We start from the raw sequence: 111475 nt of genomic DNA, 5'->3' as shown, positions 1-111475 counted from the left end.
GCATGATAAAGGTCCGGCCGACATAACGGTTCTTCACCAGCCCTTCGCGGTACCGGATGCCGGTGGAATTGGCGACTTCCAGCGCCACCGGGCGGGCCGAATCAGGCACCGGGATGATGCTGTCGATCTCCAGCCCTGCGTCCTGGATCTGCTTGGCCAGCGCCTGGCCCATGCGCAGCTGGGTCTTGTAGACCGATACGCCGTCCATCATGGAATCGGGCCGCGCCAGGTAGACATACTCAAAAATGCAGGGGGTCAGCTTGCCCTCGACCGCCTGGAAGGTATGCATATTGCCGTCCAGATCAATCAGAATGGCCTCGCCCGGCTTCACATCGCGGAGCTTTTCAAAGCCGTTGATGCCGAACGCCACATCTTCAGAGGCAAAGCAGAAGTCCTCGCCGCCGCTTTCCGCCGGGCGCTTGCCCACGGACAGCGGGCGGATGCCGTTGGGGTCGCGGAACGCCAGCATGCCGACACCGGCGATCATGCACAGCACCGAATAGGCGCCCTGGATCCGCTCCATCGTCATCTTCACACCGGCAAAGATGTTGCGGACCGGCTCGGCATTGCCATTGACCTTGATCGCGTCAGCCACCTTGTCGGCCAGCACGTTCAGCATGATTTCGGAATCCGAGGTGGTGCGCAGATGGCGGCTGTATTTGCCGGTCACCTTCTCGCGCTGCTCGGCGGTATTGGTGATATTGCCGTTGTGCACCAGATAGATGCCATAGGGCGCGTTCACAAAAAACGGCTGCGCTTCGGCCGCACTCAGCGAACCCGCGGTGGGATAGCGGACATGGCCGATGCCGGTCTTGCCGGTCAGGGTGTCGGCATCCTGCGGGCCGAACACATCCTTGACCAGACCGTTTTCCTTGCGCTCGCGGAAGAACTCGCCGGTGTAGGTCACAATCCCCGAGGCGTCCTGGCCGCGGTGCTGCAGCATCAAGAGCCCGTCATAAATCTCCGCAAAGACATCCGTGTCCCGGCTTGCGATCCCCAAAATCCCGCACATTGGCTGGCTCCAATCCCACTTAGGCTTTGCTGTTCGGTTGCTGATGGAAGCGGCTCGGATGGCAGTCTAGCGCATTATGCCTGCTGCGCGCCAATCCGGCTGACCGGGCCGCGCCAAAGGACCGTACCGGCAAGCCGGCCTGAGCCTGAGCGCCGGATGCGCCGCCGGCACCCGGCGCGCAGCGCGTCAGGTCAGGTCCGCAAGGGCAGGCGGGCAGCGTCTGCAGCAGCAAGGCGGTGTGGCTCCGAATCCGTTTCCTGTTCCGGCCCTCACATAGTGCCTTTCGCCGCGGCTGTCATCACAGGATCACATATCCGATGCCGCACCGCGGCAACGGGGGTGGGGCAGGATGCTCCGGGCGGCCGCATCAATGCAGCGTCAGCAGCGAAACAACGCCCACCAGAACAAGGCTCAGCGCCCAGACCAGATCCAGGTTGAACCAGCTCTTTGACAGGAACTTCAGCCCCAGCCAATGATAAACGCCAAGCGCCAGCACCCCGCCGGCTGCGGTCATCGCAAGAGTATGGGCCAGCGCCACAGTTACGGCGATGCCGGCAGTGCGCCCCATCAGCGTAGAGGCGGCGGCGTGGCCTGCGCCTTGGTCCGGGCCGCAAAGGCCCAGATAGACCGGCACCAGCATCAGCCCGGCGCCATGCGCCATTGCGGCAAGGAACGACCACAGCGCCAGCCGCGACGGCGGCACCCGCGCCAGAAAGCGCGGATGACGGCGGTTGATCAGCAGATACACCCCCAGCGCAATCACCAGGCAAGCCGCACCGATGCGGATTTCCGCATGCCACTCCGTCAGCCGCAGCAATGCCGAAAACGGCAGCAGGATCGCAGCCATGGCCAGCAGATGGCCCAAGGCCAGCGCCAGCAGCGCCTTCAGCAGGCTGGTCCTGCGCCGCTCCATCAGCGCCGAGGAGACCGCCAGCGGCCAGCCCATCCCCGGATTCACCCCGTGATAGATCCCCGACGCAACAACGGCCCACCACAGCGCCGCCGTTGAGAGTTCCGCCACCCGTCAGACGGAGGGATAGCAGAAACTGTCGGTGGAGCAGTCGCCCCCTTCCAGCCGGATCTGGTGGCTGCGGTAGCCTTTGGGAAACTCGACAAAGAAATCCTTGTCCAGTTCCAGCCCGCCGTTTTCGCCCACCTTGGCCATCACCATCTGGCCGCCTTCGCCGCCCGGATAGAACTGGTCGTCCCAAGTGGAATAGAGCGAGTTGGTCCAATAGACCCGCTTGCCGTCGCGGCTGATCTCGACCATCTGCGGGCCATAGGCAAAATCCTTGCCGTTGGGGTGCTTGGCGCTGCGGGCAATCCCGCCCAGTTCAACCTTGCCCGCCAGCTTGGGCTTCATCGGGTCGGAAACATCATACTGATGCATTTCCCCCAGCCCCCAGCAGGCCACATACAGGTATTTGTCGTCCAGGCTCAGGTCGATGTCGGTGACCAATGGCGGCACCGCCGCGAATCCCTGCAGCAGCGGCGGCAGGTTTTCCGGCTTCTCCGGGCGCGGGTCGATGGTGAGGGTTTTCCTGGCCTCGAAGGTGCCGTCATCCTTCTGCCACCAGGTAAAGATCGCGCCCTGCAGGTTGGTGGTATCCACCACCACGCCGCAAAAACCATAGTCCTTGGAGGGGTCATGCGCGGGCCGGATCTCCAGCGCCATCTGGTGGTTTTCGCCCAGGTCGATGGTCTGCACGTTCTTGCGCTGGCGCAGGTTCCAGAAATGGATCGAATGGCCGTATTTGTTGCTCAGCAGATCCTCGGCCACGATGCCGTTCTCGAACTGCGGCGGCAGCCCCCATTCCGAGCTGACCATGTAATCGCGCGGCAGGTTCCACCAGAAGTCATAATGCTTGTCCTGCTTGCCGCGGTCCATCTCGTAGCGGCCCAGGATCTCGAAGGTTTCGCAATCCATGATGAAGATGCCCGGCGGCCCGTCGGTGCCATCTTTGCCGCCGCCGCCCAGGGTCGAGACATAGATGCCCTCGGGCCCGCAGTGAATGGTATGCGGGCGGGAATAACCGGTCTTGGCAAAGACCTCTTCCGGCTCGATGATCTTGTGGATCTTCGCCTGCAGCGGCTCCTTCACGTCAATCACATAGATCCGGCTGGAGCGGATGCCGGGAATAATCAAATAGCGCCGCTCCAGAAACGCGTGCCCCGTCAGCGGCGACAGGGCCGACGAACAGGCATTCCAGCCGAAATGATGAAATTCGTCGCCTTTGTTGGGCATCATCAGCTGATGCACGATATCGCCGTAGCTGTCCGACTCGGGATCCACATCGACAACCGCCAGCCCATCGGGCTGCGAGCCATCGGGGCTGAGCATCAGGGTGAAAGCCAGCGTCTCGGCCGGGGCTTCCATGGCGAGTTTGGGGGTGGCATGAAATGTGGGGTCAGGCCGCAAGTTCATCGTTAAATCCTCCCTGGAACCGGGCGCCAAGCGGTCTGTTGTGCGTTCTGCGCCTGTGTCCGATGCTGGCACACAACTGTTTTCCGGGCAACTTCTTCCCCGAACGCGCCTGCAGGCGGAACAAACGTTCTGAAATCATTGGGGGATTTCCGGACACGTCTGTTGCAGATGTCAGGGGCGGATCTCCCGCGTTGCAAAGGGGCGGTCTGCCAAAGAAAAGGCCCGCACAGTGGCGGGCCGAGGGGGGGAGGGAGGAATGGCTGGTTTCCGGGGCCGGGGATCAGGCCGCCAGAATGCGGTCCAGCAGGTTGTCCAGCGGGCTGGGCAGGCGGGCGTCGGTGCCGCCCATGCCGGTTGCGGCCAGGGCACGGCCTTCATCGCTGGCCAGAACCTGGCGGGTTTCGGTCAGCGACAGCTGATGAAAGGCCGAGTCTTCAGCAACATCGCCTGCGGGCATCAGCATGCCGCTTTCGGCCCAAACCAGCTCTTCTTCTTCAAATTCGAAATGGATGCGGCCCAGGCGTTCCGGCGCGGCGGCGGAAATGCCCTTGTAGCCGGTCAGCGCAATCAGCTTGGCGACCACAACCGGCAGGCCGAACAGGCGCTCGGCGGTGTCCATCTCCAGCGCCACTTTCTGGTCCGAAGGCAGCATCAGGTCGGTGTCGTTGCCCAAAGCACCGGCCGGGACATGCAGGCATGTGGTCAGGCGCGGCACCGCGTGGCGCACCGCCTTCACTTCCTGGGCACCGCCGTCAAAGGTGAACACCATGTCGCCGGGTTTCACGTCGCGGGCCTGCTTAAAGCCTGCTTCGGTCTCAACCAGGGTCGCAGGCAGAAAGCCGCCGCTGCGGACACGGGCGCGTTTCGCAGCCGGCTTCGGGCTTTGCGGCAGGGGATTGGTCAGCAGCAGCACATCAACCGGCTGGCAGTCGGCGAAATCTGTGGTGTGATCCAGCTGCATGTTCGTGTCCCTTCTGAGCGTCTTAGCCCGGCGTTTTGCCGTTGAAGCCATCAGGCCCCCGAATTGGGACCAAATTGGGGCGGGCTTGCGTCCCATTTCGGGATGGCGCGATTTTTTCGGGACAAAAACCGCGTTTTCAGGCGGATTGTTAACCCTTTGACGGGGCAGGCTGAGGATTTGTTAAGATTTACCGCAGGTTTGACGATCCGGATATTCGCCGCTCTGCAGGTGATTCCATATGGTTAACAAAGCGTTAACCGAAATTTATCTCGTTAACCATCGGGCCCGGCTGCTTGTGGATAACTGTGTGAACGCTTTGAATTCAAAGCAAAACGGGCGCCCGTCAGGCGCCCGTGTTTCTGGCTTAAGGTGGTAACCCTTAGGTATTACTGGCCGCAGGAGCCGATCAGCGCTTCATATTGCGTGGTGACCCAGCCCAAGGCCTGCTCCGGGTTGCGTTCCTCAATCTTGCCGATCAGGCGCTCGAACACTTCGGCCGAGCGGCTTTCGTCAACAATTGTAAAGCTCTGCCCGGTCATCACCACATTGTAGAGGAAGAAGGCGATTGCCACCAAAAGAATGCCGCGCAAGACGCCAAAGAAGAAACCCGTGCCCTGATCCAGCCCGCCAAGCGCGGAGCGCTGCACCAGGGTGGAAAACAGCGGCGTGAAAAACGAGACCACGATCAGCGCCAGTGCAAACACGGCCGCAAAGGCCGCAATGATCGACAATTCGCAGCTGTCGGCGATGAATTCGCCGATCACCGGGATCTCTGCCATCAGGGGTTCGACCTGCGGCGCAAAGATAAAGGCGAGCACGCCCGCGGCGATCCAGCCTGCGATGGCCATCGCCTCGCGCACCAGGCCGCGCGAATAGGCCAGCAGCGCCGATACCACGATGACCAGGGCCACGACCCCGTCGATGATTGTGAAACCTTCCATGTCCCTCGCCCGTTTGCCTGCGATATCAAATTTTTTGCGACCTTAGCCGGCCCCGAAGAATTCGCCAACAAAACCGGCCAGATCGCCGGACTTTCTCAAGTTCAGGCCGGTCACCGGCACGGTTTTGCTGCCGCCAGGGGCAATTGCCGCCGTGAAACCAAGTTTTTGCGCCTCTTTCAACCGGTTTTCGGTCTGCGGGGCAGGCCGGAGCGCCCCGGATAGCGAAATTTCTCCGAAAATCACCGTATCGGCGGGCAAAGCCACGTCTTCGCGCGCACTCAGCAGCGCCGCAGCCACCGCAAGGTCTGCCGCAGGTTCCGAGATCTTCATGCCGCCCGCCACGTTCAGATAGACATCCAATCCGGCAAACGGAATGCCGCAGCGCGCTTCCAAAACCGCCAGGATCATCGCCAGACGGGATGAATCCCAGCCCACAACAGCCCGGCGCGGCTGCGAATGCGGCGAGGGCGCAATCAGCGCCTGCATTTCGACCAGCACCGGGCGGGTACCCTCGATGCCGGCAAACACCACCGACCCGGGCGACGGTTCGCCGCGTTCGGACAGGAACAGCGCCGAAGGATTGATGACTTCAGCCAGCCCGCCGCCGGTCATCTCGAACACGCCGATCTCATCCGCCGGGCCGAACCGGTTTTTGACCGCCCGCAGAATGCGGAACTGATGGCCGCGCTCACCTTCGAAATACAGCACCGTGTCGACCATATGCTCGACCACCCGGGGACCTGCGATCTGGCCGTCCTTGGTGACATGGCCGACCATGATGATCGACACCCCGTTGCGCTTGGCAAAGGTTGTCAGCTCATGCGCCGCCGCGCGCACCTGGCTGACCGACCCCGGCGCGCTGTCCACGTGATCGGCCCACATGGTCTGGATGGAATCGATAATCGCCAGCTTCGGCCTCTCTGCTTCCAATGTGGTCAGGATATCGCGCAGGTTGGTCTCCGCCGCCAGCTGCACCGGCGCATCCGCCAGCCCCAGCCGCTGCGCCCGCATTCTGACCTGGGCCGAGGCCTCTTCGCCGCTGACATAGATGGTCTTGACCCCGGACTGGGCAAACCGCGCTGCCGCCTGCAGCAGCAGCGTGGATTTACCGATGCCGGGATCGCCGCCCACCAGAATGGCCGAGGCCGCCACCAGCCCGCCGCCCAGCACCCGGTCCAGCTCTCCGACGCCGCAGCAGCTGCGCGGCGGCGGGGTTTCCCGTGTCGCCAGATCGGTCAGCGGGATGGTGCGCCCGCGCTTGACGCCCAGCGACTTTTTCGAGGGGCCGGAGCTCAGCCCCTTGTCCTCGGAAATCGTGTTCCATTCGCCGCAGCCCTCGCAGCGGCCAGACCATTTTGAAAAGCTCGCGCCGCAGGCCGAGCAGGAGAAAGATGTTTTAGCCATGCCAGATCAGTGGCAGACGTTTCCGTTTTGTTCAAGAGGCTGCGAACCGGGACACGCCCCTGGGGCAGGTTACCGCGGCAGACGCGAGACTCTGCCGCGCGCTCCGGGTATCAATCCGCGCGGCGGGGCGGCTGGATCGGCACCACGCTGCCGGGTTGCGGATCGGTCCCGTCTGGCAGGCCCTGCAATTGCGCCGACAGTTCCGGCAGCAATTCGAACAGCTCGCCGCGCAGCCGCCCCAGATGCGATTTGGCGATGCTTTCTTCGATCTCCACATCGCGGGTCCATTGGCGCAGCTCATGCATGATGATCCGGGCATCCTCCAGCCGCGCCTTGAAGGTTTCCAGCTCCTCCTGGCGCTGCCGCAGAAACAGCCGGGCGCGGGCGACCTTGGCGTCAGAATATGTTTCTGCCAGCTCATGGCTGACCTGGCTCATCTGCGACGCCACTTCCAGCACCTGCGGCTCCAGCCCAGCCAGATCAGGGTGCGACCGCAGAAAGGCCAGCCGCTCCTTCACCGCGTCGAATTCGGAGGCCAGGGTAAAGCTTCCGGCACGGTCGGCGGCATGGGCCAGTTGGTAGGCCTGCAGCACATCCTCCATCTGCAGGGAAAACCGCCGGTGCGAATTCTCCAGCGCCAGGATGCGGCCGCTGGCAGGCAGGAAAAAGGCCAGCATCACCGCCAGCGCCGTCAGGATGATTTGCGCTGCCATCCCGGCCTGGGGATGGATTTCGGCGCCGATCCCGGCCTGCAGGCTCAGCCAGGGCCAGAGGCCCGCGGCCGACATTCCGGTGGCCGCCAGCGCCGCCAGAGCGCCGCCGCAGATCAGCAGGAACGTCAGCCGCATGAAGGCGGTTTGGGCAGTGAACAGGATCGATTGAACGCCGGACATAGGTCCCCCTCCAGCAGCAATGCAACAGATGCAGGGCAGGCGGGCTGCGGGGGACACCCGTCAATCGGGTACAGCGTGCCGGACCCCTGCGATACAGGTGTTCGGCCCTACAAAATGGAGCGGTTCAGCGCCGGATCAAGCTTTCACCCCGGTGTTTTCCCAATCTTTGCAGAGCGTTCCGTCAGCAGCCCCAACGCCAGCGAGGCCAGAATGCAGGCGGTGAACAGATACAGGCCCCAGGCGGTTTCGATGGTGCCCAGCCCGATTCCCTTGGCAAGCGTGATGTAAAGCGCGATCAGAAAAATGTCGGCCATCGCCAGCTTGCCCAGCACATGCAGCACCGGCTGCACCTTGGTGTCCAAGAGATTCCACTGCACCAGCGCCAGGCCGATGGTCTTGAGGTAGGGGGCAAAGATCGCAAAGAAGGTGACAATCAGCGCCAGCGCCGCGTCACTGCCCCAAAGGCTCTGCAGGCCCGTAATCACTGAAATCTCGCTGAGGCCGAAGATCGGCAGCAGCCCCGCCCGCATCAGCGGCGCAAACCAGGCGACGGGGTAGAGGATCAGCAGCGACAGGGTGAGAAGGCGGAGGATCATGGCGGCTCGTTTGTGCAGTTCCGCCAAGACTTGTGCCTTTCGCGCCGGATTTGAAAGGGGGAAAACGCTGCGAACATCCAGCAGCCGGGCCGATTGCGGCCCGGCCAGCGCCTGTCCGCCCCCATGGGCGGGCGCTACGCTTCCGCCCGCGGACAGGCGCTGGCCTTGTATTGGATGCCTCCGGCGGGAGTATTTGGGCAAAGGTGAAATAGGGCGGAAGATCCTGTAGATCAGCCAGATTTTGCGATGCTGTCTTCACAGATACTCTTCGTTGCGCTGGACATCGCACTGAAGGTGATAGGCAGGGGATGCTAGGAGCATGAATACAGTTGCATCGCTCAGCAATGGGCGCAGCCGGCTGCGGAATGCCTGGACCAGCCAGTCTATCATGGTGCTAAGAAACAGGAGTATGAACACCAATGTGTTCAGCTTCTGCGGAAGCAGCTGCTTGCTGAACTGCGGTGAAATCCAATGTGCCGCCAGCAGCACTGCCCACAGAACCGCGGACACGATGCCGGCTGCAATACGCGGCGAGGCCTGGCCCCTCAGCCAGCAATGCAAGTCCTGCAGCTATGGGCAGAGCGAGCAGAATACAGGTGCTGGCAACGGCATACGGGTTCTGCGCAGACCCAAGAAGATCATAAAGAGGAACACAATCTTCGGTCATGCCTCACCGAACCGCCTCGATCGGCCCCTCCGCGCGGCCGTGGATGAATTGCTCCATGTAGGGATCGCCCGAGGCGTCCATCTCGGCCACCGGGCCGGTCCACTGGATCACCCCGCCGTGCAGCATCGCCACATTGTCGGCAATTGCGCGGACCGAGGACATGTCGTGGGTGATGGTCATCGCGGTGGCGCCCATCTCCACCACGATCTCGCGGATCAGGTCGTTGATGACGCCGGACATGATCGGGTCCAGACCCGTCGTCGGCTCGTCGAAAAAGATGATCTCGGGCTCTGCTGCAATCGCCCGGGCCAGCCCCACCCGTTTCTGCATGCCGCCGGACAGCTCCGCAGGCAGGAGGTCGGCGACATTCGCCTTCAGGCCCACCCGGCGCAGTTTTTCAATGGCGATCCCGCGCGCTTCCTCAGCCGGGCGCTTCAACGCGCCGCGCAGCAGGCGGAAGGCCACATTCTGCCAGACCGGCAGGCTGTCAAACAGCGCGCCGCCCTGAAACAGCATGCCGAACCGCGCCAGGAACTTGTCGCGGTCGCCGGATCCGGACGGCCTGCCATCGACATAGATCTCGCCGCTGTCCGGCGTGATCAGGCCCAGCACGCTTTTCAGCGCCACCGATTTGCCGGTGCCGGAGCCGCCGATGATCACCATCGATGTGCCCTTGGGGACTTCCAGGTTCAGCCCGTTCAGCACCGCGTTGTCACCAAAGGCCTTGTGGACGTTTTCCATGCGGATCATAGCGAGAAAAACACCCCCGTCAGAACGAAATTGGCGGCCAGGATCAGCACCGCAGCGGATTCGACCGAACCCTTGGTGGCGCGGCCCACGCCCTGCGCGCCGCGGCCCGATTGCATGCCGTAATAGCAGCCCATCATCGCCGCAATGGTGCCGAATGCGGCGCCTTTGGTCAGCGACGAGATGATGTCCAGAGGTTCCAGGAAGTCGACGGTGTTCTTCAGGTAGGCCGCGGCGTTGAAGCCGAGGTTCTGCACCGCCACGGTATAACCGCCCATGATGCCGATGATGTCGCCGACACCGACCAGCACCGGCACGGTGATCAGCGCCGCCAGCACGCGGGGGGCGACCAGGTATTTCATCGGGTGGGTCGACAGCGTCACCAGCGCGTCGATCTGCTCGGTCACTTTCATGGTGGCGATTTCCGCCGCAATCGACGACGTCACCCGCGCCGCAATCATCAGCCCGACCAGCACCGGGCCCAATTCGCGCACCATGCCGATGGCAACGATCTGCGGCACCACGGCTTCGGCGTTGAAACGGGCGCCGCCCGCATAGATCTGCAGCGCCAGCGCGCCGCCGGTGAAAATCGCGGTCAGCCCCACAACCGGCAGCGACAGCCAGCCGATGTTCAGCAGCGCCTGCAGGAATTCACGCGGGTAATAGGGCGGGCGGACCATATGGCTGAAGGCCCGCAGCGCAAACAGCGCCGCGCGGCCAACCGCGGCCAGCGACGCCAGCGCGGTGCGGCCCAGCCGGGCCAGGAGTGCCACCGGGTTCATCCCTGATAGGTCCGTGCGTAGCGGTGGCCGGTTGCGGTCAGGATCTCATAGCCGATAGTGCCGGCCGCATCGGCCAGGGTATCGACGGTCTGCTGTTCATTGAGAATCGCCAGCGTCTCCGGCACCTCCGCCAGATCCGTCACATCCACGGTGATCAGATCCATCGAGATCCGGCCCACGACGGGGCAGGCGGTGCGGCCTGCAAAGACCTGGATGCCGCCATTGCCCATCGCCCGGTGCAGGCCGTCGGCATAGCCCGCGGCCACCGTGGCAATGCGGCTGGGGCGCTTGGCGGTCCAGGTGTTGCCATAACCGGCAGTCTCGCCCGGTTCCAGATCGCGCAGTTGAATCACCGGCAGGTCCAGCTGCACCACCGGCAGCGCGTCCTGGAACGGCAGCCCGCCGTAAATCCCGATACCGGGGCGGCAGAGATCAAAATGATAATCCGGCCCCAGCAGCATGCCGCCGGTCGCCGCCAGCGAGCGGGGGATCTCCAGCCCGTCGGTCATATCGCGGAAACTCTGCAACTGCCGGGCGTTCATCGCGTGGCCCGGTTCATCGGCGCAGGCCAGATGCGACATCAGCAGAACCGGGTTCTGGCCCAGGGCGATCTCGGCCACGGCCGCCCATTCGCCGTGCTCCATCCCCAGCCGGTTCATGCCGCTGTCCAGCTGCACCCCGAACGGATGCCCCGGCAGTGTTTCAAAGTGGCGCAGCATCTGGTCCAGCGAGTTCAGCATCGGCGTCAGCTGGAAATCCTTCAGCAGCTTGGTGTCGCCCTCCATATGGCCGGAAAACACCGAGATGCCGGGGCCGGGCCCCAGCGCACGGCGCAGCGCGCCGCCTTCCTCGGCCGCCGCCACAAAGAAATTGCGCGCACCGGCCCTGGCCAGCGCCTTGCCGACGCGGCCCGCATCCAGGCCGTATCCATTCGCCTTGACCACGGCTGCGGTTTCGCAGCCGGTCAGCGCATCCAGATTCCGCCAGTTGGTGACCAGCGCATCCAGGTTGATTGTCAATCTTGCCGTGCTCATGCGGTGTTCATGACATGGGGCACGCGCAGGTCAAGTGGGAAAAACCGGAATGGCGGCGGAGGCTTGCCTGCAGGAAACAAATAAGCCCGGTCCAGCGGGGGGGGGGGGGCTGGACCGGGCCGGTGCCGGGGCGCTGACGGTCACGCGGACTGCCAGGCCCTGGCACGGTCATCCTGATTGCGGCCGCAACCGGCCGGGATCAATAGTCTTCCTGCCCCTGCTGCCAGGATTTGGCCAGGTTGCCAAAGCGGGTGAACTGCGCCTCGAACGACAGCTCCACCGTGCCGATCGGGCCGTGGCGCTGCTTGCCGACGATCACCTCGGCCTTGGCGTGCAGCCGTTCCATCGCCTGCTTCCACTCTTCCATCTTGTCCAGCTCGTGGTCGCCGGGCTTTTCCCGCTCCTTGTAGTATTCCTCGCGGAACACGAACATCACCACGTCGGCGTCCTGCTCAATCGAGCCGGATTCCCGCAGGTCGGACAGCTGCGGCCGTTTGTCGTCACGGTTTTCCACCTGCCGCGACAGCTGCGACAGTGCGATGACAGGTATGTTCAGCTCCTTGGCAATCGCCTTCATCCCCATCGAGATTTCGGCAATCTCGTTGACCCGGTTGTCGGCCATGCCGCGGCACAGCTGCAGATAGTCGATCACCAGCAGGTCCAGCCCGTGGGTCCGCTTCAGCCGCCGCGCCCGTGCGGCCAGCTGCGAAATCGGGATTGCAGGCGTGTCGTCGATGAACAGCGGGCAGCTTTCCAGATCCTTGGCCGCCTGCACAAAGCGGCGGAATTCGCCCTCGGTCATGTCGCCCTGGCGGATCTTGTGCGAGGAGATTTCCGACGCTTCCGCCAGAATACGCCCGGCCAGCTGTTCGGCGCTCATCTCGAGGCTGAAGAAGCCGACCACGCCGCCGTCCAGCGCGCCTTCGCTGCCGTCGGGTTTCACCCCGCGTTTATAGGCCTTGGCGACGTTGAAGGCAATGTTGGTCGCCAGCGACGTCTTCCCCATAGAAGGGCGGCCCGCAAGGATCAGAAGGTCCGAGGGATGCAGGCCGCCAAGTTGCTTGTCGAGGTCCATCAGGCCCGTCGAGATGCCGGCCATGCCGCCACCCCGCTGATACGCCTCGTTGGTCACATTAACCGCTTCTGTGACGGCTTTCAGGAACGACTTGAAACCGCTCTCCGTCTGGCCCTGTTCGGCCAGCTGATACAGCGACTGCTCCGCCTCGACGATCTGCTCTTTTGGTTCCGACGCCACGTCGACGCGGCGCGCCTTTTCCGCAATGCTCTGGCCCAGGGCGATCAGTTCGCGCCGGATCGCCAGGTCGTAAATCATCTGCGCATAGTCCCGCACCGCAAAGGCCGAGATCGACGCGCCGGCAAGCTTGGCCAGATAGGCCGGCCCGCCCAGTTCCTTCAGCCCCTCATGGTCTTCCAGAAACGCCTTCAGCGTCACCGGCGAGGCCAGCGCGTTCTTGGAAATCCGCGCCGCCGCCACCTCATAGATCCGGGCATGCACCGGATCGTAGAAATGCGACGAGTCGATGATCAGCGCGATCTTGTCGTAGACCTCGTTGTTGGTCAGGATCGCCCCCAGCAGCTGCTGTTCCGCCTCGACCGAATGCGGCAGCTCATTGTCCGGCATTGCGTTCTGCGGCGCGGCGGGGTCCGGCATCGGCGCCGGAGGGGGCATATCGCCGTCAAAGGGAGTAATCTCGTTCATCACTGCTCTCGTCGTTTGGCCGCCTTATAGGGCGCCGGGGGCGGTTCTCCTATCTGGGAATCTCTGTGGATCCCTTGTGGATATCCGCACCGGGCCTGTGGGCTTTTTATCGGAAAGGGCCAGCAAGCCTGTCCTATGCAGGCTACATGATGCGGGGCGTCTTGAATAGACCCCTATATCTGCGTACCGGCCAGGGCGGAAATGCGATTCGGGGCAGCCTTGTCCACAGGCTGCCCGGTACCGCTTGCCGCAGGGTCAGGCGGATTTATGCGCGTCCTGCCAGGCGCGGGGATCCTTCAGGAAGGTCTCCACCTCATCCAGCGTCTCGGTGCTGAAGGCACCCTGGGCGCGGGCTTCGGCCAGCACATCCCACCAGGTGCAGAGATAATGCAGCTCGACCCCGTGGTCGCCCAGCGTCTTGGTGGTTTCGGGAAAGATGTCGTAATAGAAAATCACCGCCGTGTGGCCGCAGCTGGCGCCGGTTTCGCGGATCGCATCGACGAACGACAGTTTCGAGCCGCCATCGGTGGTCAGGTCCTCGACCAGCAGCACCCGCTCGCCGTCGCTCATTGCGCCCTCGATACGGGCATTGCGGCCATAGCCTTTGGGCTTCTTGCGCACATAGGTCATCGGCAGCGCCAGACGTTCGGCCACCAGCGCGGCAAAGGGGATGCCTGCGGTCTCGCCGCCGGCGATATTGTCAAACGCCTCGAACCCGGCATTGCGCATCACGGTGACAGTCATGAAATCCATCAGCGTCGAGCGGATGCGCGGAAAGGAGATCAGCTTGCGGCAGTCGATATAGCTCGGCGAGGGCAGGCCGGAGGCCAGCGTATAGGGCGTTTCGGTATTAAAGTTCACCGCGCCGATTTCCAGCAGCATCCGGGCCGACAGGCGGGCGATTTCTTCTTGGGACGGGTAGGAGGAGGGGATCATGATCGGGTCCTTTCTGGTGCCGGGGAAACTGGCATTTTCCCGGCAATTTTCGTCTAGGAAATTTGTGTCTTACGCGCCGGCAGCCCAGTACACGGCAAAGCCCGGATCAAACACCGTCACCGGCCCGTCGGCGCTGTCGATCTTCTCCGGGAAATCCACAGCGGTGCCGGATTTGCGCAGCGTCAGGCGCTCGCTGCTGACCGGCAACCCATAGAACGCAGGCCCGTTTTCCGAGGCAAAGCCCGCCAGCTTGTCCAGCGCGCCCTCCTCCTCGAACACATGCGCCAGCAGGGACATGGTGTTGGTTGCGGTGAAACAGCCGGCACAGCCGCAGGCGCTTTCCTTGTTCGGGTCGGTATGCGGCGCGGAATCGGTGCCCAGAAAGAACCGCGCATCGCCCGAGGTGGCCGCCGCGCGCAAGGCCAGCCGGTGCTCTTCGCGCTTGGCGACGGGCAGGCAGTAGTAGTGCGGCTTGATGCCGCCGACCAGGATGTGGTTGCGGTTGATGATCAGATGATGGGTGGTGATCGTCGCGCCCAGGCCGGCGGAATTGGATTTCACATAATCGACCCCGTTTTTGGTGGTGATATGCTCCATCACCACACGCAGGCCGGGGGTGGATTTGCGGATCGGGTCCAGCACCCGGTCGATGAACACCGCCTCGCGGTCGAAAATGTCGATCTCCGCATCCGTCACTTCGCCGTGCACGCACAGCGGCAGGCCGATCTCGGCCATCTTTTCCAGCACGCCGCGCACCTTGTTGAAATCGCTGACGCCCGAGGCCGAATTGGTGGTGGCGCCGGCGGGGTAGAGCTTCACCGCCTTGACCAGCCCGCTGGCATGCGCCGCGGCGACATCCGCCGGGTCGGTGTCCTCGGTCAGATAAAGCGTCATCAAGGGCTCGAACGCCATGCCTTCGGGCAGCGCGGCCAGAATCCGGCCGCGGTAGGCGGCGGCCTGGGCGCCGGTCACCACCGGCGGCACCAGGTTCGGCATGATGATGGCGCGGCCGAAATGTCGGGCGGTTTCGGGCAGCACGGCTTCCAGCATGGCGCCATCGCGCAGATGCAGATGCCAGTCGTCGGGGCGGGGGATGGTCAGCGTCTCGGTCATGCGCCCGCGTTAGCACAGCAGCGGGCGGAAAAGAAGCGGCTGTATGCGGCCGCAGCCCCCAAGCAAAGCCAGGGGCTGCTCAGCGCTTGGACGGAAAGGTGAACTCGCCGTCTCCGGCACGCTTTTCCATCTCTTGCAGGCGGCGGCGGAACCGCGGCGCCCGCATCCGTTCGGTCACGTTGCGGCACAGCAGCGCGATCAGATAGGCCCGGTCTTCCCGCTCCAGCCGCCCCAGCAGGTTGCGCAGGAAATAGGAGTTGTTGCGGCGGCTGCGGAACAGCTTGTGGAAGGCGCCGGCGCTCAGCTTGCGGCTGCCGGCCAGCGACAGGATGTGATACAGCATCTCCATCTCGATCAGCCGGGATTGCACCGCATCGCCCAGGTGCGGCACCCGCAGACGGGTCACGTTCTTGCGCGCAAACAGCGCGGCATGCATGGCGTCCAGGCGTTCCCGCGGGTCATAGATCACATAGGCCTGATCGGCGGCGTCCAGCATATCGGGCGCATAGCCATAGCGGTCGGTGAAGGACAGGCGCCGCATTTCGGCAAAGCGGTCATCCCATTCGGTCATCCGCGGGTCCAGCGTCGCCTGCGGCTGCACCGCAACCACCACCGCCCCCGGCGCAGCCACCGAAAAGGCCGCCGCCGCATAGCCGCAGGGGCCTGCGCCGTAAAAGATCACATTGTCGAACTCGTCAAAGAACCCGTCGTCGATCAGCTGGTCGAAAAACCCGTAGATGCGGCCGTCGCGGAACCAGGTGTCGCCGTCCGACACCACGCACATATGCGACCAGCCCAGGTTCTTCACCAGATCAAACCCCAAAGGCTGGGCCTGGTCCGACAGGTTGTGAATGCCCTGCATGGTCTCAAATGTCACCAGAAGCGTATTGCCCTGATCGATGAAAGTGGCGAAATGCTTGTCGCCCAGCGGCTGGTACATGCCATGCTCTTCGGCCAGCGCCGCCATCCGGGCCTTCCACTGGGCCGGCTTCAGCCCGGAAAGGTCTTCCTCCAGATTTTCAAGTCCGTCCTGCATGCCTGCCATCCTCTGCGCCCTCCCCATAGGTCCGGGCCTGCTGTTTGGATTTAGATTTAAGTGACAATTAAGGCCAAAATTGGAAAAACCCATGCCTGAATAAGGCGGCCCGGGGTCCTTTCGGCGGCCATTATCCGGGGGGGCATCAGGGGTCAGCTGCCGTCCTCCTCCGGCGGCGGAGCGGCTTGATCCGGAATGGCGAAACTGCGCAGCAGATTGGCAGCGGCCGGGCTTATCGGACGGGCTGGGGGTGTCATCAGCAGCCGCGCGAACAGCGCCCGATAGGGTTCCTGTGTCATCAGCCCGGCAAACCGGGCCCGGCGCCAGGCCACGGCGCGGCTGTGCAGCCGCGCCAGCTCCGGGTCCTCCATCAGCGCGGCCCGCAGATCCGCAGTTGCCGGGCCGTAACGGGCGATCGAACTATCCTCGGCGCTGCAATAATTCCGCTCGACCCAGTAATCCATGCCCAGCTCCGCCTGCCGGTTGACCCGGCCGCGGTCGGCCTTCAGCACATAGCTTTCCATCGCCCCCAGCGGGTAATGGTTCAGCTGCGCCAGCCGCCCGTTGGGCTGGCCGTAATTGGAAAACAGCCGCTTGGTCTTGAACGCCTTGCCCAGTTCGCGGCCTTCGCAATCATACCAGCGGAAGCTGTCCAGCCGCGCCGTGCTGCCGGTATCCCGGGGCCGGTGCACACCGCATTTCCGGTAGGTGCCGTCATTGCGGTACAGCGTCTTGAACATCACCGCCCGCCACGGCCAGTGAATGACCTCCGGCGCGCAGCGGGTGAATTGCGCGGTCACCGGCGCATCCTGGTAGCGCACCGCGCCGGCGTTGCCGAACAGCCGCCAGGTCAGCGTCACCGCATCCGCCTCGGGCAGCGCCGCCAGCAGATCCGCCACTTTGCCGCCGCCGGTCTTGATGCAGACAAATTCGTCGATATCCAGCACCAGCACCCAATCGGCCTGTTTCATCAGCGGATGCCGGTCTGCCTGCTTCAATGCGGTGAACTGAATGCCGCCCTTGTCATAGGGGCCTTCATTGCGGACATGGACCAGCTGGCCCCGGTCCTGCAAATGGTCCAGCATCCGATCGGTGCCGTCCTGGCAATCGTTTGAAAACACCAGGAAATCGGTGAAACCCGCAACCCGGTGATGGGCCAGCCATTCCAGCAGGAACGCGGCCTCATTGCGCACGCAAAGGACGGCCAGAACCCGCATCCCCTAGCGCCTCTGGTCCCGGCCGCCCGGGCCGGCATGTTTGCGAAAAACGCGGTGCATGGCTGGCGTTCCTGTCTCTGTCCCTTTGCCCTGGCCGTCTGCAGGGCCGTCCCGTGGCAGTTTTACCCGGCAGGCCCGGTTATACAACCGCCCCCGTCAGCCCCGCCGCCGCCCCGCCGCCGCAGCGTCGCCGCAGCCTGCGGCTTGACCGATGCCGCTCCGCATGGCCTGTTGGCCGGGCAAGGGGAGGCACAACATGCAGCAGGCGCAATCCATCGATCAGGTCCAGCACATGCTGTCGGAGCAGGGCTATGTCTGCGGCAGGTCCCTGGCCACTGTGGTGTTCCTGTCGCTGAAACTGGGCCGCCCGCTGTTCCTTGAGGGCGAGGCCGGCACCGGCAAGACCGAGATCGCCAAGGCGCTGGCCGCCAGCCTCGGCCGCCGCCTGATCCGGCTGCAATGCTACGAGGGGCTGGACGCCGCCAGCGCGGTCTATGAATGGAACTTCGCCGCCCAGATGGTCGCCATCCGCACCGCCGAGGCCGCAGGCAGCGCCGAACGCGCCGCCCTGCAGGCGGAACTTTTCTCTGCCGATTACCTGATCGAACGCCCGCTGCTGCAGGCGATGCGCCCGGATGAGCACGGCGCGCCGGTGCTGCTGATCGACGAGCTGGACCGCACCGATGAACCGTTCGAAGCCTTCCTGCTGGAGGCGCTCAGCGATTTCCAGGTCACCATCCCCGAGCTTGGCACCATCCAGGCGCCGGAGCCGCCGATTGTCATCCTTACCTCCAACCGCACCCGCGAGGTGCATGACGCCCTGAAACGCCGTTGCCTGTACCACTGGGTCGACTACCCCGACTTCGACCGTGAAGTCGAAATCCTCAACGCCCGCGCACCCCGGGCCAGCGCGCAGCTCAGCCGCGAGATTGTCGCCTTCGTGCAATCCCTGCGCACCGAGGATCTGTTCAAGAAACCGGGCGTGGCCGAGACCATCGACTGGGCCAATTGCCTTCTGGCGCTTGACGTGATTGCCCTCAGCCCCGCGGTGATCGCCGACACCCTCGGCGCAATCCTGAAATACCAGGACGACATTGCCCGGCTGCACGGCTCCGAGGCCAAGCGCATTCTGGATCAGGCCAAGGCCGGCCTGGATGCTGCCTGATGCGTCATCTTTCCCGAAATACTCCGGAGGAGGCCCGCAAGGGCCGGGGGCAGCGCCCCCCGAACGCTCGCCCCGGCACGCGCCCCCGGAACGCTGATGCCTGACACCGCGCCGCTCACCCTGCCGGAGGACCCCAAGCTGGTCCGCAACATCACCCATTTCGCCCGCGCCCTGCGCAAGGCGGGTCTTCCCATCGGCCCCGGCCGGGTGCTGGACGCGGTGGCGGCGGTGGCGGCCGCAGGCTTCACCAGCCGCGCGGATTTCTATTGGGCCCTGCACGCCTGCTTTGTCGCCAAGCCCGAACAGCGGGTGGTCTTTGCCCAGGTCTTCCGCCTGTTCTGGCGCGACCCCAGATACCTCGAGCAGATGATGGCCGCGATGCTGCCTGCGATTCGCGGCGTGCAGCAGGAGCGCAGCGCCAAACCCGCCGAAAAACGCGCAGCCGAGGCGCTGCTGGACGGCATCCAGGACCAGCCGGAGACACCGGACAGTGATGAGGAGGGCACCGAGGTTGAAATCGACAGCACCCTCACCATGTCGGCGGAGGAACGGCTCAGAACCCTCGATTTCGAACAGATGAGCACGGCTGAGACGGCCGCCGCCAAACGCCTTCTTGCCCAGCTCACCCTGCCGGTTCAGCCGATCCAGTCGCGCCGCCTGATGGCCGCGCCGCGGGGGACACGTCCCGACTGGCGCCGCACCTTGCGCAACGCAGCCCGCCAGGGCGGCGACCTGCAGCAGATCGCCCGCGTCAGGCGCCGCATCCGCTGGCCCAATCTGGTGGTGCTCTGCGACATCTCCGGTTCGATGAGCCAGTACAGCCGAATCATCCTGCATTTCCTGCATGCCGCCGCCAACGCCCAGGAAAATGCCGGGGGCCGGGGCTGGGCCAGGGTGCATGGCTTCACCTTCGGCACCCGGCTCACCAATATCACCCGCCATCTGCATCAGCGCGACGTCGATGCCGCCCTGGCCGCGGCCGGCGCCGAGGCGCAGGATTGGGAGGGCGGCACCCGGATCGGCGACTGCCTGCATGCCTTCAACCGCGACTGGTCGCGCCGCGTCATGGGGCAGGGCGCGGTGGTGCTGCTGATCACCGACGGGCTTGATCGCGGCGATCCCGAAGGATTGGCGCGCGAAATGCAGCGGCTGCAGCTTTCGTCGCGCCGCCTGATCTGGCTCAACCCTTTGCTGCGCTGGGACGGTTTTGCCCCCAAGGCGCAAGGCATACGCGCCATGCTGCCCTATGCCGACAGCTTCCGCGCGGGCCATTCCATCGCTTCACTGCAGGATCTGGCGCAGGTGATATCCAACCCCTCGGATGCGGGGGAAAAGGCGCGGCTGATGGCGCTGCTCTAAGGCGTAAGACGCTTGCAACCCGCGGCCCAAGCGCCGATGTATGACGGCAGATATACCGGTGCTGGGAGGACGCCGCATGCAGACCATGACCCCTTTTGAGCACGCCCCGGAAACCGCGCTGAACTGGCATCGGGCCGGTACAGGCGCGGCACTGGCAACTGTCGTGCAGACCTGGGGATCCGCCCCGCGCCGCACCGGCGCGCAGCTGGTGGTGGGCGGCGACGGGCGAATCGAGGGTTCGGTCTCCGGCGGCTGCGTCGAGGGCGCGGTGGTGGTCGAGGCGCAGGAGGCGCTGCAGGACGGCCGCCACCGCCTGCTGGAGTTCGGCGTCAGCGACGCGGATGCCTTTGCCGTCGGCCTGGCCTGCGGCGGCACCATCAAGGTGCTGGTGGAGCCGGTCGGCCGCGCGCTGCCCGCGGATCTTCTGGAGGACCTGGTGCAGGCCCGCGCAAACCGCACGCCCGTGGCCTATGAGGTGAACCTGACCACCGGCGCCCGCCGTCTGGCGCGCGGCGCTTACCCCGAGCGGATGCGGATGGACCGCTCCGGGCTGGAGGAGGACGGCGAAACCTTTGTGGCCGTGCACAACCCGCCGCTGCGGCTGGTCTGTGTGGGGGCTGTCCATATCACCCAAGCGCTGGTGCCGATGGCGCGGATTGCCGGCTATGACGTGGTGATCATCGACCCGCGCGCCGCCTTTGCCTCCCCCGAACGCTTTCCCGGTGAAACCCTGATCGACGACTGGCCGGACGAAGCGGTGGAAAAACTGGGGCTGGATACCCGCACCGCCATTGTGCTGCTGACCCATGACCCGAAACTGGACGACCCGGCCTTGCAGGCGGCGCTGGCGGCCGACGTGTTTTACATCGGTGCGCTGGGCTCCAAGAAAACCCATGCCTCCCGCACCGCGCGGATGCAGGAAGCAGGTTTCACAGAGGCCCAGATCGCCCGCATCCACGGCCCTATCGGCCTGAATATCGGCGCGGCGGGACCAGCAGAGATTGCCGTCTCGATCCTCTCGGAAATGACCGCCGTCCTGCGCGGCAGACAGCCATGAAGTTCGGCACGCTTGCCCTGAAAGACGCCGAAGGCGCGATCCTTGCGCACTCGCTGCAAGGTGCCGCGCGCAAGATTGCCAAGGGCACGGAACTGAGCGCTGCAGACCTCGCTGACCTTGCCGCCGCCGGCCACACAAAGCTCACCGCCGCCCGGCTGGAATCCGGCGACATGCATGAAGATGCCGCGGCAGAGGCGCTGGCGAATGCGCTGGTACCGGATCCAGCCGGGCAGGGCGTCCGCATCTCCGGCGCGGGCACCGGGCGGGTGAACCTGTATGCCGCCCACGCCGGGCTGGTGCGGCTGGATCTGGCCAAGCTGGAAGCCTTTAACACCGTTGACCCGATGATCACCATCGCAACGGTGCCCGATTATCACCGCGCTGATGCAGACGGCATGATCGCTACAATCAAGGTGATTTCCTATGCCGTGCCCGCAGGCGCCGTCCGTCAGGCCTGCACAGGCGCCGCAGAAGCGATGCGGGTGCTGGCCCCGGTTTTCTCCTCTGCCACGCTGATCGAAACACAAGTGACCGGAGACACGCCCCGGGACAAAGGCCGCGCCGCCATGGCCGGGCGCCTGCACCGGATGGGCATCAGCCTGTCAGAGCGCGTGGTGGTCCCGCACCGCGAGGACGCGCTGGCAGCGGCCATCATCCAGGCACCGGGAGAGCTGCTGCTGGTGCTGACCGGCTCCGCCACCTCCGACAGCCATGACGTCGCGCCCCAGGCGCTGCGCAGTGCAGGCGGCAGCGTGACCCGTTTCGGAATGCCCGTCGACCCTGGCAACCTGTTGTTTCTGGGCGCGTTTCAGGGCAGGCCGGTGATCGGCCTGCCGGGCTGTGCCCGTTCCCCGGCGCTGAACGGCGCCGATTGGGTGCTGGAGCGGGTGATTTGCGGCATCCCCGTCACCGCGCAGGATATTGCCGCCATGGGCGTCGGCGGCTTGCTGAAGGAGATTCCCACCCGCCCGATGCCGCGCCGCGACGCGGAAGGCTGAATGCGGCACCGCAGCGAGGGATTTGTGACGCAAGGTCACAACCATGGGTAAGCCCTTCTGACGCGAATTTTACCCCCGGCACCGCCCGGAAAACACTTCGCACATCGCTGTGCCCGTGCTTAACTCCCCCCAGCCAGATAAAAACAAGCTAAAGGGAGGGTACTATGGCCAAGGTCTCAATGACCGTGAACGGCAAGGCTGCCAGCGGCGAGGTCGAAGGGCGCACGCTGCTGTCCGCATTTCTGCGCGAGGCGCTGGGCCTCACCGGCACCCATGTGGGCTGCGACACCAGCCAGTGCGGCGCCTGCGTGGTGCATGTGGACGGGCTGGCGGTGAAAGCCTGCACCATGCTGGCACTGGAGGCCGAGGGGGCCGAGGTCGCCACTATCGAAGGCCAGGCCAATGCTGACGGCTCGCTGAACACAATCCAGCAGGCGTTCCAGGACCACCACGGGCTGCAATGCGGCTTTTGCACGCCGGGCATGGTGATGTCGGCGGCGGCGCTGCTGAAGGACAACCCCAAGCCCAGCGAAGCGGAGGTCCGCGACTACCTGGAAGGCAACCTGTGCCGCTGCACCGGCTACCACAATATCGTCAAGGCGATCCTGGCCGCCTCGGGCCAGGATGTTTCGGCGATTGCTGCCGAATAGGCGCTGACCGTCACATGCGATGATCCCAGGCCGGTGCGCGGCCTGTGCGGAACAAGGAGTGAATACCAAGAGGTGCGCCAATGGCCGCACCCTCCAGGGAGGAGACTTCAGAGATGCCCAAGGACAACGACAGCGGAATCGGCGCCAGCCCCAAGCGGCGCGAGGACGTGCGGTTCCTGACCGGCGCCGGCAATTACACCGACGACATCAACGTGCACGGCCAGGCTTACGTGCATTTCCTGCGCGCCGATGTGGCCCATGCAACCATCAATTCCATCGACACAAGTGCAGCGGCTGAGATGCCCGGCGTGGTGAAGATCTTCACCGGCGCCGATTTTGCCGAGGTCGGCGGCATCCCCTGCGGCTGGGGCGTGACCGACCGCCACGGCAACCCGCAGCAGGAGCCGCGGCATCCGATCATCGCCGATGGCACCATCCGCCACGTGGGCGAGATCGTGGCGGCGGTGGTGGCCGGCACGGTGGAGCAGGCCCGCGACGCGGCGGAAGCGATTGAACTGGACCTCAGCGACAAACCCGCGGTGGTGGGTATGGCCGCTGCCTTGGCGGACGGCAGCCCCAAAGTGCATGAGGATCTGACCTCGAACCTTTGCTATGACTGGGTGTTCGGCAATCCGGATGACGACGCGGTGCAGGCGGCCTTTGACAGCGCCGCGCATGTGACGACGCTGGAACTGGTCAACAACCGGCTGGTCGCCAACCCGATGGAGCCGCGTGTGGCGATCGGCGAATACAGCCGCGGCACCGATGAATACACGCTGCACACCACCAGTCAGAACCCGCATGTGATCCGCCTGCTGATGTGCGCCTTTGTGCTGGGCCTGCCCGAGCACAAGGTGCGGGTGGTGGCACCCGATGTGGGCGGCGGCTTCGGCTCCAAGATCTTCCACTACGCCGAGGAAGCCTTTTGCACCCATGCCGCCAAGGCCTGCGGGCGGCCGGTGAAATGGACCTCGACCCGGTCCGAAGCCTTCATCTCGGACGCCCATGGCCGCGACCATGTGACAAAGATCGAACTGGCGCTGGACAGCCACAACAACTTCACCGCGCTGCGCACCAACACGATGGCCAACATGGGCGCCTATCTGTCGACCTTCTCGACCTCGGTGCCCAGCTACCTGCACGGCACCCTGATGGCGGGCAACTACAAGACGCCGGTGGTGCAGGTGAATGTGAAAACGGTGTTCACCAACACGGTGCCGGTCGATGCCTACCGCGGCGCCGGGCGGCCCGAGGCGACCTATCAGCTGGAGCGCGTCATCGACAAGGCCGCGCGCGAGCTGGGCGCCGACCCGATTGCGCTGCGGCGGCAGAACTTCATCACCGAGTTCCCCTATGAAACCCCGGTGGCGCTGACCTATGACACCGGCGATTACGTGGCGACCATGGACAAGCTGGAAGAGGTCGCCGATGTGGCAGGCTTTGCCGCGCGGCGGGCGGAGAGCGAGAAGAACGGCAAGCTGCGCGGCTTTGGCGTCAACTGCTATATCGAGGCCTGCGGGATTGCGCCCTCCAACATCGTCGGCATGCTGGGCGCCCGCGCCGGCCTCTATGACGCCGCCACGGTGCGGGTGAATGCCACCGGCAGCATCAGCGTCTTTGTCGGCGCGCATAGCCACGGGCAGGGGCATGAGACCTCGTTCCCGCAGGTGGTGGCCGAGATGATCGGCATTGACGAAAGCATGATTGACATCGTGCATGGCGACACCGGCCGGGTGCCGTTTGGCATGGGCACCTACGGCTCGCGCTCGATTGCGGTCTGCGGCTCGGCGATGGTGCGGGCGACCGAAAAGATCATCGCCAAGGCCAAGAAGATCGCCGCCCATCTGATGGAGGCCTCGGATGCGGATATTGAGCTGAAGGATGGCCAGTTCACCGTTGCGGGCACCGACAAATCGGTGGCCTGGGGCGATGTCACCCTGACGGCTTACGTGCCGCACAACTACCCGCTGGAGGAGCTGGAGCCGGGGCTGGAGGAGACCGCGTTTTATGACCCGGCGAACTTCACCTATCCCTCCGGCGCCTATGCCTGCGAGGTGGAGGTGGACCCCGGCACCGGCAAGGTCACCATCGAACGCTTCTCGGCCGCCGATGACTTCGGCAATATCATCAACCCGATGATCGTTGACGGCCAGGTCCATGGCGGGCTGGGCCAGGGCATCGGCCAGGCGCTGCTGGAAAATGCCGCCTATGATGCGGACGGGCAGCTGTTGTCGGCCTCCTTCATGGATTACGCGATGCCGCGGGCCGATGATGTGCCGTTCTATCAGGTGGATCATTCCTGCCAGACGCCCTGCACCCATAACCCCTTGGGCGTGAAGGGCTGCGGCGAGGCCGGGGCGATCGGGTCGCCGCCGGCTGTGGTCAACGCGGTGGTGGATGCGCTGCAGTCGGCGGGCAAGGATGTCACCCATATCGACATGCCGCTGTCGCCCGCGCGGGTCTGGGCGGCGATGAACGGGTAGGGGGGTCATGGGGGCGCTGCCCCGCTCGGCCCTGAAACCGTCCGTTGGACGGTTTCCCGGACGGGCCGCGCCCCCCGGAGTATTTTCGGAAAGATGAAGGCCGGTCCGCCGGTTTTCGGAAAGGACACGCGATGTATGAATTCGAGTTTGAAAAGCCTGCGACGGTGGCAGAGGCGGTGGCGGCGCTGGCCGATGAAGACGCGCAGGCGCTGGGCGGCGGGCAGACGCTGATCCCGACGCTGAAACAGCGGCTGGCGATGCCGTCGAAACTGGTCAGCCTCGCAGGCATCGAAGGGATGAAAGGCGTCAGCGGCGGCGACGGAATGCTGAGCATCGGCGGCGCCACCACCCATGCGGATGTGGCCGAAGCCGCGGCGGAGGCCTATCCGGCGCTGGCGGATCTGGCCGGGCATATCGGCGATCCGGCGGTCCGCAACCGCGGCACCATCGGCGGCTCACTGGCCAACAATGACCCGGCGGCCTGCTATCCGGCGGCGGCGCTGGCCAGCGGTGCGACGATCATGACCAACCGGCGCGAGATCACCGCGGATGACTTTTTCCGGGGGCTGTTCGAGACCGCGCTGGAAGAAGGCGAGATCATCACCGCGGTGCGCTTCCCGGTGCCGCAGAAGGCCAATTACCAGAAGTTCGTGCAGCCGGCCTCGCGCTTTGCCCTGGTCGGGGTATTTGTGGCGAAATTTACCGCTGGCGTGCGGCTGGCGGTCACCGGCGCGTCCGAACAGGGTGTGTTCCGCTGGAACGAGGCCGAGGCTGCGCTGGATGCCGGTTTCGCACCGGAGGCGCTGGACGGTTTGAGCGTGGATGCCGGCGGCATGATGGCCGATCTGCACGGGTCCAAAGCGTACCGCGCCCATCTGGTCGGGGTGATGGCCCGGCGCGCCGTGGCGGCTGCAGCCTGAAGATCTGATCAGGCCGGGCACCGGGAGGCCGGTGCCTGGCAGTTGGCAGATGCGGCGGCGAGTGCCGCAGGTCGCCCGAGATGTCCTTCAGCAGGGTCTGGATCCTGCCCGGCAGCGGGCGGATTTCGGTAGCGATCCCCGCAAACCCCGTGCCCATATTGCCGGTCTGCGCCGTCTCGATCGCGGCGTTGCAGGAGATGAACTTGATCTTGCGGCCGGCCCATTCGGCCCTGGCGGCTGCAGCTGCAGGCCTGCAACAGGCTGTCCCGGCCGCTGCCGGGTATCGCATGGGCCGCCGCGATGCGCTGCAGCGGCAAAGGAAAAGCCCCGCAGCGGCGCTGCGGGGCTGAAATACCTGTGTCGAAGGCGGCCGGGTTACTTGTTCGGCAGCGGGCCGATCATCATGATCATCTGACGGCCTTCCATCTTGGGCATGTTTTCGACCTTGCCCAGTTCCTTGATGTCTTCGGCGACCCGCTCCAAAAGCTCTCTTCCGAGGTTCTGGTGCGCCATCTCGCGGCCCCGGAAACGCAGGGTGATTTTCACCTTGTCGCCGTTTTCCAGGAACTTGTAGACGTTGCGCATTTTCACATCGTAGTCATGAGTGTCCGTGTTGGGACGGAACTTGACCTCTTTGACCTCGATGATCTTCTGCTTCTTGCGGGCTTCGCTCTCGCGTTTCTGCTGTTCATATTTGAACTTGCCAAAGTCCATGATCTTACACACGGGCGGGTTGGCATTGGGCGAGATTTCCACCAGATCCAGTCCGGCCTCGGCGGCCATTTCCATGGCTCTTGCGGGGGTCACAACCCCTGCGTTGTCGCCATCGGCGCCAATCAGGCGGATTTCGGAGGCACGGATTTTTTCGTTGACGCGCGGGCCGGTGTCGCGTTGCGGCGGCGCGTTATGAGGTCTGCGGGCTATGACTGCGATCCTTCTGTCATTGCAAAAAGTGCGGGAACGCTACTGCCCCCCCGCGTGTGATTCAAGGCTTATGGGCGGTATGGCGGCAGGAAAGCCGCATTTCAAGGCCGCATATTGCAATTGAACTTGAAAACGGGTGTAAAACAAGGCCGGAGCGCTGCCGCAGGCCGCGCTGCATTCTGGCAAGGCGGGAATGCGGCGGGGTTCCGCCAGTTGCGGGACCGGCGGGTGGCAGCTGGCCGCCCGTGATGCAGGCCAGGGAAACTTCCCCCTTGAGTGCAGCGGCGCAGGGCGTCATTTGGCAGGCAGATGCTGCGGATTGCGCGGCCAGGCCGGCCAAGCCGGGAAACGGAAGGAGAGTATTATGAAACAGGTATTTATATTGATTGCGCTGGGGGCGGCTGCCGTGGCCGGGTTTGTGCTGCTGAACGGCCGGGACGCGCAGGAACCCGCGCCCGCAGAAGTGCCAGCCGTGCAAGAGGAACAGAGCAGCACAGCGCCGGAAGCCGCGGACGGGGACAGCGGAGCGGCGGCCGAGCAGGCGGTGGAAGATGCGGCAGAGGCCGTTGAGGGCGTCATCGACTCCGGTGCCGAAGCGGCCGGCGCAGCTGTCGAGGCGGTGCAGGATTCCGTAGGCGAGGCGGCGGATGCGGCTGCTGAAGCGGTTGAGGATGCGGTGGATGCGGCCCAGTCCGCGGCGGGGGCTGCATCGGATGCGGTGCAGGAGACCACAGAGGCTGCCAGCGATGCCGCGGCCGGCGCGGCTGAGGGCGCGCAGGACGCTGGATCCGAGGCGCTGGACAATGCAACCGGCACCGCGCAGGAGCTGCTGGAGCAGTCCGGCGCGGCGGAAACCGAAAGCACTGCGGGCAGCAACTGAAGCTGGCTGCAAGTCAGCTGATTTTCCCGGCGGCAGGCATCATGCGCTGCCGCCGGTTGTTTTTGAGCGGACGTCTTTGGCGCGGATCAATGGGGACGGGGCTGCGCCTGCTGCGCAACGCGGGCCATATGGCCCGGCGGGGCCTGGTCGCCGGGCTGCGGCTGCGGCGCCAGGAAGGCCAGGAAGGTTTCCCAGCCGGCACTGTTGCCGCCCTGTTTGCGGGCGCGCTGGATTTGCAGCTGGGCCACGCCGGCCAGATCCAGCGGTTTGGTGCCGTCATAGGCGCTGCCGGTGATTCCGGCCAGATGGCTGCGGAACCGCTTTCCCATCGAATTCAGCAGCAGCATCGGCGAGGTCACCGGATGGCCGGCCTGCACCAGCGCGTCAAACATCTCGTCAATGTCGCCGGGGGCAATGGCGCGCGCATTATAGCGGGCCTTGACGCTGGCAATCCTTTCCTGAACCGAGGGCTGCACCTGGCCGGGACGGGCCTGAAACCCTGCAACCGCTGCCTTGACGCGGGCTTTGCCCGCCTCCGTTCTGACGGACTGGAAAACGGGCGGCTGCCCCGAGGTCAATTCGTTCTGCATTTCTTGCTGCTCCGTTCTGGATCTCAGCAACCGGAATACTGAAACATCCCCAACAAAAGATAAACGGGAGGCGGCAGCCTCCCGTCAAATCGGTGTCAGAAATGCGGCGGCCCGCAGCGGCCGCCTGGCGCCGGATCAGGATCAGTCCAGGAACGCCTTTTCAACCACGAAATGCGCCGGCTTGGAGTTGGCGCCCTCTTCGAGGCCATAGGTGTTCTCGAACAGATCCTTGAGTTCGAGGTTGAAGGCCAGGTTGCCGCAGATCATCGCGCGGTCGCTTTCGGGGTTCAGCGGCGCCACGCCAAGCTCGGCAAAGGCCTCGCCCGAGCGCATCAGGTCGGTGATGCGGCCCATCTTGGGGCTCTCTTCGCGGGTGGTGGTCGGGTAGTATTTGATCTTTTTCCAGAAGCCTTCGCCGATCACCTCATTGAGCAGCGCGTCGTCCTTCAGGCTCTCGATCAGTTCGCGGCCATAGGTCAGCTCGCCGGCGGTGCGGCAGGTGTGGGTGATCACCACCTCGTCGTAATCCTCGTAGGTCTGCGGCTCGCGCAGCAGCGAGGCAAAGGGCGCAAAGCCGGTGCCGGTGGCAAAGAACCAGATCCGCTTGCCGGGCAGCAGCGCGTCATGCACCAGGGTGCCGACCGGCTTGGGGCGCAGGATGATCTCGTCGCCCGGCTGGATGTGCTGCAGGCGCGAGGTCAGCGGGCCGTCCTCGACTTTGATCGAGTAGAACTCCATTTCCTCGTCCCAGCTGGGTGAGGCGATGGAATAGGCGCGCAGCAGGGGTTTCACCTTGCCGGTCTTGGGGTCGGGGTCGTTCATCAGGCCGATCATCACGAACTCGCCAGAGCGGAACCGCAGCGAGGCCGGGCGGGTCACCTTGAAGGAGAACAGCTTGTCGGTCCAGTGCTTCACTTCGGTCACGGTCTGGGCGTCGGGCAGGGCCGGCTTGGCCTTTTCGGGCGCAGCATTGGTCGCAATGTCGGTCACGGGTGTCATCTCATTCATCACTTGCACTGCCGGAGGAGTAGCCGGCACCTCTGATTAATCGTTGATCCAGGTCAGGAAAACCCCTTGATTTGCGAAACCGGCCCCGCGCGCGGCGCAACGGAACCGGTCTGGCACAGGTTTTCCCGGGCGCGGAAGGGCCGGTTCAGCGGGCCGCGGTGCTGCCGCGCAGGCGGGCCTGATAGCTGTGGTCCTGCCAGTTGGCGCGGGCCAGCCATTGGTCCTCGGGCTGGCGGGCGGCCAGGTCGTCGGACAGCTCCACCTCGTCAAAGCCGGAGCGGCGCGCCATCGCATACTGGTCGGCGATCACATGGCCAAAGGCGCGCAGGCGGCCCTGATAGCCTTTCAGCCGCAGCTGGCGCGCCAGGGTGAAGCCGCGGCCGTCGGCAAAGCTGGGAAAGCTGATCCGCACCAGGTCCACCCCGTCCAGCGCCACATCATTGAGGCTGGCATCCGACTGCAGCTCAAGCACGCTGCTGCCGTCAAAACCGCCGGTCCAATCGTCCTGGGCAAAGCCCGTGTCCGTCACGATAACAGTCATCGTTCAAGCTCCTGTTCGTACCATTTGGCCATCCACCACGTGGATGCCGCATTCTTCTTTGTTTTCGCCGCGCCAGCGGCCGGCCCTTGGGTCTTCGCCGTCCTTCACCGGGCTGGTGCAGGGGGCGCAGCCGATCGACGGGTAGCCCTTGGCCACCAGCGGATGGCGGGGCAGGCGGTTTTCGTCCATATAGGCGCGCACGTCTTCCGGCGCCCAATGGGCCAGCGGGTTGATCTTCAGCCGCCCGGTGCCGTCCTCGACCTCAAAGAAATCAAGCGCGGCGCGGGTGCCGGACTGGAACCGCTTGCGGCCGGTGATCCAGCCGTCATAGCCCGCCAGCGCCTTTTGCAGCGGCACGGTTTTGCGCAGGGTGCAGCAGGCGTCCTTGTCGCTGAACTTGAGCGCCCCGTAGGGATCCTTTTCGGCGATGTCATCGGCGCGGATGATGCGCACGTTGCGCAGGCCCAGCCGCTCGCTCACCTCCTGCTGGTACAGCAGGGTTTCGGTGAACAGCAGTTCGGTGTCGACAAAGACAACCGGAGTCATCGGGTCGATGATCGCGGCCATGTGCAACAGCACCACGGATTCCGCGCCGAAAGAGGAGACCAGGGCGATATGCCCTGCGTCCGTGAGTGCGCCCTCCATCACCGAGGTGGCCGAATGGTGGCGGAAGCGTGCATTCAGCGCCTCCGCCTTGGCGGCCAGCTCCCGGTCGCGGGCGGGGTTGCCCCCCCCGGCGGGCTTGTTTCCGGCTGTGTCGAACATGGGTCAGGCGACCTTTTTCTGGGCCTCGGGATAAAGCGCTGCCTTGAAGGGCTCCATGCCGATCCGGTTGTACGTCTCGAGGAAGGTTTCCTCGGCGCCTTCACGCCGGGCCATGTAGACCTCGACGATGCGCTCCACCGCAGGCACGATTTCGTCATAGGCAAAGCCGGGCCCGGTGCGGGTGCCGATGGCCGCCGTCTCGGTGGCGTCGCCGCCCAGGGTGATCTGGTAGTTCTCCACCCCGGCGCGGTCCAGGCCAAGAATGCCGATATGGGCAACATGGTGATGGCCGCAGGCGTTGATGCAGCCCGAGATCTTGATCTGCAGATGGCCGATGTCGTGCTCCATCTTCAACTCGTCGAAACGGGTTGCGATCTCCTGTGCCACCGGGATCGAGCGGGCGGTTGCCAGCGCGCAGTAATCCATGCCGGGGCAGGCGATGATGTCCGAGATCAGGCCGACGTTGGCGGTGGCAAGCCCGTGTGCCTTCAGCTTGGCGTGGAGTGCCGGCAGGTCGTTCTTGTGGACATGCGGCAGGATCACGTTCTGCTGGTGGCTGATGCGCAGCTCGTCATAGGCGTATTGCTCGCCCAGATCCGCCATCAGCCGCATCTGCCCGGCGCTGGCGTCGCCCGGGGTTGCGCCGTGCGCCTTGATCGAGATGGTGACGATGGCGTGGCCCTCGGCGCGGTGCGCGGCCAGGTTGGTGTCGGCCCAGGCGCGGAACACCGGGTCGTTTGCATAGGCGGCATCGAAGGCTTCGGTGGAACCGGAACGGAACTCCGGCGCCTTGAAATGCGTCTTGATCTCTTCCAGCAGCTGCTGGTCGGTGCCGTCGTACTGGCCGCGGATCGCCATGAAGGCTTCCTCGGTCATCGCGCGGTAGGTGTCGATGCCGTTCTCGGAGACGGTGATCTTGATGCGCGCCTTGTATTTGTTGTCGCGCCGTCCCAGCACGTTGTAGACGGTCAGAACCGACTCCAGATAGGGCAGCAGATCCGCCTGCGGCAGGAATTCGCGCAGCACCTGGCCGATCATCGGGGTGCGGCCCAGGCCGCCGCCGACGATGACCTTGAAGCCGGTCTTGCCGTTCTGTTCCACCACCTGCAGGCCGACGTCATGCGCCTTGATCACGGCGCGGTCGTTGGGGCTGCCGGTGATGGCGATCTTGAACTTGCGGCCCAGGAACTGGAATTCCGGGTGGTCGGTGGACCACTGGCGGATCAGCTCGGCATAGGGGCGGGGATCGGTCAGCTCATCCTTGGCGGCACCGGCGAAATGGTCGGCGGTGGTGTTGCGGATGGTGTTGCCCGAGGTCTGGATGGCGTGCAGGCCAACCTCACCCAGCGCGTCCAGCATATCCGGAATGTCGCGCAGTTTCGGCCAGTTGTACTGGATGTTCTGGCGGGTGGTGAAATGGCCGTAGCCCTTGTCCCACTTCTCGGCCAGCAGCGCCAGGGTGCGCATCTGGGCGGAATTCAGGGTGCCATAGGGCACCGCGACCCGCAGCATGTAGGCGTGCAGCTGCAGGTAGACACCGTTCATCAGGCGCAGCGGCTTGAACTCGTCCTCGGTGAGGGAGCCGTCGATGCGGCGCTCGACCTGGGCGCGGAACTGGGCGTTGCGTTCCGCCAGGAAGGCGTCGTCGAACTCGTTGTACTTATACATTGGCTTCGGCCTCCTGTTTGCCGTGGAAGTAGTTCGAGGGGCCGGTGCGGCGGAAATCCTCGCGGAAATGGGTCGGCTCGGGGCCGTTGGGGCCTGCCTTGGCGTCGGCCAGATAGGCGCCGACGATCCGGATGTTCTGCTTTTCCGCGTCCAGCAGGCGCAGCTGGGCGTCGGCCTCGTCGGTGATCAGCTCAGCCTCGGACAGGTTGCGGGTCCAGGTGTTGGCGGCGGTGAAATAGATCACGTCGCCTTCCAGCAGGTCGTTGGCGGTGATGACTTTGGGCGTAAAAGGGCGGGCCATTATGCAAGCTCCGTTTTGAGGTCGTTCAGGGCGGCGGCCGCCTGGCGCGGCGCAAGGCCCAGGAGTGTGAGGGCAGGGCCGTCGAACCCGGCCGCATCCAGGTCGGCGGGCAGACGGTCCAGGTTGGTTTCCAGCACCCGCTGTTCGGGGCGGGAGGCGTTTTCAATAATCGTCACCGGCGTGGCGCGGTCCGCCCCGTGCATGATCAGGCGGCCCTGCACGAACCGGGCGGATTTCTTGCCCATGTAGACCGCGGCAACCTCGCCCGGGCGCGCCAGGGCGGCCCAGTCGTGATCGGCAAAGCCGCTCATCGCGTGGCCGGTGAGAAACCGCACCGAGGTGTTGCGGCCGCGCTGGGTCAGGCTTTGGCCGATGGCGGCAACGGCGGCGGAGGCCGCGGTGATGCCGGGGAGGATGGTATAGGCGATGCCGGCGTCTTCGCAGGCGGTCAGCTCTTCATCCAGGCGGGCAAAGATCGTGGGATCGCCGGCCTTCAGCCGCAGCACCTTGCGGCCTGCCTTGGCATGGGCCACCAGCCGCGCGTTGATCCGGTCCTGGCTGACCTGCGGGCCAAAGCCCTCCTTGCCGACGTTTTCCAGCACCGCTTGCGGCCCGGCCAGCGCGATGATTTCATCGCTGACCAGACGGTCATGGAGAATGACATCGGCCTGCTGCAGCGCGCGCAGGGTTTTGACGGTCAGAAGATCCGCATCGCCGGGGCCTGAGCCTGCAAAGACAACCTGGCCCGCAGCCATACAGCACATGCTGCCGCGGCTGTGAGCGGTGGCATTGGCTGCATGTGTGGTCTGTGCAGGCATCTTGGCGGCCTCTCCGGTGTGTTTGACTTGAGGGTAGATATAGGAAATATTCCCGGTATTGCGCTATATGCCTGCGGAAATAAGAACGCTGGTTTTGCCGCGATGAGGCAGCGGGCCGATTGGTCCTCACAAAAGGAGAAAACAGGAATGACGGTGCGGATCGACGCCACTGACCGGAAAATTCTGGCTGAACTGCAGCGCGACGCGAGCCAGTCGCTGGATGAAATCGCCCGCCAGGTGGGGTCCTCCAAGACCCCGGTATGGAATCGGATCCGCAAGCTGAAGGACGCCGGTGTGATTGGCCAGCAGACGGTGCTGCTGGATGCCGAGGCGCTGGGATTCGAGGCCTGTTTCTTTGTCCTGATCCGCACCTCGGAGCATGAGGCGGATTGGCAGGCGAAGTTCCTGCAGGCGCTGCGCGACCGCCCCGAGGTGCAGGAAGCGCACCGGCTGGCGGGCGATATCGACTATATCCTCAAGGTGCGGGTGCAGAATGCCCGCGCCTATGATGTCTTCTACCAGGCGCTGATCGCCGAGGTCCGGGTGCATAATGTGACCGCGCTGTTGTCGATGGAGGAGATCAAATCGACAACCATGTTGCCGCTTTCTGACAACAGCGGCGCATAAACAGGCGCCGGAACAGGCAATTGGAGGCAGCGGCATGCACGCGCAGAACAGAAAAATCATCACGGAGGGCGCGGCCCTTCATGTGCAGGAGCAGGGCGACCCGGCGGGGCCGCCGCTGCTGTTCCTGCACGGGGGCGGCGGCAGCCTGCAGGATCTTGCAGGCCTGCTGCCGTATTTCGGCGGTTACCGCTGCGTGCTGATGGACAGCCGCGGGCATGGGGGGTCTGCCTTGGGGGACTTGCCGCTGACCTATCCGCAGCTGGCGCGGGACGCCGAGGCGGTCATCGCCGCCTGCGGGCTGGAGGCGCCGGTGCTGGTCGGCTACAGCGACGGCGGTATCGCGGCACTGCATGCAGCGGCGGCAGGGCGTGTGCGGCTGGGCGGCATCGTGACGATGGCGGCCAATGGATCGCCCCCTTCGGCGCAGGTGATCGAGACGATTTATGCCACCGTCACGGCTTCCGGCTGGCGCGAAATGTTTCCGGTGAGCAGCGCTCTTTACGACCGGATCAACCCGGCGCCGGATCTGGAGCGTCTGCTGAGCGAGCTGGGCAAGCTGTGGTGCAACACGGATCCCGGAAACTATCCGGATGCCGCTAGGCTGGCACGCATCAGCTGCCCGGCGCTGGTGCTGGGGGGGGATTCCGACCGGCTGGTGCCGCGGGCCGAGACACTTGCCCTGGCCGAGGGCATCGCCGGTGCCGCGCTGGGGCTGCTGCCCTTTGCCGGCCACGATTTCCCGGAAACCGCGCCAAAGGCCACCGCCGCTGCCGTGCAGCAGTTTCTTGCGCAGCTGCCCCAGACTTGACCCAGACTTGACCCAGGCTCGCGCTGCTGCTTCAGACTGTGACCAGCAGCCGGGTCAGGCCATGGAAATGGTAGGTATTGGAGTATTCCGGTTCGGCTGCCAGCCTCAGATCCGGGCAGCGCCCGAACAGGATCGGCAGGGCAATCTGCATCTCCAGCCGCGCCAGCGGTGCGCCGACGCAGAAATGCAGCCCGCCGCCAAAGCTCTTGTTCACTTTCGGCGGCCGTGACGGGTCAAACACCTCTGGCCGGTCCAGCGCCGATGGGTCGCGGTTGGCGGCGGCCAGCAGCAATGCCACCTGATCGCCGCGCCGGAAGGTATGGCCGAACACCTCGGCCTCCTCATAGGCATAGCGGGTGAACATATGCAGCGGCGGATCAAAGCGCAGGATTTCCTCCACCAGCCCGTCGATGCCGTCCGGCGCCAGCCAGTCCGGCTGCCAGCCCTGCTGCAGCATCGTTTTCACCCCGTTGCCCAGCGAATGCACGGTGGCTTCATGGCCCGCGTTCAGCAGCAGGATGCAGGTGCCGATCAGCTCATCCGTTGACAGTTTGTCGCCTTCCTCCTCGGCGGCGATCAGCCGGGTGATCAGGTCGTCGCGGGGATCGTTGCGGCGCTTGCCGATATAGCCGCGCAGGAAATCGGTGAACGCCTGTGCGGCTTCTGCAGCGGCGTGCTCTGTCGTTTCGCTGCGCGACGCCTGATACATCGCCACCATCCTGTGCGACCAGTCCAGCAGCTGCGGCGCCATCTCTTCCGGCACCCCCAGCAGGCGGCAGATGGCGATCACCGGCACCTGGGTGCAATAGGCGTCCAGCAGATCGAAAGGCGCCGCGGGGAATTCATCGATCAACCGGTGGCACAGATCCTCAAGACCTGGCTGCAGCGCCGCGATTTCGCGCGAGGTGAAGGCGCGCAGCACCAGGCGGCGCAGGCGGGTGTGGCGGGGCGGTTCTGCGTCCAGCATCGAGTGCGCCTCAACCGCCAGGAAGGGGGCGAGATGGGCGGCGCCGTCCTTGTGCATCTCTTCCGGCACTTCGCGGCCGAAGCGGCGGTCGCGCAGCAGCATATGCACGGCGGAATGGCCAAAGGCGGCCGCCATGCCGTAATCCTGCCAATGGTGCAGCTGGCCCTGCTCCCGGGCGGCGGCATAAAACGGGTAGGGGTCCTGCACAAAGGCGGGGCCGGTGGGGGATTGGGTCAAGGTTTTCATATGCCGGATTTTGCCGGCATGGCTGGCCAATGCAAGGGGGCGGCTGATAACGTGCGGCCATGAAGACACAAAACTATCTTCGCTGGAGCCTGCCTGCCGGGTTTTTGCTGGCGGTGGCGGCGCTGGCGCTGGCGGTCTGGTCTTATGGCTACCGCCAGGCGCTGGACAGCCTGGCCGAGCGCAGTGCGGCGGATCTGGCGCTGGCGTCGGACCGGGTCAGCACCCAGTTGCAGGTCTATCAGGAATTGGCGGTGCTGACAGCGGAACACCCGGCGCTGGCGGACCTGTCTGCGCCGGACCTGCGTGCGCAGGCGGCAGAGCTGCTGCGGTCGGTCGCGGATAAAACCGCGGCGCTGGATGTGTTTTTTGCCGCTGCAGACGGGACCGTGCTGGCGGCTGGAGACGGGGTGGCGGCGGCCGGCGTGGCCCGGCAGGGCTATTTTACCCGTGCCATGCAGGGGGCTCTGGGCACTGGCCACGGCGTGCTGCAGCCGGGTGCCAAGCGGGCTTATTTCTATGCCGCCCCGGCCTTTGGGCCCGACGGGCGGGTGCGCGGCGCTTTGGTGGTGGTGGCCGATGTGGCGGATGTGGAGCAGACCTGGCGCGGCTCGCTGCCGGCGGTGTTCTTTACCAATGCAACCGGCGAGGTGTTCATTGCCAACCGCTCGGAACTGCTGTTCTGGCAGCGCGGCGGCGCCGAACCGGCCGCCGGCAAGCCGCTGGTGACCGGCAAACGCCTGCACGCCGGCCATGAGATCTGGTCGCTGCGGGGCAGTGCCTATCTGCCGCAGCAGGCGCTGCACCTGTCGGTGCAGCTGCCGGTGATCGGCATGACCGGCGAGATTCTGGTGGATGTGGCGCCGGCCCGGCGGATTGCGGCGCTGCAGGCGGCGGCGCTGGCAGCGGTGTGCCTGGCGTTCGGCGCCATGCTGTTCTTCGTGATGGAGCGCCGCCGCACCCTGGCCGAGGCCAATGCGGTGCTGGAAAGCCGGGTGGCGCAGCGCACCGAGGCCTTGTCGCTGGCCAATGACCAGCTGCGCCGGGAGGTGCGGGAGCGCGAGGAGGCCGAGGCGGCGCTGAAACGCGCCCAGCAGGATCTGGTGCAGGCGGGCAAACTGTCGGCGCTGGGGCAGATGTCGGCGGGGATCAGCCACGAGCTGAACCAGCCCTTGATGGCGATCCAGCAGTATGCCGAGAACGGCACCGCCTTTCTGCAGCGCGGCAAGGCGGAGCGCACCGGCGAGAATCTGGGGCGGATCGCCGATATGGCGGCGCGGATGGCGCGGATCATCAAGAACCTGCGCGCCTTTGCCCGCAACGAGAGCGAGCCGATGGGCCGGGTGGATCTGCTGCAGGTGATCGATACCGCGGTGGAGCTGACTGCGCCGCGGCTGAAGGCGGATCAGGTGGCGCTGCGCTGGGACCGGGGGCGCCGCGCGGATCCGGTTCTGGCCTGGGGCGGCGAGGTGCGGCTGACGCAGGTGTTTGTCAATCTGATCAACAACGCGGCGGATGCGATGCAGGGGCAGCCGGAGAAGATGATCGCGGTCTCGGTCGAGACCGGCCCGCGGCTGCAGGTGCGGGTGCAGGACAGCGGTCCCGGCATCCGGGAACCGGAGAAGATGTTCGATCCCTTTTATTCCACCAAGGCGGTTGGCAGCTCCGAAGGGCTGGGGCTGGGGCTGTCGATCTCCTACGGGCTGGTGCAGAGCTTTGGCGGCAATATCCGCGGCACCAACACCGGCGGCGGCGCAATGTTCACTGTCGAGCTGGCGCCTTGGCGGGGCGCTGAGCAGACGGAAGATGCCGCATGACCCGCAAGGTGCTGCTGGTGGACGACGATGCGGCGGTGCGCGAGGCGCTGGCGCAGACGCTGGAGCTGAACGATCTGGAGGTCATTGTCTGCGGCTCCTTTGTGGCGGCCAAGGATCATATCGCGGCGGGGTTTGACGGCATCATCGTGTCGGATATCCGGATGCCGGGGCGGGACGGGTTTCACCTGCTGGATTATGCGCGGGGGGCCGATGACGAGCTGCCGGTGGTGCTGCTGACCGGCGAGGGCGACATTCCGATGGCGGTGAAGGCAATGTCGCGGGGCGCCTTTGATTTTCTTGAAAAACCCTGCGCCGCCGCCGATTTCCTGCCGGTGCTGGAGCGCGCTTTGAAAACCCGCGCCCTGGTGCTGGAGAACCGGCGGCTGAAGCGGCAGCTGGAAACCGGCGATCCGGCCGCGCGGCTGTTGTTCGGCAGCTCGCCCCAGGCTGAGGAAATGCGGCGGCGGGTGCGGGCGGTGGCGCCGACCGGAGCGGAGGTGCTGGTCACCGGGGCGCCGGGCAGCGGCATTTCCAAGGTGGCCGAGGTCATTCACCTGATGTCGCCTGCGGGGCAGGGGCCGTTTGTGAAACGCCCGGCCGCCGGGCTGGCGGCGGAGACGGTGGCGGAGCTGTGCACCGAGGCCGCGGGCGGTTCGTTGTTTCTGGACGAGGTGCAGGCGCTGCCGCAGCTGGCGCAATATGCGCTGCTGGCGCAATTGGAACAGGGCGGCGGGGTGCGCATCCTTGCCGGGTCCAGCGCCGGTCTGGCGGATAAGGTGCAGGCAGGCGGGTTCAGCCCGGACCTGTTTTACCGGCTGGATGTGATGCGGGTGCGGATCCCGTCGCTGGCCGAGCGTCCCGGCGACATTCCGGTGCTGTTCCGCCATTACGTGGCGCAGGCGGCGGAGCAGGCGGGGATCGCGGCGCCGGAGATTTCGCAGGAGCATCTGGCGGCGCTGATGGCGCAGGACTGGCCGGGCAATGCGCGCTCGCTGATGTCGGCGGCGATGCGGTTTGTGCTGGGGATGCCCGAGGAAGCCGGGGCAGCCGCGGGGCTGGGGCTGGCAGAGCAGATGGCGCAGGTGGAGCGGTCGCTGCTGATTGCGGCGCTGGGCCGGGCCAACGGGCGCGCGGCTGCGGCCGCCGAAGCCCTGAAGCTGCCGCGCAAGACGTTTTATGACAAGCTGGCCCGCTATGGCATCCGGCCCGAGGATTACCGGCGCTGAGAACGCTGGCGGCCGCGGTGCCTTGCGGCTGGTCTGGTCCGGCACTGCTGCCGGAGTATTGAGGAGGCGGCGCCGCCGGAAACCCCGGAATGGGGCAGGGGGCGGAGGGAGGATGGGGTTTTAATCCCAGCCCCGCGTGAAGCCTTCGTTTCGGGGCGCCCCTGCACCCAATGAGGAGGTGGTCTTGGGGGCCCTGTGATCTCCTGGTGGTGCGGGGTGTCAGTCCGCACCGTGTGTCGCGACGGAGGAGAGTATCGCAGAGCCGCGTTAAGGACCGGCAAGCGGGGCGTGCGCCGGGGGCGCAACACCCCTGACCGGGGCGCCTGCGGATCTGTCGTGAGGGCGAGCAATTGCATGATTCCCGGGTTTTCTGTCCGGCGTTACATTTGTGCGGATTTCCGCACAAAGCCGGGAGCGCCCTGTGCGGGATTTCGCACAGCTTTGACGTCCCTCGTCTGCGGAGGAATCAGTGATTTCGGTAAGCTATTGCTGGAATGCGGAAAATCCGGGCCTTTGATGAGTCCCGAATCAATTGTTGAGGGGTTTTGCGCAACTTGGGATGCTTTGGGCGGGCTTCAGCCATGCGCTGAATGCAACATCGGATTTACGAGAGATTTTTCTGGGAGGAAAAGACCATGAAATTCCTGACCACCGCCGCCACCGCACTGGCACTGGCCGTTACCGCAGGCGCTGCTTCGGCAGCCTGCGACGACGGCGAAATCGTGGTGAAGTTCAGCCACGTCACCAATACCGACAAACACCCCAAGGGCATTGCCGCCTCGCTGCTGGAAAAGCGCATCAACGAGGAAATGAACGGCACCATGTGCATCGAGGTCTACCCGAACTCGACACTGTATAACGACAACAAGGTGCTGGAGGCGATGCTGCAGGGCGACGTGCAGCTGGCCGCGCCGAGCCTCTCGAAATTTGAGAAATTCACCAAGCAGTTCCGCCTGTTCGACCTGCCGTTCATGTTCAAGAACATCGAGGCGGTGGATGCGTTCCAGGGATCGGAAACCGGTCAGGAAATGCTGGATTCGATGCAGCGCCGGGGCCTGCAGGGGCTGGCCTACTGGCACAACGGCATGAAGCAGATGTCGGCCAACAAGCCGCTGGTGGAACCGTCCGATGCCAACGGGCTGAAGTTCCGGGTGCAGTCTTCGGACGTGCTGGTGGCGCAGATGGAAGCGATTGGCGGCAGCCCGCAGAAAATGGCGTTTTCGGAAGTTTACGGCGCGCTGCAGCAGGGGGTTGTGGACGGGCAGGAAAACACCTGGTCCAACATCTATGGCAAGAAATTCTTTGAGGTGCAGGACGGTGTGACCGAGACCAACCACGGCGCGCTGGACTATCTGGTGGTGACCTCGGTCGACTGGCTGGACAGCCTGGAGCCGGAAGTGCGCGACCAGTTCCTGACCATCCTGAACGAGGTGACGGCGACCCGCAACGCGGAGTCGACCAAAGTGAACGGCGAAGCCCGCCAGGCGATCATCGATGCCGGCGGCGTGGTGCGCGAGCTGACGCCTGAGCAGCGGGCAGCCTGGGTCGAGGCAATGAAGCCGGTCTGGGAGAAATTCGCAGGCGACGTCGGCCAGGAGAAGATCGACGCGGCGCAAGCCATCAACGCAGGCCTGTAAAACAGGCCGCATCCGGGAGGCCCGCATCGGGGCCTGCCGGCTGCAGGCAGCGCGGGGATCCGCTGCCTGCACCCTTTTTCCGAAAATCTGGGAGGCAGCCATGGCGGGGTCCGGAACCGGCCCGAGCGGGCTTATCAACGCACTCGAAGAAACCCTGATCGCGCTCCTGCTGGGGCTGATGACGGCAATAACTTTCGCCAATGTGATCGCGCGGTTTGTGTTCAATTCCAACATCCTGTGGGCGCTGGAACTGACCGTGTTCCTGTTTGCCTGGCTGGTGCTGCTGGGGGCGTCCTACGCGGTAAAGGCGCATGCGCATCTGGGGGTCGATGCCATCGTCAACATGCTGGCGCCGGGTGCGCGGCGGGCGGTTGGCCTGTTTGCGGCCGCCTGCTGCATCGTGTTCTCCTTGCTGCTTTTGAAAGGCGCCTATGACTATTGGGCGGTGTTTGCGGATCTGCCGCCCACGTCGGGGCGCTGGTTCCCGACCGGGTTCGACATGACGGCGCGCAGCCAAAGCTTTTACGAGGTGCAGGATGTGCCGATGGTGGCGGTCTTCAAGTTTCTGGAAGATCTGATCAACTACGGCGAGTCCTACGAGAAGCTGCCGAAAGTGGTGCCTTATGCGGTGCTGCCGGTGTCGATGCTGCTGCTGGTGTTCCGGTTTATTCAGGCGGCGGTGCAGATTGCCCGCGGCGACGTGGACCGGCTGGTGGCCAGCCACGAAGTCGAAGACGAGCTGGACGCCGTGCGGGCGCAGCGCGGGGAGAATGATTGATGGAAGTGGTTATTCTCTTTGCGATGGTGATCGGCCTGCTGCTGATCGGGGTGCCGATTGCGGTGTCGCTGGGGCTGAGCTCGACAATCTTTCTGCTGATTTATTCCGACAGCTCGCTGGCATCGGTCGCAGGCACGCTGTTTGAGGCCTTTGAGGGGCATTTCACCCTGCTGGCGATCCCGTTCTTCATTCTGGCCTCAAGCTTCATGACCACCGGCGGCGTGGCGCGGCGGATCATCCGGTTTTCGATCGCCTGTGTCGGCCATCTGCCGGGCGGGCTGGCGATTGCCGGCGTCTTTGCCTGCATGCTGTTTGCGGCCCTTTCCGGCTCCTCGCCTGCCACCGTGGTGGCGATCGGCTCCATCGTGATCGCGGGCATGCGGCAAGTGGGCTATTCCAAGGAATTCGCGGCCGGTGTGATCTGTAACGCAGGCACCCTGGGCATCCTGATCCCGCCGTCGATTGTGATGGTGGTCTATGCGGCGGCGGTTGAGGTCTCGGTGGGCCGGATGTTCCTGGCCGGTGTGATTCCGGGACTGATGGCGGGCCTGATGCTGATGGTGACCATCTATGTGATGGCCAAGGTCAAGAACCTGCCCAAGGGCGAGTGGAAGGGCTGGGGCGAGGTCTTGACCTCGGCCCGCGATGCCGGCTGGGGGCTGTTCCTGATTGTGATCATCCTGGGCGGCATCTATGGCGGCATCTTCACCCCGACCGAGGCGGCGGCGGTGGCGGCGGTCTATGCTTTCTTCATCGCCAGCTTTGTCTACAAGGACATGGGGCCGCTGTCGAACGGCGAGGGCGGGGCCAAGACGCCGCTGATCAAGAAGCCTTATGCGCTGCTGACGGCCTTTCTGCACAGCGACACCAAACACACGCTGTTCGAGGCGGGCAAGCTGACGGTGACGCTGCTGTTCGTGATCGCCAACGCGCTGATCCTGAAGCACGTTCTGACCGACGAGCAGGTGCCGCAGCAGATTGCCAATGCGATGCTGTCGGCAGGTTTCGGTCCCATCATGTTCCTGGTCATCGTGAACGTGATCCTGCTGATCGGCGGCCAGTTCATGGAACCCTCGGGGCTCTTGGTGATCGTGGCGCCGCTGGTGTTCCCGATTGCCATCGAGCTGGGCATCGACCCGATCCATCTGGGCATCATCATGGTGGTGAACATGGAGATCGGCATGATCACCCCGCCGGTCGGCCTGAACCTGTTTGTCACCTCGGGTGTGGCGGGGATGCCGATGATGGGGGTGGTGCGGGCGGCGCTGCCGTTCCTGGCGGTGCTCTTCGTGTTCCTGATCATGATCACCTATATCCCCTGGCTGTCCACCGTGCTGCCAAACGCGGTGATGGGGCCGGAGATCATAACCAATTAGGATCATCACCAATTAGGCAAGTGCCAAACAGAAAACGCCCCGGGAGACCGGGGCGTTTTTCGTTGCAGGGGGGGCGCTGCCCCTCTTGGCCTTTGGCCAATTCACCCCGGAGTATTCAGGGAAAAATGAAAACCTCCCTGGCTTCATCTTTCCTGAAAATACTCAAATCCGAGGTCCGCGCCAAAGGGTGCCGGTCAGCTGGCTTCCAGCGCGGTGATGATCGGCGAGAAATCCGCGGCCCGGAGGCTGGCGCCGCCGACAAGGGCGCCGTCGACGTTGGAGACGGCAAAGATCCCGGCGGCGTTGGAGGGTTTGACCGAGCCGCCGTAGAGCAGGCGGAAGCCATCAGCGGCGGCGGCGCCGAAACGGGCGGTGAGTCCGGCGCGCAGGAAATCATGCACCTCGGCGATCTGCTCCAGCGTCGGAACCCTGCCGGTGCCGATGGCCCAGACCGGCTCATAGGCGATCACGGTGTTTGCGCCGGTGGCAGACGCCGGAACGGACCCCGCAAGCTGGGTGCCTGCAACCTTGAGCGTGTCGCCGGCTTCGCGTTCGGCCAGGGTTTCGCCGATGCAGATCACCGCGGTCAGGCCCTCTGCGATGGCGGCTTCCGCCTTGGCGCAGATCTGCGCGTCGGTTTCACCGTGGTCGGCGCGGCGCTCGGAGTGGCCGAGGATCACGGCGGCGGCGCCTGCGTCCTTGAGCATGGCTGCGGACAGGTCGCCGGTGTGGGCGCCTGCGGCATTGGCGTGGCAATCCTGACCGCCGATGGCAACAGCGCTGCCCCGGACGGTATCTGCGGCGCGTGACAGCAGGGTTGCCGGCGGGCAGATCAGGATCTCCGCAGCCGGGCCGGCATGGCTTTCGGCCAGGGCCGACAGTTCTGCCAGGCTGCCGCCGGCGCCGTTCATTTTCCAGTTGCCTGCTGCCAGTTTCCGCCGCATGGGGGTATGTCTCCGATCCTCGTTATTTGGGCGTGACAGGTAGCACCGGCGGCGGGTTGGCGCAATTCGCTTGACCGCGGGGGCGGCAACAAAAAGGGCGGGAAAGACCCCGCCCGGTGATTGCATCCCGGCTGGCCCGGATCAGGCGCCGGGCAGTTCCTTGAAGCTGATCGATTCGCCGCAGCCGCAGGCATCCGCAACATTGGGGTTGTTGAACTTGAAGCCGCTTTCCAGCAGCGTCACCTCATAGTCGATCTCGGTGCCGAACAGGAACATCTGCGCCATCGGCGCGATCAGGATGCGGGCGCCGTCCTGCTCCACCACCTCGTCGTTGGCGGAGGGTTCACTGACGTATTCCATGGTGTATTCCATGCCCGCGCAGCCGCCTTTCTTGACGCCGATGCGCAGGCCGGCGTGGCCGTCCTTGGCCATCAGCTTGGCGATCTGCGCTGCCGCCTTGGGCGTTATGGTCACAGCCTGTTTGCCGGGAATGCCGAACATGGGTTTCTCCTTACACTTAGTCCCTATCTAGGGCCGGTGCTGCGGCGGCTCAACCCCGCAAACGTCCTGGCAGGGGCTGAACATATATTCGTGATGCGGAAATGAAAGGGCCGCGGCGGCAGTTTTCACAGTCCGCGGGCGTCACAGCCCCATGCAGTTGGCGTAATGGGTGACGGTGGCGGGCCAGTCGGAGAAGACGCCCGCGCCCCCCACGTCCTGTGCCAGCACATGCAGCAGCTGGTAAGAGAGACCATCATCGCGGGGCAGTGCGTCGAGCGATTGAAAGTACCATTCGCCGCCCTGCAGCGGGCCGGAACGTTCCAGCGTCCAGGTGATCAGCTGCAGTCCGGCGGCTTTGGCAGCAATGGCATAGGCGGAGGGGACAATGCGTCCGTCCCGGACGGTCACCAGCATCCAAAGGGGCGGTGCCAGGTAGTTGACGCCCTGCGCCTTCAGCGCGGCGAAGTCGTGAGGGAAGGTGGCTGGATCGCTGTGATCGAAGCCTTCCTGGCGGTAGCTGCCGTCGAGCAGCACCGCCTGGCGGCCGAAAGCCGGTTCGTGTTCGATCCAGTAGAGGATGTCGTCCAGGCTGAAGCTTTGCACCCGGACGTCTGCAGGGGCGATGCCGGCCGCCTTGTAGTCATCGATCAGCTTTTGCGCGAAATCCTGTTGCGTGAAACCGTTGAATGGCATCGGCACCGCGGGAGCCTTCAGCTCGGGCATGAATTTGGCGCCGAGGCTTTGGAACAGGGCAATCGACTCCGCATGGGTCAGGGTCTGGCCGGCGCAGGATTGCAGCCTGTCCTTGAGCGCGCCGCCGGGCAGCCGGCTGATCAGATAGGCCGGGCGGGGGCCGTAGCTGAGCGCCAGGGGCTCCGCGGCGGCGGCGGCGGCAAGGAGCAGCAGGGCGGCGGGCAAGAGGGCAAGGCGCATGGGGCGGCTCCGGGTCTGGGGCTGCCGCAGCTTAGGCCCGCGGGGCGGAAAATGAAAAGGCCCCCGCAGGTGCAGGGGCCGGATCAGTATACAGGCTGTGCGGGCTTACATGAAGCCGAGTTCCAGGCGGGCCTCGTCGGACATCATCTCCATCCCCCAGGGCGGCTCCCAGGTGAGTTCGACGTCAACCGTTTTCACACCGGGCAGCGGTGAGATGGCATCGACAACCCAGCCCGGCATCTCACCCGCGACCGGGCAGCCCGGCGCGGTCAGGGTCATGATGATCCTGACGTCGTTCTCGTCGTTGATGTCGATCGTGTAGATCAGGCCCAGCTCATAGATGTTCACCGGGATTTCCGGGTCATAGACGGAGCGGCAGGCGTCGGTCACGGCCTCGTACAGCGGGTGGCTGACGGAGGAGGGCGCGATCAGCGGTGCGCCTTCAAGCGGTTCGGAAGGATTGGTCATGGGGATCCCGGTCTGATATTCCGACGATTTATATAGGGAATCTGCGGCCCGGCGTCCAGAGGCGGCGCGCGCCGCAGCGGGAATGTTCTGTTCCTCACCCTTTCGTGAAAATTTGATTTGCGCGGGCAAGCGCGCTAAATTGTGGTTCCCCCAAGATGAATTTGTAAACGCTGCCCGAGGGATGCGGGCCGTGTGCCGGCGTCCGGCCACGGGGCTGCCGCGTGCGGGCCGGACCGGAGAGAGGCCATGTCAGCGAAAACCGCGACCCGCAGATGCGCGACCACCGCCGCCCTGGTGCTGGCGGGCGGTTGCTTGGCTGCGGGCGGGACGGCCGGCGATGCCCGGGCGAACGGGGCGTGGCGCTGGCAGCTGACGCCCTATGTGCTGGCACCGTCGGTGGAAGGCACAACCGAGCTGGGGCTGGCGGGGGGCGGTGTCTCGATTGATGCGGGCGATGTTTTTGATCAGCTGCAGGCGGGCGGGATGCTGGCGTTCGAGGGGCGACACAGCAGCCGTTTCGGTTTCCGGCTGCGCTATGCGGTGATGGATTCGGACTGGACGGCGGGAAGCTCTGGCGGTGCGGTGGCTGCAGCCTATGACCAGAACATTGCGGAGGCGGTGGTGACCTACAGCTTTGGCCAGGGGCGCGACCGGTTCGAGGTTTTCGGCGGGCTGCGCCACTGGGATGTGGATGTGACGGCCTATCTGCCGGGCGGTGCGGTGCGGCGCGGCGGCACTTGGACCGACCCGATTGCGGGGCTGCGCTGGGAACGGCAGCTGTCGCCGCGCTTCAGTCTTTCCCTGGAGGGCGACATCGGCGGCTTCGGCGCCGGGTCCGACCGGAGCTGGTCCGCCATGGGCGGGCTGATCTATCACCGCTGGGAGCGGGCCTCGATCTATGTGATGTACCGCGGGCTGGGGGTGGATTATCAGGACGGCACCCGCGGCACAGACGGTTTCTTCCGTCATGATGCGGAGACGCATGGCCTGCTGGCAGGGGTGGGGTTCAGGTTCTGACGCCTGCCGTGCCTTGCGGGCCAGGCGGCAGAGAAGCGCCGCCCGGCTTGCTTTCAGTTTTTGAAATCAGTTCTTGAAATCAGTCGTTTATGTCGTGGTTGAAGGTCTTTACCTGGCCCTTGGGCAGGGCAAAGTACCGGCGCATCACCAGCCAGGCGGCGAGCGACAGCACGGCAAAAATCAGCAGCAGCGGCGGCAGGCCAAGGCCGGCCCCCGCCAGCAGCAGCAAGGCAACGGCAGCGGCGCCGATGGCAAAGCCGAGGAAAACAAAGCCGGGCACCAGAACCTCCAGGATGGCCAGTGCCAGCGCCGCGGCGCCCCACACCCACCACAAGGCCCAGAACGGCAGATCCATCATTTGCCCCCTTTCAGCATTTTGAAGGCATCGCCAAAGGCCTCAAGCGCGTGGGCGGGCAGCACGATGGTCTGTTTGCCGTCGCCGTTGCCCAGCGCATTCAGCGCCTCGACCTGCTTCAGGGCCACCTGGTACTGCGCGGCCTCGATACCGTTTTCGGCAATCGCCTTGGCGACCACTTCGGTGGCATAGGCTTCGGCCTCGGCCTGGATGCGGCGGGCCTTGGCGATCTGTTCGGCGGCGTACAGCTCGGCGTCGGCGGACAGTTCCACCGCGCGCTTCTGGCCCTCGGCTTTGGTCACCTCGGCGCGGCGGGCGCGTTCGGCGTTCAATTGCTGCAGCATCGCGTCGCGGGTGGCCTGGTCAAGGTTCACATCGAGGATCTCGGCGCGGGTGACTTCGATGCCCCAGTCGTCAACGGCGCTTTCGACACTGGTTTGAATCTGGCCGATCAGCTGGGCGCGGTTGGATTGCACCTCGTCCAGGTCCATCTTGCCGATTTCGGCGCGCACGATGCCGGCCACGGTGGTGGCAATGGCGCCATCGACATCGCGGATCCGGTAGACGGTCTTTTCCGGCTCCAGAATGCGGTAGAACACCGAGGTGTCGATCTGCACCAGAACGTTGTCCTTGGTGATCGCGTCCTGGGTGGCGTTCGGCAGCTGGCGTTCCAGGATCGAGATCTTGTGGCGGGCGACATCCAGGAAAGGCACGATGAAATTGATGCCCGGCCCCAGCACCGAATGCAGGCGGCCGAACCGTTCGACCACGTATTTCTCGGACTGCGGCACGATGCGCACGCCCTTCAGCACCACGATAATCAGCAGGAGCGCGCCCAGCAGGTACAGCAGGTTGCTGGAGAGTAGGTCCAGAATCAGGTCTTCGTTCATGAGAAAGTCCTTTGGTTGGTCAGCGGCGGCGGCTGCTTCGCCGGGCTGGGAGCGCGCGCCGGCGGCCTGCGGCCCGTTGGGGGAGAGCAATTCACCGGGTAATCCGCCGGCCGCGTTACTGGGCAATTCACCAGGTAATCCGCCGGGCGTTTTGGTTTTGTTCAATGGAATGCTCTATTGTGTGCAATGGTATGCAGATGTGGTTTGCGGCGGCGGTTTTCAAGACCTGTATGGCGGCGGGGAGCGGCGGCTGGCAAGCCCTGAAAACAAGTCCGCCCTGCCGGTTCAGGCGGCGGTGCCGGGTTTGCGGCGCCGCATCGGGGCTGGGCGGACCCGGTCCTCGATCTCGGCATAGATCAGCGCCGCGATGTTCTTGGACGACGTCCGTTCGATCCCTTCCAGGCCGGGGGAGGAGTTCACTTCCAGCACCTTGGGGCCGGTTGCCGAGCGCAAGAGATCCACCCCGGCCACGCTGAGGCCAAAGGCCTTGGCCGCTTGCACCGCTGTGGTGCGCTCTTCCTTGCTGATGCGCACCGCGACGGCGCTGCCGCCCAGATGCAGGTTGGAGCGGAAATCGCCGTCGGCCCCGGACCGTTTCATGGCTGCGACGACCTTGTTGCCGACCACCAGGCAGCGGATGTCCTCGCCTGCGGCCTCCTTGACGAATTGCTGCACCAGGAAGTTGGCCTTGAGCCCGCGGAAGGCGGAGATCACGCTTTCGGCGGCTTTCTGGGTTTCCGCCAGCACCACGCCCTTGCCCTGGGTGCTTTCCAGCAGCTTGACGATCATCGGGGCGCCGTCGACGATATCGATCAGGTGGCGGGTGTCCTTGGGCGAGGCGGCAAAGGCGGTGGCGGGCATGCCGATCTTGTGGCGGGCCAGGATCTGATGCGCGTGCAGCTTGTCGCGGCTGGCGGTGATGCCTTCGGATCCGTTGATGCAGAAGGTGCCCAGCGTTTCGAACTGGCGCAGAAGGGCGGTGCCGTATTGGGTGACCGAGGCGCCGATACGCGGGATCACCGCATCATAGCGGGGCAGGCGCTTGCCGTCATAGTGGATCTCGGGGGCCAGCGCGTTGAGCGCCATGTAGCAGCGGGTGGTATTGACCACCTCCACCGTGTGGCCGCGGCTTTCGCCTTCCTCGACCAGGCGGCGGGTGGAGTAATTGTCCTCGCGGCTGAGCACGGCAATGCGCAGGGCGCGTTTGGGGGCGGATTTGCGGATGCTGGCGGAGGAGTAGACCGAATAGTCCAGCTCCGGCTGGCACAGGCGTTCGCCGGGGACAACCGTCACGTTTTCGGTCAGCGCCTGGCGGCCCAGCAGCATGTGTTTGGCCATCCCGCGCCGGTCGGTCAGCGTCAGTTCAACCGGCCAGGACTGGCCCCCGATCTCGATCGCGGTTTCGATCACAAAGCGCATTTCGCTTTCGCCATTGGAGGAGGTCACCTCGCGGCGGTCCTTGATCAAGGCGGAACAGGGGATCTCGAGATCGTACTGGCCGGGAATCGGATGCACCATGAATCGCACCTTTGGGGCGTTTTGCGGCCCGAAGGGCTCGATTCCGGTGGCGTGCAGCGAGGATGTGCGGGCGCCGGTGTCGACCTTGACCCGCAAAGCAGGCAGGCCGATGTCCGGCAGGCTGACCCATTCCTCCCATCCGAGTCTCAATTGCGGCGCGGGGTCTGCTGTGGACATGCGAGGGGCTCCTTGGCATTAGGGGTGAATCACCGGCGCGCCGGTTCGAGTGTAACTGCAGGAACAGAAGATGGCAGAGCTTTTCAACTTTGAACTGAAGGCAACCGACGGTAAGGCGCGCACAGGTGTGATCAATACGCCGCGCGGTGAAATCCGCACCCCTGCTTTCATGCCGGTCGGCACGGCTGCGACGGTCAAGGCAATGCTGCCGGAAAGCGTGCGCGCAACCGGCGCCGATATCCTGCTGGGCAATACCTACCACCTGATGCTGCGGCCGACGGCGGAACGCATCGACCGGCTGGGCGGCTTGCACAAATTCATGAACTGGGAGCGGCCGATCCTGACTGATTCCGGCGGCTTTCAGGTGATGTCGCTGGCCGGTTTGCGCAAGCTGACCGAGAAGGGCGTGACCTTCAAGAGCCATATCGACGGGTCCAAGCATGAGCTGACGCCGGAACGGTCGATGGAGATCCAGCGGCTGCTGGGATCCGACATCGTGATGTGTTTCGACGAATGCCCGGCGCTGCCTGCGGACCGCAAGCGCATTGCCGAGTCGATGCAGCTGTCGATGCGCTGGGCGGAGCGGTCGCGTGACGCGTTCGGCGACCGCCCCGGCCATGCGCTGTTCGGGATCATGCAGGGCGGGTTGGAGCAGGATTTGCGCGAAGAAAGCGCCGAGGCGCTGAAGAAGATCGGCTTCGAGGGCTATGCCGTTGGCGGCCTTGCGGTAGGCGAAGGGCAGGAGGCGATGTTCGATTGCCTTGATTATGCGCCCGGTTTCCTGCCGCAGGACAAGCCGCGGTACCTGATGGGGGTGGGCAAGCCCGACGACATCGTCGGCGCGGTGGCCCGCGGTATCGACATGATGGACTGCGTGCTGCCGTCGCGTTCGGGCCGCACCGGCCAGGCCTTTACCCGCCATGGCGTGGTGAACATCAAGAACGCCCGCCACCAGGACGACCCGCGGCCCCTGGATGAGCAGTGCAGCTGCCCGGCCTGTTCCAGTTATTCGCGCGCCTATCTGCACCATGTGTTCCGTTCGAACGAGATGATTTCGGGAATGCTGCTGACCTGGCACAACCTGCATTATTTCCAGGACATCATGGCGGGCATGCGGGAGGCGATTGCGGCCGGCACCTTCGAGGCCTGGCAGGCGGATTTTCACGAGACCCGTGCGCAAGGCGATATTGAGCGCCTGTGAACAGAGCCTGTGCGGCGCCGGGCAGAGTCAAATCTGCCCGCCCGCTTGAAACCGCGGCGGGCGGACCTCAGGTCATGGCGGCAACATTCCTGTTGCTGGACACTTTGAACGGAGGATACCCCCCGTGAGCCACGATCTGTTTTCCCCCCATTCGGCTGGCGCCATCGACCTGAAAAACCGCGTCGTGATGGCGCCCTTGACCCGCAACCGGGCCGATGATGACACTGGCGAGGTGCTGGACCTCCACATCGAGTATTACGCCCAGCGGGCCGGTGCCGGGCTGATCATCACTGAAGGCACCCAGATCAGCGCCGAGGGCAAGGGCTATATCCAGACCCCCGGCATCCACACCCCCGGACAGGTTGCCGCCTGGCGCAAGGTCACCGATGCGGTGCATGCCAAAGGCGGCAGGATCGCCGTGCAGCTGTGGCACGTCGGCCGCATCACCCATGACTCGCTGCTGCCCGAAGGCGTGCTGCCCGTGTCGTCGGTTGCGGAGGCCGCAGAGGCGCAGACCTTCACCCGCAACGGATTCGAGCCGACCTCGACGCCGAAAGCGATGACGGCGGAGGATATCCAGCGGCTGGTGGGGGACTATGTGCATGCCGCCAAATGCGCCAGAGACGCAGGTTTCGACGGGGTCGAGCTGCATGGCGCCAATGGCTATCTGCTGGAGCAGTTCCTGAAGGATGGCGTCAATACCCGCACCGACGCCTATGGCGGTTCGGCCGAAAACCGCGCCCGCATTCTGTTCGAGGTGCTCGACGGGCTGCTGAGCGTTTGGGATGCAGACAGGATCGGCCTGCGGCTGTCGCCGTTCTCGGATTTCAATGGGGTTTCCGACAGTGATCCGACCGGCCATTTTTCTCCCATCATCGAGCGGCTGAACGGCTATGGCCTGGCCTATCTCCATATGGTCGAAGGCGAGGCGGGCAGCCCGCGTGCGGGCGATTACGAGACGCTGCGCAAGCTTTGGAGCGGGCCTTACATGGCCAACAATGGCTATGATCGCGACAGCGCAATGGCGCGTGTTGCCTCGGGGGCGGCGGATATGGTGGCCTTCGGCCGCCTCTATATTGCCAACCCCGATCTGGCGGAACGCCTGCAGGCGCAGGCGCCGCTGAACACTGGCAACCCGGAGACCTACTATGGCGGCGGCGAAGAAGGCTTCACCGACTACCCGGCGCTGAAAGAAGAGCGCGCAGCCTGACCGGTGCGCGGCATTCTGAAAAAAGCTGCCTGCTTGGGAAGGCTCCTGGCAGGCACCGGGGCGGGGTGGGTGCGCGGGCCTGTTAGGTCTTTGCTCACCCTTTACCCATTTGCGCCCTTGTGGTCCCGGCGCGCTGCGGGCAATGTGGGCGCGACCTTGCGGCGGGCTGGTTGAAAAGTGTTAACCTTCCCCCCAGATAAAGACATCCAATGAGGAGACGGGCCAAGCGCTGCCGAGACCGGGGCCGGGCCGTCTTGCCAAACCAAAGGACCGAGTATGCAAGAGCCACTCAATTCCTCCTACCCAGTCCTGCCGCTGCGCGACATCGTGGTGTTCCCCCACATGATCGTGCCGCTGTTCGTGGGCCGGGAAAAATCGGTGCGCGCCCTGGAAGAGGTGATGGCGGATGACAAGCAGATCCTGCTGTCCAGCCAGATCGACCCCTCCGAGGACGATCCCGAAACCGATAGCATCTACACCGTGGGCGTGCTGGCCAATGTGCTGCAGCTGCTGAAACTGCCCGACGGCACCGTCAAGGTGCTGGTCGAGGGGCAGGCGCGGGTGAAGATCACCGAATTCCTTGAAAACGACAATTTCTTCGAAGCCAAGGCTGAAGAACTGCCGGAAATGCCCGGCGATGTCACCACCACCGAGGCGCTGGTGCGCACCGTGGGCGACGAATTCGAACGCTATGCCAAGGTCCGCAAGAACATCCCCGAAGAGGCGCTTTCCGCCGTCGGCGAGACCGCGGAACCTGCCAAGCTGGCGGATCTGGTGGCGGGTCATCTGGGCATTGAAGTGGACCGCAAGCAGGAACTCTTGGAGACGCTCTCGGTCAGTGAACGGCTGGAGAAGGTCTATGGCCTGATGCAGGGCGAGATGTCGGTCCTGCAGGTCGAGAAGAAGATCAAGACCCGCGTCAAATCGCAGATGGAGAAGACCCAGCGCGAGTATTATCTGAATGAGCAGATGAAGGCCATTCAGAGGGAGCTGGGCGACGGCGAGGAAGGCGCAGGCGAGATTGCCGAGCTGGAAGAGAAGATCGCTGCCACCAAACTGTCGAAAGAGGCGCGTGAAAAGGCGGATGCCGAGCTGAAGAAGCTCAAGAACATGTCGCCGATGTCCGCCGAAGCCACGGTGGTGCGCAATTACCTGGACTGGATGCTGTCGATCCCGTGGGGCAACAAGTCCCGCGTCAAGAAAGACCTGAACAAGGCGCAGGAGGTCCTGGACGCGGATCACTATGGCCTGGAAAAGGTCAAGGAGCGGATTGTCGAATATCTGGCGGTGCAGCAGCGCTCGGTCAAGCTGAAGGGGCCGATCCTGTGCCTGGTCGGCCCGCCGGGCGTGGGTAAAACCAGCTTGGGCAAATCGGTTGCCAAGGCGACGGGGCGCGAGTTCATTCGCATCTCCCTGGGCGGCGTGCGCGACGAGTCCGAGATCCGCGGCCACCGCCGGACCTATATCGGTTCGATGCCGGGCAAGATTATCCAGGCGCTGAAGAAGGCGAAAACCACCAACCCGCTGATCCTGCTCGATGAGATCGACAAGATGGGCCAGGATTTCCGCGGCGACCCGGCAAGCGCCATGCTGGAGGTGCTGGATCCGGAACAGAACAACACCTTTATGGATCACTATCTGGAGGTGGAATACGACCTCTCGAACGTGATGTTCCTGACCACGTCGAACAGCTATAACATGCCCGGGCCGCTGCTGGACCGGATGGAGATCATTCCGCTGTCGGGCTATACCGAGGATGAAAAGCGCGAGATCGCCAAGCAGCACCTGATTTCCAAGCAGGTGAAGAACCACGGCCTGAAAGCCAAGGAGTTCGAGCTGACCGAGGATGCGGTGACCGAGATGATCCGCACCTACACCCGCGAGGCCGGCGTGCGGAACCTGGAACGCGAGATCGCCAAAGTGGCGCGCAAATCGCTGACCAAGATCATCAAGAAAGAGGCCGCCAGCGTGACTGTCACGGCGGACAATCTGGATGATTTCCTGGGCGTCAAGAAATTCCGTTACGGGCTGGCCGAGATGGAAGATCAGGTTGGTGTGGTCACCGGTCTTGCCTATACGTCGGTCGGCGGCGAGCTGCTGTCGATCGAGGCGCTGCGGCTGCCGGGCAAAGGGCGGATGAAAACCACCGGCAAGCTGGGCGAGGTGATGAAGGAATCGATCGAGGCGGCGTCGTCTTATGTCCGCTCGATCAGCCCGCAGATCGGCGTCAAGCCGCCGCAGTTCGACAAGCTGGACATCCATGTGCACGTGCCCGACGGCGCGACGCCGAAGGATGGCCCAAGCGCAGGCCTGGCGATGGTTACCGCGATTGTGTCGGTGCTGACCGGCATCCCGGTGCGCAAGGATATCGCCATGACCGGCGAGGTCACCCTGCGCGGCAATGCAAGCGCCATTGGCGGGCTTAAGGAAAAACTGCTGGCGGCCCTGCGCGGCGGTATCAAGACCGTGCTGATCCCGCAAGAAAACGAAAAGGATCTGCCGGAGATCCCGGACAACGTGAAAGAGGGGCTGAAGATCATCCCGGTGTCGCATGTGTCCGAGGTTCTGAAGCACGCGCTGGTGTCGCAGCCGGAGCCGATTGAATGGGACCAGGAAGCCGAGGAGGCCGCTGCCGCCAAGGCGGCCCTGAAAGGCTCCGAAGACGGGGCGGGCGCCACCGCCCACTGATCACGGTCTGCGGCTGATGGAAAAAGAAAGGGCGGTCCCGCGGGGCCGCCCTTTTCAGTTTGCTCTTCCGTTCCGGCCCTTCTTGGCGGGGCATGTATTCCTGGTCTCAGCCTGTCTTGCTCCGCCATCGTCCCGACATATCCCGGCCGGCGTGCTCCCGCCCGCTGCGGGATGCGCTGTTGCGCCTCAGCTGCGGTTGGGCGGGGCGCCGCACCGGGGGTGCGGCGCGCGGCCTGCCCCGATGGGGCAGGCCGCCGGGCCCAAAATCCGTCAGGAGACTGGCCGCAGGCCGGTGTCCGCGCGGCTGCGGGAGTGCGCCGCGGCGGCCGTTGGCAAAGCGGTCAGGCGGCTTTGCTGGAACCGGCCATCTTGGCCTGCACCGTGGCAATGGCCATCTCAGCCGGGCTGACATCAGCTGCTTCCGCCTGGATCAGGATCGAGGCCATCGTCTCGTCCAGCGCCTGAAGCTTTTCTGCGACGAATCCCTTGCGGTCCCCGATCCGCAGGATTTCGGTTGCAACGTTGATGATGCCGCCGCCATTGGCCACAAAATCGGGCGCATAAAGGATGCCGCGCGCGTGCAGCGCTGCGGCGTCTGCCCCGGTGGCCAGCTGGTTGTTGGCGCCGCCTGCAACAATCTCCGCCTTCAGCTGCGGAATGGTCTGGCTATTGAGGATGCCGCCGATGGCGCAGGGGGCAAAGACGTCGGCCTTGGCGCTGTAGATTTCCCCGAGCGGCATGGCCCGGGCGCCGAACGCTTCAATGGCCTGCTCCACTCGGGCGGCGTCGATGTCGGTGACAACCAGCTTGGCGCCGGCCGCGTGCAGGAACTGGCAGAGATACCAGCCGACATGGCCCAGACCCTGCACCGCAACAGTCACGCCACCCAGATCCCGGCTGCCGTGCTTGTGGGCGCGGCTGGTGCAAATCGCGTTGAAAATGCCGCGGGCGGTGATCGGAGAAGGATCGCCGCTGGCGAACGCGCCATCGGCAAGGCCGGCTGCAAACCGGGTTTCTTCCGCCAGGATCGCCATGTCCGCCGGGCTCATCCCCATGTCCTCGGCAGTGATATAACGCCCGTCAAGCCCCTCGATGGCGCGGGCAAAGGCGCGCAGCAGGTCCGGCGACTTGTCCCGGGCCGGATCGCCGATGATCACCGCCTTGCCGCCGCCCAGTGCCAGCCCCGCCGCGGCGTTCTTGTAGGTCATGCCTTCGCTGAGCCGCTTTACGTCGGTCAGCGCTTCCTCCTCGCTGGCATAGGGGCGCATCCGCAAGCCGCCGGCTGCGGGCCCCAGCCGGGTAGAGTGGATGGCGATGAAGCCAAGCAGCCCCGCGGAGGCCTCCTCGACGCGGTAGATCTCTTCATGGGTGGTCGATGCAACGGCGGTCACTGTCATCTGGATTGCTCCTCCAAAACTTTCCTGAATAATACCAGGGCGCGGGCGCCGGTTTTCACCAAAAAGGCCTGCCGGGGCGGTGAGGTTTGGTGGTATGCTCTGCGGAATGCGCCTTCCTTAGAGGAAAACACCATGGATTCAATTGATCGCAAGATTGTGGCCGCGCTTCAGCGCAACGGGCGGCTGAAGATCTCCGAACTGTCGGAGAAAGTCGGGCTGTCGGCAACACCCTGCGCGCGCCGGGTGGCCAATCTGGAGGACAGCGGCGTGATCAGCGGCTATTCCGCGCGGGTCGATCAGGCCAAGCTGGGGCTGCCGGTCACGATCTTTGTGGCGGTGGAGCTGGAACGGCAATCCACCGGCGCCCTGCAGGCCTTTGAGAATGCGGTGCGCCAGTTCGATCAGGTGATGGAGTGCTATTTGATGACTGGCACCCGCGACATTCTGCTGCGGGTGGTGGCCGAGGATCTGCCGGATTTCGACCGGTTTCTGGAGGACCGGCTGATGCGGGTGCCGGGCATTCGCAACACCCGCTCCAGCTTCACCCTGCGCACCATGATTCAGCGCGATGCCCTGCCGGCCTGCTAACCGGTTCACCCCGGGGGGCTGCATGTGTTAGCCTGCAGAGACAGAGCAGGCCCGCACGCCTGGCTGCCGCCTGCAACAGCGCGTGGCAGCTTAGAATCCGATGCCGGGCGGAAAACAGGATTACGGGGCGCAAAATGGCACGAGAAACCAGCAAAAGCAGCACATCCGGCGCGGGCAAGGCGCCTGTCCGGAAGGCCGGGACGGCGTCAGCGTCCACCGCCGGGACGCCGGTTGCGAAACCTGAGACGGGCACGCCGCCGGCGGTGAAATCACCCACCGAAGCGCCAGCCGCGCCGGAGCAGGTTCTTGTTGCAGCGGCTTCACCGGTTGTCGCCGCACCGGCGCTGAGCAAGAAGGAACTGGTGGAACAGGCGGTTGAACGCTCGGGCGTTAAGAAGAAGGACGCAAAGCCGGTGGTGGAAGCGGTTCTGGCGCTGCTGGGCGAGGCCGTGGCCGAAGGCCGTGAGCTGAACCTCAAACCGTTCGGGAAACTGCGCATCAACCGCAGCCAGGAGCGCAGCAACGGCAAAGTATTCGTGTGCAAGCTGCGCCAGCCTGCGGTCCCAAAGAACGCGGTGGCAGAAAATTCCGGAGAAGCCGGAAATTCTTCCAATGACCCTCTTGCAGAGGCCGCATCGGACGGGTAAAAGCCTGCCTCACGGGTGATTAGCTCAGTGGTAGAGCGCTTCGTTCACATCGAAGATGTCAGGAGTTCAAATCTCTTATCACCCACCATTCTTTCTGAAAGGCGCTCCCGGACCCGGTTGAGCGCCTTTTCTTGTTTCCGGGGTTCCGTTGCCCCCGCCTTGCCGCTACCACTTTGGCGATAGGACCGGGCAGGGGGCATGCGATGCAATTTCCGAAAATCTGGCTGCTGCGGCACGGGCAGACCAAGTGGAATGCAGAACGCCGTATTCAGGGGCAGCTGGAATCACCGCTGACACCGCTGGGCATTGAACACGCCCGCCGGCAGGCCGGACTGATCGCCCCGGTGCTGGCGCGGAAACCGGCCTGCTTTGCCTCCCCGCTGGGCCGCGCCCAGCAGACCGCGGATATCGCTTTGAGGGGGGCGCCGTTTGTGACCGACCCGCGCCTGGCGGAGGCCGATGCCGGTGTGTTTCAGGGCCTGACGCTGCAGGATGTCGCGCAGCGGTATCCGCAGATCCATGGCGCCAACCCGCGCAACCTGGACCTGTTCTGCGCAGCGCCGGGCGGCGAGGGCTATGCAAGTTTTCATGGCCGCATTCTGGACTTCATGCAGTCGCTGACCGGGCCGTCCGTGGTGGTGGCGCATGGTCTTTTGGGGCAGGTGATGCGCGGTATCGTCTGCGGCCTGCCGCGTGACAGGATGGCGGCGCTGCCGAACGGGCAGGGGTGCGTTTATGTGCTGGAAAACGGGGCGGAAACCGTTTTGGAATGATCCTGCGCGCCGGGTGAAAAAATCTTCGTTTTCCTCTTGCGCTGCCCGGCGGCATTGTCTAAATCCCCGCCTACCGGGTCGTTAGCTCAGTTGGTAGAGCGCTTCGTTTACACCGAAGATGTCGGGAGTTCGAGCCTCTCACGACCCACCATCCCCACCTTGCAGTTTGACCGGTCCAAGATGCCGATTGGCGTGTCAGAATCGCGTTTTTTCCATCTGTTTCAAAGAGTTGCCGGGCTGCGGCCATTTTTTTCGGGGAAAGTCCCGAAAAAGGCAAAACACTGCTTGACGGTGCAGGGGGCTGGGAATATTACAGCCCAACATTCAGCAGCGATGCTGAACGTGCAGCGGGCGGTTGTAGCTCAGTTGGTTAGAGTACCGGCCTGTCACGCCGGGGGTCGCGGGTTCGAGCCCCGTCAACCGCGCCACCGCTGCACCCTGTCCTGGGGTAAAACAGGATCCGCCCCGGAGGGGAACTGGACTGGAAACGGTCCGCCGCAAGGCGAAAATGCGGTTGTAGCTCAGTTGGTTAGAGTACCGGCCTGTCACGCCGGGGGTCGCGGGTTCGAGCCCCGTCAACCGCGCCACTTTCGCCTGCCGCCCTGGCATCACAGGGTCCGCCCCGGAGGGGAACAATGGCCGGAAACGGCCGCCGAAAGGCAAACGCGCGGTTGTAGCTCAGCTGGTTAGAGTACCGGCCTGTCACGCCGGGGGTCGCGGGTTCGAGCCCCGTCAACCGCGCCACTTTCTTCCTCGCCGCTATAAAAAGACGCAGCCGGTCTGCAGGTCACGCTCCGGTTTCCGGAGTGTCCTGGCTGAATGTGTTGATCCAGCCTGCGGCACGCTGCTCCCAAAGCGAGGAGATCAGCATGACCTGCCAATGGCCGCTGCCCGCAGGGCAGTACCGCGCGCGGTAGGACAGCAGTGCAGCGCGCGCTGAAATGATGCGCAGTTGCGCATCACTCAGCCGGTATCGCGCCATCAGCGGCCCGTCTTTCAGTTGCCCGCAATGGCCTGCCTTGTCTGAAAAGCCGCTGGGATAGACGCCAAGGAAGTCCTCCGACAGCAGTCGGCCATCCGCCTCGGGATCGCCAGAGACAAGCGCCTCCCAGACCTTGGTTTCCAAGGCGAGAATGTCGGCCAGATGCGGGCCTTCGGCCGCTTTCTGTTCCGTCATGGCGCCAGGGCGTCCAGGACACGGGCCCAGGAGCGGATGCCCTTGTGGAAGCTCTTCAGGTCGTATTTCTCGTTCGGCGAATGGATCGCGTCGTCGTCATTGGCAAAGCCGATCAGCATCGCGTCCATGCCCAGGATCGACGTGAAGAAGCCGGCAATCGGGATCGAGCCGCCCATGCCGCAGAAGACCGCCTCACGCTGCCACTCGTCCGACAGGGCTGTGCGGGCGGCTTCGAACTCGGGGCGGGCGATGTTCATCACTGCGGCGGGCGAGCCTTCCAGATCATTGTCCCAGCGCACCGAGGCGTCCACCGGCAGGCGGTCCTCGACGTGTTTGCGGATCTTCGTGCGCAGCGCGTCGGGATCCATGTCGCCGACCAGGCGGCAGGTGATCTTGCAATGCGCTTCCGACGGGATCACGGTTTTGGAGCCGGCCCCGTTGTAGCCGCCCCAGAGGCCGTTCACCTCCAGCGTCGGGCGGGCCCATTGCTGTTCCAGGGTGGAATAGGCCTTTTCGCCGTGCGGCTGAGAGTAGCCGACTGAGTTCAGATACTCACCCTCGTCAAAGCCGCAGTTCTGCCATTGGCGCAGCTGGTCTTCCGGCACCTCATGCACACCTTCGTAAAAGCCGTCGACGGCAACGCGGCCGGTCTCAGTGTCATAGAAGGAGGCGACCACTTCCGAGAGCACCCGCAGCGGATTCAGGCCGGGGCCGCCATAGTGGCCGGAGTGCAGGTCGATGCGCGGGCCGGTGATAGTGAATTCGTCCTTCAGCATGCCGCGCAGCTGCGAGGAGATCGACGGCACCCCGCGCGACACCATCGAGGTGTCGCAGATCAGCGCGAGGTCGGCTTTCAGCTCTTCCGCGTTGGCCTCCATGAAGGGGATCAGCGAGGGCGAGCCGGATTCCTCCTCGCCTTCAAAGAAGAAGGTGATGCGGCAGGGCAGCGAGCCGTTGACCGCTTTCCAGGCGCGGCAGGCCTCGACAAAGGTCATTAGCTGGCCCTTGTCGTCGGAGGCGCCGCGGCCGCGGATCACGGTGCCGTTCGGGGTTTCCTCCAGCTGCGGCTCGAACGGCGGCGTGTTCCACAGCTCCAGCGGATCCACCGGCTGCACATCATAGTGGCCGTAGAACAGCACATGCGGCGCGTCCGCGTTTTCCTCACCGACATGGCCCACCACCATCGGATGACCCGGCGTTTCGCGCTTTTCCGCCGCGATGCCGATGGCATTGAGGTCCGCGACCAGCCAGCCGGCGGCTTTATCACAGTCCGCCTTGAAGGCAGGATCGGTGGAAATCGACTGGATCCGCAGCAGGTCCATCAGCCGTTCGGTGGCGGCGTCCAGCTCTGTGTCGATCCGGTCCAGAACATCATTCAGTGCCATTTTTCATTCTCCTGCGTGTCCGGTTGCGGGCAATTTGCCGCGGACCCTAACAGCGGCCCGGAACGGGGGCCAGTGGGGGAAGGGAGGGATTCCGCTTGTTTTTTCCGGGGCGGCAGGTTTCCGATCCTGCACATTTGCGGCCGGAAAGGCAGCAAATGCGCCGCAAATGGGGGGCGATTTGGCGCAGGCGTTCTTGCCGCCGCCCTGTTTAAGTTTTATTGGACCTGCATCAATGTTGCGCACCAACGGCTGCGCGTATGCAGTTGATCGAAGGGGGTGCCTGCGGTATTCATTCCGGACCGTGAATGTGGCCGCATCGCCGGAAGGCCGTGCCCTTTTTACACAGCCCGCGTGCCCCCGGGGCCGCCAGAAGCCATGGAGATGCCGGTGGATTATACCGCGAAACTGGATGCAGCGATTGCCAGCCTTCACGACGAGGGCCGTTACCGGACCTTCATCGATATCGAGCGCAAGAAGGGGCATTTCCCGCATGCGGTCTGGACCCGCCCGGACGGCAGCGAACAGGACATCACCGTCTGGTGCGGCAATGACTATCTGGGCATGGGTCAGCATCCGGTTGTGCTGGAGGCAATGCACGATGCGATCGATTCCACCGGCGCAGGCTCCGGCGGCACCCGCAATATCTCGGGCACCACGGTGTATCACAAGCAGCTGGAGGCGGAGCTTGCCGATCTGCACGGCAAGGAAGCATCGCTGCTGTTCACCTCGGCCTATATCGCCAATGATGCCACGCTGAGCACGCTGCACAAGTTGTTCCCGGGGCTGATCATCTATTCCGACGCGTTGAACCATGCTTCGATGATCGAAGGCGTGCGCCGCAACGGCGGTGCCAAGCGCATCTTCCGGCACAACGACCTGGCGCATCTGCGCGAACTGCTGGAAGCGGACGACCCCAAGGCGCCAAAGCTGATTGCCTTTGAATCGGTCTACTCGATGGATGGGGATTTCGGCCCGGTCGCGGAAATCTGCGACCTGGCTGACGAATTCGGCGCGCTGACCTATATCGACGAGGTGCATGCGGTCGGCATGTATGGCCCCCGCGGCGGCGGCGTCACCGAGCGCGACCGCCTGGCCCACCGCATCGACATCATCAATGGCACGCTTGCCAAGGCCTTCGGGGTGATGGGCGGCTATATCGCGGCCTCGGCCAGAATGTGCGACGCGATCCGCTCTTATGCGCCGGGTTTCATCTTCACCACCTCGCTGGCGCCTGCCGTGGCGGCCGGGGCGGCGGCCTCGGTTGCTTATCTGAAAGGCGCGCAGAACCTGCGCGACAAGCAACAGGACCAGGCCAAGGTGTTGAAACTGCGGCTCAAGGGCCTCGGCCTGCCGATCATCGACCATGGCAGCCACATCGTGCCGGTGATCGTCGGCAATCCGGTCCACACCAAGGTGCTGTCGGACCACCTGCTGGAGGATTACGGCATCTACGTGCAGCCGATCAACTTCCCCACCGTGCCGCGCGGCACCGAGCGTCTGCGCTTTACCCCGTCGCCGGTGCACGGCCCCAAGGAAATCGACGCGCTGGTCCAGGCAATGGACTCATTGTGGTCGCATTGTGCGCTGAATCGTGCCGAACTTGCCGGGTAACCTACTGATCAGTGTAAATTTACCTTTGCTGTGTTACGCTGTTGTCAATCAATGAGCGGGCCTGAGTCGCAACTGTGATTCCTTCACCGCCCTGAACAGATTGCGGCAGGCAGAAATGGGACATCAGGCATGATCGGGCGCTTCACCCAGCGCAAGCAAGAAGAGCATGGCGGAACGGCAGAACCGAAGGGGTTCGACGATTTCGAACTGAAGCTCGGCGACGTGATGCGCGGTGAACGGGCAACGATGGGCAAGTCGTTGCTGGATGTCCAGCGCGAGCTGCGGATCAAGGCTTCCTACATCGCCGCGATTGAGAATTCAGATCCTTCTGCCTTTGACACGCCCGGCTTCATCGCCGGGTATGTGCGTTCTTATGCGCGCTATCTGAACATGGACGCAGAAGCCGCCTTTCAGGACTTCTGCCGCGAAAGCGGCTTTACCGTGGCCCACGGCATGTCTGCCAAGGCCTCCAGCCGAAGCCCGGCCGGTGCTGGCCCGGCGGCAGCGTCCACCGGGCTGGGCGGCGATGCCTTCGGCGCGTCCAGCACCCCGTTTGTTCCGGCCCCCAGCAGCTTGCTCAGCCAGATCGAACCGCGGGCTGTCGGCTCGCTGATGGTGCTGACAGCACTGATCGGCGGCATAACCTATGGCGGCTGGGCAGTCCTGAAAGAGGTGCAGCAGGTGCAGTTCGCTCCAGTGGATCAGACCCCGGCGGTGCTGGCTGATCTTGACCCGCTCAACAGCGCGGTGCTGGCGGTTGCCGAAGGCGCCCGCGATCCGGCAGCCGAGGCGCTGGACCGGCTCTACCGTCCGCAGGCGCTGGATGTGCCGGTGCTGGTGGCGCGCGATGCACCGATTGCGACCCTGGATCCGTCCACCCTGGGCAACTTTGCTTCACCTGAAGCGCCTGCGCTGGCCTTTGCCGAAGCCAGCCTGCCGTATGAGGGCGGAGGCCCGCTGCAGCAGGTGCCGCAGGTGGTGGCGGAGGTTGAACCGACCGTTGAAATGGTTGCAGTGCGCCCGTCCTGGGTGCAGGTCACCGCGGCAGACGGCAGCGTGATCCTGGAAACCATCATGGACGCGGGCCAGCGGTTCGAGGTGCCATCGACCGAAGATGCTCCGCGCCTGCGCACTGGTGAAAGCAGCGCGATCTATTTTGCGGTGAACGGCGAACATTTCGGACCGGTGGGCGAACGCGGCCAGGTGTCCAAGAATATCGACCTGTCGATGGAGGCGATCACCGGCCGGTTTGCGCTGGCTGATCTGGCCGATGGCCGCAACGAAGCGCTGGCAACCCTGGTCGCCGAGCTGCAGGCGGACCAGCCCGCCGAATAACTGTTCCCGCTATTGTGCCCGGCGAATCCTGCCGGAATGGGCGGGCTGCCATTGCAGCGCCGCCTCTCAGCCCGTATCTAGCTGCTAACAGGATCCAGCCGGGACGCATTCCTCATGTCGATGAACCACATCCGCCCCTGGCGCCATATCGAGCGCCGCAAAAGCCGCCAGATCCATGTCGGCAATGTCCCCGTCGGCGGCGATGCCCCGATAGCGGTGCAGACAATGACCAACACGCTGACCACTGATGTGGCCGGAACCGTCGCCCAGATCCAGGCCGCGGCAGAGGCAGGAGCGGACCTGGTGCGGGTCTCGGTCCCGGACGAGGCGTCTTCCAAGGCGCTGAAGGAGATTGTGCGCGAAAGCCCGGTGCCGATCGTTGCCGACATTCATTTCCACTACAAACGCGGGATTGAGGCTGCGGAGGCGGGGGCGGCCTGCCTGCGCATCAATCCGGGCAACATCGGCGATGAAAAACGCGTGGCCGAGGTGATCCGGGCGGCGCGCGATCACAACTGCTCGATCCGCATCGGGGTGAACGCCGGCAGCCTGGAAAAGCACCTGCTGGACAAATACGGCGAGCCCTGCCCGGAAGCGATGGTGGAAAGCGGCCTCGATCACATCCGCATCCTGCAGGACCATGATTTCCATGAATTCAAGATCTCGGTGAAAGCCTCGGATGTGTTCATGTCCGCCGCCGCCTATCAGCAGCTGGCCGACGCCACCGACGCGCCGATCCACCTCGGCATCACCGAGGCGGGCGGCTTTGTCTCCGGCACCATCAAATCGGCCATCGGCCTGGGCCAGCTGTTGTGGATGGGCATTGGCGACACCCTGCGCGTCAGCCTCTCGGCCGATCCGGTCGAGGAAGTGAAAGTGGGCTTTGAGATCCTCAAATCCCTCGGCCTGCGCCACCGCGGCGTCAATATCATCTCCTGCCCCAGCTGCGCGCGCCAGGGGTTTGACGTGATCAGGACGGTCGAAACGCTGGAGGAACGCCTCGCCCATATCCACACGCCGATGAGCCTTTCAATCATCGGCTGTGTGGTGAATGGTCCGGGTGAAGCGCTGATGACCGATGTCGGCTTTACCGGCGGCGGCGCGGGGTCCGGCATGGTCTATCTGGCGGGCAAGGCCAGCCACAAGATGTCCAACGCGCAGATGGTCGACCACATCGTTGAAGAGGTCGAGAAAAAGGCCTTGGAAATTGAAGCGGAACTGGCCGCGCAAGCAGCGGAGTAGCCCCGCAGGCCTGCTTCAGACCGCCGCTCTTTCACCTTTGAGAAAATACTCCGGGGTCCGGGGCAGAGCCCCGGTTCCGCCGGTTCCGCGTCAGGCGTCAGCTTTGCCGGTCGCGGATTTCAGCCACCATGATCTCCATCTGATCGGCGGGCAGGAAGCCGCGCAGCAGCTCATTGCCGAGCACAAAAGTCGGGGTGCCGGAAATCGCCATGCGCTGCGCAAGTGCGCGGGTCTGGCGCAGCTCCTCCGTTACCTCTTTGCTGTCCATCCTGGCAAAGATCGCATCGCCATCCAATGACAGCCCGTCCGCGATCCGGCGCAAGGCGACCTCGTTCGGCTCGCTGCCAAACTCAATCAGCGCATCATGCACCTGCTTGTAGGCTTCGTTCCCCGCGACCAGTTTCGTTGCCACGGCAAAACGCGACGACAGCACCGAGGCTTCGCCCAGAATCGGGAATTCCTTGATCACCAGGCGGATATTGCCGTCGCTTTCCAGCAGTTTGGCCACTTCGGGTGCGGCCCGGCGGCAGTAGCCGCAGCGGTAATCCATGAATTCAACCAGGGTGATGTCGCCGTCCGGATTGCCGCCGACCCAGGAGTAGCCATCGTTCTGCAGCTCTTCCAGGTTATCGGCGACCAGCGTGTCGTCACGGGCGGCTTCGGCCTGTTGCTGGCGCTGCTCCAGCAGATCAACCGCTTCCAGGATCAGTTCGGGGTTTTCCAGCAGGTAGGCACGGATCTGTTCGCCGAAAGCGTCGCGTTCAGATTCGGACATATTGCTGAGGTCCAGCGCCTGCGCCGGGGGGCTCAGCAGGGCGAGGGCGGTGGCTGCCGCCGTGGCGGCGCGGGTGAAGGGTTTCATTTTCGTCTTTTCCTTTTCTGAGCTTGTTCATAGGCCGTCAGCACATCCTGTGCACGCCGCGCGGCGGCGGATCCTGCAGGCAGCTGTGCGACGGCCCGTTTGGCATGAATTCCGGCGTCATCCAGACGCCCTTGCAAGGCATAACGTTCGGCGGTGACCAGTGCCGCCAGACCGCGCTGGCCGGTTTTGGCATAGGCCAGCGACATGTCGCGCAGCAGCACCGTGTTGCGGAAATCAATGGCGCGGGCGCGTTCCATGGTCTTCAAGGCGGCTTGCGGCCGGCCCGCGGCCAGCTGGGCGCGGCCGTAACCGGTCAGGATCAGCGGATCCTTGGGGGCTAGTTTCACCGCCTTGCCATAGGCGGCCAAAGCGGCGCTCCATTGCCGGTTTTCTATCAGGATCTGGCCTTTCAGCTCATGATAGAAAGGGTCGGAGGGCCGGATCGCCAGTGCCCCGTTCACCGACTTCAGGGCTTTCTTCAGGTTTCTCTGCCGGTGATAGGCGGCAGCTTCGCGCATCAGGCGCACGTCTTTATACTGTTCCTCACGCACCCGGCGCAGGGTCCATTTCGGGGCCCGGGTAAATCCCGACAGCTTGCCGCGCACCCGGGCAAACCAGTATTGGGCCTCGGCACTGGTCTCGCCTTTGTCGCCATGCGCCGCGAGATAGGCCTGGGCGGCACGGATACGGTCGCGGCTCAAGGGATGCGAGCGGGTGTAGGGATCCTGGCTGCCGCCACTCAGCACCTCCTGGCCGGCAAAGGCGCGGTGCAAATCGACCAGCCCCTGCGGACTGATGCCTGCGCGGTTGAGATAATCTGCGGCGGAACGGTCGGCTGAGCTTTCTTCGGCGCGGGTATGGGCCAGAAAGCCGCGCAGCGCGGAATTCTGCGTGCCGATGGCGAGGCCGCCTGCGGCCTCGCCCGCGCCGGACGCAGCTGCCAGTACCGCCAGTGCCAAGCCCAATCCGGCAGCGCTGTTGGCGGAGCGCAGGTTCTGCATCCGCCGCGCCAAATGGCCATTGGTGATATGGGCTGCCTCATGGGCGATCACCGCCTGCAGCATCTCGGGGGACGTCACTTTCAGGATCAGCCCGTAATTCACGAAAATCGTTCGTGAATCCAGGACAAAGGCATTGAAGGACGAATCATTGACCAGCAGGATCCGGACCCGGTTTGCATTCAGTCCCGCGGCCCGCAGCACCGGAGCCGCCAGCCGGTTCAGCCCGTGTTCGATATCGGGGTCCCGCAGCAGCGAGATCGATGCCGCCTGCGCCGCCGCTGCAAATTGAAACAGCGCGCAAAACAACAGAGCCGGGATTGACGCCAGCCGGAAGAAACGGTCAAAACTCATGCGCGCACCATGGGAGATCAGAATGCGAAACTCAAGCCGATCCAGCGTTGATCCGTTTATTGTGATGGACGTGATGGAGGCCGCCCGCAAAGCCGAGGACGCTGGCCGCCACATCATCCATATGGAGGTCGGACAGCCGTCGACGGGGGCGCCCTCCGGTGCCTTGAAGACGCTGGGGAATGCGCTGGAAAACAATGCGTTGGGCTATACAGTTGCATTGGGTCTGCCGGAACTGCGTCAGCGTATCGCGCGGCTCTACGGCGATTGGTACAACGTGGATCTGAACCCGGAGCGGGTGATCGTGACACCGGGCTCATCCGGCGCCTTTCTGCTGAGTTTCACCGCGCTGTTCGACAGCGGCGACAGGGTCGGGATCGGCGCGCCAGGCTACCCGTCCTACCGGCAGATCCTGAAAGCGCTGGGGCTGACGCCGGTGGATATCCAGACCGCACCGGAAAACCGCCTGCAGCCAGTGCCTGCGGATCTGAAGGGGCAGGACCTGGCGGGCCTGATGGTGGCCTCGCCTGCCAATCCGACCGGCACCATGCTGGACCAGGCTGCAATGGGCGCGCTGATCGAGGCGGCGCGGGCCGAGGGCGCCAGTTTCATTTCGGACGAGATCTATCACGGGCTGGAATATGAGGCGAAGGCGGTCACCGCGCTGCAGCTGACCGATGAGGCTTACGTTATCAACTCCTTCTCCAAGTTCTTTTCGATGACCGGCTGGCGGGTTGGCTGGATGGTGGTGCCCGAGGATCATGTCCGGGTGGTGGAACGCATCGCCCAGAATATGTTCATCTGCGCACCGCACGCCAGCCAGGTGGCGGCGCTGGCAGCGATGGACTGCGAGGATGAGTTGCGCGGCAACCTGGCCGTTTATGCAAGGAACCGCCAGCTGATGCTGGACGGGCTGCCCAAGGCTGGTTTCACCAGAATTGCACCGCCGGACGGGGCATTTTATGTCTATGCCGATGTGTCGGACCTGACCGCGGACAGCCGCAGCTTTGCCGCGGAAATCCTTGATAAGGCGGGGGTTGCGGTGACGCCGGGGCTGGATTTTGACCCGGTGCGCGGGGCCACGACGCTGCGGTTCTCCTATGCCCGCTCTACTGCGGATATCGAAGAGGGGCTGGCGCGTCTTGAACTGTTCATGGCCTCCAGGGAGTGACCTGCGGCAGTGGCAGAAGGCGGATTTCCAATCCGGGTGGAATTGCCTAGTCTGCCCGGAAAACACCAAGAGACGAGCATGGGCAGACTGATTTCCTTAACCGCACTGATCTGGTTGCTGGCCGCGGGCGCCTGGGCGCAAAACAGCGGCAGCAGTTTCACCGGGCTGGCTCGCGTTGATGCGGAGACCAGCCGGGTCCGCGATGCAGGGCGGGGCGCCGAGGTGGCGCTGGGGCTGAGCCAGGGGGTGCCGTACCGGCTGTTCACCCTGGACGGCCCGCCGCGGCTGGTGCTGGATTTCCAGGAGGTCGACTGGAGCGGGCTGACGGCGGAAAATCTGCTGCAGGGCGAGCAGATCACCGCGGCGCAATTCGGCACCTATGTGCCGGGCTGGTCGCGGCTGGTTCTGCAGCTGGCAGGGCCGATGAAGGTGTCCACGGCGGCAATGACAGTGGACCAAGTGACCGCCGCCGCCCGGCTGGCGGTGACGCTTGAGCCCGCCGCGGCGGAAGATTTTGCCGCCGCCGCCGGCGCCCCGCAGGATCCGCGCTGGGATCTGCCTGCGCCGCAAACCATGCCGGGCAAGGGCGTGCGCGACGAAAATGCACCGCTGCTGGTGATGCTTGACCCCGGGCATGGCGGCATTGATCCAGGGGCGGAGACCGAAGTGGTCGTTGAAAAACACCTGATGCTGCAATTTGCGCGGGAGCTGGGCGAGGCGCTGGTGCGTTCAGGCCAGTTCACCGTGATTTTGACCCGCGATGGCGATTATTTCGTCTCGCTGGAGCGGCGCATCGCGATGGCGCATCAGGCCGGGGCGGATGTGTTCATCTCGCTGCATGCCGACACAATTTCCGAGGGGCGGGCGCATGGCTCCACCGTTTATACGCTGTCCAAGGAAGCCTCCGACGTGGCCTCGGCCAAGCTGGCGGAGCGGCACCTGCGCGGTGATCTGCTGTCTGGCACCGACCTGAGCCAAGCGGACGACAAGGTGGCGGCAGTGATGCTGGATCTGGCCCGGCAGGAGACCCAGCCGCGCAGCGATGCCTTGGCGGTGGCGCTGATCGACGGGCTGCGCGGGCAGGGGCGTCCGATCAACAACCGGCCGCTGCGCTCGGCCGGGTTTTCGGTGCTGAAATCGGCGGATATCCCTTCGGTGCTGGTGGAGATCGGATTTCTGTCCAGCACGCGGGACTTGCAAAACCTGGTGGACCCGGATTGGCGGGTCCAAGCGGCCCGTGGCATTCTGAACGGGCTGATCACCTGGCGGGCGCAGGACGACGCCCGCCGCGCGCTGGTGCGGCAGTAGCACCGGCGGCGGGTTCCAGCCGCTTTGCGGGCCTTGCTCTAGGCGGTTTCGGCCTTGGCCAGTGCCTTTTCGATCTCGCGTTCCAGCGCCTGCTTGTGCGGGGCCAGGATGTCATTGGCGACCTTTGCCAAAAGCCCCTGTTTTTCCAGCTTGGCGGCGATGCAGTCCATGAGCTGACCCTCGGCCTTGCTTTTCTCCATGCAGGAGCTGACGATTTTTTCCAGGGCGTTCATGTGATTGGTCAAAGCCTTGGCGATGGCCCGCCCGGTGAAGAATTTATGCGCCATCCGCAGGACGGTTTGCAGCACGATCTCGGCGCCGATCTTGCGCGGAATGGCGGTGAAGCGGCCAAGGATGATCTCGATTTCCTTGCCGCCCCAGCGGGCAGCGGTGCTCCACAGGTATTTGTTGATCCAGCGTGAGTTGACCATCCGGCTGGCCAGCCGCTCGCCGACCCCTTTCATGATCAGCTGACCGGCCTTGGCGCCCAGCCAGCCCGAGAAGCCGCCCGCCACCGCGGCAAAGGTGACGCGCTTGAAGGAGCCGGCCACGCCGCCGGCCTTGACCCATTGCCCCTTGAGGATGACGCCGTTGGCGATCTCCTGAACCGTGTTCTTGCTGGCAGCGACAACGGCGCCGGCGGTGGTCGGGTTCACACCGTTGGTGACCAGGATCAGCTGCACGATGTCGGCGGCGCCGTCGCGCAGGTCGACCGAGATTTCCTCGCATATCTTGGCGCTTTGCCCCAGTTCCTTGGACAGCATGTTCAGGTCCATCGCCACTGCATCGAGCAGGATCTTGGTCTGTGTCATCTGCTTGAAGGACGCCATCAGGCTTTTCTTGTTCTTGCCATAGGTCATGTCCACCAGCTTGCCGACAGCAGCGTCGGCCTTCTTCAGCGACTTAGCCGGGCGTTCGATGTCGGCATTGGGCGTCACCATTTTCACGAAGAAGGTCCAGAACCCCTTTTTCATCTCGCGGTACTGGTCCTGATAGTTCCGCAGGGTGCTCATGAAGGCCATGGTCTCGGTGTGCAGACGGCCCTGGATGGCCTCCATGGCGGTGCCCATGTCGTCCTCGGTGAACCAGTGGGTCTTGCCCCGCCATTTCACCTCATAGACCTTGCCCTTGGCAGGAAGCGGCCTGCCGCCCTGCGCCTTGGCGAATTGTTCGGCGACCTTGGCGGGCGGCATGTTCAGCATCTTGAAGGTTTTGGAGCCGGGCTCGACCAGGCTGGTCACCTTGGATTTCACCACCTGCTGCTGAAACTGGCCGATGGCGAGGATCGTCGGCTGGCCCACCTTGCCGTTGGTCGGCACCCGTTTGTAGCCGACCGAGGCGGCATGATCGTTGAGCATCTTCTGAACCAGCACAACGTCCTTGGGGTCGTTCACGGCAGTCTTGCCGCCACCGACCGAAGCTCCGAGTTTGGCCATTGCAGTCTCCTCCACCTTTCGGGCTGCCGGGTGAAACCTGAATCGGGTGCGCGCAGAGGCTGGCAGGCGGTGGATGGGGAGGCAGGCCGGGGCGGCGATTGCGTGCGCCTGCGTTCAGCCTGCCCGCCGCTTGCGCCGAACCGCGGCAAGCTTTGCGAAAATGGGGCAGCCGTTGTTAGTATTGCCCGGTCAGGATACATCACAGACGGCTTAAAACCAATTCATCGGGCGGCAGGGTTAAAGACAGCACTATTTCGCCGCCGCATGCTTTGACCCCGGACACCGCCGCATCTATATAGGCGGCACCTCGCGAGAAAGGCCAACCCCGTGCTCAGGTTCATACTCTCCTTCTTTGGTTCCATCTTCAGCACCATCACCCTTGGGGTGGCGATGGTGGCGCTGACCATTGGAGCGGTGTTCTGGATCTACGGGCGCGACCTGCCGAGCCACGACTCGCTGGCCCAGTACCAGCCGCCGACGATCAGCCGGATCTATTCGGGCGAAGGCCATATGATTGACGAGTTTGCCAAGGAGCGGCGCCTGTTCACGCCGTCGGCGGATATTCCGGATCTGGTGAAACAGGCTTTCATCTCGGCCGAGGACAAGAATTTCTACAGCCACAGCGGCTATGACGCCCGCGGCATTGCTGCGGCAGCGATCGAGGCAGTGCGCTCGCGCGGGCAGACCGTGCGCGGCGCCTCCACAATCACCCAGCAGGTGATGAAGAACTTCCTGTTGTCCGGCGACCGCCGCGCCGAGCGCAAGATCAAGGAGATTATCCTCGCCACCAGGCTGGAGGAGACGCTTGATAAGGAACGGATTCTGGAGCTCTATCTGAACGAGATCTTCCTGGGCCAGAATTCCTATGGCGTGACGGCGGCGGCGCAGACCTATTTCAACAAGACCCTGAGCGAGCTGGCCCCGCATGAGGCGGCAACGCTCGCGGCGATGCCCAAGGCGCCGTCGGATTATCACCCGGTGCGCCAAAAGGAACGGTTGCTGGCCCGCCGCAACTACGTGCTGCGGGAAATGCGGGAGAACGGCTATATCTCGCGGGATGTCTACGGCGTCGAAGTGGCGCAACCGCTGCGCTCGGTGCAGAACGGCGATTTCGAAAGCTTCCGCACCGCGCTGCCGCCACGCGATTACTTCACCGATGAAATCCGCCGCCAGCTGACCCAGGACTTCGGCGAGGGCGAATTTTTCACCGGCGGCTTTACCGTGCGCGCCACCATCGACCACGAGATGCAGGCAGAAGCGGCGCTGGCGATGCGCGGCGGCTTGCAGAAATACGACCGCTCGCGCGGGAGATGGCGCGGCACGGGGGTGACACTGGAAGAGGCGCAGCTGGCGGATGAGGCCAGCTGGCGCGAGGCGCTGGCCAATGCCGATGTGTCCCGTGATATCGCACTGGGCGGCAAATGGTATCCGGCTGTGGTGCTGGAGGTTGGTGACAAATCGCTGACCGTCGGTGTCGAAGACAATGAGGGCACGGGCACTGTGCCGCGCTCCGACATCAAATGGATGAAGGGCAGCTTTGCCGATAATTTCACCCGCGGCGATGTGGTGCTGGTGCGGGCCGAAAAGAAAGACGATGCCTTCAGCCACTGGTCGCTGCGCCAGGTGCCGGAAGTGCAGGGCGGCTTTGTGGCGATGGACGTGAACACCGGCCGGGTTCTGGCGATGCAGGGCGGCTTTTCCTACCAGCATTCGGTGTTCAACCGCGCGACCCAGGCGCTGCGCCAGCCCGGCTCCAGCTTTAAGCCGTTTGTCTATGCGGCGGCGCTGGACAGCGGTTACAGCCCGGCGACCATCGTGGTCGATGCCCCGATCGAGATTGATACGCCGCAGGGCCTGTGGCGTCCCAAGAACTCCTCCAACAAATTCTACGGCCCGACGCCCCTGCGCACCGGGATCGAGCGCAGCCGGAACCTGATGACCATCCGCCTTGCGCAGGAGGTCGGGATGCCGGTGGTTGCGGGCTATGCCGAACGCTTTGGCGTCTATGACAACATGGGCACCTTCCTTGCCAACTCGCTGGGGGCGGAGGAGACCACGCTTTACAAGATGGTGGCGGCCTATGCGATGTTTGCCAATGGCGGCGAACGGGTGAAGCCGACGCTGGTCGACCGGGTGCAGGACCGTTTCGGGCGCACGATTTACCGGCATGACGACCGCGACTGCGTTGAATGCGCCGACCCCGATCTGGCCCCCGGCCAGGCGCCGCGGATTGTCACCGACCGGGAGCAGGTGATGGATCCGATCACCGCTTATCAGCTGACTTCGATGCTGCGGGGCGTGGTCGACCGCGGCACCGCCTCGAGCGTGATCAACCTGCCGGTGCCCACTGCGGGCAAGACCGGCACCACCAACGATTCCCGTGATGTCTGGTTTGTCGGCTTCACCTCCAACATCGTGGCCGGCTGCTACATGGGCTTTGACCAGCCCCGCCCGATGGGCCGCGGCGCCTATGGCGGCACCATGTGCGGTCCGGTGTTCCAGCAATTCATGAAAAAGGCGACCGAGAAATTCGGCGGCGGCCCCTTTGACGTGCCGGAAGGCGGCCATTTCATCAAGATCGACCGCTATACCGGCGCACGGCTGCCCGACAATGCGTCAGGCGCCTATGTGGTGGCGGAGTATTTCCGCGACGGTGCCGAGCCGATCTTCGGCCTCACCTATGATGGCGGCTTTGCGATGGGATCGAACCTGCCTCTGATCGAGGAGGTGCAGGAGTCCGGCCGCAAAGTGACCACGTCCAGCGGCGGCACCGCCGTGCTGGGGCCCAAGGCGACCTTCGGCACCATCAGCTCCGGCGGCTTGTACTGACCTGGACCGCAGCTTGCGCCGCTGTCGGCTTGCCCGCGGCGCAAGGGTGGTCTATCACGCAGGCCTGACCTGAAAATGCCCAAGATTGCAAGGACACCCCATGCGCGCGGAAACCCAGAACATCGTGGCGGACATCGAGAAATCGCTGGAGCTGCTGGCCCAGCGGCTGAACTGGGAAACCGCTGAATTCCGCCTGGAGGAGTTCAACGCGCGGGTCGAGGATCCGAACCTGTGGGACGACCCCGAGGCGGCCCAGAAGCTGATGCGCGAACGCCAGGCGCTGGTGGATGCGATCGATACCTACAAGGGCATCAAACAGGACCTCTCCGACAATATCGAGCTGATCGAGCTGGGGGAGATGGAAGAGGATGACGAGGTCATCAAGGATGCTGAGGCTGCCCTTGCGGCGCTCAAAGCCAAGGCCGCCGAGAAAGAGCTGGAAGCGCTGCTGGACGGCGAGGCCGATGCCAATGACACCTTCCTTGAAATCAACGCAGGCGCCGGCGGCACTGAAAGCTGCGACTGGGCGTCGATGCTGGCGCGGATGTATGTCCGCTGGGCCGAGAAAAAGGGCTACAAGGTCGAGCTGCAGTCCGAAAGCGCGGGCGACGAAGCCGGCATCAAATCCGCCGCTTATAAAATCTCCGGCCACAATGCCTATGGCTGGCTGAAATCCGAAAGCGGCGTGCACCGGCTGGTGCGGATCTCGCCCTATGACTCGGCGGCCAAGCGGCACACCTCCTTCAGCTCGGTCTGGGTCTACCCGGTGGTGGACGACAATATCGAGATTGACGTGAACCCGTCGGATATCCGCGTCGACACTTACCGCTCCTCGGGGGCAGGCGGCCAGCACGTGAACACCACCGACTCGGCGGTGCGGATCACCCACATTCCAACCGGCATCGTGGTGACCTCGTCCGAGAAATCGCAGCACCAGAACCGCGACATTGCCATGAAGGCGCTGAAATCACGCCTGTATCAGCAGGAGCTGGACCGCCGCAATGCCGAGATCAACGCCGCCCATGAAGCCAAGGGCGATGCGGGCTGGGGCAACCAGATCCGGTCTTATGTGCTGCAGCCATACCAGATGGTCAAAGACCTGCGCACCAGCCACGAGACGTCGGACACCAAGGGCGTGCTGGACGGTGATCTGGACGGGTTCATGGGCGCAACGCTGGCGATGAATGTGGCCGGCAAAAGCCGCTCCGAGGCGCAGGGCGAGGACTGACCCGTCACGGTGCCGGAACCAGCGCACGGACCGGAAAAGAAAAAGAGCCTCAGGGTGCCCGGCCCTGAGGCTCTTTTTCCGTTCGCGTTCATTTAACTGTCAATTTTTGGCGTACTAAACCTGCAGTTCAGCCTCATTGCTTCCGGCAGCGAAACCGGCATTACCGGTTTCAGCTATTGAACGAGCAGGGTTTTGCCATGGCCAAGGTCAAGGTGAATCCGATCTTTGACGGTGAAACAGCGATGCGGAACGGGCCAAGGGGGAGGTGATCGCCACCGGGTCCGGCGGGCCGGATGGCTGGACCGGTAAAGGAATTGAGAACATGTATCCCAAAGGCATTTTTTAACAGCGGGTTCGCGGCTAGGCTGGCAAATAGACCTAATGGGAGGACAAACCGCGATGACCACTGAGAAGCCCTTTGGGGTGCCGCCGCTGCGGCCGGTTTCGACTCGGATGCTGTTTGAGGCACTGCGCCGGGGCTGGGCGGACTTCCGGGCGAAACCTGTGTACGGGCTGTTTTTTGCGGGCTTTTATGTGCTGGCAGGCTGGGCCATGGCCTGGGTCACGGTTCAGACCGGAACCACCTATTGGCTGGTTCTTGCAGCGATCGGTTTTCCGCTGATCGGACCCTTTGCCGCGGTGGGCCTTTTTGAGGTCTCGCACCGTCTGGAGCAGGGCAGGGGGATAGCGGCCGGCAGGATCCTGGGCGTGGTTCTGCAGCAAAGCCGCCGCCAGCTGCCTTCTATCTGCGCCATCATCATTGTGGTGTTCCTGTTCTGGTTTTTCCTTGGCCATATGATTTTCGCCCTGTTCATGGGCCGTGCCACAATGACCAATATCTCCAGTTCAGCCGAGGTTTTTCTGACCGCCAACGGGCTGGTCATGCTTGCCGTGGGGACGGCTGTGGGCGCCCTGTTTGCGCTGCTGCTTTATATGATTACGGTGATTTCCCTGCCGCTGCTGTTGGACCGGGAGGTGGATTTTGTCACCGCAATGATCACCAGCTTCCAATACGTCCAGCAGAATTTTCCGGTGATGATGATCTGGGCCGGGCTGATCGCAGCTGTGACCTTTGCCGCGCTGCTGCCGTGGTTCCTGGGGCTGTTCCTGGTGCTGCCGCTGCTTGGCCACGCCACTTGGCACATCTACCGCCAAGCTGCTGCTGAATAGCGTCAGCGGAAGGGCTGGCTGCTCTGCAGCAGACGCTGGTGAAACGGCAGCAGTTCCGCCTCGTCGGCGAAACCTGCGCTGCGCGCAGCGGCCAGCACCTGTTTGGTGTTACGGCCCAGGTGTTCATAGACCATCCGCGTCACCCGCTCGCCGGTTTCGTTTTCCCGGATGGTGCGGGCAACATAGCCGGACCAAAAGTTGTTCTCCAGCGAAGCCACCCGGGCCAGGTAGTTGAAGGAGTAGGTCATGGCATTGCGGCGGGCGATAACAAAGGCGACGCCGTCCTCGTGGCCGCTGATGTAGCCGCGGAATTCGCGGACGCCGGGCCTGTCGGGCAGGCCCTGGCCGCGCATTGCCTCCTTGGCCTCAAAGCCTTTGATATATGTAACCCCCGCGTTGCGGAACACATAGACCAGACCGATGACGAATTTGTTGTCATTGATAAAGCTGCGGCGGGTGAAACGGTAGAATCCGGACGGAAAAAACTCTTCCCTAAGTTGCAGCACACCGCACCCCAGGAAATCGGCGAGAAAGGCGCCGTTGATGACCTGGCCGGCCTTTGACAGCTTTGCCACCGGCTCGAGCAGAATACGGGCATCCACTTCGAAAAACTGGCAGATACGGTCCAGCACGTCCGGGCGCGGAAAGCTTTCTCCGGACAGGTAACGGTTGAATTGAGTCCGGTTGATCCCCAGCTGCCGCGACAGTTCGGAAATCGACGGATACTGGCGCGACAATTGACGCAAATTGGCGCCAAACATGTTCCTCAGGTCGGCGGGCGATCGCGTTTGGCTGGTCATTATTGCCCCTGATGGCGTGGCTGTTTTCAGCATTTTAGCACTGTCTGACAGTGTTTTATGCAAGAGAATGGCAAAGAGGCGCGCGGCGTTGAATCCATTCAGCATCAAACCTGTTGCTAGTTCACGTCATCAGGCTAGTCAAGCTGACACAAATTGCAATAGCACGGCGCGTATTTTACCATGTTAGCGTCACCTCAATTGTACCAGAATTGGAATGCAGCAATGCGAGGACTGGTATGTTTGGAATTGTTTTATGGAGAGACGACCCACTGAACAAAGCCGTTATTTGGTGCGATGATCAGGGTGACCTTGCTTTTTACACGAGAAAGGCAAGTGAAGATTTCCTGGAACTGAACCCAGGCGATTGGGTCGAGTGTGAATTAACATTGAATGGCAATTGCAGGATTGCGGAAAATCTTGCGCTAGTGCTGGAGCAGGGCAGCCCGGACCTGGCGGACCGGCTGTGTGCCGCAGCAGGCCGCGGCGCCAAAGCGGCGGGCGCCGGACAGGAAAACGGAACCGTGGTTCCCTTTCCGCAGCATTCTGTGAAAAAAAGCGGCGCATTGCGGCGCCGCTTCATGTAAGCCGGGCTGATACTGCCGGCCCTTCTTCGGGCCGGCTGCAGGGTCAATTGCCGCGCAGCAGCGCAGCAACACCGGTGCGGGCAATCTCGGACAAGCCGAGCGGACGCATCAGATCGGCAAAGGCGTCGATCTTCTCTGGCGCGCCGGTAATCTCGAAAACAAAGCTGTTCAGCGTGCTGTCGACCACATTGGCGCGGAAGATATCCGCCAGCCGCAGCGCCTCGACGCGTTTGTCGCCTTCACCCGCGACCTTCAGGATTGCCAGCTCGCGCTCGACCGCCTCGCCTTCGACGGTCAGGTCATGCACGTCGCGCACCGAAACGATGCGGCCCAGCTGGGCCTTGATCTGCTCGATCACCTGCGGGGTGCCGGTGGTGACAATGGTGATGCGCGATAGATGGCCGGTATGGTCCACCTCGGCCACCGTCAGGCTTTCGATGTTGTAGCCGCGGCCCGAGAACAGCCCGATGACACGGGCCAGGACACCGGGTTCGTTTTCCACCAGCACCGCAATGGTGTGCCGCTCCTGCTCATCCGAAAACGTCGGGCGCAGGTTATAGGCGGAATGGCGGGTGGAGCCTTTTTTGATATGCAGGGCAGACATCAGACGTCGTCCTTTTGTTAGTGGCCGCCAAAAGTTTCCTGAAAAACTTCTGGCAGAATTCTTCCTGAGACTTTGCGGCGCTGCCGCGTTACACCAGCACCGCACCGCCGGCCTGGATGACGCCTTGGGTATCGGCCTCGCCCAGCAGCATCTCGTTATGCGCCTTGCCCGACGGGATCATCGGGAAGCAGTTTTCGTGCTTTTCCACCAGGCAGTCAAAGATCACCGGCCCGTCGTATTCGATCATTTCCATGATCGCATCATCCAGGTCCTTGGGATCGCTGACGCAGATGCCCTTGGCGCCGAAGGCCTCAGCGAGCTTCACAAAATCGGGCAGCGCTTCGGACCAGCTGTGGCTGTAGCGCTCGCCGTGCAGCAGCTCCTGCCACTGCCGCACCATGCCGAGGCGCTCGTTGTTGAGGATGAACTGCTTCACCGGCAGGCGGAATTGCACCGCGGTGCCCATCTCCTGCATGTTCATCAGCCAGGACGCCTCCCCCGCGACATTGATCACCAGCGCATCCGGATGCGCCATTTGCGCGCCGATCGAGGCCGGGAAGCCATAGCCCATAGTGCCCAGGCCGCCGGAGGTCATCCAGCGGTTCGGATCCTCGAAGTTCAGATACTGCGCCGCCCACATCTGGTGCTGGCCCACCTCGGTGGTGATGTAGCGGTCATGGCCCTTGGTCAGCTCTTCCAGGCGCTGCAGCGCATATTGCGGTTTGATGGTCTGGTCCGAATTCTTGAAATTCAGGCAGTTCACCGCGCGCCAGTCATCGATCTGCTTGTGCCATTTGGCCAGCGCCTCGCGGTTGACCTTGCGGCCGCGCGACTTCCAGATCTTCAGAATGTCTTCCAGAACATGGGCCACATCGCCGACAATCGGAATGTCCACCCGGATCACCTTGTTGATTGAGGAGGGGTCGATGTCGATATGCGCTTTCTTCGACTTCGGGCTGAAGGCGTCGATTTTGCCGGTGATGCGGTCGTCAAAACGGGCGCCGATGTTGATCATCAGGTCGCAGCCGTGCATCGCCATGTTGGCCTCATACAGCCCATGCATCCCCAGCATGCCCAGCCAGTTCTTGCCCGAGGCCGGATAGGCGCCAAGCCCCATCAGCGTCGAGGTCACCGGGATGCCGGTGCCGTCCACCAGCTCGCGCAGCAATTGGCTGGCCGCATAGCCGGAATTGATCACCCCGCCGCCGGTATAAAACACCGGGCGTTTGGCCGTCTCAAGGGCGGCGACCAGTTCGGTGATTTCCTCCATGTCGCCTTTGACCTGCGGCTGGTAGTGGGAGGCAGCGGGTTTCGGACCGTTATAGGTGCCGCTTGCAAACTGCACGTCTTTGGGAATGTCGACCAGAACCGGGCCCGGACGGCCCGTGGTGGCGACATGAAAGGCTTCATGTAGGGTGCCGGCCAGCTTGTCGGTGTCCTTGACCAGCCAGTTGTGCTTGGTGCAGGGCCGGGTGATGCCGATGGTGTCGGCTTCCTGAAAGGCGTCGGAACCGATCATGAAGGTCGGCACCTGGCCGGTGAGGACCACCAGCGGGATTGAATCCAGCAGCGCATCGGTCAGGCCGGTCACCGCATTGGTCGCGCCGGGGCCCGAGGTCACCAGCACGACGCCGGGTTTTCCGGTGGAGCGGGCATAACCCTCGGCGGCGTGCACCGCGCCCTGTTCATGCCGTACCAGCACGTGGCGGATGTCATTTTGCAGAAAAATCTCGTCATAGATCGGCAGCACGGCGCCGCCTGGGTATCCGAAGACCACGTCCACACCCTGATCCTTCAGGGCTTGGACAACCATCTTTGCGCCGGTCATTTCACGTGTCATCTGCTTATTGCTCCAATTGGCGGCATCGTCCGTTACGCATAAAAAAAGCCCCCGATTTCAAGTCGGAGGCGCATGGGTTCGATTATGGCTTACCGTTACCGGCCCATGCGCTTGGTTCCTACGATTACGACTAGGGTGGTCACGGCCACAGGCTCCTTTTTGCGTTGCGGGCGACATTATGGGCGCTGGACAGGGGCGTCAACCGTCAAAGGTATCAAAAAGACGCTGTGCAGGGACATTTTCTTGCTCTCAGCCCGGGGTGCAGCGACATTTCCGCGAATTCAGCAGGCTGCAACCGTGAAGAATCGTTCAAAACCGGCACTCCGATGTCCTGTTTTTGCCAGATTAGCAGAATTTGCGCAGGCAAGCTCACCTCACAGAGGTGCACAGGGAGGGATGCAAATATGGTTCAACTTTCTGATCTGGTCGATCTGGGGCGTTATCCGATCGACCGGCCCGGCTCCGAAGCTTTTGCGCGGCTGATCGCGGACCTGCAACGCGAACTGGGGGCGGATGGCTGTGCCGTGCTGCCGGGATTTGTCCATCAGCACGGTATTGCCAGGCTGGCGGCAGAGGCTGATGCGGTGGCGGAGAACGGCCATAAATCCTTCAGCCGCACCAATGCCTATTTCAGCAAGGACGACGCCGCGCTGCCGCAAAGCCATCCGGTGCGCCGGTTCTATGAGCGCTCCAATGCCTTCATTCCGGCGGACAATTTCGGCCCGGACAGCCCGCTGCGGGCCATTTACGAGTTTCCCGGTTTCATGCCCTTCATCCGCACCGCCCTGGCAGAGCCAGAGGACCGTTTCTTCCGCTATGACGACCCGCTGGCCGATGTGATCATCAACATGGTCGAGGAGGGGCAGGGCTTTCCCTGGCATTTCGACACCAACAATTACACGGTGACACTGGCGATCCAGAACGGCGAGGCGGGCGGAGATTTCGAATATGCCCCGATGCTGCGCACCCCCGCGGATGAGAATTATGACGGCGTGGCGCGGGTGCTGGCGGGCGGCTCGCCGCTGGTGCGCAGGCTGGTGCTGCAGCCGGGCGACCTGCAGATCTTCCGCGGCCGCTATTCGCTGCACCGGGTGGCCCCGGTCGCAGGCCCGCGCAGGCGTTATGTCGGCATCTTCTCCTTTGCCGAGAAGCAAGGCATGTGCGGCGGGGTCGAACGCACCGAACAGCTTTATGGACGGGTGCTGCCGCGCCATTACGAGCGTGAAGGCCTGCGTGCTGACGGGTTGCGGGATTGATTGCTGGTTGACCCGTCGGCGGCATGGGCTGCACAACTGCAGCAGGCCTCTCTTTTGCCGCCAAAGGAAACGAACATTTGCCGAAGGTCATTTTTCACTTGAAACAGCGGCAAATCGGCAAGGGTCCCTCAAACCGGGGCTTTGATCTTTACCGGGTGATCGAGCGGATGATTGCGGAGGCCGGCGGGCAGGCGGAACGGCGTGTCCGGGACGCTGATATCCGGATCGGCACCCGCCAGGTCACTGACGCCAGGTTCAAGGACGGCAACCTGCACGTCATCGATGACCGGCATGTGCAAATGCCCAATGTGCTGAATGCGGCCCCGGCCTATTTGCCGGGGTACTGGCATCTTGATCCCAAGGGGATCCGCAGCCTGAGCTCGATCGGCAGCCGCCCGTTCTGCAGGGACATGGTTCCGTTCCAATACGCCAAGCGTTTCTACGGCCGGTTGCAGCGGAAATTCAAGGATCAGCGGCGGTCCCGCCACCGGCAGCAGCAGGAACAAACCAGCCTTCCGGCAGGCGCGGTCGCGGTCTTTTTCCAGGGCAGCTACCCGCGCGAGGCCGGCGCCACCCGTTTCAGCGACATCAGCATCTTGCAAGACGTTCTGAACGGTGCCGGAGACCGTGCGGTTCTGGTCAAACCGCATCCGTTGACAGCGGATGTAGAAAGTTTCTCAGCCCTGCTGCAAATCGCCCGGCAGGACCCCCGTGTCATCCCCACCCAGGCAAATGTTCATGATATTCTGGCCGCCAGCTGTGTCTCGGTATCGGTGAATTCCGGCGTTGCCCTCGAAGGCTTCCTGCACCGCACGCCAGCCATTCTTTACGGCGCTTCGGATTTGCACCACATGGCGGAAACCGTCACCCGGACAGGGCAGTTTGCAGCCGCGCTGGAGCGCGCATTGGCCCGCACCGGCGGCTATGCGCAATTCATGACCTGGTATTTCCGGAATAATTGCCTGGAAATCGGCGCGCCGGACCTGGAATCGAAGATCTGGGAGATTTTTGCCCAGGCAGGTTTCCCGCGGCGGCGGTTTGCATTAGCGTGATCCGGCAAAAGACCGGTGCCTGGCATTTTGGCGGAGAGTGCCCGGCCTGGTCCTGCCGTTCATGGCAACCGCTCGGGCAGCGAGATCCCCAGCAGCTGCCCGGAGGAGGAACCCCGGTCATACAGAGGACCGCCCCGCTGGCCAGCTGAAAGGGCAAGGCGGCAGGTCTTCGCTGCGGCGGAATTCCGGGCCTTGGCGGCCCGGCCCGTTTCTGGCAGCCTGTCCGGTAAATGACCCCGTATCACAGGGGCGCAGAGCAATCACAAAAAACGGGCAGCAGTATGAGCATCACACGGCGTCACTTCGGATTTGGCCTTGCAGCATTTGGTCTGACGGCCTGCAGCAGCACAGTGCCTTCAAACAGCGGCTCCAGCGGCAGCACCGGCCTGCCGGCGGACCTGCGCCCTGCGCCCAATGCGGGCTATGACGCCTGGGTGGCGTCGTTCCGCAGCCGCGCCGGGGCGCGGGGCATTTCCCAATCCACCCTGCGCGCCGCGTTCCGCGGTGCCGGCTATCTTCCCGGTGTGGTCACGCGCGACCGCAACCAGACCGAATTCAAACGCACGCTGGAGGATTACCTCTCTATCGCCGTCTCGGAGGAACGTCTGTCCAAGGGCCGCGCAGCCTTTGGCCGCCATGCGGCAACGCTGCGCGCGCTGGAACGCGCCTATGGCGTTGATGCGGAAATCATCTGCGCCATCTGGGGGCTGGAGAGCTTCTACGGTGAGCGCCGCGGCAATGTGCCGGTGATCTCGGCCGCCTCGACGCTGGCTTATGACGGGCGGCGCGGGGCGTTCTTTGAGAAACAGCTGATTGCGGCGCTGAAGATCCTGCAGAACGGCGACACCACCCCCGCCCGGATGACCGGCAGCTGGGCCGGGGCGATGGGGCATACCCAGTTCATCCCGACCTCTTATCAGGCTTTCGCAGTGGATTTCACCGGCGACGGGCGCCGCGATATCTGGTCGGAGGATCCCAGCGACGCGCTGGCCTCCACCGCCGCCTATCTGCAGCGCAACGGCTGGACGCGGGGGCTGAAATGGGGCGGCGAGGCCGGGGCGCCGGGCACCCCTGCAGGCCGCATTCTGCAGCCGCAGGCGGGCGGGCCGAAGTTCTCGGTCACCGGAAACTTCAATGCGATCAAGCGCTACAACAACTCGGATTCCTATGCGATCGGAGTGGGCCATCTGGCCGACCGGATCGCAGGCGGCGGCCCCTTGCGCGCCGGTTTCCCGCCGGACCGCTATGGGCTGACCAAGGACGACCGCATCCTGCTGCAAAAACGCCTGACTGCCAAAGGCTTTGATACCGGCGGTGCCGACGGGGTTCTGGGGCCGAAAAGCCGGGCCGCCATCAGCGCCTACCAATCCAGCCGGGGATTGCCGGCATCAGGTGATCCATCGCCGGCGCTGCTCGCAAGCCTCGGCTGAAGCCATCGGGGGCCGGCGCTTCAGAACCCGGCGCCGGTCCCCTGCAGCACACCATGTTCCAGCGCGTAGCGGGTGAGGCCGGCAGTTGAGGAAATGCCCAGCTTGCGTTTGATGTTCTTGCGGTGTGTCTCAACAGTTCTGACCGAGATATCAAGCGCCTGCGCGACCTCCTTGTTGGATTTGCCCTGCGCCAGCTCCAGCAGGATGGTCTGTTCACGCCCGGTGAGCGCCTCGCGGCTGTCGCCGCCCTTGGGCTTCAGCGACCCCGCCGCCCCGGTGCAAAGGTAGGTCTGCCCCTCCATCACCGCGTCGATGGCCTGTTTGATCTCTTCCGTGGGCACATCCTTCAGCACGTACCCCATGGCGCCATGGCTCAGCGCGGTTGAGATATATTCGGCGCTGTCATGCATCGACAGGATCAGGATGCGGGTGCCGGGGTGCTGCTCCAGAATGATCTCGGTTGCACTCAGCCCGCCAAGATTGGGCATGTTCAGGTCCATCAGCACCACATCCGGCGCCAGGGTGCCCATCTGCTCCACCGCGTCGCGCCCGTCAGTCAGCGACCCGATGACCTCGATATCGTCATAGCTTTCCAGGATCGACTGGATGCCCTCGGCGACCATCGGGTGGTCATCAACGATCAGAACTTTCACCGGATCAGCCATTATCCCCCACAAGGCAGCTTTCCATCAGTTGAGAGGCCCGCAATCCGCCGCAGCCTCTCCGGTTACGGCAATTGCGCAGATGTTCCCTCTTCACCCGGCGGCAGCAGGTGGCTGAGAGGCAGGCTTGCCTCGATCACCGTGCCGCTTTGGGTGCCACGTGATGACAGAATGCGCAGGGTGCCGTCAAGCTGCTCGATCCGCTCCTGCATGTTGCGCAACCCGATGCCGGGGCCGGAGCGGTCATCGCGCGGCGGCAATCCGCGGCCATTGTCAGTGATCCGCATCGTGGCGCCCTTGGTATGGCCGCGCAGATCAATGGTGACCCTGCTGGCCTCGGCGTGGCGCTCGATATTGGTCAGCGCTTCCTGCGCAATCCGGTACAGCGCGATCTTGGCGTCCTGATCCAGCCGGTTGCGGAACACCACGGTGGAAAACTCGGTCTCGATGCCGGTGCGGGCGGCGAAATCACCCGTCAGCGCCTTCAGCGCCGGGCCAAGGCCCAGATCGTCCAGCACGCCGGGGCGCAGGTCGCGGCTGATCCGGCGCACCTCGGTGATCGCGGTCAGCAGGCTGTCGGTGCCTTTCTCCAACGGGGCCGCAGCACCATCGCTGTCTCCGCGGGACAGCCGCCGCCGGGTGTTGTCCAGCGCATAGCGCACCCCGACCAAAAGCTGGCTGATGCCGTCATGCAGTTCCCGCGCCACCCGGCCGCGCTCTTCCTCCTGGGCGTCGAACACCCGCTGGGTCAGCTCCTTCAGCTTGGCATCCGCCAGCCGCCGCTCGCGCAGGTTCAGGAACATGCCGGAGGCAAACACCAGCACAAGAGAGACCAGAGTGATGCCGCCGATATAGATAAAGGTACGCTGCACCCGCGCTTCCACCTCCGCGCGGGAGGCGGCCACCGTGGCCAGAACATCGTCGATGAACACGCCGGTGCCGATCGCCCATTGCCAGTCCTGCAGCCCGACCACATAGGCAATCATCTGCGCTTCTTCCCCGGTCGAGGGCTTTTGCCAGGTGAAGGTATGCCAGCCCGCGCCGTTACGGGCGAGCCGGACGAACTGGTCCACCACCGGCACCCCGGCGCTGTCGGTCAGGCCCGCCCAGTTGCGGTTGATGAATTCGGTCTGCCGCGGGCTCACCAGGTTGGTGCCGTCATAATCATAGACAAAGAAGAACCCGTCCTTGCCGTAGATCATCGCACTGAGGATCTGGGTCACCTGCTCCTTGGCACGGGCATCGTCCGGCGCCGCCAGACCATAGATATGGGCAAAGCCGTTGCGGGCCTGGGTCACATAGTTGCGCAGCTCCGCCTTCTTGGCCTGCAGCAGCTGCTGCTCCAGCGCCTGGATCTCGCCTTCGGCCAGGGCGCGCGACTGATAGCCGACCAGGACGGCGATTGCCGTGCCCGCCAAGATCAGCGGCAAGGTCATCAAAAGCGACAGTTTCTGCGCATAGGTCGGGCGCAGGAGAGCGGTGAACAGGCGCATCGGCAGGGTCCCGGAATTGGTCAGGATCTTGTACCGAATCATTCAGCCGCCGCCCAGAAGAATCAATCGGACTGTCCCGGCCTGCTCCGCTGACGGGTGCCGGCCGGGGCAGTTTCCTGGCGGATATGGCCCGGATCGCGCCGCAAAAGCAGGAAAAACCTCCCGTTCTACGCAGTAGTAGGTATTCCCTTTGAACCTGCCGCCGCTAGGCTGGCCGGACTCGAACCGATCCGCCCGGGGGGGACCTTCCGGGCAATCCGAATGATAATGGGAGGAATAATTAATGGATCGCCGTTCTTTTTTGAGGACTTCCGCGCTGGGCGGAACCGCTGCAGCAGCCAGCACACTGGCGGCACCGGCCTATGCCCAGGGCAAACGCACCCTGACCATGGTTACCACCTGGGGCCGTGGTCTGGCAGGCGTGCATGATTCGGCGCAATATGTGGCCGACAGCATCACTGCCATGTCTGACGGCAACCTGACTGTGGACCTGAAAGCCGCAGGCGAGCTGGTCGGTGCGTTCGAAGTGTTCGATGCGGTGACCGCAGGCCAGGCCGACATGTACCATGGTGCGGACTATTACTTCACCGGCCAGCATCCGGGCTATGCCTATTTCACCGCCGTGCCCTTTGGCATGACGGCGCAGGAAATCACCAACTGGTACTACCACGGTGATGGTATGGCGCTGCATGACGAGCTGGGCGAGATTTTCGGCCTGAAGTCGTTCCTCGGCGGCAACACCGGCCCGCAGTCCGGCGGCTGGTTCAACAAGGAAATCAAGGGCCCCGAGGATTTCAACGGGTTGAAATTCCGGATGCCGGGCCTGGGTGGCAAGGCGCTGGGCAAGCTGGGCGCCTCGGTGCAGAACATTCCGGGTTCCGAAGTGTATCAGGCGCTGTCCTCCGGCGCCATCGACGGCACCGAGTGGATCGGCCCCTGGGCGGACGAGAAGGCCGGCTTCCAGGAAATCACCAAGACTTATTACACCGCGGGCTTCCACGAGCCGGGCGCAGCCCTGTCGGTTGCCACCAACCGCGATGTGTTCGATAGCCTGTCGCCTGCCCATCAGAAGATCATCGAGATGGCATCGGCAGCCGGCCACCAGTGGAACCTGTCGCAGTTCATGAACAACAACGGTGCCGCGTTGCAGCGTCTGCAGTCCGGCGGCGTCAAGACCCTGGAATTCCCGGACAGCGTCTGGGATGCCTTCGGCAGTGCGACCAAGGAAACCCTGGACGAGTTCATGGGCGACGAGCTGTTTGCGAAAATCCGCAGCAGCGTCGAAGCGTCGATGAAAGCCTCCTCGGGCTGGATCACCAAATCCGAAGGCGCCTACCGCATTCAGCGCGACCGCGTCCTGGGTTAATCTGCCTGACAGGCATCAATCGGGTCCTCCGCCGCCGCGCGGGGGATCCACATGCAGTTGCTGATACCGCGGGACGGCCGGCCAACGCCGCGCGCCCAACCCGCTAACGGCGGCTTCGCAGCAATCTTCCCGGGGGGAACATGCAGGAAGAGAGTGGCATCACCTTCTTTGGCGCAATCTGGGGCGGGCTTGTCTGGCTGATCCAGAACATCGCCAGCGCCTTTTACAATTTCGGCTACGCCGTCACCCATCCGCAGCTTTGGCTTGACTGGTCCGACAAGGCCTCGGTCATGCGCTTTGTCTATTACGGCGGCTCGGCCGAGTTCTTCTTTGTCGTGTTCACCGCCTTCCTGGTGCTGACCGGTATCGGCCTCTACTACCGCAATGTCATGTGGGCCATGGTCCGCGGGCTGGAGGGCCTGGCCAATACCACCGGCCGCTTCTTTGCCTGGGCGGGCCTGCTGATGGTGCTGCAGCAGATCATCATTGTCTTCATGCAGCGCGTGTTTGCCCGGCCCGACATCAGTTTCGGCTTTGGCATCCCGTTCAGCCAGGATGTCAGCTGGTTTGCAGAAGAATTGAAGCTGTACAATGCCTTGGTGGTCTGCCTTTGCGTGACCTACACCTTTGTGCAGGGCGGCCATGTGCGGGTGGACCTGATCTATTCCGGCATCAGCTTCCGGGCCAAGCGGGTGGTCGACATGCTCGGCTCGCTCTTGTTCATGATGCCCGCCGCGGTGCTGACCTGGATGTACGGCTGGTTCTTCCTGTGGCGCCACCTGATCGTGCCGAAACCCTCGGCCTCGGACAGCCTTGACCGTCTGGTGATGAAATCCCGCGCCCTGCGCTGGAACGTGGAAACCATCGGCTTCAGCCCCAACGGGTTCAACGCCTACTTCCTGTTCAAGATCCTGCTGGTCCTGTTCGCAGGCCTCGTATTCCTGCACGCCATCGCCTTCTTCTACCGCTCGTTCCTCGAGTTCGCCGAAGGCCAAGGCAGTGAAAACAAATACCTCGACAAGGACAGCCTTGGAGAAGGTGAAGAAGCCTACGAAGGCACGCACTAAAGGGACGTCGGAAACATGCTATTTGGACTTGATGGCGTCGAAATCGGGCTGCTCATCGTATTTCTCTGCCTCTTCGGGGGCATCCTCTCCGGCTTTCCGGTGGCCTTTGCCATCGGCGGCGCCGGGATCATCTCCTTCGGGATCATTGCCGCGCTGGACAGTTCCGGCATCCTGATTCACCAGGCCATCGACACCTCGTCGCAGGCCTACCGCGATCTGCTGAACTCCGGCGTCAGGCCGGATAAGGTCTCGGTCTTCCGATACCCGGATCTGCCAAGGCTGGCGGAACCTGTGTTCACCCAAGGCTGGGAAGTGGCGCTGGACCGCAACGTCTCGTTTATCGTCAACCGGATGAACGAGCGGGTGCTGGCCGGCGCCTCGATCGAGACCCTGCTGGCGGTGCTGATGTTTGTTCTGATGGGCATCACCCTGGAACGCTCCAAGATCGCCAACGACCTGTTGACCACCATGGCGCGCGTCTTTGGCCCGCTGCCCGGCGGCCTGGCGGTGTCGATTGTTGTGGTTGGTGCGTTCCTCGCGGCCTCCACCGGCATCGTCGGCGCAACCGTGGTGACCATGGGCCTGCTGGCGCTGCCGACGATGCTGCGCAACAACTACAGCCCCGAACTTGCAACCGGCGTGATCGCGGCCAGCGGAACGCTGGGCCAGATCATCCCGCCCTCGATTGTGATCGTTCTCCTGGGGACGCTGGCAGGCGACCTTTACTCCACCGCGCAGGAAACCCGCGCGATGGAGGCGGGCTGCTCTGACGCGCTCACCTATCTGGGCGAACCCGCGGTGGTGTCGGTCGGCACGCTGTTTCAGGCAGCCCTGTTGCCGGGCATCCTGCTGGCGATCCTCTATGCCACTTATGCCTTTGGCTATGCGCTTTTGAACCCGCACAAGGCACCTGCCGTTGCGATGGAGCCCGGCACCGGCGAGGTGATCACCCGCAATGAAGGCCTGATCTGGTTCCTGGCGGTTCCGGCGGCCCTGGTCGGCGGTGCCATCCTGCTCGGCAGTTTCAACGTGATCGGCAGCCAGAACATCACCGTCTCGACATTCTCGGACGCGGGCCAGACCGCCTCCCTGCGCACCAATGTCGGTGCCGAATGCAAGGCCGCGATGATTGACCTGCACGGGCAAGACGCCTGGGACGCCGCCAAGGCGGAACAGGAAACCATCAATGCCGCCGGCGGCGTGGCCCTGGCAGAACGGCTGAGCGGGGATGAGATCATCGCCGCCCGCGAGGCCAAGATCGCTGCCGCCGCGCCGATCGGCACAGGCATCGCGGTGATCATGATTCTTCTGGGTCTGGTGCTGGCCTTCGGCCGCGGTGTGGCGCCGTCTCGCGATGCCAAGCCGCTGATCCTGGGGGCCATCGGCGTGCTGCTGATTGCGCTGGTGGATCTGGTGGCGATTGCGCCGGCCACATCGGCAGGCGTAACCGTGCTGTGGATTGCGCTGCCGCTGCTGCTGGCGTTGTGGGGCTGCCGCGAAGCCGCGGCGCGCTGCGCCGAAAACGATCTGATCCGGGTGGTGTTCCCGCCGCTGGTGCTGATCGTGGCGGTGCTTGGCTCGATCCTGGGCGGCATCACCAACCCGACTCCCGCCGCGGCGCTGGGGGCCGGCGGAGCCATCATGCTGGCGGCCTACCGCAAGCTGCACGACCAGGGCCGGTCCGGCAAGATCATCATCTGGTCCACCTTTGCCGTCATGCTGTGCATCCTGGTCGGTATGAACTTTGACCTGCGGGTGAACCAGGGCGGGGTTTCCCTGGAAAGCTGGATCGCCTTCTTTATCGCCTATGGCGCCTATCTCTTTGCGCTGTTCGGACTGCTGTACGGCTGCTGGGTGCTGTTCAAATCGGGCGTGCTGTCACCGATCGTGCGGGAGACCGCCAAGGTGACCTCGATGGTGTTCACCATCCTGATCGGCTCGCAGCTCTTGAATCTGGTGGTGATATCCTTTGGCGGCGAGCACTACATCCAGCAGTTCCTGAAGAGCTTCGACAACGAGATGACGGTCTTTCTGATCGTGATGCTGGTGCTGTTCTTCCTGGGCTTCGTGCTCGACTTCCTGGAGATCATCTACATCGTGATCCCGATTGTCGGCCCGGTGATCTATGGCGGTTCGTTCGATCCGAAATGGGTGACCATCATGGTGGCGGTGAACCTGCAGACCTCGTTCCTGACGCCGCCCTTCGGCTTTGCGCTGTTCTACCTGCGCGGGGTTGCGCCCAAGGAAGTGACGACCGCCCATATCTACCGCGGGGTTGCGCCCTTTGTGCTGATCCAGGTGGTGGGCATCGGCATCCTCTGGGCCTTCCCGGCAATCGTGACCATCGTGCCGGCGCTGATCCCGAACTGACCGGCACATCCGGGATAAGAACACAAAAAGGGGCCCCATGCGGGCCCCTTGGCTTGTGTGCGGGGGAGGGGCGCTGCCCCTCTGCGCCTGTGGCGCATTCCCCCCGGAGTATTTGCAGAAAGATGAAACGAGGCGGCGCCGGTCTCAGGCGAACTGGATCAGGTCCCAGCGGTTGCCGAAAGGATCGCGCCAGACCGCAACGGTGCCATAGGGTTCATGGCGCGGCGCTTCTTCGAATATGACGCCCTGCGCCTGCATCGCCGCGTGGTCGCTGGCAAAGTCATCAGAGGCCAGGAACAATCCGACGCGGCCGCCGAACTGGCGGCCGATGGCGGCCTCCTGCTCTGGTCCTTCGGCACGGGCCAGGATCAGGCTGCCCTGGCTGGCGCCCGGCGGCAGGATGCGGACCCAGCGTTTGCGGCCCTGATCAATGTCCTCGGCCAGCTGCCAGCCAAGCCGGCCGCAGTAAAAGCCGATGGCGGCGTCGTAATCCGGCACCACCAGAGAGACAGCATGCAGGTATTGCATCAGCGTTTGCGGTGTATCGGCTGTTCGGGCAGCTGGATATTGGCGACCTGTTCGGCAATCGGATCGGTCGACAGCGGATGGCCGGCGGCTTCGAATTGAGAAGGGTCGGACATCTTTTTCCATTCGCTGCGGTGATAGATTTCCAGGCCGGAGAACTTGGCCTTGTAACCCATCTTCTGGCTGCCGGGCACCCAGTAGCCGAGGTAGACATAGGGCAGCCCCGCCTCGCGGGCGATGGCGATGTGGTCGAGGATCATGAAGGTGCCCAGCGAATTCTGAGACTGGTCCGGGGCGTAGAAGGAATAGACCATGCTAAGCCCGTCTTCCAGCACATCGGTGAGCGACACCGCCGCCAGCGTGTTGGTTCTGGTCTCGGCATATTCCACAACCCGGCTGCGCACCGGGGTTTCTTCGATCATCGCGGCATATTCAAAGACATCCATATCGGCCATGCCGCCATCGGCATGGCGGCTGTCGAGATAGCTGCGGAACAGGGCAAACTGATCCTCGGTCGCCCAGGGCGAGGTGGCACGCCGCTCCAGATGCGCATTGCGCTTCAACGTGCGTTTCTGGCTGCGGGTGGCAGTAAAGGCCGCCACATCGATCCGCGCCGACAGGCAGGCGGAACATTCCGAGCAGGACGGCCGGTAAAGCACGTTCTGCGAGCGCCGGAAGCCTTGCTGGCTGAGACTGTTGTTCAGCTGCTCCACCCCGTCGCCCTGCAGCGCAGTGAACAGCTTCCGCTCCATCCGGCCCTCCAGATAGGGGCAGGGCTGCGGCGCGGTCACATAAAACTGCGGTGCAATGGGAAGGGTATGGCGCATCAGGACTCTTCAGCAGTTTCACAGGACAGACGGAACGGTTCGCACCGTGGTCCGATGATGATAGCAACGCGCTCCCGGTGCGCCAAGTAGCGTTGTGGAAAATGGCTTAACGGCGTCTTGCCGCAGCGCCGGTCAGGCGCGCCGGTTCAGCATCACCGTGCCGAGGAAATGGTCGGTCAGGCCCTGACCGCGCGCGGAGGTCAGCATCAGGATGACCGAGATCACCTGCAGGACCGGCAGCGCCAGCGACAGCGAGTACCCTGCGGTGTGCAGCGCGGCCAGACCGCTGCCAAGCCGCTGGCCGGAGCCGTCGCGCAATTCGATGCCGGCAAAGCGCATGCCCCAGGTGGCCGAGCCATTGGCGATGGTCACGGTCCGGTAGGCAAACCCCGCAGCCAAATACAAGAACGGCCAGATCAGCAGCCCGGTAAAGGCCGTCAGCACCACTGCGGCGGCGCTGATGGTGAAGATCAGAATGCTGTCGATGATCCAGGCGATCAGCCGTTTGGCGGGCACGGAGGTGTAAAATTCTGCCTGGTAGTCGGGGTCGGGCAGGGCGGTCATTTGCAACAGTCCTTTGCACTGCGGGGGGAAGGGGGCCGAAGGGCCCGGCTGGATCCCCGCCCGGAAAGGGGCGGGGCAGCCGGTACGGGTGCGGACCGGTCAGATCAGAGGGGCTTGGGGCTGCCGCCGCCGGCGTCCTCTTCCGGATCATCGCTGCGGGCTGCGTCTTTGGCGCGCTCATTCATGAACGCGTCGAACTCGGCCTTGTCCTTGGCTTCGCGCAGCCGCTGCAAGAAGGCGTCAAAGTCATGCTGCTCCTGCTCCAGGCGGTTCAGCGTGTCAGCCTTGTAGGCATCAAAGGCGCTGTTGCCCGAAGGCCGCATTGCGGAATATCCGTGGCGTGCCCAGGCCTTACGGTGGCGGCAGGAGGATTTGCTGAACATGCGTTTGCTCCAGATCATGTAGAAAAGAAGGGCCAGACCCACCGGCCAGAAGAACACGAAGCCCAGCACCATGGCGGCGATCCAGGCGCCTTTGCCCTTGCTGTCCATCCAGGCTTCGCTGCGGGAAAACCAGCCCAGCACGGGTGCATGGGGGGCGGTTGGGGTGAAACTCGTCATCGGCGTCCTCCAGGTTGCGGTAAATGTAAATCCCTTTCACATATCAGCATATCGGAAGCCGGCGGCCCGGGTTCAAGGGTAATGTGAAACTATTTTACATTACCCATCGGCGCCACGAAGAGGCCGGTTTGGCGGGGCGCTTCTGCATGTATGCAGCGGGACACTCGGCCCAATGGCGCGGGATGGCGCGATGGCGCGGCCGGTTCCTGGTCTTGCGGAGCTGCGGCACGGATCTGCTCCTGCCCTTGGGCTGCCAGGCTGGTGTCTCAGGATGAAACGCCATCAGCGTTGGCGCAGCGGCGCCCCGAACATGTAATCACCAAGCTCAGGTCCGTACCGAGGATCGCACGGTCATGCTTCCGGTCCACAGGCCGTTCAGGTGACAACACTGCAGAAAGCGCAATATCCCAAGCAAGCCTGGGCGCTCCCAGCACCGCCCGGCATCCCCTGTTACCAAGATACTCTTTACATCGAAATGGTCCCGAACCGGAGCATAACCGCGCCCTGACGGTAGCTTAACGCAAGCAGCCCAGCTATTCGGGTATTCCTGACCCTGCGTAAACTTGCACTGCGGGGCGGCAATTCGGCCATTGACGCGGCGTTGCAGCGGGCACAGTCTCGGCGCATGACCACTGCCCTGAACATCACCCGCATGCCCCGTGCCTTTGATCCGGACCTTGGCGCCGAAACACGCGCCTTGGTGCCGGACCTGTCCGGGGCGATGGCCGATCTGGTGGCGGGGGCCTGCGGCTGCAGCCCCTATCTGATGGAGCTGACCGCGCGCGAGGCTGCCTGGCTGCCGCAGGCGCTGCAGGATCCTGAAACCGCGCTGGCGGCGGTCTTTGCGGACAGCCGGGCGCTGGAAGGCAACGGGCTGAAACCGGGACTGCGGCAGGCCAAACGCCGTCTGGCGCTGCTGACGGCGCTTTGCGACCTGTCCGGCGGCTGGAGCCTGGAACAGGTGACCGGGGCGCTGACGGACTTCGGGGCGCTGTGCGCGGACGTCGCCATAAAATCTGAAATCGCCGCTTTGATCCGCCGCAAGAAACTGCCCGGCTTGACCGAAGACGACGTGGAGACCGCAGGCGGGCTTACCATTCTGGCGATGGGCAAGATGGGTGCGCATGAGCTGAACTACAGCTCGGATATCGACCTTATCTGCCTGTTCGACGAGACCCGGTTCGACCCGGATGACTTTTATGAGGCGCGCCAGGGCATGGTGCGCGCGACCAAGAACATGTGTGCCGCCCTCAGCGACCGCACCGGCGACGGCTATGTGTTCCGCACCGATCTGCGGCTGCGCCCGGATCCGGCGGTCACCCCCGTCTGTCTGGCGATGGAAGCGGCAGAGCGCTACTACGAAAGCCTGGGCCGCACCTGGGAGCGCGCCGCTTATATCAAGGCCCGCCCCTGTGCCGGCGACATCGCCGCGGGGGAGCGGTTCCTGACCACCCTGCGTCCCTTCATCTGGCGGCGGCACCTGGATTTCGCCGCCATCCAGGACGCCCATGACATCCGCCTGCGCATCCGCGAGAACAAGGGCACCGGCGGCGCCCTGCATGTGGCCGGCCACGACATGAAGCTGGGCCGCGGCGGCATCCGCGAGATCGAGTTCTTCACCCAGACCCGCCAGCTGATCGCCGGCGGGCGCGACGAATCCCTGCGCCTGCGCGGCACGGTGGAGGGGCTGGCGGCGCTGGCGGACAAGGGCTGGGTGCCGCCGGACACGGCAGAAATCCTCTCGGCCCATTACCGCGCCCACCGCGAGGTCGAGCACCGGATCCAGATGGTGCATGACGCCCAGACCCACCAGATGCCCAAATCCGAGGATGGCATTGCCCGTATCGCCTGCCTGATGGACCGCGATCCGGCGGAACTGACGGCGGAAATCAGGGACCGGCTGACCGAAGTGCATGAGCTGACCGAAGGCTTCTTCTCGCCCGGCGGCACGCCGGGCGCATCTGCCGCGGCAGAAAACACCGCCGATCTGGATGGCGCCATTATCGCCCGGTGGCCGACCTATCCGGCGCTGCGCTCCTCCCGCGGGGCGCGGATTTTCGAGCGGCTGAAACCGGAGCTGCTGTCGCGCGTCGCCAAAACCGCCAAACCGGCCGAGACTCTGGTGGCGCTGGACGGTTTCCTGTCCGGGCTGCCTGCCGGGGTTCAGCTGTTCTCGCTGTTCGGCGCCAACCCGCAGCTGATCGATCTGCTTGTGGATATCGCCGGCACCTCGCGCGAGCTGGCCAGTTTCCTGTCCCGCAATTCCGGGGTGTTTGATGCGGTGATCGGCGGTTCTTTCTTTGATCCTTGGCCGGGGGCGGAGCAGTTGCAGGTGGAACTGAAAAACCGGCTGCTGCAGGAAGACGATTACGAGGCCCGGCTCGATGCCACCCGCCGCTGGTGCAAGGAATGGCACTTCCGCATCGGCGTGCACCACCTGCGCGGGCTGATCGACGGGCATCAGGCCGGGGTCCAATATGCGGAATTGGCCGAAGTGGTGATTGCCGGCATCGCACCGGACGTGGTGACGCAGTTCTCCCGAAAGCACGGCCCCCCGCCGGGACGCGGCGCGGCGGTGCTGGCAATGGGATCGCTGGGCGCGGGGCAGATCAATTCCCAGTCCGATCTCGACATGATCGTGATCTACGATCCGGGCGGTGCGGACATGTCCGAGGGCAAGCGCCCGCTGGCCACGCGGCCCTATTACGCGCGGCTCACTCAGGCGCTGGTCACCGCGCTATCGGCGCCGATGGCCCAGGGCAAGCTTTATGAAGTCGACATGCGCCTGCGGCCTTCGGGCAACCAGGGGCCGGTGGCGGTCAGCCTGGCCGGCTTTACCAGTTACCAGCAGAACGAGGCCTGGGTGTGGGAGCATCTGGCGCTGACCCGGGCCCGTGTGGTTGCGGGCGACGCCGGGCTTGCCGCCGAAATCGAAACCTTCCGCGCCGGTTTCCTCGCCAAACCGCGGGGCCTTGCCATGGTGCTGCAGGAGGTGGCGCAGATGCGCGCGCGGCTGGCTGCCGCCAAGACGCCGACTGGCGTCTGGGACGCCAAGAACGGCGCCGGGCGGATGATGGATATCGAGCTTTTGTCGCAGGCCGGGGCGCTCACTTCCGTTTCGGTGGCCCGCGATGTGGCCGCCGGCCTGCTGGGCGCTGTCGCTGCCGGATGGCTGAATGACGCGGATGCAGAATACCTGACAGCCAGTTACCGGCTATTCTGGTCGGTGCAATGCGCAGCAAGGCTGCTTTCCGGCAAGGCGATCGAGGCCGGGACGATCGGGGAGGGCGGTGCGCAGTTCCTCTGCCGCACCACCGGATACGCCCGGCTGGATGCGCTGGAGCAGGAATTGCAGGCCCGTTACAAACGCTGTGCGGCGCTGATTGCAGAGGCCTTGGAAGGGGAACAGGCGGATGAAGGGCAGCATTGAACAGGACCCGCGTGGTCTGATCTACGAATCCTACCGGATCGACGGCATCACCGGCGCGCAGTGCCGCAGCATCTTCTTTGACTGGGCATTGGGCATGGATTCGGCCCGCGACAGCCGGGAAGACATTGGCGCGCTGCTGGAGATATACGGCGGCGCCAATCCGGACCACCCGATGACCGCAGTGCTGCGCGACGGGCTGCAAGGCAGTGCCACGCCGCGCCGTCGCGGCGGCTGGCGCTCGCGCGAGCGGTGACGGCGGCGTCTGTGCGGCCGGTGCCCGACGCATCGACGAGCGTTCCTGACGGCAATGAAACCTCAGCGCTGCTGGATCCGCTGCCGGCCCTGCAATAAAGCCAGGCGCAGCGGTGAAGTTCCGCGGGAACGGGCCATACGGCCCCTTTTCCTGTTCCGGGCTTAAGGCTAAGAGGAACCCATGACAGCCTCCTCAGATGCGCTTCAGCGCCCCCGCGTGAAAATGAAACCCAAATCCAACGCCCGCGCCATCCGGCACGGGTTTCCCTGGGTTTATGCCAACGAACTGGTGACCGACCGGCGCACCCGCAAACTGGCGCCCGGCACCCTGGCGGTGCTGGAGGACGAGGCGCAGCACCCGCTGGGGCTGGTGTCGGTGAACCCGGAAAGCAAGATCATCGCCCGGATGCTCGACCGCGACCCCGAGGCGGTGATTGATCAGGCCTGGTTCACTGCCCGCCTGAGCCGCGCCTTGGACATGCGCGAACAGCTGTATGATGCGCCCTTCTACCGGCTGGTGCATGCGGAATCCGACGGGCTGCCCGGCGTGGTGATCGACCGCTTCGGCGCGGCCTGCGTCGTCCAGCCCAACGCCGCCTGGGCCGAGCTGCATCTGGACGCGCTCACCGCCGCGCTGGCGGAGGTGACCGGCACCGGGGTGATTCTGAAAAACGCTTCCGGCCGCACCCGTTCGCTCGAAGGCCTTGATGATGTGAACCAGACCCTGCTGGGCGAAACCCCAGCGGCGCCGGTGCCGGTGCAGATGAACGGCGCCACCTATATGGCCGATCTTACCGGCGGCCAGAAAACCGGGCTGTTCTTCGACCAGCGCGAAAACCACGCCTTTGCCGCCCGCCTCACAGGGCCCGGCGCCAAGGTGCTGGATGTCTTCTCTCACGTCGGCGGCTTCGGCCTCGCGATGCTGGCCGGGGGGGCAGGGCACGCAACCTGCGTCGACGGCTCTGCCGCAGCCCTTGAACTGGCCGCCCGGGGCGCCGAAGCCAGCGGTTTCAAGGACGCATTCACCGCCCGCCAGGGCGACGCCTTCGATGTGCTGGCCGCCCTCGGCGAGGAGGACGCAAGCTTTGACGTTGTGATCTGCGACCCGCCCGCCTTTGCGCCCTCGAAACAGGCGCTGGAGGCCGGTCTGCGCGCCTATGAACGGATCGCCAAACTGGCGGCGCCGCTGGTCAAACCCGGCGGCTACCTGGGCCTCTGCTCCTGCTCCCACGCCGCTGATCTGTCGCGCTTCCGCAACGCCTCGGCCCGCGGCATCGGCAAGGCCGGGCGCCGCAGCAGCCTGATCCACACAGGGTACGCAGGCCCCGACCACCCGCAGCTGCCGCAGCTGGCCGAAAGCGGCTACCTCAAGGCCGTGTTCTTCCGGCTGGACTGACGCGGGATGAAGCTGCTTCTGGACACCTGCGTGCTCTACCCGACAGTGATGCGGGAGATGCTGCTGGGTGCGGCGGGACTGGGGCATTTCACCCCGCTCTGGACCGCCCGCATTTTGGGCGAGTGGGAACGCGCAGCGCTGAAACTCGGCCCCGAAGGCGCGGCGCAGGCCAAGGCTGAAATCGCCCTGGCCCGCGCCAATTGGCCCAAGGCCGAAGTCGCCCCGGCACCGGGCACCGAGGCGCGCCTCTGGCTGCCCGACAGCGCCGACATCCATGTGCTGGCCGCCGCCGTCACCGGCCACGCCGACGCGATTGTCACCCTCAACAACAAGGACTTTCCCCGCCACACCCTGGCCGAAGAGGGGCTGGAGCGGCGCGGCCCCGACGAACTCCTCTACCGCATCTGGCTGGAGGATAACGCCGGAATAGAAGCTCTTGGCGCCCGGGTTCTGGAGGAGGCCAGCCGCCTTTCCGGCGACCGCTGGGAGATCCGCCCGCTCCTGAAAAAAGCCCGCCTGCCGCGGCTCGCCAAGGCCCTGTCAGCCTGACCGCGCTTTCATCTTTCCTGAAATACTCCGGGATGAGTGCCTGACTGCAGGCCAAGAAACTGCCCAGCGGTCAGCTCGAAGGCACCAACCGGCGCCGCCGCGGGGGAATGGCCCTCAATCCAGCGTCAGCCGCAGGCTCAGCGCTTGGCCCATTTCGCTTCCAGCCGCTCCAGCGCGGCTATGCGCTCTTCGGTCTTGGGGTGGCTCATCAGCCAGGCCGGTGCCATGCCCGCGCGTGCCTGGGTCAGCTCTTCCAGCTTGGTGAACAGGCTTTTCTGCGGCGCCAGCCCGATGCCTGCCTTGGTCAGCAGCGCGGCGGCATATTCATCCGCCTCATACTCGTCGCCGCGCGACAGCCGGGCCGCGATCAAACCTGTCAGCACCCCGGCAATCCACGGCCCGATAAAGGGAATGTAGCGGCCCAGGATCATCATCAGCGCGGTGCGCAGCGCGTTCTGGCCGGAGAAATCGATCATCCGCTTCCTGGCATGCCCCAGCGCCACATGGCCCAGCTCATGGGCGATCACCGAGGCCATTTCCTCGGCGCTGACCTCACCGTTCTGGTACTTGCGGTAAAACCCGCGGGTGATAAAGATCCGCCCGTCCGGCGCCGCCAGCCCGTTGACCGGGTCGACCTCGTAGATATGCACCGGAATGCGGGCGACCTCCAGCGCTGCCGCCAGCCGGTCGGTCAGCCGCTTCAGTATCGGATCCGCCAGCTCGGTTGAGCGCTGGTCCAGCTCACGATGGGTGCGCCAGATCGAAATCCGGTACATCACAAGGCCATAGGCGATGGCCAGCAGAATGGGCAGAAGGCGCAGCATAGCTCAGATATGGGGGCTGCCCCCATCAGGCTCAAGCGGTTTCTGCATGATCCGCTGCCGCCCATCCGCATTCCTGCGTCGGCCTGTCCCGGCCCGGAGGCCAGCCGCTGGCGGTCATCGCATCCTGCAGCGCAGCATAACAGTCCGGACCGGTACCGGGGCCGGCCAGCTCGCGAAAGACGGCGGTCCGGCTCAGCACCTCATGGCCCGGTACCGGAGGCTGTGCCATCCGGGCAAAGTCCGCCTCCGGTATCTTGCCCGGCGCCTCCAGGATTCTGTTGGAGATCCGCGGTTTGCCGGTGCCATGAAGCAGCGCGCCCCGGCTGAGCGGGTCAGTTCACGCCCAGCTTGCCGGGAAACTCGATGTTGATCTCCAGGCTCGACAGCTCATCGCCGCGTTCCATGCGGATGTCGATCGCCTCGTCGCCGATCTGCATGTGGCGGCGGATCACCTCCAGAATGTCGCGTTGCAATTGCGGCAGGCAGTCAGGGCTGGCGCCGCCGCTGCCGCTGCGCTCATGCGCCAGCAGAATCTGAAGCCGTTCCTTGGCTGTGCTGGCCGAGGGCTTGCGGGGGCGGAGAGAGAAACCGAACATCCCGCTACACCGCCCGTCCGAACAGCCGTTGCAGCAGACCGGGGCGCCGGTCCGCGGCAATCCGCATTTCGATCTGCTCGCCGATCAGCCGGCCCACCGCGTCCTCATAGGCGGTGGCCGCCGCCGAGGGCTCATCCAGCACCACCGGCACGCCCAGATTGGAGGCGCGCAGCACCGCGGCGCTTTCGGGGATGATCCCCAGCAACGGCACGGCCAGGATTTCCAGCACGTCTTCGACCGGCATCATCTCGCCGCTTTCGATCCGCGCCTTGTTGTGGCGGGTGATCAGCACCTGCGCCTTCACCGGTTCGGCGCCTTTCTGCTCGGCCCGTTTGGTCAGGCTGTTCAGCAATCCCAGCACCCGGTCGCTGTCGCGCACAGATGAAACCTCGGGGTTGGTCACCACAATCGCCTCATCGGCAAAATACATCGCCATCTGGGCGCCGCGCTCGATGCCCGCCGGGCTGTCGCAGATGATGTAGTCGAACTCCTGGCGCAGCTCTTCCAGCACCTTTTCGACGCCGTCGCGGCTCAGCGCTTCCTTGTCGCGGGTCTGCGAGGTCGGCAGCACCGACAGCGTCTCCAGCCGCCGGTCGCGGATCAGCGCCTGCTTCAGCTTGGCATCGCCCTGAATGACGTTGATGAAATCGAACACCACCCGCCGCTCGCAGCCCATGATCATGTCCAGGTTGCGCAATCCGACGTCGAAATCGATCACCACAGTCTTATGGCCGCGCCGCGCCAGTTCGGCGCCGACGGCGGCGGATGTGGTGGTCTTGCCAACGCCGCCCTTGCCCGAGGTGACCACGATCACCTTGCCCAGCGGCTCTTCCAGTTTCAGGTCCTTGCTCATCGTCCCGCCTTCCTTATCCCTGCGCTCATCCCAGGGTCTCCACACAAAGCCGCCCGTCCTGCAGGAACACCTGCACCGGATGGTTCAACAGCTCCGGCTCCAAATTCTCGCTTGTCCGGTAGAGGCCCGCGACCGCCAGCAGCTCTGCATCCAGGCTGTGGCAAAAGATCCGCGCGTCCTCGTCGCCCTCGGCGCCTGCCATGGCCCGGCCCCGCAGGCGGCCATAGACATGAATGCTGCCGCGCGCAATCAGCTCGGCGCCGGAACTGACCGGTCCGACCACCACCAGATCGCCGCCCTCGGCCACCACCGTCTGGCCCGAGCGCACCGGCTGGGTGATCAGCCGGTTTTGCGGCGGGCGCAATTTCTTGGGCAATTCCCGCCGGGTACCGGGCCGGGCCGGGCCGTCGGTGTTCAGCGGCGCATCCTTGCCGCTGGCGATGGTGATCAGCCCGGCGTCCCCGGCTGCGGCTGTCTGCAGGGGCGAGGCATTCTGTACCCCGAACACTGCCAGCCCGCGGCTGCGCAGGCTGTCGGTCAGCGCCCGCAGCTCTGCCGGGCGGGTCAAACCCGGCGCCTGAGCCAGATCCAGGATCAGCGGCGCGCCGTCAAAGAAATGCGGGCTCCAGCGCAGCTGCGCGTCCAGCGCGGCATAAAACGCCTGATCCAGCGGCCCGTCCTCCGGGCGCAGCGCAACAGCGGTGAAATACCGCCCGCGAATCTGAAACGGCTTTATGTCTGCAGCGGGAGCACCGCCACGGGGAGGGATGTCTTGATGCGGCACGCTCACGCGAGACTCCTGCTCGGGGACTGCGGCCTTTGTTTTGCCGCTTGTTCTTTTGCTTATGGATAGCGGTTGCAAAGCGGCCCGTTCAACCGGCCGGGGCGTGCTTCGGCGGACATGCGCCGGATGCCGTTCCAAGCGGCGGATTTCCGCAGGCAAACTATTCTGGGTTGTGCAAAAAAGAATTGCGGTCCGCGCCGCGGGGGCGGGCTGCAGCGGCCATGGGTCGGGCGTCGCCGAAGTGTCAAACCCCAGACCGCGGCCCAGCCGGCGCCCCGGCGCATCGGGTACCGTCTTTGCCTTCATCATCCTGCAGCCCGCGCGCAAGGCGCGGCTCCCGCCCGCCCGGCCTGCATTAGAATGCCGGTCTGCCGGTTGGGCCCGGCGCCGGACCTTCGGGCCCGGCGCGCATCCTGCCAAGGCAGGATGCCAGGCCCAGGCCTGCCAAGGGGGCTGGCGCCAGCCGGCGCAGCTGCGGGCGCGGCAGAACCGCCGTTACCTGTTGCTTCAAACCGCCGCGCTGACGGGCTGCCAGGAAAAACCCCCTAGCGCGACAGCTCCTTCATGCCGCGTTCCAGCCCGTCCAGCGTCATCGGCACCATGCGGTTCTCGAAGATCTCGCGGATCATGCCGATCGAATGGGTATAGTCCCAGTATTTCTCCGGCACCGGATTGATCCACAGGTTCGACGCCCAGGCCTCGCGCGCGCGCTGCAGCCAGACCTGGCCGGCTTCCTCGTTCCAGTGCTCATTAGCACCGCCGGGATAAGCGATCTCGTAAGGCGACATCGAGGCATCGCCGACAAAGATGCATTTATAGTCCGGCCCGTAGGTGCGCAGCACCTCATCGGTCGGGGTCTTCTCGCCCCAGCGCCGCCGGTTGTCGCGCCAGACGCCTTCGTACAGGCAATTGTGGAAGTAATAATACTCCAGGTGCTTGAACTCGGTCCGCGCGGCCGAGAACAGCTCCTCCACCACCTGGATATGGGGATCCATCGAGCCGCCCACGTCCAGGAACAGGAGTACCTTCACCGCATTGTGCCGCTCGGGCCGGGTTTTCACGTCCAGATAGCCATGCTCGGCGGTGGAGCGGATGGTGCGGTCCAGATCCAGCTCCTCATGCGCACCCTGGCGGACCCAGCGGCGCAGCCTTTTCAGGGCGACCTTGATGTTGCGGGTGCCCAGCTCGACATCGCCGTCGAGGTTCTTGAACTCGCGCTTGTCCCAGACCTTGACCGCGCGCTGGTGGCGGCTTTCTTTCTGGCCGATGCGCACGCCTTCGGGGTTGTAGCCATAGGCGCCAAAGGGCGACGTGCCCGCAGTGCCGATCCACTTGCTGCCGCCCTGATGGCGGCCCTGTTGCTCCTTCAGCCGCTCCTGCAGCGCTTCCATCAGCTTCTCGAAGCCGCCAAGCGCCTCGATCTCGGCTTTCTCCTCGGCGCTCAGATGTTTTTCAGCCATCTTGCGCAGCCAGTCTTCGGGGATATCGACGGCGTCCATCACCGCCTCGGCCGGGATTGCCTCCAACCCTTTGAAGGTGGCGGCAAAGGCGCGGTCGAACTTGTCGATGTTGCGCTCGTCCTTCACCATCGCCGCGCGGGCGAGGAAATAGAACGCCTCGATATCATAGGTCGCCAGCCCCGCCTTCATCCCTTCCAGGAAAGTCAGATATTCGCGCAAAGACACCGGAATGGCCGCCTTGCGCAGGTTTTCAAAGAAGGGCTGGAACATCGCGGAGCCTTTGCTGAGCCGTTACGCCAGCACCCGGTGGGTCAGGATGGTTGCCAGCAGGCCAAGCATACCGAATACGATGGCATAGACAGCCCCGTATTGCAGCATGTCCAGGGTATTGCCGCCACGTTTGCGGGCCTTTGTTGCGCCAATTGCGGCGCCCAGCACCAAGCCGGCGATTACGATCATGGTCTTTTCCGTCTCTTGTCTCGTGTTGCAGGATCAGGATCCGGAAGGGCGCAGCGCGGCAATCTCTTCCAGCCGGGCCTCGACCACCCAATCCGGGCCAAACCCGTAACGCGCCCAACCCAGGCTGTCCAGCCTGACCCGCCGCGCCTCCACCACGCGGCCCTGCAGATCCAGCGCTTCGGCCTGCAGCATCAGCAGCGTCGACAGCAGGGCGGCGTTTTCATGCTGTGCCGCAGCGGCCGCAGCGGGTGCCAGGCGGGCCAGCGCAGCCCCGCCGTTGCCCGCGGCAATCTCATAGGCCGCCAGCTGCACTGCCAGCTTGGCCTGGTGCATCCCGGTGCCGGGCTGCCCCTGCAGATAGGTCCGGGCGGTCAGGAAATGCTGCAGCGCCAGCTCAGGCTCGCGGACATGCAGCATCCGGCCCAAGGTGTAATGGCTCAGGGCCCGCCGGTGGTCCTGCCAGCCCAGATCGCGGGCAATCGCGGCGGCGGTGTTGGCGGCGCGCAGCCGGTCCCGCAGCGAGGATTGCGGCCCCAAGGCCTGCTCATAGGCTGCGACCCAGGCGCGCGGGGTTTCCGGCAGCGGCTGTGCCGCGGTGCTGGCGCCGCGCGGGTTCAGCCGGGCCAGCACCGCGGGCAGCCGCGCGGCGACCTCGGCCCGGCTCATGCCGGTGCGCAGTTCGGGCGCATAGCTGGCGCGCAGGATCAGCATGTCAAAGCCGGTCAGCACCGCGTGGATATTGTCATCGTTGAAGATCGAATCCGGCAGCCGGTACAGATCGTTCAGCGGCCCGATCGCCTGGGCCAGTTCCTCGTGCAGGCAGTCGCGGACTTCCTGCGGGCTGACGTCATTGGGGATGAACACCGCCAGTTTTTCGCGGCTGCGCAGCAGCGACCAATTGGTGCGCGGGCTGCGCCGGTTGCGGCGGTATTCACTCAGCGATGCAACGTTGGGCACCACAAAACAGGCGGCCTTGGGCAGGGCCCGCCGGATTTCGGCGCGGGAAACCGATTGGATGGTGATATTGGCCGCGCCGCCGGACACCCGCTGCACCGGGATGCCGGCCTCGGTCCGCAGCCGGGCCAGCAACGCGGTCAGATCGCGGTTGAAACCCGGCGCGGGCGTGCCGGTCACCTGCAGGGTGATCGGGGTCTCGAACCGGGTGAACTGGGGCAGGGTGCTGCCGCCTTCCAGCCGGAAATGCAGATCCAGAAAATCCCGCGCGATATCAGCATTGGAACGCTGCGGAGGCTGCGGCCGGCGGGCGGTGAAGACCTTGACCGGCGGCAGCACAACCGGCGCAGCTGCGGCGCGGGTCGGCGCTGTGACCTGCCTCTCGGGGGCGGCGCAGGCGGCCAGCGCAGCCACTGCAAGCCCGGCCGCCGCACCCCGCAGCACGCGCAGGCCGGCAGGCCTGCGGTCGGACCGCCGAACAGGGCGGCGGACAAAGATCTGTGAAGCCGGGGCTGCGTCTGCGGGCACTCGGGGCGTCTCCTGTCAGCCCGGGCTGCGCAGCCCGGTTCTGTGTCCTCTGATAAGGGAATGCGGCAGCAATTTGAAGCGAAACAGGCAGCCGCCAGGCCAGGCGCCTGCCTGTCCCGGCCGCAAGGCAGATCAGCGGCGTCCGCGCGCCATGAAGGCCAGCCGTTCGAACAGATGCACGTCCTGTTCGTTCTTCAGCAGCGCCCCATGCAGTTTGGGCAGCGCATCGGCGCCGTCACGGGCGATGTCCTCCGGCGACAGATCCTCGGCCAGCAGCAGCTTCAGCCAGTCGATCACCTCGGAGGTCGACGGCTTCTTTTTCAAGCCTTGGGTCTCGCGGATCTCGTAAAACTGGGTCAGCGCGGCGGTCAGCAGGCTGTCCTTGATGCCGGGATGATGCACCTCGACGATTTTCTTCATCGTCTGCGCGTCCGGGAAGCGGATGTAGTGAAAGAAGCAGCGCCGCAAAAAGGCGTCCGGCAGCTCTTTTTCATTGTTCGAGGTGATGATCATGATCGGGCGGTGCCTGGCCTTGACCATCTCGCCGGTCTCGTAGACGTGGAACTCCATCTTGTCGAGCTCCTGCAGCAGGTCATTGGGGAACTCGATATCGGCCTTGTCGATCTCGTCGATCAGCAGCACGACCTTTTCGCCGGCTTCAAAGGCCTCCCACAGCTTTCCCTTCTTGATGTAGTTCTTCACATCATTGACGCGCGCATCGCCCAGCTGGCTGTCGCGCAACCGGCTGACGGCGTCATATTCATACAGTCCCTGCTGGGCGCGGGTGGTGGATTTCACGTTCCATTCGATCATCCGCAGCCCCAGGGCTCCGGCCACCTGCTTGGCCAGCTCGGTTTTGCCGGTGCCCGGCTCGCCCTTGACCAGCAGCGGCCGTTCCAGCGTCACCGCCGCATTGACCGCAACTTTCAAATCATCCGTTGCGACATATTCTTTAGTGCCCTGAAATTGCATATCTTTCCTGTTCCAGTCCTGATCGGTGCCGCGGCGCCAAGTTCTTATCATGCTTTTAACCAAACGGCGCCACTATTGTGTAGTGACATTCCCTTCTGATGGGGATAAACGCTGCGGCAGAGGGGGAGCCAAAATGTTCAGGTGCAAATTATGACCAGCATTATGGGCCAGACCGAAGGAGCCGAAATGAAGCAAGAGGTGTTTCTGCCGGACGACTACCGACCGGCTGAAGATGAGCCGTTCATGAACGACCGGCAGCTTGAGTATTTCCGACGCAAGCTATTGGAATGGAAGCAAGATCTGCTGTCAGACAGCCGCGATACCATCGAAGGGCTGCAGGACAACACCCGCAACATCCCGGATGTTGCCGACCGTGCCAGCGAAGAGACCGACCGCGCGCTGGAACTGCGCACCCGCGACCGCCAGCGCAAGCTGGTCGCCAAGATCGACTCGGCCCTGCGCCGCATCGGCGAAGGTGAATACGGCTACTGCGAAGTGACCGGCGATCCGATCTCGCTGAAACGTCTGGACGCGCGTCCGATCGCCACCATGAGCCTGGAAGCGCAGGAGCGCCATGAGCGCCGCGAAAAGGTCCACCGCGACGACTGACGGGCGGCTGATACGGGCAAACTGACAATTAGATGGCGCCGGGGTCTTTTGCTCCGGCGTTTTTTGTTTCATTGGGGGCGGGCGGAGAATCTGCAGGAGCCCATGGAACTCAAAGGTCTGAAAATAACCGTCATCGGCGCCGGGATCGGCGGCTTGACCGCAGCGCTGGCGCTGCGCCGCTTTGGCGCCTCGGTGACTGTGCTGGAGCAGGCCGAGGCGATTTCCGAAGCGGGCGCAGGCCTGCAGATCACCCCCAACGGCGTCGCTGTGCTGAAGGCGCTGGGGCTGGCCGATGACCTTGCCTGGTGTTCGCAGAGGGCCCGCGCCGTGGTGCTGCGCGGCCACCGCCGCGGCGGCCAGGTATTGCGGCTGGATCTTGATGAACATGCCGCAGGCCTGCGCTATTACTTGGTGCACCGCTCCGACCTGGTCGGCATCCTGGCCGGCGCCGCCCGCCGCGAAGGCGTGCAGGTGCGGCTGCTGCAAAGGGCCGAACGGGTCGTGCCCGGCCCGCAGCCGGTCGTGCGCCTCTGCAACGGCGCCCAATGCGGCGGCGATCTGGTGGTGGGCGCCGATGGGTTGCATTCAAAAACCCGGGTGGCGCTGAACGGCGAGCGCCCGCCCGTCTTCACCGGCCAGGTCGCCTGGCGCGCCACCGTGCCCAACCATCTGAACCTGCCCGCAGAGGCGCAGGTGTTCATGGGGCCGGGGCGGCATCTGGTGGCGTATCCCTTGCGCGACGGCAGCCTGATGAACCTGGTCGCGGTGCAGGAGCGCCGCGCCTGGGCCGAAGAGGGCTGGAACGTCAAGGACGATCCCGCCAACCTGCGCGCCGCCTTCTCCCGCTTCGGCGGCACCGCCGCGGCGCTGCTGGAGGCGGTGGAGGAGGTGCTGCTGTGGGGGCTGTTCCGGCATCCGGTGGCGGCCGGCTGGCACGGCGAAAACACCGCGATTTTGGGGGATGCCGCGCATCCGACGCTGCCGTTCATGGCCCAGGGTGCCAATCTGGCGCTGGAGGATGCCTGGGTGCTGGCCCGGTCCCTGCGGGAGGCGCCGGATGTCGCGCGCGGCCTGGCACGCTATCAATCCCGGCGCCGGGAGCGGGCGGAAAACGTGGTGCAGGCCGCCAGTAAGAACGCCTGGAAATACCACCTGCGCGCCCCGCTCAGCTGGCCTGCGCATCAGGTGCTGAGGCTGGGCGGCCGCTTTGCGCCGGACAAGATGGTCAGCCAGTTCGACTGGATCTACCGCCACGACGTCACCGCCTGAGACAGCGCAGGCGGCGGCCTCCCGCCCCGTCCCGGGGCATCGGCGATGACCCGGGCCAGGTTGGGCCGGGCGCCGCGCGGAGGCGCGGCGCTGGGTGTCAGATGTCCAGATCCACCCAGACCGGCACGTGGTCCGAGGGTTTTTCGCGTCCGCGCACATCCTTGTCGATCTGGCAGTCGCGCAAGAGATCGGCGGCCTGCGGCGTCAGCAGGAAATGGTCGATCCGGATGCCGTCATCGCGGTTCCACGCACCGGCCTGGTAATCCCAGAAGGAATAATGCCCCGGTCCCTGGTGCCGGGCCCGGAACGCCTCGGTGAAGCCGAGGTTCACAATCCGCTGAAACGCGGCGCGGCTTTCCGGGCGGAACAGCGCGTCCTCCAGCCAGGCTTCGGGCCGTTTGGCGTCTTCGGCCTGCGGTATGATGTTGTAGTCGCCCGCCATCAGCGCGGGCATCTCGCTGTCCAGCAGCTGTTGCGCCCGCGCCTTCAGCCGCTCCATCCAGGCCAGCTTATAGGCATATTTACCGCCCGCCGCCGGGCTGCCGTCCGGCTCCAGCTCAACCGGGTTGCCGTTGGGCAGATAAAGGCCGCAGATGCGGATCGCCTGTTTGCCGACCACCGTCGCCTCGATCCAGCGCGCCTGTTCGTCGCTGTCATCGCCGGGCAACCCGCGGCGCACATCCTCCAGCGGCAGCTTTGACAGGATCGCCACGCCGTTGAAGCTTTTCTGGCCGTGGGTTTCGACATTGTAGCCGCGCTCTTCGAGCATTTCGCGCGGAAACGCCTCATCGACCGATTTGATCTCCTGCAGCAGCGCCACGTCGGGCTGGGCCTCGTCCAGCCAGTCCGGCAGCGCCTGGGCCCGGGCCTTGATGCCATTGATATTGAATGTGGCGATTTTCATGGCTTGCCTCCGGCGCAGATTGCTTTATTCGAGGCTGATCTATCGCTGAATCAGCACCCCGGGGCAAGCCCGAAGCGGAATTCGCGAATCACTGGCGGTGCGGCGAATCATCTCTGCTTTGCACGGGTGAAAAGTACCCCTCAGGTTGAGTTTCTTTATCTTGCAGTAATATGCGTGTGAATAACGCGGTGCATAAGCTGTGGATGAGTTGAAATAATTGAAATTACGCAGAAAATAGCGGGTTGAAGTTAATGTGATCCGCGCTAGAAAATACAATGTGAAATTGCATTTTCTGTTTGCGCTGCACGAGGGCCGTGTCAGCGTGGAGGAGCCTTTTGTCCTTAACAAATGAGGTTCCAAATGACTGCTCAGCACAAAATCCAGCCCCTCCACGCTAACCGCCCGGCCGCAGGCTGCAGCCTGTTCGAGGGCGATGCGGCGGGGATGTTCTCCTCCGGATCGGCGCCGGAATGCACCGCCGGTCTGAGCGCGGGAGAGGGCGTGTCGCTGTTTTCTTCCGGCTCCATGCCGCAGACAGCCGAAAGCTGGGCAGGCGGCGAAACCGGTTTGTTCTCCAGGGGCTCGGCGCCGTCGGCACGCGGCGAAACCGCAGCCGGCGACCTGGTGGAGATGTTCTCCTCCGGCTCGGCCCCCGCAGCGCAGTCCGACAGCCGCACAGGCGATCTGGTGCAGATGTTTTCCTCCGGTTCAGCGCCCGCTGAACACGCTGAGGTTGCGTCTGGCAATCTGACAGAGATGTTCTCTTCCGGCTCGGCCCCGGCCGCAACGGCAAAGGCGGGCGCGGGCGAGGGGACGCAGCTGTTCTCCTCCGGGTCTGCCCCTGCAACCGCGGCGCGGGTCAGCGCGGGCGATGCCACCCGGTTGTTCTCCTCGGGCAGCTGATCCGGACGGGGACCGGCCTCCGTTCCGGCTCCTGTCCTTGGGCGGCCCTGCACCGGGGCCGCCGGTACCGCGCCGCATCTGTCCGAACGAGGTTCCCATGGCCCAGATCCTTCCGTTTTTCTCTCCAGCCGCCCGCCAGTCCCGGGCCAGCGCGCAAGAGGCGCTGATTGCCGGTTTCGCAACGTACCGGCGCAGCCAGGAGGACGTGTTCTGGCTCAAGGAGAACGCTGAGCTGCTGAACATTCTGGAATGCACCGGGGCGGATGTTGCCGCTACCGCCCTGCAGCCCCTGCAGCCGTTTTACCAGGGTGCGGCGCGCCATATCAGCTTTTTCCGGCAGTATTACCGCTTTATCCTGTCGATCTGCCTGGATCTGGAGGATCTGGGCCTGCCGGGGCAGACCGCTGCGCAGCTGGCCGGCTGGGTGTCGGACCAGGGGCTGGCGCAGGCCGAGCTGTCCGATTTGCAGCGTGCCGAGGCGCGGCGGCTATTGGCGCGGCGGGGGATAGATCTGCGGGATGACGGGCTGGACGACCGGCTGCGCGGTTTCATTTCAAATCCGCAAACCTTTGCCATACCGAATAAAAAAGCCGCTTATGAGCTGACCCACATCGTTTTTTACCTGTCTGAATACGGCCGCCGTGTTCCGGACCTGCCGGAAGCGGCGTTCACCAGCCTGGAATTTGCCGGCCTGGTGGCCTTCCTCGATCAGAATGCCGACCTGCTGGCAGAGATCTGCATTGCGCTGCGTTTTGCCGGCGGGCAGCCGCCCGCCGCCTGGGAGGCGTGGCTTGACCGGCGGGTTTCCGCCTTTATGCTCGCTATGGGTGAATTTGATGGACATCAGGATGCGTATCACGAGTATTTCGTGGTGAATTGGCTGATGCTGCTGTCCGGCCGCCCGGCCTTCCGTCAGGCGGTTCCGATGGGCGGGATGCATGTGCCGGCGCAGCAGGGAGGAAGTATCTTGAGGAGCCTGTCTGAAGCGGTTTTCGACGCCGGGATGGCGCGGGCGGGCTGGAGCGCGGTGAAAGCGCGCGCTGAGGCCGTCCTTAGCGAAGAAGAGCACGGGCTGCTCACCGCGGCGGAGCGCAGCTGTGAAGGGTTCGGCGGATTTTTCGAAGGCTTTGCCCGGGCGGGCAGTGCCGGGGCGGCGTGATGGGCTGCCCTGGCAATCAGGCCCTGGGCGGCGCCCTTCTGGTGGTGGCCTACACCGGGCTGATCGCCTCGGCG

104 protein-coding genes, 5 tRNA genes and 1 pseudogene (2 of these 110 cut by a window edge) are annotated in these 111475 nt (G+C 64.2%); 52 read left to right on the top strand and 58 right to left on the bottom strand.

Translation table 11 applies throughout. The features are described from left to right. The 17 genes from purF to AC0KW6_RS03970 all read right to left on the bottom strand — a co-directional run. Window positions 1-1012, bottom strand: partial view of an amidophosphoribosyltransferase gene (gene purF, locus AC0KW6_RS04050; RefSeq protein WP_474034155.1) — the 5' portion only. The gene continues 509 nt to the left of window position 1, outside the view; 1012 of the gene's 1521 nt are visible here — the first part of the coding sequence; its start codon is at window positions 1010-1012; its stop codon lies off the left edge, out of view. Window positions 1013-1379: 367 nt separating this feature from the next. After that, on the bottom strand, window positions 1380-2033 hold the full coding sequence (locus AC0KW6_RS04045; RefSeq protein ID WP_474034154.1) for a hypothetical protein: 654 nt from the start codon (window positions 2031-2033) through the stop codon (window positions 1380-1382). Between the two features lie 3 nt (window positions 2034-2036). Further along, window positions 2037-3437, bottom strand: coding sequence for a selenium-binding protein SBP56-related protein (locus AC0KW6_RS04040; RefSeq protein ID WP_323783467.1), 1401 nt, complete (start codon window positions 3435-3437; stop codon window positions 2037-2039). A 280-nt stretch (window positions 3438-3717) separates the two neighbouring features. After that, complete coding sequence (locus AC0KW6_RS04035; protein WP_474034153.1) at window positions 3718-4398, bottom strand: Hint domain-containing protein; 681 nt, start codon at window positions 4396-4398, stop codon at window positions 3718-3720. A gap of 386 nt (window positions 4399-4784) precedes the next feature. Next, window positions 4785-5339 carry a CvpA family protein gene (locus tag AC0KW6_RS04030; RefSeq protein WP_323784068.1) on the bottom strand — a complete coding sequence of 185 codons (555 nt, stop codon included), beginning with the start codon at window positions 5337-5339 and terminating at the stop codon, window positions 4785-4787. A 42-nt stretch (window positions 5340-5381) separates the two neighbouring features. Further along, a complete protein-coding gene (radA, locus tag AC0KW6_RS04025) occupies window positions 5382-6743 on the bottom strand; it encodes a DNA repair protein RadA (RefSeq protein ID WP_474034152.1) in 1362 nt (453 codons plus the stop codon). Between the two features lie 110 nt (window positions 6744-6853). Next, window positions 6854-7636 (bottom strand): DNA repair protein, encoded by a 783-nt coding sequence (locus AC0KW6_RS04020; protein ID WP_474034151.1) that lies wholly within the window; start codon window positions 7634-7636, stop codon window positions 6854-6856. A gap of 143 nt (window positions 7637-7779) precedes the next feature. After that, complete coding sequence (locus AC0KW6_RS04015; protein WP_323784062.1) at window positions 7780-8232, bottom strand: paraquat-inducible protein A; 453 nt, start codon at window positions 8230-8232, stop codon at window positions 7780-7782. Window positions 8233-8487: 255 nt separating this feature from the next. Beyond that, complete coding sequence (locus AC0KW6_RS04010; RefSeq protein WP_474034150.1) at window positions 8488-8742, bottom strand: hypothetical protein; 255 nt, start codon at window positions 8740-8742, stop codon at window positions 8488-8490. A 160-nt stretch (window positions 8743-8902) separates the two neighbouring features. After that, entirely contained in the window at window positions 8903-9649 is a 747-nt protein-coding gene (locus AC0KW6_RS04005) for an ABC transporter ATP-binding protein (protein ID WP_323780383.1), read from the bottom strand. After that, window positions 9646-10428, bottom strand: a complete 783-nt coding sequence (locus AC0KW6_RS04000) for an MlaE family ABC transporter permease (RefSeq protein WP_323780379.1) — start codon at window positions 10426-10428, stop codon at window positions 9646-9648. Before AC0KW6_RS04000 ends, AC0KW6_RS04005 begins: the two co-directional genes overlap by 4 nt. Further along, window positions 10425-11462 (bottom strand): alanine racemase, encoded by a 1038-nt coding sequence (alr, locus tag AC0KW6_RS03995; RefSeq protein WP_474034149.1) that lies wholly within the window; start codon window positions 11460-11462, stop codon window positions 10425-10427. The genes AC0KW6_RS04000 and alr overlap by 4 nt, the downstream gene beginning before the upstream one ends. A gap of 199 nt (window positions 11463-11661) precedes the next feature. Further along, entirely contained in the window at window positions 11662-13182 is a 1521-nt protein-coding gene (locus tag AC0KW6_RS03990; protein ID WP_323780373.1) for a replicative DNA helicase, read from the bottom strand. 255 nt (window positions 13183-13437) lie between these two features. Next, complete coding sequence (locus AC0KW6_RS03985; protein ID WP_474034148.1) at window positions 13438-14118, bottom strand: orotate phosphoribosyltransferase; 681 nt, start codon at window positions 14116-14118, stop codon at window positions 13438-13440. A gap of 69 nt (window positions 14119-14187) precedes the next feature. Beyond that, window positions 14188-15231 (bottom strand): dihydroorotase, encoded by a 1044-nt coding sequence (gene pyrC / locus AC0KW6_RS03980; protein WP_474034147.1) that lies wholly within the window; start codon window positions 15229-15231, stop codon window positions 14188-14190. Window positions 15232-15310: 79 nt separating this feature from the next. Continuing rightward, entirely contained in the window at window positions 15311-16267 is a 957-nt protein-coding gene (locus tag AC0KW6_RS03975) for a phosphoadenosine phosphosulfate reductase (protein ID WP_323780366.1), read from the bottom strand. 152 nt (window positions 16268-16419) lie between these two features. Then, complete coding sequence (locus AC0KW6_RS03970) at window positions 16420-17484, bottom strand: glycosyltransferase family 2 protein (RefSeq protein ID WP_474034146.1); 1065 nt, start codon at window positions 17482-17484, stop codon at window positions 16420-16422. A 256-nt stretch (window positions 17485-17740) separates the two neighbouring features. Between AC0KW6_RS03970 and AC0KW6_RS03965 the strand changes: the two genes are divergently transcribed. The 8 genes from AC0KW6_RS03965 (at window position 17741) to AC0KW6_RS03930 (ending at window position 26466) form a co-directional block, all read left to right on the top strand. Next, window positions 17741-18649, top strand: coding sequence for an AAA family ATPase (locus AC0KW6_RS03965; RefSeq protein WP_323780361.1), 909 nt, complete (start codon window positions 17741-17743; stop codon window positions 18647-18649). 96 nt (window positions 18650-18745) lie between these two features. Continuing rightward, complete coding sequence (locus AC0KW6_RS03960) at window positions 18746-20008, top strand: vWA domain-containing protein (RefSeq protein ID WP_474034145.1); 1263 nt, start codon at window positions 18746-18748, stop codon at window positions 20006-20008. 76 nt (window positions 20009-20084) lie between these two features. Continuing rightward, window positions 20085-21065, top strand: a complete 981-nt coding sequence (locus AC0KW6_RS03955) for an XdhC family protein (RefSeq protein ID WP_474034144.1) — start codon at window positions 20085-20087, stop codon at window positions 21063-21065. Continuing rightward, a complete protein-coding gene (locus tag AC0KW6_RS03950) occupies window positions 21062-22063 on the top strand; it encodes a molybdopterin-binding protein (RefSeq protein ID WP_474034143.1) in 1002 nt (333 codons plus the stop codon). Before AC0KW6_RS03955 ends, AC0KW6_RS03950 begins: the two co-directional genes overlap by 4 nt. A 164-nt stretch (window positions 22064-22227) precedes the next feature. Continuing rightward, entirely contained in the window at window positions 22228-22713 is a 486-nt protein-coding gene (locus AC0KW6_RS03945; protein ID WP_474034142.1) for a (2Fe-2S)-binding protein, read from the top strand. A gap of 113 nt (window positions 22714-22826) precedes the next feature. After that, complete coding sequence (locus AC0KW6_RS03940) at window positions 22827-25196, top strand: xanthine dehydrogenase family protein molybdopterin-binding subunit (RefSeq protein ID WP_474034141.1); 2370 nt, start codon at window positions 22827-22829, stop codon at window positions 25194-25196. Window positions 25197-25327: 131 nt separating this feature from the next. Continuing rightward, window positions 25328-26116 (top strand): FAD binding domain-containing protein, encoded by a 789-nt coding sequence (locus AC0KW6_RS03935; RefSeq protein WP_474034140.1) that lies wholly within the window; start codon window positions 25328-25330, stop codon window positions 26114-26116. 80 nt (window positions 26117-26196) lie between these two features. Beyond that, entirely contained in the window at window positions 26197-26466 is a 270-nt protein-coding gene (locus tag AC0KW6_RS03930; RefSeq protein ID WP_474034139.1) for a hypothetical protein, read from the top strand. A gap of 25 nt (window positions 26467-26491) precedes the next feature. On the opposite strand, the gene infC is transcribed toward AC0KW6_RS03930, so the two are convergent. Then, complete coding sequence (infC, locus tag AC0KW6_RS03925; protein WP_323784310.1) at window positions 26492-26953, bottom strand: translation initiation factor IF-3; 462 nt, start codon at window positions 26951-26953, stop codon at window positions 26492-26494. A 451-nt stretch (window positions 26954-27404) separates the two neighbouring features. On the opposite strand from infC, the gene AC0KW6_RS03920 reads away from it, so the two are divergent. After that, window positions 27405-27920 carry a hypothetical protein gene (locus tag AC0KW6_RS03920; RefSeq protein ID WP_474034138.1) on the top strand — a complete coding sequence of 172 codons (516 nt, stop codon included), beginning with the start codon at window positions 27405-27407 and terminating at the stop codon, window positions 27918-27920. Between the two features lie 86 nt (window positions 27921-28006). On the opposite strand, the gene AC0KW6_RS03915 is transcribed toward AC0KW6_RS03920, so the two are convergent. The 7 genes from AC0KW6_RS03915 to cobA form a co-directional block, all read right to left on the bottom strand. Further along, the gene (locus tag AC0KW6_RS03915) at window positions 28007-28510 is read right to left on the bottom strand and encodes a hypothetical protein (RefSeq protein WP_474034137.1); all 504 of its coding nucleotides are present in this window, start codon (window positions 28508-28510) and stop codon (window positions 28007-28009) included. A 141-nt stretch (window positions 28511-28651) separates the two neighbouring features. Beyond that, window positions 28652-29518 carry a ferredoxin--NADP reductase gene (locus AC0KW6_RS03910; RefSeq protein WP_323781986.1) on the bottom strand — a complete coding sequence of 289 codons (867 nt, stop codon included), beginning with the start codon at window positions 29516-29518 and terminating at the stop codon, window positions 28652-28654. 145 nt (window positions 29519-29663) lie between these two features. After that, a complete protein-coding gene (locus AC0KW6_RS03905; protein ID WP_323781984.1) occupies window positions 29664-30059 on the bottom strand; it encodes a DUF934 domain-containing protein in 396 nt (131 codons plus the stop codon). A 3-nt stretch (window positions 30060-30062) separates the two neighbouring features. Next, window positions 30063-30824 (bottom strand): phosphoadenylyl-sulfate reductase, encoded by a 762-nt coding sequence (locus AC0KW6_RS03900; RefSeq protein WP_474034136.1) that lies wholly within the window; start codon window positions 30822-30824, stop codon window positions 30063-30065. A 3-nt stretch (window positions 30825-30827) separates the two neighbouring features. Beyond that, the gene (locus AC0KW6_RS03895) at window positions 30828-32492 is read right to left on the bottom strand and encodes a nitrite/sulfite reductase (protein ID WP_474034135.1); all 1665 of its coding nucleotides are present in this window, start codon (window positions 32490-32492) and stop codon (window positions 30828-30830) included. Further along, a complete protein-coding gene (locus AC0KW6_RS03890; RefSeq protein WP_323781975.1) occupies window positions 32485-32793 on the bottom strand; it encodes a DUF2849 domain-containing protein in 309 nt (102 codons plus the stop codon). Before AC0KW6_RS03890 ends, AC0KW6_RS03895 begins: the two co-directional genes overlap by 8 nt. Next, complete coding sequence (cobA, locus tag AC0KW6_RS03885) at window positions 32793-33548, bottom strand: uroporphyrinogen-III C-methyltransferase (RefSeq protein ID WP_323781989.1); 756 nt, start codon at window positions 33546-33548, stop codon at window positions 32793-32795. Before cobA ends, AC0KW6_RS03890 begins: the two co-directional genes overlap by 1 nt. A gap of 210 nt (window positions 33549-33758) precedes the next feature. On the opposite strand from cobA, the gene AC0KW6_RS03880 reads away from it, so the two are divergent. Further along, window positions 33759-34238, top strand: a complete 480-nt coding sequence (locus AC0KW6_RS03880; protein WP_323781972.1) for an Lrp/AsnC family transcriptional regulator — start codon at window positions 33759-33761, stop codon at window positions 34236-34238. 34 nt (window positions 34239-34272) lie between these two features. Next, window positions 34273-35046, top strand: a complete 774-nt coding sequence (locus tag AC0KW6_RS03875) for an alpha/beta fold hydrolase (RefSeq protein WP_323781970.1) — start codon at window positions 34273-34275, stop codon at window positions 35044-35046. Between the two features lie 31 nt (window positions 35047-35077). Here AC0KW6_RS03875 and AC0KW6_RS03870 read toward each other — a convergent pair whose 3' ends face one another. Further along, the gene (locus AC0KW6_RS03870) at window positions 35078-36259 is read right to left on the bottom strand and encodes a cytochrome P450 (protein ID WP_323781968.1); all 1182 of its coding nucleotides are present in this window, start codon (window positions 36257-36259) and stop codon (window positions 35078-35080) included. 59 nt (window positions 36260-36318) lie between these two features. Between AC0KW6_RS03870 and AC0KW6_RS03865 the strand changes: the two genes are divergently transcribed. From AC0KW6_RS03865 to AC0KW6_RS03845, 5 genes are all read left to right on the top strand, one after another. Then, window positions 36319-38073 (top strand): sensor histidine kinase, encoded by a 1755-nt coding sequence (locus AC0KW6_RS03865; RefSeq protein ID WP_323781965.1) that lies wholly within the window; start codon window positions 36319-36321, stop codon window positions 38071-38073. Beyond that, entirely contained in the window at window positions 38070-39299 is a 1230-nt protein-coding gene (locus tag AC0KW6_RS03860) for a sigma-54-dependent transcriptional regulator (protein WP_474034133.1), read from the top strand. Before AC0KW6_RS03865 ends, AC0KW6_RS03860 begins: the two co-directional genes overlap by 4 nt. A 635-nt stretch (window positions 39300-39934) precedes the next feature. Next, the gene (locus AC0KW6_RS03855; protein ID WP_474034132.1) at window positions 39935-40936 is read left to right on the top strand and encodes a DctP family TRAP transporter solute-binding subunit; all 1002 of its coding nucleotides are present in this window, start codon (window positions 39935-39937) and stop codon (window positions 40934-40936) included. A 100-nt stretch (window positions 40937-41036) separates the two neighbouring features. Next, window positions 41037-41714 carry a TRAP transporter small permease gene (locus AC0KW6_RS03850; protein ID WP_323782502.1) on the top strand — a complete coding sequence of 226 codons (678 nt, stop codon included), beginning with the start codon at window positions 41037-41039 and terminating at the stop codon, window positions 41712-41714. Then, entirely contained in the window at window positions 41714-43090 is a 1377-nt protein-coding gene (locus AC0KW6_RS03845; RefSeq protein ID WP_323782505.1) for a TRAP transporter large permease, read from the top strand. The genes AC0KW6_RS03850 and AC0KW6_RS03845 overlap by 1 nt, the downstream gene beginning before the upstream one ends. A 194-nt stretch (window positions 43091-43284) precedes the next feature. Here the strand turns inward: AC0KW6_RS03845 and tpiA are convergent, their stop codons facing one another. The 4 genes and pseudogenes from tpiA to AC0KW6_RS03825 all read right to left on the bottom strand — a co-directional run bounded on the left by tpiA (window position 43285) and on the right by AC0KW6_RS03825 (window position 45936). Next, window positions 43285-44034, bottom strand: a complete 750-nt coding sequence (gene tpiA, locus AC0KW6_RS03840) for a triose-phosphate isomerase (RefSeq protein WP_323782508.1) — start codon at window positions 44032-44034, stop codon at window positions 43285-43287. Between the two features lie 141 nt (window positions 44035-44175). Continuing rightward, complete coding sequence (locus tag AC0KW6_RS03835) at window positions 44176-44535, bottom strand: HesB/IscA family protein (RefSeq protein ID WP_024090564.1); 360 nt, start codon at window positions 44533-44535, stop codon at window positions 44176-44178. Between the two features lie 141 nt (window positions 44536-44676). Next, window positions 44677-45309: pseudogene (locus AC0KW6_RS03830) on the bottom strand (PI-PLC domain-containing protein); the annotation flags it as partial. 264 nt (window positions 45310-45573) lie between these two features. Further along, complete coding sequence (locus AC0KW6_RS03825; RefSeq protein ID WP_323782510.1) at window positions 45574-45936, bottom strand: SUF system Fe-S cluster assembly protein; 363 nt, start codon at window positions 45934-45936, stop codon at window positions 45574-45576. A gap of 246 nt (window positions 45937-46182) precedes the next feature. Here AC0KW6_RS03825 and AC0KW6_RS03820 point away from each other — a divergent pair, with 246 nt between their 5' ends. Next, window positions 46183-46953: a hypothetical protein gene (locus tag AC0KW6_RS03820; protein WP_474034131.1), complete on the top strand. Its 771-nt coding sequence runs from the start codon at window positions 46183-46185 to the stop codon at window positions 46951-46953. Window positions 46954-47032: 79 nt separating this feature from the next. Here AC0KW6_RS03820 and AC0KW6_RS03815 read toward each other — a convergent pair whose 3' ends face one another. From AC0KW6_RS03815 to rimK, 3 genes are all read right to left on the bottom strand, one after another. Then, complete coding sequence (locus AC0KW6_RS03815; RefSeq protein WP_416361565.1) at window positions 47033-47311, bottom strand: hypothetical protein; 279 nt, start codon at window positions 47309-47311, stop codon at window positions 47033-47035. Beyond that, entirely contained in the window at window positions 47308-48198 is an 891-nt protein-coding gene (locus tag AC0KW6_RS03810; RefSeq protein ID WP_474034129.1) for an SPFH domain-containing protein, read from the bottom strand. Before AC0KW6_RS03810 ends, AC0KW6_RS03815 begins: the two co-directional genes overlap by 4 nt. A gap of 285 nt (window positions 48199-48483) precedes the next feature. Beyond that, window positions 48484-49893, bottom strand: a complete 1410-nt coding sequence (gene rimK / locus AC0KW6_RS03805) for a 30S ribosomal protein S6--L-glutamate ligase (RefSeq protein WP_474034128.1) — start codon at window positions 49891-49893, stop codon at window positions 48484-48486. A gap of 70 nt (window positions 49894-49963) precedes the next feature. Here rimK and tgt point away from each other — a divergent pair, with 70 nt between their 5' ends. From tgt to lon, 3 genes are all read left to right on the top strand, one after another. Further along, window positions 49964-51094 carry a tRNA guanosine(34) transglycosylase Tgt gene (gene tgt, locus AC0KW6_RS03800; RefSeq protein WP_474034127.1) on the top strand — a complete coding sequence of 377 codons (1131 nt, stop codon included), beginning with the start codon at window positions 49964-49966 and terminating at the stop codon, window positions 51092-51094. Between the two features lie 124 nt (window positions 51095-51218). Beyond that, the gene (locus AC0KW6_RS03795; protein WP_474034126.1) at window positions 51219-52304 is read left to right on the top strand and encodes an alkene reductase; all 1086 of its coding nucleotides are present in this window, start codon (window positions 51219-51221) and stop codon (window positions 52302-52304) included. A gap of 276 nt (window positions 52305-52580) precedes the next feature. Continuing rightward, a complete protein-coding gene (gene lon, locus AC0KW6_RS03790) occupies window positions 52581-54992 on the top strand; it encodes an endopeptidase La (RefSeq protein WP_474034125.1) in 2412 nt (803 codons plus the stop codon). 341 nt (window positions 54993-55333) lie between these two features. On the opposite strand, the gene AC0KW6_RS03785 is transcribed toward lon, so the two are convergent. Next, a complete protein-coding gene (locus AC0KW6_RS03785) occupies window positions 55334-56389 on the bottom strand; it encodes a Leu/Phe/Val dehydrogenase (protein ID WP_474034124.1) in 1056 nt (351 codons plus the stop codon). 132 nt (window positions 56390-56521) lie between these two features. Between AC0KW6_RS03785 and AC0KW6_RS03780 the strand changes: the two genes are divergently transcribed. The 8 genes from AC0KW6_RS03780 (at window position 56522) to AC0KW6_RS03745 (ending at window position 59141) form a co-directional block, all read left to right on the top strand. Continuing rightward, window positions 56522-56977: an Lrp/AsnC family transcriptional regulator gene (locus AC0KW6_RS03780; protein WP_024090553.1), complete on the top strand. Its 456-nt coding sequence runs from the start codon at window positions 56522-56524 to the stop codon at window positions 56975-56977. A 263-nt stretch (window positions 56978-57240) separates the two neighbouring features. Further along, the gene (locus AC0KW6_RS03775) at window positions 57241-57624 is read left to right on the top strand and encodes an HU family DNA-binding protein (protein WP_474034122.1); all 384 of its coding nucleotides are present in this window, start codon (window positions 57241-57243) and stop codon (window positions 57622-57624) included. A 13-nt stretch (window positions 57625-57637) separates the two neighbouring features. Further along, window positions 57638-57712: transfer RNA gene (locus AC0KW6_RS03770), tRNA-Val, on the top strand. A gap of 115 nt (window positions 57713-57827) precedes the next feature. Further along, window positions 57828-58397: a histidine phosphatase family protein gene (locus AC0KW6_RS03765; RefSeq protein WP_474034120.1), complete on the top strand. Its 570-nt coding sequence runs from the start codon at window positions 57828-57830 to the stop codon at window positions 58395-58397. 75 nt (window positions 58398-58472) lie between these two features. Continuing rightward, window positions 58473-58548 (top strand) — tRNA-Val (locus AC0KW6_RS03760). Window positions 58549-58748: 200 nt separating this feature from the next. Beyond that, a tRNA-Asp gene (locus AC0KW6_RS03755) sits at window positions 58749-58825 on the top strand. An 82-nt stretch (window positions 58826-58907) separates the two neighbouring features. Continuing rightward, window positions 58908-58984: transfer RNA gene (locus AC0KW6_RS03750), tRNA-Asp, on the top strand. Window positions 58985-59064: 80 nt separating this feature from the next. Continuing rightward, window positions 59065-59141, top strand: a tRNA-Asp gene (locus tag AC0KW6_RS03745). 43 nt (window positions 59142-59184) lie between these two features. On the opposite strand, the gene AC0KW6_RS03740 is transcribed toward AC0KW6_RS03745, so the two are convergent. Further along, a complete protein-coding gene (locus AC0KW6_RS03740) occupies window positions 59185-59574 on the bottom strand; it encodes a DUF4440 domain-containing protein (RefSeq protein WP_474034119.1) in 390 nt (129 codons plus the stop codon). Beyond that, window positions 59571-60959, bottom strand: a complete 1389-nt coding sequence (locus AC0KW6_RS03735; RefSeq protein ID WP_474034117.1) for a M20/M25/M40 family metallo-hydrolase — start codon at window positions 60957-60959, stop codon at window positions 59571-59573. The genes AC0KW6_RS03740 and AC0KW6_RS03735 overlap by 4 nt, the downstream gene beginning before the upstream one ends. Before the next feature lie 375 nt (window positions 60960-61334). On the opposite strand from AC0KW6_RS03735, the gene hemA reads away from it, so the two are divergent. The 3 genes from hemA (at window position 61335) to ispG (ending at window position 65147) form a co-directional block, all read left to right on the top strand. Beyond that, the gene (hemA, locus tag AC0KW6_RS03730) at window positions 61335-62570 is read left to right on the top strand and encodes a 5-aminolevulinate synthase (RefSeq protein ID WP_474034115.1); all 1236 of its coding nucleotides are present in this window, start codon (window positions 61335-61337) and stop codon (window positions 62568-62570) included. Between the two features lie 129 nt (window positions 62571-62699). Then, the gene (locus AC0KW6_RS03725; RefSeq protein WP_474034114.1) at window positions 62700-63905 is read left to right on the top strand and encodes a helix-turn-helix domain-containing protein; all 1206 of its coding nucleotides are present in this window, start codon (window positions 62700-62702) and stop codon (window positions 63903-63905) included. A gap of 114 nt (window positions 63906-64019) precedes the next feature. Beyond that, window positions 64020-65147 carry a flavodoxin-dependent (E)-4-hydroxy-3-methylbut-2-enyl-diphosphate synthase gene (ispG, locus tag AC0KW6_RS03720; protein ID WP_323782614.1) on the top strand — a complete coding sequence of 376 codons (1128 nt, stop codon included), beginning with the start codon at window positions 64020-64022 and terminating at the stop codon, window positions 65145-65147. 97 nt (window positions 65148-65244) lie between these two features. Here the strand turns inward: ispG and AC0KW6_RS03715 are convergent, their stop codons facing one another. Both AC0KW6_RS03715 and AC0KW6_RS03710 read right to left on the bottom strand, forming a co-directional pair. Then, window positions 65245-66009, bottom strand: coding sequence for a DsbA family protein (locus AC0KW6_RS03715; RefSeq protein WP_474034113.1), 765 nt, complete (start codon window positions 66007-66009; stop codon window positions 65245-65247). Further along, the gene (locus AC0KW6_RS03710) at window positions 66006-67361 is read right to left on the bottom strand and encodes a M48 family metalloprotease (RefSeq protein ID WP_323782606.1); all 1356 of its coding nucleotides are present in this window, start codon (window positions 67359-67361) and stop codon (window positions 66006-66008) included. Before AC0KW6_RS03710 ends, AC0KW6_RS03715 begins: the two co-directional genes overlap by 4 nt. A 22-nt stretch (window positions 67362-67383) precedes the next feature. Here AC0KW6_RS03710 and AC0KW6_RS03705 point away from each other — a divergent pair, with 22 nt between their 5' ends. After that, the gene (locus AC0KW6_RS03705; RefSeq protein ID WP_323782603.1) at window positions 67384-68529 is read left to right on the top strand and encodes a pyridoxal phosphate-dependent aminotransferase; all 1146 of its coding nucleotides are present in this window, start codon (window positions 67384-67386) and stop codon (window positions 68527-68529) included. Window positions 68530-68607: 78 nt separating this feature from the next. Beyond that, a complete protein-coding gene (locus tag AC0KW6_RS03700; RefSeq protein ID WP_474034112.1) occupies window positions 68608-69837 on the top strand; it encodes an N-acetylmuramoyl-L-alanine amidase in 1230 nt (409 codons plus the stop codon). A gap of 38 nt (window positions 69838-69875) precedes the next feature. Here AC0KW6_RS03700 and AC0KW6_RS03695 read toward each other — a convergent pair whose 3' ends face one another. Continuing rightward, window positions 69876-71273 (bottom strand): nucleotidyl cyclase domain-containing protein, encoded by a 1398-nt coding sequence (locus AC0KW6_RS03695; protein WP_474034111.1) that lies wholly within the window; start codon window positions 71271-71273, stop codon window positions 69876-69878. 327 nt (window positions 71274-71600) lie between these two features. Here AC0KW6_RS03695 and AC0KW6_RS03690 point away from each other — a divergent pair, with 327 nt between their 5' ends. The 3 genes from AC0KW6_RS03690 to AC0KW6_RS03680 all read left to right on the top strand — a co-directional run bounded on the left by AC0KW6_RS03690 (window position 71601) and on the right by AC0KW6_RS03680 (window position 76500). Beyond that, entirely contained in the window at window positions 71601-74102 is a 2502-nt protein-coding gene (locus AC0KW6_RS03690; protein WP_474034110.1) for a penicillin-binding protein 1A, read from the top strand. A gap of 100 nt (window positions 74103-74202) precedes the next feature. Continuing rightward, window positions 74203-75330 carry a peptide chain release factor 2 gene (gene prfB / locus AC0KW6_RS03685; protein WP_323783359.1) on the top strand — a complete coding sequence of 376 codons (1128 nt, stop codon included), beginning with the start codon at window positions 74203-74205 and terminating at the stop codon, window positions 75328-75330. Between the two features lie 399 nt (window positions 75331-75729). Further along, the gene (locus AC0KW6_RS03680; RefSeq protein ID WP_323783361.1) at window positions 75730-76500 is read left to right on the top strand and encodes a DUF2189 domain-containing protein; all 771 of its coding nucleotides are present in this window, start codon (window positions 75730-75732) and stop codon (window positions 76498-76500) included. 2 nt (window positions 76501-76502) lie between these two features. Here AC0KW6_RS03680 and AC0KW6_RS03675 read toward each other — a convergent pair whose 3' ends face one another. Further along, window positions 76503-77300, bottom strand: coding sequence for a helix-turn-helix domain-containing protein (locus tag AC0KW6_RS03675; RefSeq protein WP_474034109.1), 798 nt, complete (start codon window positions 77298-77300; stop codon window positions 76503-76505). A gap of 236 nt (window positions 77301-77536) precedes the next feature. Here AC0KW6_RS03675 and AC0KW6_RS03670 point away from each other — a divergent pair, with 236 nt between their 5' ends. Beyond that, complete coding sequence (locus AC0KW6_RS03670) at window positions 77537-77884, top strand: hypothetical protein (RefSeq protein WP_323783365.1); 348 nt, start codon at window positions 77537-77539, stop codon at window positions 77882-77884. Window positions 77885-77927: 43 nt separating this feature from the next. Here the strand turns inward: AC0KW6_RS03670 and ilvN are convergent, their stop codons facing one another. Continuing rightward, window positions 77928-78488, bottom strand: coding sequence for an acetolactate synthase small subunit (gene ilvN, locus AC0KW6_RS03665; RefSeq protein WP_323783367.1), 561 nt, complete (start codon window positions 78486-78488; stop codon window positions 77928-77930). Between the two features lie 88 nt (window positions 78489-78576). Then, entirely contained in the window at window positions 78577-80328 is a 1752-nt protein-coding gene (locus AC0KW6_RS03660) for an acetolactate synthase 3 large subunit (protein WP_474034108.1), read from the bottom strand. 404 nt (window positions 80329-80732) lie between these two features. On the opposite strand from AC0KW6_RS03660, the gene AC0KW6_RS03655 reads away from it, so the two are divergent. The 3 genes from AC0KW6_RS03655 (at window position 80733) to AC0KW6_RS03645 (ending at window position 84066) form a co-directional block, all read left to right on the top strand. Next, window positions 80733-81584 carry a HalD/BesD family halogenase gene (locus AC0KW6_RS03655; protein ID WP_474034107.1) on the top strand — a complete coding sequence of 284 codons (852 nt, stop codon included), beginning with the start codon at window positions 80733-80735 and terminating at the stop codon, window positions 81582-81584. Between the two features lie 98 nt (window positions 81585-81682). After that, window positions 81683-82636, top strand: coding sequence for a hypothetical protein (locus tag AC0KW6_RS03650; RefSeq protein ID WP_474034106.1), 954 nt, complete (start codon window positions 81683-81685; stop codon window positions 82634-82636). A gap of 281 nt (window positions 82637-82917) precedes the next feature. Continuing rightward, the gene (locus AC0KW6_RS03645; RefSeq protein WP_323782060.1) at window positions 82918-84066 is read left to right on the top strand and encodes a lytic murein transglycosylase; all 1149 of its coding nucleotides are present in this window, start codon (window positions 82918-82920) and stop codon (window positions 84064-84066) included. Between the two features lie 20 nt (window positions 84067-84086). Here the strand turns inward: AC0KW6_RS03645 and AC0KW6_RS03640 are convergent, their stop codons facing one another. Beyond that, window positions 84087-84731, bottom strand: a complete 645-nt coding sequence (locus AC0KW6_RS03640; RefSeq protein WP_024090531.1) for a response regulator transcription factor — start codon at window positions 84729-84731, stop codon at window positions 84087-84089. 62 nt (window positions 84732-84793) lie between these two features. Next, complete coding sequence (locus AC0KW6_RS03635) at window positions 84794-86221, bottom strand: cache domain-containing protein (protein WP_323782072.1); 1428 nt, start codon at window positions 86219-86221, stop codon at window positions 84794-84796. A gap of 283 nt (window positions 86222-86504) precedes the next feature. On the opposite strand from AC0KW6_RS03635, the gene AC0KW6_RS03630 reads away from it, so the two are divergent. The 3 genes from AC0KW6_RS03630 to AC0KW6_RS03620 all read left to right on the top strand — a co-directional run bounded on the left by AC0KW6_RS03630 (window position 86505) and on the right by AC0KW6_RS03620 (window position 91024). Next, on the top strand, window positions 86505-87587 hold the full coding sequence (locus AC0KW6_RS03630) for a TRAP transporter substrate-binding protein (protein ID WP_474034105.1): 1083 nt from the start codon (window positions 86505-86507) through the stop codon (window positions 87585-87587). 140 nt (window positions 87588-87727) lie between these two features. After that, window positions 87728-88654 carry a TRAP transporter small permease subunit gene (locus AC0KW6_RS03625; RefSeq protein ID WP_323782054.1) on the top strand — a complete coding sequence of 309 codons (927 nt, stop codon included), beginning with the start codon at window positions 87728-87730 and terminating at the stop codon, window positions 88652-88654. Between the two features lie 15 nt (window positions 88655-88669). Next, window positions 88670-91024 (top strand): TRAP transporter large permease, encoded by a 2355-nt coding sequence (locus tag AC0KW6_RS03620; RefSeq protein WP_474034104.1) that lies wholly within the window; start codon window positions 88670-88672, stop codon window positions 91022-91024. Window positions 91025-91168: 144 nt separating this feature from the next. Here AC0KW6_RS03620 and AC0KW6_RS03615 read toward each other — a convergent pair whose 3' ends face one another. The 4 genes from AC0KW6_RS03615 to AC0KW6_RS03600 all read right to left on the bottom strand — a co-directional run bounded on the left by AC0KW6_RS03615 (window position 91169) and on the right by AC0KW6_RS03600 (window position 93500). Next, window positions 91169-91552, bottom strand: a complete 384-nt coding sequence (locus tag AC0KW6_RS03615) for a VOC family protein (protein ID WP_323784141.1) — start codon at window positions 91550-91552, stop codon at window positions 91169-91171. Continuing rightward, a complete protein-coding gene (locus AC0KW6_RS03610; RefSeq protein WP_474034103.1) occupies window positions 91552-92376 on the bottom strand; it encodes an arginyltransferase in 825 nt (274 codons plus the stop codon). Before AC0KW6_RS03610 ends, AC0KW6_RS03615 begins: the two co-directional genes overlap by 1 nt. Before the next feature lie 132 nt (window positions 92377-92508). After that, the gene (locus AC0KW6_RS03605) at window positions 92509-92940 is read right to left on the bottom strand and encodes an RDD family protein (RefSeq protein WP_474034102.1); all 432 of its coding nucleotides are present in this window, start codon (window positions 92938-92940) and stop codon (window positions 92509-92511) included. Window positions 92941-93044: 104 nt separating this feature from the next. Next, window positions 93045-93500 (bottom strand): DUF2852 domain-containing protein, encoded by a 456-nt coding sequence (locus tag AC0KW6_RS03600; RefSeq protein ID WP_323783957.1) that lies wholly within the window; start codon window positions 93498-93500, stop codon window positions 93045-93047. A gap of 625 nt (window positions 93501-94125) precedes the next feature. Between AC0KW6_RS03600 and AC0KW6_RS03595 the strand changes: the two genes are divergently transcribed. The 4 genes from AC0KW6_RS03595 (at window position 94126) to AC0KW6_RS03580 (ending at window position 99127) form a co-directional block, all read left to right on the top strand. Further along, a complete protein-coding gene (locus tag AC0KW6_RS03595) occupies window positions 94126-96930 on the top strand; it encodes a bifunctional [glutamine synthetase] adenylyltransferase/[glutamine synthetase]-adenylyl-L-tyrosine phosphorylase (protein WP_474034101.1) in 2805 nt (934 codons plus the stop codon). Beyond that, window positions 96914-97183, top strand: a complete 270-nt coding sequence (locus AC0KW6_RS03590) for a hypothetical protein (RefSeq protein WP_323783953.1) — start codon at window positions 96914-96916, stop codon at window positions 97181-97183. Before AC0KW6_RS03595 ends, AC0KW6_RS03590 begins: the two co-directional genes overlap by 17 nt. A 180-nt stretch (window positions 97184-97363) precedes the next feature. Further along, window positions 97364-98578 (top strand): RSP_2647 family RNA methyltransferase, encoded by a 1215-nt coding sequence (locus AC0KW6_RS03585; protein WP_474034100.1) that lies wholly within the window; start codon window positions 97364-97366, stop codon window positions 98576-98578. Between the two features lie 6 nt (window positions 98579-98584). Further along, entirely contained in the window at window positions 98585-99127 is a 543-nt protein-coding gene (locus AC0KW6_RS03580) for an RSP_2648 family PIN domain-containing protein (protein WP_474034099.1), read from the top strand. 137 nt (window positions 99128-99264) lie between these two features. On the opposite strand, the gene AC0KW6_RS03575 is transcribed toward AC0KW6_RS03580, so the two are convergent. The 9 genes from AC0KW6_RS03575 to AC0KW6_RS03535 form a co-directional block, all read right to left on the bottom strand. After that, window positions 99265-99951 (bottom strand): M48 family metallopeptidase, encoded by a 687-nt coding sequence (locus tag AC0KW6_RS03575; RefSeq protein WP_474034098.1) that lies wholly within the window; start codon window positions 99949-99951, stop codon window positions 99265-99267. Window positions 99952-99982: 31 nt separating this feature from the next. Continuing rightward, window positions 99983-100180, bottom strand: a complete 198-nt coding sequence (locus AC0KW6_RS03570) for a hypothetical protein (RefSeq protein WP_474034097.1) — start codon at window positions 100178-100180, stop codon at window positions 99983-99985. Between the two features lie 103 nt (window positions 100181-100283). After that, entirely contained in the window at window positions 100284-100547 is a 264-nt protein-coding gene (gene minE / locus AC0KW6_RS03565; RefSeq protein WP_024090458.1) for a cell division topological specificity factor MinE, read from the bottom strand. Window positions 100548-100551: 4 nt separating this feature from the next. Continuing rightward, on the bottom strand, window positions 100552-101400 hold the full coding sequence (minD, locus tag AC0KW6_RS03560) for a septum site-determining protein MinD (RefSeq protein ID WP_474034096.1): 849 nt from the start codon (window positions 101398-101400) through the stop codon (window positions 100552-100554). A gap of 25 nt (window positions 101401-101425) precedes the next feature. Further along, entirely contained in the window at window positions 101426-102190 is a 765-nt protein-coding gene (gene minC / locus AC0KW6_RS03555) for a septum site-determining protein MinC (RefSeq protein WP_474034095.1), read from the bottom strand. A 539-nt stretch (window positions 102191-102729) separates the two neighbouring features. After that, complete coding sequence (locus tag AC0KW6_RS03550) at window positions 102730-103914, bottom strand: vWA domain-containing protein (protein WP_474034094.1); 1185 nt, start codon at window positions 103912-103914, stop codon at window positions 102730-102732. 21 nt (window positions 103915-103935) lie between these two features. Beyond that, entirely contained in the window at window positions 103936-104103 is a 168-nt protein-coding gene (locus AC0KW6_RS03545; protein WP_323783019.1) for a hypothetical protein, read from the bottom strand. 33 nt (window positions 104104-104136) lie between these two features. Next, on the bottom strand, window positions 104137-105585 hold the full coding sequence (locus AC0KW6_RS03540; protein WP_474034092.1) for a DUF2927 domain-containing protein: 1449 nt from the start codon (window positions 105583-105585) through the stop codon (window positions 104137-104139). Window positions 105586-105717: 132 nt separating this feature from the next. After that, window positions 105718-106557 carry an AAA family ATPase gene (locus tag AC0KW6_RS03535; protein ID WP_323783025.1) on the bottom strand — a complete coding sequence of 280 codons (840 nt, stop codon included), beginning with the start codon at window positions 106555-106557 and terminating at the stop codon, window positions 105718-105720. Window positions 106558-106743: 186 nt separating this feature from the next. On the opposite strand from AC0KW6_RS03535, the gene dksA reads away from it, so the two are divergent. Further along, the gene (dksA, locus tag AC0KW6_RS03530; RefSeq protein ID WP_044008631.1) at window positions 106744-107166 is read left to right on the top strand and encodes an RNA polymerase-binding protein DksA; all 423 of its coding nucleotides are present in this window, start codon (window positions 106744-106746) and stop codon (window positions 107164-107166) included. Window positions 107167-107268: 102 nt separating this feature from the next. Next, window positions 107269-108435, top strand: coding sequence for an FAD-dependent monooxygenase (locus AC0KW6_RS03525; protein ID WP_323783016.1), 1167 nt, complete (start codon window positions 107269-107271; stop codon window positions 108433-108435). Window positions 108436-108532: 97 nt separating this feature from the next. Here AC0KW6_RS03525 and xth read toward each other — a convergent pair whose 3' ends face one another. After that, a complete protein-coding gene (gene xth / locus AC0KW6_RS03520; protein WP_323783013.1) occupies window positions 108533-109339 on the bottom strand; it encodes an exodeoxyribonuclease III in 807 nt (268 codons plus the stop codon). A 360-nt stretch (window positions 109340-109699) separates the two neighbouring features. On the opposite strand from xth, the gene AC0KW6_RS03515 reads away from it, so the two are divergent. From AC0KW6_RS03515 to AC0KW6_RS03505, 3 genes are all read left to right on the top strand, one after another. Further along, complete coding sequence (locus AC0KW6_RS03515; RefSeq protein ID WP_474034091.1) at window positions 109700-110242, top strand: hypothetical protein; 543 nt, start codon at window positions 109700-109702, stop codon at window positions 110240-110242. Between the two features lie 97 nt (window positions 110243-110339). Next, on the top strand, window positions 110340-111401 hold the full coding sequence (locus tag AC0KW6_RS03510) for a DUF6902 family protein (protein ID WP_474034090.1): 1062 nt from the start codon (window positions 110340-110342) through the stop codon (window positions 111399-111401). After that, a protein-coding gene (locus AC0KW6_RS03505; RefSeq protein WP_474034217.1) for a DMT family transporter crosses the window boundary here: on the top strand, window positions 111401-111475 show its start. The gene runs 843 nt beyond the window's last position; 75 of the gene's 918 nt are visible here — the first part of the coding sequence; its start codon is at window positions 111401-111403; its stop codon lies beyond the right edge, outside the window. The genes AC0KW6_RS03510 and AC0KW6_RS03505 overlap by 1 nt, the downstream gene beginning before the upstream one ends.

The organism is Leisingera sp. SA215, assembly GCF_055902035.1.
This window is presented reverse-complemented; position numbering and strand designations above follow the sequence as displayed.

Bases quoted from the DNA above. Each gene is read 5' to 3' on its own strand.
- AC0KW6_RS04040 (WP_323783467.1), bottom strand. From the start codon at position 3,437: ATGAACTTGCGGCCTGACCCCACATTTCATGCCACCCCCAAACTCGCC.
- AC0KW6_RS04035 (WP_474034153.1), bottom strand. From the start codon at position 4,398: ATGCAGCTGGATCACACCACAGATTTCGCCGACTGCCAGCCGGTTGAT.
- AC0KW6_RS04030 (WP_323784068.1), bottom strand. From the start codon at position 5,339: ATGGAAGGTTTCACAATCATCGACGGGGTCGTGGCCCTGGTCATCGTG.
- radA (WP_474034152.1), bottom strand. From the start codon at position 6,743: ATGGCTAAAACATCTTTCTCCTGCTCGGCCTGCGGCGCGAGCTTTTCA.
- AC0KW6_RS04020 (WP_474034151.1), bottom strand. From the start codon at position 7,636: ATGTCCGGCGTTCAATCGATCCTGTTCACTGCCCAAACCGCCTTCATG.
- AC0KW6_RS04015 (WP_323784062.1), bottom strand. From the start codon at position 8,232: ATGATCCTCCGCCTTCTCACCCTGTCGCTGCTGATCCTCTACCCCGTC.
- AC0KW6_RS04005 (WP_323780383.1), bottom strand. From the start codon at position 9,649: ATGATCCGCATGGAAAACGTCCACAAGGCCTTTGGTGACAACGCGGTG.
- AC0KW6_RS04000 (WP_323780379.1), bottom strand. From the start codon at position 10,428: ATGAACCCGGTGGCACTCCTGGCCCGGCTGGGCCGCACCGCGCTGGCG.
- alr (WP_474034149.1), bottom strand. From the start codon at position 11,462: ATGAGCACGGCAAGATTGACAATCAACCTGGATGCGCTGGTCACCAAC.
- AC0KW6_RS03990 (WP_323780373.1), bottom strand. From the start codon at position 13,182: ATGAACGAGATTACTCCCTTTGACGGCGATATGCCCCCTCCGGCGCCG.
- AC0KW6_RS03985 (WP_474034148.1), bottom strand. From the start codon at position 14,118: ATGATCCCCTCCTCCTACCCGTCCCAAGAAGAAATCGCCCGCCTGTCG.
- pyrC (WP_474034147.1), bottom strand. From the start codon at position 15,231: ATGACCGAGACGCTGACCATCCCCCGCCCCGACGACTGGCATCTGCAT.
- AC0KW6_RS03975 (WP_323780366.1), bottom strand. From the start codon at position 16,267: ATGCAGGACGGACTTGAAAATCTGGAGGAAGACCTTTCCGGGCTGAAG.
- AC0KW6_RS03970 (WP_474034146.1), bottom strand. From the start codon at position 17,484: ATGCGGGTTCTGGCCGTCCTTTGCGTGCGCAATGAGGCCGCGTTCCTG.
- AC0KW6_RS03965 (WP_323780361.1), top strand. From the start codon at position 17,741: ATGCAGCAGGCGCAATCCATCGATCAGGTCCAGCACATGCTGTCGGAG.
- AC0KW6_RS03960 (WP_474034145.1), top strand. From the start codon at position 18,746: ATGCCTGACACCGCGCCGCTCACCCTGCCGGAGGACCCCAAGCTGGTC.
- AC0KW6_RS03955 (WP_474034144.1), top strand. From the start codon at position 20,085: ATGCAGACCATGACCCCTTTTGAGCACGCCCCGGAAACCGCGCTGAAC.
- AC0KW6_RS03950 (WP_474034143.1), top strand. From the start codon at position 21,062: ATGAAGTTCGGCACGCTTGCCCTGAAAGACGCCGAAGGCGCGATCCTT.
- AC0KW6_RS03945 (WP_474034142.1), top strand. From the start codon at position 22,228: ATGGCCAAGGTCTCAATGACCGTGAACGGCAAGGCTGCCAGCGGCGAG.
- AC0KW6_RS03940 (WP_474034141.1), top strand. From the start codon at position 22,827: ATGCCCAAGGACAACGACAGCGGAATCGGCGCCAGCCCCAAGCGGCGC.
- AC0KW6_RS03935 (WP_474034140.1), top strand. From the start codon at position 25,328: ATGTATGAATTCGAGTTTGAAAAGCCTGCGACGGTGGCAGAGGCGGTG.
- AC0KW6_RS03930 (WP_474034139.1), top strand. From the start codon at position 26,197: ATGTCCTTCAGCAGGGTCTGGATCCTGCCCGGCAGCGGGCGGATTTCG.
- AC0KW6_RS03920 (WP_474034138.1), top strand. From the start codon at position 27,405: ATGAAACAGGTATTTATATTGATTGCGCTGGGGGCGGCTGCCGTGGCC.
- AC0KW6_RS03915 (WP_474034137.1), bottom strand. From the start codon at position 28,510: ATGCAGAACGAATTGACCTCGGGGCAGCCGCCCGTTTTCCAGTCCGTC.
- AC0KW6_RS03910 (WP_323781986.1), bottom strand. From the start codon at position 29,518: ATGAATGAGATGACACCCGTGACCGACATTGCGACCAATGCTGCGCCC.
- AC0KW6_RS03905 (WP_323781984.1), bottom strand. From the start codon at position 30,059: ATGACTGTTATCGTGACGGACACGGGCTTTGCCCAGGACGATTGGACC.
- AC0KW6_RS03900 (WP_474034136.1), bottom strand. From the start codon at position 30,824: ATGTTCGACACAGCCGGAAACAAGCCCGCCGGGGGGGGCAACCCCGCC.
- AC0KW6_RS03895 (WP_474034135.1), bottom strand. From the start codon at position 32,492: ATGTATAAGTACAACGAGTTCGACGACGCCTTCCTGGCGGAACGCAAC.
- AC0KW6_RS03890 (WP_323781975.1), bottom strand. From the start codon at position 32,793: ATGGCCCGCCCTTTTACGCCCAAAGTCATCACCGCCAACGACCTGCTG.
- cobA (WP_323781989.1), bottom strand. From the start codon at position 33,548: ATGGCTGCGGGCCAGGTTGTCTTTGCAGGCTCAGGCCCCGGCGATGCG.
- AC0KW6_RS03880 (WP_323781972.1), top strand. From the start codon at position 33,759: ATGACGGTGCGGATCGACGCCACTGACCGGAAAATTCTGGCTGAACTG.
- AC0KW6_RS03875 (WP_323781970.1), top strand. From the start codon at position 34,273: ATGCACGCGCAGAACAGAAAAATCATCACGGAGGGCGCGGCCCTTCAT.
- AC0KW6_RS03870 (WP_323781968.1), bottom strand. From the start codon at position 36,259: ATGAAAACCTTGACCCAATCCCCCACCGGCCCCGCCTTTGTGCAGGAC.
- AC0KW6_RS03865 (WP_323781965.1), top strand. From the start codon at position 36,319: ATGAAGACACAAAACTATCTTCGCTGGAGCCTGCCTGCCGGGTTTTTG.
- AC0KW6_RS03860 (WP_474034133.1), top strand. From the start codon at position 38,070: ATGACCCGCAAGGTGCTGCTGGTGGACGACGATGCGGCGGTGCGCGAG.
- AC0KW6_RS03855 (WP_474034132.1), top strand. From the start codon at position 39,935: ATGAAATTCCTGACCACCGCCGCCACCGCACTGGCACTGGCCGTTACC.
- AC0KW6_RS03850 (WP_323782502.1), top strand. From the start codon at position 41,037: ATGGCGGGGTCCGGAACCGGCCCGAGCGGGCTTATCAACGCACTCGAA.
- AC0KW6_RS03845 (WP_323782505.1), top strand. From the start codon at position 41,714: ATGGAAGTGGTTATTCTCTTTGCGATGGTGATCGGCCTGCTGCTGATC.
- tpiA (WP_323782508.1), bottom strand. From the start codon at position 44,034: ATGCGGCGGAAACTGGCAGCAGGCAACTGGAAAATGAACGGCGCCGGC.
- AC0KW6_RS03835 (WP_024090564.1), bottom strand. From the start codon at position 44,535: ATGTTCGGCATTCCCGGCAAACAGGCTGTGACCATAACGCCCAAGGCG.
- AC0KW6_RS03825 (WP_323782510.1), bottom strand. From the start codon at position 45,936: ATGACCAATCCTTCCGAACCGCTTGAAGGCGCACCGCTGATCGCGCCC.
- AC0KW6_RS03820 (WP_474034131.1), top strand. From the start codon at position 46,183: ATGTCAGCGAAAACCGCGACCCGCAGATGCGCGACCACCGCCGCCCTG.
- AC0KW6_RS03815 (WP_416361565.1), bottom strand. From the start codon at position 47,311: ATGATGGATCTGCCGTTCTGGGCCTTGTGGTGGGTGTGGGGCGCCGCG.
- AC0KW6_RS03810 (WP_474034129.1), bottom strand. From the start codon at position 48,198: ATGAACGAAGACCTGATTCTGGACCTACTCTCCAGCAACCTGCTGTAC.
- rimK (WP_474034128.1), bottom strand. From the start codon at position 49,893: ATGTCCACAGCAGACCCCGCGCCGCAATTGAGACTCGGATGGGAGGAA.
- tgt (WP_474034127.1), top strand. From the start codon at position 49,964: ATGGCAGAGCTTTTCAACTTTGAACTGAAGGCAACCGACGGTAAGGCG.
- lon (WP_474034125.1), top strand. From the start codon at position 52,581: ATGCAAGAGCCACTCAATTCCTCCTACCCAGTCCTGCCGCTGCGCGAC.
- AC0KW6_RS03785 (WP_474034124.1), bottom strand. From the start codon at position 56,389: ATGACAGTGACCGCCGTTGCATCGACCACCCATGAAGAGATCTACCGC.
- AC0KW6_RS03780 (WP_024090553.1), top strand. From the start codon at position 56,522: ATGGATTCAATTGATCGCAAGATTGTGGCCGCGCTTCAGCGCAACGGG.
- AC0KW6_RS03765 (WP_474034120.1), top strand. From the start codon at position 57,828: ATGCAATTTCCGAAAATCTGGCTGCTGCGGCACGGGCAGACCAAGTGG.
- AC0KW6_RS03740 (WP_474034119.1), bottom strand. From the start codon at position 59,574: ATGACGGAACAGAAAGCGGCCGAAGGCCCGCATCTGGCCGACATTCTC.
- AC0KW6_RS03735 (WP_474034117.1), bottom strand. From the start codon at position 60,959: ATGGCACTGAATGATGTTCTGGACCGGATCGACACAGAGCTGGACGCC.
- hemA (WP_474034115.1), top strand. From the start codon at position 61,335: ATGGAGATGCCGGTGGATTATACCGCGAAACTGGATGCAGCGATTGCC.
- AC0KW6_RS03725 (WP_474034114.1), top strand. From the start codon at position 62,700: ATGATCGGGCGCTTCACCCAGCGCAAGCAAGAAGAGCATGGCGGAACG.
- ispG (WP_323782614.1), top strand. From the start codon at position 64,020: ATGTCGATGAACCACATCCGCCCCTGGCGCCATATCGAGCGCCGCAAA.
- AC0KW6_RS03715 (WP_474034113.1), bottom strand. From the start codon at position 66,009: ATGAAACCCTTCACCCGCGCCGCCACGGCGGCAGCCACCGCCCTCGCC.
- AC0KW6_RS03710 (WP_323782606.1), bottom strand. From the start codon at position 67,361: ATGAGTTTTGACCGTTTCTTCCGGCTGGCGTCAATCCCGGCTCTGTTG.
- AC0KW6_RS03705 (WP_323782603.1), top strand. From the start codon at position 67,384: ATGCGAAACTCAAGCCGATCCAGCGTTGATCCGTTTATTGTGATGGAC.
- AC0KW6_RS03700 (WP_474034112.1), top strand. From the start codon at position 68,608: ATGGGCAGACTGATTTCCTTAACCGCACTGATCTGGTTGCTGGCCGCG.
- AC0KW6_RS03695 (WP_474034111.1), bottom strand. From the start codon at position 71,273: ATGGCCAAACTCGGAGCTTCGGTCGGTGGCGGCAAGACTGCCGTGAAC.
- prfB (WP_323783359.1), top strand. From the start codon at position 74,203: ATGCGCGCGGAAACCCAGAACATCGTGGCGGACATCGAGAAATCGCTG.
- AC0KW6_RS03680 (WP_323783361.1), top strand. From the start codon at position 75,730: ATGACCACTGAGAAGCCCTTTGGGGTGCCGCCGCTGCGGCCGGTTTCG.
- AC0KW6_RS03675 (WP_474034109.1), bottom strand. From the start codon at position 77,300: ATGACCAGCCAAACGCGATCGCCCGCCGACCTGAGGAACATGTTTGGC.
- AC0KW6_RS03670 (WP_323783365.1), top strand. From the start codon at position 77,537: ATGTTTGGAATTGTTTTATGGAGAGACGACCCACTGAACAAAGCCGTT.
- ilvN (WP_323783367.1), bottom strand. From the start codon at position 78,488: ATGTCTGCCCTGCATATCAAAAAAGGCTCCACCCGCCATTCCGCCTAT.
- AC0KW6_RS03660 (WP_474034108.1), bottom strand. From the start codon at position 80,328: ATGACACGTGAAATGACCGGCGCAAAGATGGTTGTCCAAGCCCTGAAG.
- AC0KW6_RS03655 (WP_474034107.1), top strand. From the start codon at position 80,733: ATGGTTCAACTTTCTGATCTGGTCGATCTGGGGCGTTATCCGATCGAC.
- AC0KW6_RS03645 (WP_323782060.1), top strand. From the start codon at position 82,918: ATGAGCATCACACGGCGTCACTTCGGATTTGGCCTTGCAGCATTTGGT.
- AC0KW6_RS03640 (WP_024090531.1), bottom strand. From the start codon at position 84,731: ATGGCTGATCCGGTGAAAGTTCTGATCGTTGATGACCACCCGATGGTC.
- AC0KW6_RS03635 (WP_323782072.1), bottom strand. From the start codon at position 86,221: ATGCGCCTGTTCACCGCTCTCCTGCGCCCGACCTATGCGCAGAAACTG.
- AC0KW6_RS03630 (WP_474034105.1), top strand. From the start codon at position 86,505: ATGGATCGCCGTTCTTTTTTGAGGACTTCCGCGCTGGGCGGAACCGCT.
- AC0KW6_RS03625 (WP_323782054.1), top strand. From the start codon at position 87,728: ATGCAGGAAGAGAGTGGCATCACCTTCTTTGGCGCAATCTGGGGCGGG.
- AC0KW6_RS03620 (WP_474034104.1), top strand. From the start codon at position 88,670: ATGCTATTTGGACTTGATGGCGTCGAAATCGGGCTGCTCATCGTATTT.
- AC0KW6_RS03615 (WP_323784141.1), bottom strand. From the start codon at position 91,552: ATGCAATACCTGCATGCTGTCTCTCTGGTGGTGCCGGATTACGACGCC.
- AC0KW6_RS03610 (WP_474034103.1), bottom strand. From the start codon at position 92,376: ATGCGCCATACCCTTCCCATTGCACCGCAGTTTTATGTGACCGCGCCG.
- AC0KW6_RS03605 (WP_474034102.1), bottom strand. From the start codon at position 92,940: ATGACCGCCCTGCCCGACCCCGACTACCAGGCAGAATTTTACACCTCC.
- AC0KW6_RS03600 (WP_323783957.1), bottom strand. From the start codon at position 93,500: ATGACGAGTTTCACCCCAACCGCCCCCCATGCACCCGTGCTGGGCTGG.
- AC0KW6_RS03595 (WP_474034101.1), top strand. From the start codon at position 94,126: ATGACCACTGCCCTGAACATCACCCGCATGCCCCGTGCCTTTGATCCG.
- AC0KW6_RS03590 (WP_323783953.1), top strand. From the start codon at position 96,914: ATGAAGGGCAGCATTGAACAGGACCCGCGTGGTCTGATCTACGAATCC.
- AC0KW6_RS03585 (WP_474034100.1), top strand. From the start codon at position 97,364: ATGACAGCCTCCTCAGATGCGCTTCAGCGCCCCCGCGTGAAAATGAAA.
- AC0KW6_RS03580 (WP_474034099.1), top strand. From the start codon at position 98,585: ATGAAGCTGCTTCTGGACACCTGCGTGCTCTACCCGACAGTGATGCGG.
- AC0KW6_RS03575 (WP_474034098.1), bottom strand. From the start codon at position 99,951: ATGCTGCGCCTTCTGCCCATTCTGCTGGCCATCGCCTATGGCCTTGTG.
- AC0KW6_RS03570 (WP_474034097.1), bottom strand. From the start codon at position 100,180: ATGGCACAGCCTCCGGTACCGGGCCATGAGGTGCTGAGCCGGACCGCC.
- minE (WP_024090458.1), bottom strand. From the start codon at position 100,547: ATGTTCGGTTTCTCTCTCCGCCCCCGCAAGCCCTCGGCCAGCACAGCC.
- minD (WP_474034096.1), bottom strand. From the start codon at position 101,400: ATGAGCAAGGACCTGAAACTGGAAGAGCCGCTGGGCAAGGTGATCGTG.
- AC0KW6_RS03550 (WP_474034094.1), bottom strand. From the start codon at position 103,914: ATGTTCCAGCCCTTCTTTGAAAACCTGCGCAAGGCGGCCATTCCGGTG.
- AC0KW6_RS03545 (WP_323783019.1), bottom strand. From the start codon at position 104,103: ATGATCGTAATCGCCGGCTTGGTGCTGGGCGCCGCAATTGGCGCAACA.
- AC0KW6_RS03535 (WP_323783025.1), bottom strand. From the start codon at position 106,557: ATGCAATTTCAGGGCACTAAAGAATATGTCGCAACGGATGATTTGAAA.
- dksA (WP_044008631.1), top strand. From the start codon at position 106,744: ATGAAGCAAGAGGTGTTTCTGCCGGACGACTACCGACCGGCTGAAGAT.
- AC0KW6_RS03525 (WP_323783016.1), top strand. From the start codon at position 107,269: ATGGAACTCAAAGGTCTGAAAATAACCGTCATCGGCGCCGGGATCGGC.
- xth (WP_323783013.1), bottom strand. From the start codon at position 109,339: ATGAAAATCGCCACATTCAATATCAATGGCATCAAGGCCCGGGCCCAG.
- AC0KW6_RS03515 (WP_474034091.1), top strand. From the start codon at position 109,700: ATGACTGCTCAGCACAAAATCCAGCCCCTCCACGCTAACCGCCCGGCC.
- AC0KW6_RS03510 (WP_474034090.1), top strand. From the start codon at position 110,340: ATGGCCCAGATCCTTCCGTTTTTCTCTCCAGCCGCCCGCCAGTCCCGG.